The sequence below is a fragment of the Cellulomonas xiejunii genome (genome assembly GCF_024508315.1).
Lineage (GTDB): Bacteria > Actinomycetota > Actinomycetes > Actinomycetales > Cellulomonadaceae > Cellulomonas > Cellulomonas xiejunii.
In genome coordinates this window covers 2,348,987-2,464,329 of the sequence record NZ_CP101987.1, presented here as the reverse complement: position 1 = coordinate 2,464,329, position 115,343 = coordinate 2,348,987, and the positions used below count along the sequence as shown (strand labels likewise).

Sequence of the window (115,343 nt, the reverse complement as noted above, 5' to 3'; positions counted from 1 at the left end):
TCGCGGACGACCTGCTGACGGCCGCCGGGCTGCGCTGGTACGAGGTGAGCAACTGGGCGCGGACGCCCGCCGACGCATCCCGGCACAACCTCGGGTACTGGCGTGGCGACGACTGGTGGGGGATCGGCCCGGGCGCGCACAGCCACGTCGGCGGCGTCCGGTGGTGGAACGTCAAGCACCCGCGGGCGTACGCCGACCGGTTGGCGCGCGGGCTGAGCCCGGCCGCGGGCCGCGAGATCGTGGCCGGAGGCACCGCGACGCTCGAGCGCGTCATGCTCGGGGTGCGGATCGCAGAGGGGCTGCCCCTGCAGGACGTGCCCGCGCAGTCTCGTGCGGCCGTGGCGGGGCTGGTCGCCGACGGGCTCGTGGACGGGGCCGCCGCCGTCGGTGCCGACGGGCCGCGGCGGGTGCTGCTCACGCGGCGCGGGCGGCTCCTGGCGGACACGGTCGTGCGCGCGCTCGTCGGCTGACGGGCGCGGGGCCGGTCAGGTCACCAGGCGCAGCGTGGCCGGGTACCGGTACCACTCCCAGCGGCTGGCGGCGACGGCCGCCAGGATGCACAGCACGAACCACGCGACCAGGACGCCGAAGAAGAGGAACGGCACGAGGCCGAGGGACACCACCCACACGACGGCGGACACCACGAGCGCGATCAGCGCCGTGATCTGGAAGTTGAGCGACTCCTTGGCGTGGTGCTCGAGGAAGGGCCCGCGGCCGCGGAACACCAGCCAGACCACCAGCGGCACGAGGAAACCGGGCCCCAGCAGGGGCAGCACGTGCACGAGGATGGCCCACGTGCGCTCTTCGTCGGGACGCAGCGGCGGTGCGGGCGGGGGCGGCGTCCACGCCGGGGGTGCAGCGCTCACCGGACCAGCTCGAGGCTGACGGGGTACCGGTAGGACCCACCGCGGTACGTCGCGGCCGCGGCGAGGAGCGACAGCACGAGCGCCACGATCCCGACCGCGACCTTGCCGACCCAGCCGATCACGCCGATGACGGGGAAGTGCTCGACGACGTGCAGCACGACCATCGCGATGAGGGCCGTGAGCTGGAAGTTCAGCGCCACCCGGGCCTCACGCGCCACGGCGGGGTCCTGGTCGCGCTGCACGAGCCAGACCACCAGCGAGGCGACCCACCCGAGGAAGAGGTAGGTCAGCACGCCGCCGAGGTGCGCGACCATGGCGAGGCTGCTGCCCTGCGTGGTGCGTGCGGGCGGGATGGACCGAGGGTCGTGGGGCACGTGCGTCTCCCGTGGTCGTCGTGGGGTGCCGTCACCGCGCCGCGGCGTGCAGGCCGGTGCGCCCGTGAGCGTGGTCCGCAGCGTACCGGCGGGTGCGCGTGGCCGCGTCCCTGCACGGCGAGGCGCCTTGACACCCTGCGAGACGTTTCGATTCGCTGACCTCGGGACGTGCCCACGTCCCGAGACGCGCCCAGGAGGCCTGCAATGAGCGAGAACCCCGGCGGGACCCCGCCGCGCGACGACGACCCGAGCGTCCCGCCGCCCCCGCCCGCCTTCGGGCAGCCCTCGGGCGACGTCCCGCCGCCCCCGCCCGCCGAGGGCAGCGCACCGCCCCCGTACGGGACGCCCGGCGCACAGCCCGGCGCGTACCCCCCGCCCCCGCACGGCGCGCCCGGTGGCCAGCCGGGCTACCCGCCGCCCGCGTCGCCGTACGGGCAGCCTGCAGGCCAGCCGGGCTACCCGCCGCCCGCGTCGCCCTACGGGCAGCCGGGCGGCCAGCAGCCGTACGGGCAGCCGTACGCGCCGGCGCCCGGACAGGTCGACATCGGTGCCGGCTTCTCGTGGGCCTTCACCAAGTTCGGTCAGAACTGGGCGGCGTTCGTGCTGGGCGGGCTCGCCTGGTTCGCCGTCATCCTGGTGGTGGGCTTCATCGGCCTGGGGCTCGTGGGCGGGGTCGCCGCCGTCACGAGCAACGCCGACGGCGTGGCCGGGGCTGCCGCGGGGCTGGGCGCGTCGATCGGCATCGCGATCTTCATCGCGCTCATGGTGCTCCTGCTGGTGCTCTTCAGCGCGGCGTTCATCAAGGCGGGGCTCAAGGTGGCCGGCGGCCAGCCGATCTCCGTCGGGGACCTGTTCGACACCTCCCACGCCCGCAGCCTGCTGCTCCTCGCACTCATCCTCGGTGGCGTCGGGCTCCTCGCGAGCTTCATCCCGATCATCGGTCAGCTCGCGTTCGTGGTCGTGGGCTTCTTCGTGTTCTACGCGGTCGTCGCGATCGTCGACCGCAACGAGGGACCGATCGACGCCATCCGCACGAGCGTCGCGCTCCAGACGCGTGACCTCGGCACGGGCATCCTCGTGTACCTCCTCGTGGCGGTCGTCAGCTGGATCGGCACCGCGGTGTGCGGCATCGGCGTGCTCGTGTCCCTGCCCGTGGGCGCGCTGCTGACCGTCTACGCGTACCGGCGGCTGACGAACGGCCAGATCGCCGCCTGACCTCATCACCCAGCACGCGGGGCCCGTCCGCCGGACGGGCCCCGCGTCGCGTTCGGACCCGACGTCGCCGTCAGGCAGTGACGAAGTCGATGAGCTCCTCGACACGACCCAGCAGGCTGGGCTCGAGGTCCGCGTACGACCGCACCGAGCGCAGGATCCGCTGCCACCCGCGCGCCACGTCGGCCTGCTCGTCCGCCGGCCACCCGAGCTCGCGCAGGATCCCGCGCTTCCACTCCGTCCCGCGCTCGATCGTCGGCCACGCCGCCAGCCCCACGCGCTCGGGGCGCACGGCCTGCCAGACGTCGACGTACGGGTGCCCCAGCACGCGCACCGTGCCCGCGGGGACCGTGCGCAGCGCCTCCTCGGCGAGGCGGCTCTCCTTGGACCCGGGCACCAGGTGGTCGACGAGCACGCCCACGCGCCGGTCGGGCGCCGGCCGGAAGTCGCGCAGCGCGTCGGCCAGGTGGTCCACGCCGTCGAGGAGCTCGACGACGACACCCTCGACGCGCAGGTCGTCGCCCCACACCTTCTCGACGAGCTCGGCGTCGTGCTTGCCCTCGACCCAGATGCGCGAGCCCCGGGCCACCCGCGCGGGTGCGTCGGGCACGGCGACCGAACCCGACGCGGTGCGCGTCGGTCGCACGGGTGCCCGGCTGGTCACCGGCGCCGTGAGGACGACCGGCTGACCGTCGACCCAGAACCCGGGACCGAGCCGGAAGGTGCGCGTCCGACCACGCCGGTCCTCGAGCACGACCACGTGCAGGCCGCCGGACTTCTCGACCCGCACGACCGCGCCGACCCACCCGGTCTCCACGTCCTCGACGACCAGACCGCGCTCGGCCGGCTGCTCGCGCGACGCGCGCGCAGGACGGTGGTGGGTGGGACGGGAGGCGGCGCTGCTGCTCGAGAGCACGTCGCGGCCGTATCGGTCGACGGTCACGCGGGCACTCTAGGAGGTCGTGCGCCCTGCTCCACGGGCGACGCGCGGTGCCGCCCCGGCTCCACCGGGGGACCGCGTAGAATTGGCACTCGGTCCGGGTGAGTGCTACATCGGGCCGCCCGTGAGGCGACCACGTGCACGTGGTCGCACGGACGGTGTGGACCCGGGGACGGAGGGAGCGACATGAGCGACGACCGTCGGTTGGACGTGCTGCGCGCCATCGTCGAGGACTACGTCGCGACCCGCGAGCCGGTCGGGTCGCGGGCGCTCGCGGAGCGGCACGCCCTCGGGGTCTCGCCCGCGACGATCCGCAACGACATGGCCGCCCTCGAGGAGGCCGGCCTCATCGTCCAGCCCCACACGTCCGCGGGCCGCGTGCCGACCGAGCTCGGGTACCGAGAGTTCGTCGACCGGCTGTCCGGGGTGCGGGCGCTGTCCGCCGCGGAGAAGCGGGCCATCGGGACGCTGCTCGAGGAGGCCGTCGACCTCGACGACGTGATGGACCGGGCCGTGCGGCTGATCGCGCAGCTCACGCACCAGGTCGCCGTCGTGCAGTACCCGTCGCTGCGCCGCTCGGCGCTGCGGCACGTCGAGCTCGTGCCCGTCGGCGCGCGCCACCTGCTCGTCGTCATCATCACGACGACCGGCCGGGTCGAGCAGCGCACGCTCGAGCTCACCGAGGACCTCGACGAGTCGGTCGTCGCGCGGCTGCGGCTGCGGCTCAACGCCGCTGCCGCCGGTCTGCGTCTGGCCGAGCTCGACGTGGCGCTCGAGGCGCTCGCGGACGAGTTCGGGCCCGACGGCGCCGACCTGGCCAGGTCCGTGTCCGCCGTCGTCGCGGAGACCCTCGCGCAGGAGCGCGAGGAGCGCGTGATCGTCGCGGGCGCCTCCCACCTGGCCCGCAGTGCGGGTGCCGACTTCCCGCACACCATCGGGCCGGTGCTCGAGGCGCTGGAGGAGCAGGTCGTCCTGCTGCGCCTGCTCTCGGAGATGGCCGAGGACTCGGCGGGTGTGGCCGTGCGCATCGGGCGCGAGACGCAGCACGAGGGCCTCGCCGAGACCAGCATCGTCACGAGCGGCTACGGTGCGGACGGCTCGTCCGTCGCGGTCCTGGGGTCGGTCGGGCCGTTGCGGATGGACTACCCCCAGACGATGGCGGCGGTCCGAGCCGTCGCCCGCTACCTCACCAGGATCCTTGCAGGCTGACCGGTCCGCCCCGCGTCCGCGCCGCCCGGTGCGATGCGCCGGGGCCTGGGCACCCCACGCACGAGCAGGAAGCGAGCAGCACCCCACGTGACCGACTACTACGAGATCCTCGGTGTCCAGCGTGACGCGACAGCCGAGCAGATCAAGAAGGCCTACCGGCGGCTCGCACGTGAGCACCATCCCGACGTCGCGGGCACCGACCCCGCCGCGGAGGAGCGGTTCAAGGACGTGTCGCGCGCGTACGACGTGCTCGGCAACGCCGAGAAGCGGCGCGCCTACGACATGGGCGCCGACCCCGCGTCCCCGGGCGGCGGGATGGGCGGCGGCTTCGGCTTCCAGGACATCTTCGAGACCTTCTTCGGCGCGGGCGGTGGCGCACCGCGGGGTCCGGTGCCGCGCGCCCGTCGCGGGCAGGACGCGCTCGTCCGGCTGGACCTGGACCTCGCGGAGGCGGCGTTCGGCGCGCACCGCGAGGTGCAGGTGGACACGGCCGTGCTGTGCCCCACGTGCGGTGGCACGTGCTGCCGTCCCGGCACGTCGCCGCGCACCTGCGAGGTGTGCGGCGGGCGCGGGTCCGTGCAGCGCGTCGCACGCTCGTTCCTCGGTCAGGTCATGACGACGCAGCCGTGCGCCGCGTGCCACGGCTTCGGCACCGTCATCCCCGAGCCCTGCACCGAGTGCGCCGGCGAGGGCCGGGTGCGTTCGCGGCGCACCCTGACGGTCGACGTGCCGGCCGGTGTCGACACCGGCACGCGCATCAAGATGACCGGGCAGGGCGAGGTCGGCCCGGCCGGCGGTCCCCCGGGGGACGTCTACCTCGAGGTGCGCGAGCGCAAGCACGAGACGTTCGTCCGGCGCGGCGACGACCTGCACGCGACGCTCCAGGTGCCGATGACGGCCGCCGCCCTGGGCACGGTCGTCACGATGGACACGCTCGACGGGCCGCAGGAGCTCGACCTGCGGCCGGGCACGCAGCCCGGCCAGGTCCTGACGCTGCGAGGTCTCGGTGTGGGTCACCTGCACGTCGGAGGTCGGGGCGACCTGCACGTGCACGTCGAGGTCCAGGTCCCGACGCCCGCGGACGACGAGCAGGCGGAGCTGCTGCGGCGCCTGGCCGTGCTCCGCGGCGAGGAGCGCCCCGAGGCGCGGCTGGCCGCGGCCAACCCCGGGATGTTCGCCAAGCTGCGCGACAAGCTCAGCGGCCGGTGAGCGCACCGGTCTTCGTCGTCGAGCCGGGCACGCTCGACGACGTGCGCGCCGGTGGTCAGTACCTGCTCGCGGGCACCGAGGGACGGCACGCCGGCGTCGTGCAGCGGCGCGGCCCCGGGGAGCGGGTCGACGTGGTCGACTGCGCCGGGGTGCGCCTCGTCGGGCGCGTGCGGGCCGCGGGCCCCGACGGGGTGACGATCGACGTCGACGACGTCGTGGTCGAGGCGGCTCCGGTCCCGCAGCTCGTGCTCGTGCAGGCCCTGGCCAAGGGCGACCGCGACGAGATGGCGATCGAGGCAGCCACCGAGGTCGGTGTCGACGTCGTCGTGCCGTGGCAGGCCGAGCGCTCCGTCGTGGTGTGGCGCGGCGAGCGCGCGCAGAAGAGCCGTGCGCGGTGGATCGGCACGGTCCGCGCCGCGACCAAGCAGTCGCGTCGCGCACGCATGCCCGTGGTCGAGCAGGCCCTCGACCACGCGGGCCTCGTCGCCCGCGTCGCCGCGGTCACGGCCGCGGGTGGTGCCACGCTCGTGCTGCACGAGTCCGCGACCGTCCCGCTGCACCAGGCCGCGCTGCCGGCGGCCGGCGAGGTGCTCGTCGTCGTCGGACCCGAGGGCGGCATCAGCGACCGTGAGGTCGCCGCGCTCACGCAGGCCGGTGCGGTCGTGTGCCGGCTGGGACCGCACGTCCTGCGCACGTCGACCGCCGGCCCCGTCGCGCTCGCGATGCTCGCCGATCGTCTCGGCCGCTGGGGCTGAGACTCCTCGGTCCGGGCGTGCGGGTGGGGGCGGTGGCGCGTGACGGGGAAGAGACGCCACCGCCCCCACTGGTCCGTGGTCAGCGGGAGTCGACGCTCGCGTGGTCGACCGCGGCACGGCCGGCCTCGAGGCGGGCGACCGGCACGCGGAACGGGGAGCAGGACACGTAGTCCAGACCGACCGCGTCGAAGAACCGGATGGACTCCGGGTCACCGCCGTGCTCGCCGCACACCCCGAGCGTCAGGTCGGGCCGGGCCGTGCGCCCACGCTCCACCGCGACCTTCACGAGCTGACCGACACCCGTGACGTCGATCGTCTCGAAGGGCGACACCGACAGCACGCCGTTCGCGGTGTACTGCGAGAAGAACGCGCCCTCGACGTCGTCGCGGCTGAAGCCCCACGTCGTCTGCGTCAGGTCGTTGGTGCCGAACGAGAAGAACTGTGCCTGCGTGGCCAGACGGTCCGCCGTGAGCGCCGCACGCGGCAGCTCGATCATGCAGCCCACCGGCAGGTCGACCGTGACGCCCTGCTCGGCACTCACGTCCGCCATGATCGTCGTCGCCCGCTCGCGGACCAGGCGCAGCTCCTGCACCGAGGCCACCAGGGGGACCATGATCTCCGCGTGCGGGTTGCCACCGGCGGCGAGCCGTGCGGCGACCGCCTCCGCCACCGCGCGGATCTGCAGGTCGAACAGGCCGGGCACGACCAGACCGAGCCGCACGCCGCGCAGACCCAGCATCGGGTTGGCCTCGTGCATGCGGCGCACCGCGGCGAGCAGCGTGACGTCCCGCTCGTCGGTCTTGCCGCGTTCGGCCGCCAGGGCGACCTTGACGGACAGTTCCGTGAGGTCCGGAAGGAACTCGTGCAGCGGCGGGTCGATGAGCCGGATGGTCGTCGGCAGGCCGTCCATCGCCTCCAGCAGGTCCGTGAAGTCCTGCCGCTGCATCGGCAGCAGCGCGTCGAGCGCCTCCTGCCGCTCGACGTCGTCCGCCGCGAGCACCACGCGCTCGACCAGGACGCGTCGCTCACCGAGGAACATGTGCTCGGTGCGGCACAGGCCGATGCCCTCCGCGCCGAGGCTGCGGGCACGTCCCGCGTCCTCCGCCGTGTCGGCGTTGGCGTGCACGCGCAGGCGTCGCGTCGCGTCGGCGTGCTCGAGGATCCGGTGGACAGCGCTCACGAGCTCGCGGGTCTCGTCGTCCGGTGCCTCCTCGAGCGCGACGTCCAGGCCGTCCTCGAGGTAACGCTGCACGGGCGAGGGCACGACCGGGACGTCACCGAGGAAGACCTCGCCGGTGGTGCCGTCGATCGCGATGACGTCGCCCTCGGAGACCGTCTCGCCGCCGCGGGTGAGCATCGTGCGTGCTGCGGAGTCGACGAGGAGCTCCTCGGCGCCGACGACGCACGTGCGTCCCATGCCGCGTGCGACGACCGCCGCGTGCGACGTCTTGCCGCCGCGCGCCGTCAGGACGCCCACGGCGGCGATCATGCCGCCCAGGTCGTCGGGGTTGGTCTCGCGGCGCACCAGGATGACGTCCTTGCCCTCGGCGGCCCACTGCTCGGCCGTGGCCGGGTCGAAGACCGCCATCCCGACCGCGGCACCCGGCGAGGCGGGCATCGCCTTGGTCAGCAGCACGCGGTCCGTGCCCTCCGCGGCGAACTGCGGGAACTGCAGCTGCGAGAGCTGGGCACCCGTGACCCGGGACAGGGCCTCGTCCATCGTGATGAGGTGCTCGTCGACGAGCTGGCAGGCGATGCGGAACGCCGCGGGCGCCGTCCGCTTGCCGACCCGGGTCTGGAGCATCCACAGCTTGCCGCGCTCGATCGTGAACTCGATGTCGCACAGGTCGCGGTAGTGGGTCTCGAGGCGACGCATCGCCTGGCGCAGCTCGGTGTACGCCGCCGGGTCGACCTGCTCGAGGTCGGCCAGGGACAGCGTGTTGCGGATCCCTGCGACGACGTCCTCGCCCTGCGCGTTGACCAGGTAGTCGCCGTAGTCGCCGAGCCGGCCGCTGGCGGGGTCACGCGTGAACGCGACACCCGTGCCCGAGGTCGGACCGAGGTTGCCGAAGACCATCGAGCACACGTTGACGGCGGTGCCCAGGTCGTCCGGGATGCGCTCCTTGCGGCGGTAGAGCCGGGCGCGCTCGGTGCCCCACGAGTCCAGGACCGCGACGATCGCCAGGTCGAGCTGCTCGCGGGGGTGCTGCGGGAACTCGCGCCCGGACTGGTCCCGGACGATCTGCTTGTAGGTGGCGACGAGGGCGCGCAGGTCCGTCGCGTCGAGGTCGACGTCCGCGGTGACGCCGCGGGCGGCCTTCGCCTTGTCGAGGGCGTCGGCGAAGAGGTCTCCGTCGATGCCGAGCACGGTGCGTCCGAACATCTGGATGAGCCGGCGGTAGGAGTCCCACGCGAAGCGCTCGTCGCCCGACAGCTCGGCCAGGCCCTGGACGGACGCGTCGTTGAGGCCGACGTTGAGGACCGTCTCCATCATCCCGGGCATCGAGAACTTCGCGCCCGAGCGCACCGACACCAGCAGCGGCTCGTGGAAGTCGCCGAGACGGCGGCCCAGCTCGTCCTCGAGGTGGCGCACCGCCATGGTCACCTCGACCCGCAGCTCGGGGGGTACCTCTCCCGTGCGCATGTAGGCACGACACGCCTCGGTCGTGATCGTGAACCCCGGCGGCACTGGCAGGCCGAGCCGGGTCATCTCGGCGAGGTTCGCACCCTTGCCGCCGAGTAGGTCCTTCTGGTCCTTGTCGCCCTCGCTGAAGTCCTTGACGTACCGAGCCATGGGGCATCCTCCGTCGCTCGCGCGAACCGAGCTCCGTTGCTCGGCGTCCTGCTCCCAGTGTTCTCCCGACCGGAGGGTCCTGCCCGGGGACGAAGGGCCCACGTCGCGCGTCCTGGGCCCTTCGCCGTCCGTGCCGGATCCACTGAGCGGCGGGGCGGAGCCGTAAGATGGCGGCGTGCCCCTCCGGAGGGCACGCGTCGAGAGAAGGAGCGCACGGCACCCGCCGAGCACATGGCCGAGACCAGCCCCGCCCCCCGCGTCCCCGAGTCCCGGCACGCGCGCGTCGAGCACCGCATCACCGTCCCGTCGGACGTGTCGATGGTCGAGCTGCTCGGACTGCGCGACGAGGTGCTGCGCAGCATCGAGGACGGCTTCCCGACCGTCGACGTGCACGTGCGCGGCAACGAGGTGACGCTCGCCGGGACGCCCGGCGACGTGGCCCTCGTCACGCGCCTCGTCGACGAGCTCGTCGAGATGGCGGCCGGGGGCACACCCCTGAGCCCCGACGTCGTCGCGCGGTCCGTCGTCATGCTGACCGAGGCCGCGGACGCCCGGCCGGCCGACGTGCTCACGTTCAACATCCTGTCCTCGCGCGGCCGGACGATCCGGCCCAAGACGGCCGGGCAGAAGGACTACGTCGAGGCCATCGAGCGCAACACCGTCACGTTCGGCATCGGGCCGGCGGGCACGGGCAAGACGTACCTCGCGATGGCGAAGGCCGTGCAGGCGCTGCAGGCGCGCAAGGTCAACCGCATCGTGCTGACCAGGCCGGCGGTCGAGGCGGGGGAGCGGCTCGGGTTCCTGCCGGGGTCCCTGGCGGACAAGATCGACCCGTACCTGCGCCCGCTGTACGACGCGCTGCACGACATGGTCGACCCCGAGTCGATCCCGCGGCTCATGGAGGCCGGCACGATCGAGGTCGCGCCGTTGGCCTACATGCGCGGACGCACGCTGAACGACGCGTTCATCATCCTCGACGAGGCGCAGAACACGTCCGTCGAGCAGATGAAGATGTTCCTCACTCGTCTGGGCTTCGGGTCCAAGGTCGTCGTCACCGGTGACGTCACGCAGGTGGACCTGCCCAGCAGCACGACGTCCGGGCTGCGGGTCGTCGAGCAGATCCTGACCGGGGTCGACGACGTCGAGTTCTGCCGCCTGACGTCGTCCGACGTCGTCCGTCACCGCCTGGTGGGCGAGATCATCGACGCGTACGCAAGATGGGACAGGTCATGAGCGTCGAGGTCAGCAACGAGTCCGGCGTCGAGGTCGACGAGGCCGAGTTCGCGGCGCTCGGGCGGTACGTGCTCGACGCGATGCACGTGCACCCGCAGGCCGACCTGTTCGTCCGGCTGGTCGACACCGCGACCATGACGGACCTGCACGTGCGGTGGATGGACGAGCCGGGGCCGACCGACGTCCTTTCGTTCCCGATGGACGAGCTGCGGCCGGGCCGCGAGGGCGAGCCCGCCGGGCCGGGTGTGCTGGGTGACGTCGTGCTGTGCCCCGACGTCGCCGCCACGCAGGCGCGCGCGGCGGGCCACTCGACGGCCGAGGAGATGCTCCTGCTCACCACGCACGGGATCCTCCACCTGCTCGGCTACGACCACGCCGAGCCGGACGAGGAGAAGGAGATGTTCGCCCTGCAGCGTCGCCTGCTCCTGACGTTCCTGGCCGGGCGATGAACGGCGTCCCTGTCGCCCTGCTCGTCGCCGTCGCAGTCGTGGGGATCGTGCTCGCGGCCGCGCTGTCGGCGGGCGAGGTCGCGGTCCTGCGCGTGACGCGTGCCCGCGTCGCCGAGCTCGAGACCGAGCGCCCCGGCGCTGCCGCGCGGGTGCGCCGGCTCGTGGACGACCCGACCCGGGTCGCCGCGGCCGCAGCATTCGTCCGGCTGCTGGGCGAGATGACGGCGACCGTCTGCCTCACGCTGGCCATCAGCGCGGGCAGCCTGTCGTGGTGGGCCACGGCGCTCCTCGCGATCGCCGCCTGCGCGGTCGTGGCGTTCCTGCTCGTGCGGGTCAGCCCGCGGAGCATGGGCCGACGTCACCCCGTCGGGGTGCTCGCGAGCCTGTCGCGCCTGCTGTGGGCCGTGACGGTCCTGGCCGGCGGGGTCGGGCGACGCGCCGACCCCTCGGCGTCGACGAGCGAGCAGGACGACGCCGAGCTGCGCGACATGGTCGAGCGGGTCAGCGAGTCCGACGCCATCGAGGACAACGAGCGCGAGATGTTCCGCTCCGTCCTCGAGCTCGGTGACACGCTCACGCGCGAGGTGATGGTCCCGCGCACCGACATGATCACCACCCAGGCCGACACGCCGCTGCACAAGGTGCTCGCGCTGCTCCTGCGCTCGGGTTTCTCCCGGGTCCCCGTGGTCGGGGAGTCCGTCGACGACGTCGTCGGCGTGCTCTACCTCAAGGACATCGTCCGACGCATCCCCGCGCGCGGTGCGGGCGACGGCGGGAACGGCACGCACGGCGACGACGACCCGTTGGACGCGCCCGCGTCCTCGCTCGCACGGCCGCCCGTCTACGTGCCCGAGTCCAAGCCGGTCGACCAGCTCCTCCTCGAGCTGCGCGACGGTTCCAGCCACATCGCGCTCGTCGTCGACGAGTACGGCGGGATCGCCGGGCTCGTGACGATCGAGGACGCGCTGGAGGAGATCGTCGGTGAGCTCACCGACGAGCACGACGTGAGCGCGCCCGTCGTCGAGGAGCTCGACGACGGCGGTTACCGTGTCCCGGCCAGGATGAGCAGGGACGAGCTGGGGGACCTGTTCGGCATCGACGTCGAGGACGAGGACGTGGACACCGCGGCCGGGCTGCTCGCGAAGGCGCTCGGCAAGGTGCCCCTTCCGGGCTCCGTCGGGCAGATCCACGGCCTGCGGCTCCAGGGGGAGCGCGTCGAGGGCCGACGCAAGCGGCTCGCGACCGTCCTGGTGCACCGCGCTGAGGACCCCGACGACGACGCACCCACCACCCCCGCCCACGGCACGACGGCCGCGGGCACCCCGGCACGCGGCACCCCCGCCGCGCGCGACCACGGCTCGGAGGCCGCCCGATGACCCACCGTTCCGGCTTCGCGTGCTTCGTCGGCAGGCCCAACACCGGCAAGTCCACGCTGACCAACGCCCTCGTCGGCCAGAAGGTCGCCATCACGTCCGGGCGCCCCCAGACCACACGCCACGTGGTGCGCGGCATCGTGCACCGCGACGACGCGCAGCTCGTGCTGGTCGACACACCGGGCCTGCACCGCCCGCGAACGCTGCTGGGCGAGCGGCTCAACGCCCTCGTCCGGGACACGCTCAGCGAGGTGGACGTCGTCGGGTTCTGCCTGCCGGCCGACGAGAAGATCGGTCCCGGCGACCGCTTCATCGCCGAGCAGCTCGCACGCCTGAACCCGCCCGGACGCCCCGGCACGCCGGTGGTCGCCGTCGTCACCAAGACCGATACGGTGCCGCGGGCGCGGCTCACCGAGCAGCTGCTCGCCGTCGACCGGCTGGGGGAGTGGGCCGACATCGTCCCGGTCTCGTCGCGTGACGGGTACCAGGTCGACGTGCTGGCGGACGTGCTCGTCGGGCACCTGCCCGAGGGGCCCGCGCTCTACCCGGAGGGGGAGCTGACCGACGAGCCCGAGCAGGTGATGGTCGCCGAGCTGGTCCGGGAGGCCGCGCTCGAAGGCGTGCACGACGAGCTGCCGCACTCGCTCGCCGTCGTCGTCGACGAGATCGTGCCGCGCGACCAGCCGCCGGGTGCCGACGGTCGCCCGCTGCTCGACGTGCGCGTCCACCTGTTCGTGGAGCGCGACAGCCAGAAGGCCATCATCATCGGCCGCGGCGGCGCGCGGCTGCGGGACGTCGGCACGCGCGCCCGCACCCAGATCGAGGCGCTGCTCGGCGCCCGCGTCTTCCTCGACCTGCACGTGAAGGTCGCCAAGGACTGGCAGCGAGACCCCAAGCAGCTCGGCCGGCTGGGCTTCTGACGTGGGGGTGACGACCACCGGGACGCAGGAGGCGCCTGCGCAGGAGGGCCGCCGGCGGGCCCGTTCCGCGCGGCTCTCGTCGGTCTACCGGCTCGTCGCCAGCGTCGCCCTCGGCTCGCTGGTGCTCGCCGTCGTCGGTGCCGTCACCGGACCCGGCTGGAACCCCGGGCCGCTCGAGGACGGCATCGAGGTCGCGACCGCGGACACCTCGATCGGCGGGGCGCCGGAGCTCGAGACCCACGACGTGCGGACCGTCGACGTGTCGGTGCCGCTCGACGGCGCCACCGTCGGCGCGCGGCTCTCGCTGCCCGAGGACGTGGCGGAGCCGGGGCCGGCGGTCCTGTTCGTCCACGGCGCAGGCACGGGCCGGTCCGTCCAGGCGTTCCAGCGGCAGGCGCAGGCGCTCGCCGAGGCCGGCGTCGTCGCGATGGTGCCCGACAAGCGGCTGGACACGTACACGACACGGCACCGCGACTACGTCGCGATGGCGGCGGACTACCGCCGGTCGCTCGACCTGCTGCGTGACCGTCCCGAGGTCGACCCCGACCAGGTCGTCGTCTACGCCGAGAGCGAGGGCGGCTGGATCGCGCCCGTCATGGCGGCCGAGGACCCGAGGATCGCCGGGGTGGTGCTCGTGTCCTCACCCGTGGTGCCCGCGCGTCAGCAGGCAGCCTTCGCGGTCGACGCCTACCTGCGCAACACCGGTGTGCCGCACGCCGTGTTCCGTGCCATCCCGCGCGCCGTCGGGATGTCGATGCCCGGTGGCGGGTTCGAGTACGCGGACTTCGACGTCGCACCCTGGCAGCAGCGGATGACCCAGCCCGTGCTCGTCGTCTACGGCACCGCGGACGCCTCCATGCCGGTCGTCCAGGGCGCGCTGCAGATCCGCTCCGACGTCGCGCGCGCCGGCAACACCGACGTGACGATCCGTTACTACGAGGGTGCGGACCACGGCATCCGCGTCGGGGGCAGCCCCACCCCGGAGTTCCTCCGGGACCTGTCGGGGTGGGTGCTGGGCCTGCCGGGCACGGCGGGCGCGGCACCGCAGGTCGCGGGCGCCGAGCCCACGCAGACCTACGTCGCCGGACCGGTGCCGCAGCCGCGGTGGCTCCGCGACGGGACCGCCCTGCTCGTGCTCGTCATCGGCGTGCCGGCGCTGATGGTCCTGTGCGGCCTCGCGGTCGCGGCGACACGCGTCGTGCAGCGCACGTCCGCTGCCCGCTCACGCGGTGGTGCGGCGCGCCCGCCCAACCGCTTCGCGCCCGGTGTCGCGTGGCGGCTCGCCGCGCTCGGGGCCACGACGGTCGCGACGGTCGCCGCGCTCGTCTGGTACCTGCTGTCGGTCGCCCGCCTCGCGCTCGACTACGAGCGGGACGCGTGGGTCGTGCAGGGCGGCTGGCTGGGTGTGCGCCTGCTGGGCATCGGCGCGGTGCTCGTCGCCGTGCTCCTCGCGCACCGCGCGTACGACGCCCGGCAGGACGGCGTGCCGCTCGCGCCCGGCATCGTCCGGCGGGTCGCGGCCGTCGGCGTCCTGGGCGGATCCGCGGTCCTGCTCGTCGTCCTGGCCTACTGGGGCGTGTTCCAGCTGAACATCTGAGGGTGAACTGGACGCATGCACGTGAACCACACCCCCCGGGTGAGGCACCATGTGCGCCGGTGGCTTCTCAGGTGGGGATGGTGGTGCAGTGCGCACGTCTTGGGGTTCGGCGACGGACCGGGGGCGCGTCCGTGAGGTCAACGAGGACGCGCTCCTCGCGTACCCCCCGGTCTTCCTGGTCGCCGACGGGATGGGCGGGCACGACGCGGGCGACCTCGCGAGCCGCATCGCCGTCGAGGAGTTCGCCCAGCTCGCCGGTCAGTCCTCCGCCTCGTCGGACGACGTGCACGCGTGCTTCGCGCGGACCTCGTCACGCATCCGGACCGAGTTCACGCGTGGTCGGCAGGGCGGGACGACGGTCGCGGGTGCTGCCGTGACCGAGCACGACGGCGGCTGGTACTGGCTCGTGTTCAACGTGGGCGACTCCCGCGTGTACCGCCGGTCCGAAGGGGCGATGGAGCAGGTGAGCGTCGACCACTCGGTGGTCCAGGAGCTGCTCGACTCCGGTGAGCTGACGCCCGACGCCGCGCGTCGGCACCCCGAGCGGCACGTGCTGACGCGCGCGCTGGGGACGGGGGCACCGCCGGAGCCCGACTACTGGCTGCTGCCCGCCGGTGTCGACGATCGCTTGCTCATCTGCACGGACGGCCTGACGCGTGAGCTCAGCGACGCCGAGATCGCGGACGTCCTCGCCTCCGTCGACGACCCGCAGGAGGCGTCCGCACGGCTCGTGCAGCACGCGCTCGAGCGCGGTGCGCGCGACAACGTGAGCGCCGTCGTCGTCGACGTCGCGACGACCGTCACGCCCGAGCCGACCCACACGACGCTGCCGCGCACGGCCCCCGACCTCGGTCCGCACCTCTGGGACGAGATGCTCAACGGGGCGACCGTGCCGCGCCACGCCGCCGCCTTGCAGGACGACCCGCCCACGCCTGTCCCGCCGGCCCCCTCGCCGGTCGACGCCCAGGAGGACCCCGCATGACCGACCGCGCCCACCACGAGTACCAGGGCGGCCCCTGGACCGCCGTCGCCGGCGGCGAGCTCCTCGCCCTGGTCGAGCCGGACGCGCCGTGGCGTCTCGTCGACGGGCTGTGGCAGGTGGCACGCGGAGACGGGGACGTGCTCGGTGCGCTCGGCGTGGTCGCCGCCGACGGCTTCGCGGTCCTGCCCGCGTTCGCGCTCGTGCGCACGGAGGCCGACGGCTCGGTCCACGCCGTGCTGCGCGGACCGGTGCGGCTGCGCCTGCACGGTGCCGACGGTGCGCAGGAGGTCGCCGCCCGTGACGGGGCCGTGTGGACCGAGCACCGTGCGCTGGGCGTGCAGGGGCTCGAGGTGCTCGTGGACGACGCGCCCGAGGCCCCGTGGTGGCCGCTGGTCGCCGGCGTGGTGCGGGCCGGCGCCGTGCGCAACGGTGCCACGGAGGTCGCCTCCGTCCGGCCCGACACCGCGACCCACGAGCAGCCGGTCGTCCCCGCCCCGGACGCCCCGTCGGTGGCGCCGGAGCCCGTCGCCGTCGCGGCGGAGCCCGAGCCGGTGGCCGAGCGGGAGCCGGTGCCGGACCCGGAGCCGGTGGTGGTCGCGGAGTCGGTGGTGGTGCCGGAGCCCGTGGTGATGCCGGAGCCGGAGCCTGCGGTCGTGGCGGAGCAGGCCGTGGCCCCGGAGGTGCTGGTGGAGCCCGAGCCGCCGGTGGTGGTGTCGGAGCCGCTGCCGGAGTCGCACGACGTCGACGTCGTGCCGGAGCCCGAGCCGTGGTACGTCGCGGACGTGGAACCCCTGACGGTCGCACCGCACGCGGGGAGCGCGGACCACGGCATGGCCGGCTGGCCCGTTGCGCCCGCCCTGGCCGAGGTGGCGCACTTCGACGAGGTCGCCCCGGTCGCGACGAGCACGCACGTCGAGGCGGGGACCGCCCTCGACGACCCCGCGCCGGCCGCCGACGCGGAGGTCGGGCACGACATCCCGTGGTGGCCGCTGACGACCTCCGCCGGGGTGGAGGCGCCCGCCGTGCCCGCGGCACCCGCCGTGCTGGCGCCCGTCGTCACGGCGGAGCCCGACGTGCTGGAGGTCGAGTCGGACGACCACGACGGCATGACGATCCTGTCCAGCGACCTCGCGCGGCTGCGGGACCGTCTGCCCGCGTGGTCGCAGGACGCGGTGCCCGGCCCGTTCCCCACGCCCGAGGCCGAGCCGCTGCCGGCCCGCATGGTGCTGTCCACCGGGCTGGTCGTCGTGCTCGACCGGGCCGTGCTGCTGGGACGCGCCCCGCAGGTCTCGCGCGTCACCAACCGGGAGCTGCCGCGGCTCGTCACCGTCCCCAGCCCGAACCAGGACATCTCCCGGACGCACGCGGAGGTGCGGGTCGAGGGCGAGCACGTCGTCGTCACCGACCTCGACTCGACCAACGGGGTGCACGTCTCGCGGCCCGGTGAGGGCGTGCGGCGGCTGCACCCGGGCGAGCCGAGCGTGGTGGGGACCGACGAGGTCGTCGACCTCGGGGACGGCGTGACGTTCACGGTGGAGCGCAGCGCGCCGTGACAGCTCGTCGTGAGGCGTCCGCGCCGCCGGACCTGCCCGGGTACGAGTACGTGCGCGTGCTCGGGCTCGGCGGGTTCGCGGACGTCTTCCTGTACCGCCAGCACCTGCCGCGCCGCGACGTCGCGGTCAAGGTGCTGCTCGCGGGCAGCCTCGACCACGACGTGCGCGAGCGGTTCCAGACCGAGGCCAACCTCATGGCCCAGCTGTCGCACCACCCGTCGATCGTGACGATCTACCACGCGGCCATCGCCGCCGACGGTCGGCCGTTCCTCGTGATGGAGTACTGCTCGCGCGTCGGCCTGGCCGAGCGCTACCGCGCCGAGCGGATCCCCGTCCCGGAGGTGCTGCGCATCGGCGTGCGTCTGGCGTCGGCGGTCGAGACGGCGCACCGTGCCGGCATCCTGCACCGCGACATCAAGCCGGCGAACGTCCTGACGACCGACTTCGGATGGCCCGCGCTCACGGACTTCGGGATCGCCGCGACCACCGGGCCGGCGGTGCAGACGATGGGGATGTCGATCCCGTGGTCGCCCCCCGAGCTGCTCGCCGAGCACCCGACGGGGGACGAGCGGTCGGACGTCTACGCCCTGGCAGCCACGATCTACTCGCTCCTGGCCGGACGGACCCCGTTCGAGCTGCCGGGCGGCAACAACAGCGCGCAGCAGCTCGTGGCGCGGATCGAGCGGTCGCCGCTGCCGGCGGTCGGACGCGACGACGTGCCGCCGCAGCTGCAGGCCGTGCTCGAGCGCGCGATGGCGAAGCACCCGTCGCGGCGGTTCTCCTCCGCCATGGCGGTCGCGCGCGCACTGCAGGAGGTCGAGGCGGCGCTCCGGTTGCCGGTGACGCCGCTCGACCTGCCCGACGAGGCGCCCGCACCGTCCGGTCTCATGCCGTCGGACGACGAGGACGCGACCCGGCTGCGCGGCATCTCGCTGCCGGGCCCGCTCCAGGTGCGCGGGCCCGACGACGAGGACGCGACCCGGGCGCGATCGGTGGTCGTCGGACGCCCGACGCTCGTGGCGCCCACGGCACCGGCGCCTGCTCCCGTGCCCGCCGGCGTGCCGGACGGGCCCGACGGGCGACGCGGCGGACGCGTCGCGGCCGTCGTCGCGGGTGCCGTGGTCGTCGTCGCCGTGGCCGCGGTGCTCGTCGCGTCGTTGGGTGGCGCCGACCCCGTGCCGCCACGCGGCGTCAGCGACACGTTCGCGCCGCCGCAGACCGGGCCCGCTGCCGCGCCCGTCCCGGCGCCGCACTCGCTCGACGGCACCCGGGCGGCCGACGGGGCCGTGACGTTCACGTGGCAGAATCCGGACCCGCAGGACGGGGACCGGTACCTCTGGGGCGTGCTCACCGCGACGGGTGAGCCGACGCTCGTGCTCGTCGACGACGAGCGCGTCACGGTCCCCGCGGAGCAGGCGACGGGTGAGGTGTGCATCGAGGTGTCCATCGTGCGGGCGGACCGCAGCAGGTCGGCACGCCCCGCGCAGGGGTGCACGTCGTGACGTGGTGGGATCCCCGCACGTGGCGTCGGCGTCCCGCCACGACGGCCGCGGCGATCGTCACCGTGCCCGTCCTCGTGCTGTCGCTGGCCCTGCTCGACCGTGGCTTCCCGCTCGCGCGCGTCGACCTCAACGACGGCGGGGTGTGGCTCACGGCGACCGGCCAGTCCAGCCTGGGACGCTACAACGTGCCGGTCGAGGAGCTCGACGGCGGGGTCGTGGCCGCGAGCAGCACGTTCGACGTGCAGCAGGACGAGGGGTGGGTGCTCCTGGTCGAGCGCACCGCGGTGTCCGTCGTGGACCCGGCCACCGTCGCGACGACCACGCAGATCGCCACACCGGGGGGAGCGCGCGTGTCGATGGCGGCCGGGAGGGTCGCGTTCGTCGACGGCGCCGGTGACGTGTGGGTCCGCCAGGTCGGCGAGCTCGACCTGCTCGACATGACGGACGACGCCCCCGACCTGCAGCTCGGGGAGAAGGGCGCGGCGGTCGTGGCGCGCAGCGGTGCGGTGCTCACGGTCGCGCCGCAGGACGGCGCCGTGACGCTCGTCCCCGCGACGCAGCCGGTGGCCCCCGAGCAGCTCGGGACCCTGGGCGAGGTCGACGTCGATGACGTGACGGCGGTGGGCGACGAGCTCGTCGTGCTGACCGGAAGCACCGTGCGCACGCTGTCCGGCGAGGTCACGGTCGACGACACGGACCTGGTGCTCCAGCAGCCGGGGCCTGCGGCGTCGAGCGTGCTGCTGTCCGGTCGTGACGCGTTGTGGGAGGTGCCGCTCGACGGCGGGACCCCGCGGCGGCACGCGACCACCGGCTCGGGCACGCCGGCCGCACCCGTGCGCGTCGGTGACTGCGCCTACGCGGCGTGGGCGTCGACGGTCGGTGCGTCGTTGCAGCTCTGCGACGGGCAGGACGCCCGGGTGGAGGACCTGCAGGGGATGACGGCGGGGGACGACCTCGCCTTCCGGGTGAACCGGGGCTTCGTCGTGCTCAACGAGACCGTGGGCGGCAGGGTGTGGCTGCCGCAGGAGGACACGGCCGTGCGCGTCCCCAACTGGGACGACATCGTCCCGGAGGAGGAGCCGGAGGACTCCGAGGAGGAGTCCGAGAGCGGCGAGGTCATGCAGGAACCCGTCACGGAGTGCACCGACCAGAGCGCGCCGCCCGTCGCCGTCGACGACGAGTTCGGGGTGCGGGCCGGCCGGACGCGCGTGCTGCCCGTGATCGACAACGACTCCTCGTCCGACTGCGGGATCCTCGTGATCTCCGAGCTGGACGCGCTGCCTGCCGACTTCGGCACCCTCGAGAAGGTCCGCGGTGGCCGTGCCCTGCAGGTGCGCGTGCTCGACGGAGCGGTGGGGACCGCCGAGGTCAAGTACACGGTCACCGACGGGCGCGGTGTCAACGCCCCGTCGACGGCGACCGTGCGCATCACCGTGAGCGACGGTGACAACGCTCCGACGCAGGTACGCACGTCGTCCCTCACCGTGGAGACCGGCGGTCAGCTGGTCCACGGGGTGCTCGCCGACTTCCAGGACGTCGACGGCGACGACCTGCTGCTCGTCGCGGCCGACGCGGACCCGACCGTCGGGACCGCGCGCTTCCGGCAGGACGGCGTCCTCACGTTCACGGCCGACGGCGGTGGGCTGGGTCGCACGACCGTGCGCGTGCAGGTCTCGGACGGGACCAACGTCGTCGACGGCGAGGTCGTCGTCGACGTGCGCGCCGCCGGGTCCGTGCCACCGCAGATCGACCCCGTGCACGCGGTGACGTACGTCGGGCAGGAGGTCGTCGTCCGTCCGCTGGACGCGGTCCGCTCGGCGTCGTCCGAGCCGCCGCGCCTCGCCGGGGTGAACGACGTCGTCGGGGCGACGATCGTGCCGGACCTCCAGGCGGGCACGTTCGCGTTCAAGGCACCGCGTTCCGGTGCGTACTACGTGTCGTTCGTCGTCACGGCCGCACCGCAGCAGGCCACCGGCATCGCGCGGATCGACGTGCGTGAGTGGCCCGAGCAGGCGCAGCCGCCCGTCGCGGTGCGTGACCTCGCCCTGCTCCCGGCCGGCGGTGAGGTCACCGTCGACCCGCTCGCCAACGACGAGGACCCCGCGAACAACGTCCTGGTGCTGCAGACCGTGACCGCGCCCGAGGGCTCGGGCCTGCAGGTCGCCGTGCTGGAGCACCGCTACGTGCAGATCCGGGCGGACCGCACCCCCGACGGACCCGTCGTGCTGACGTACGAGGTGTCGAACGGGTCGGCCTCGGCGCGCGGGGAGATCGTCGTGCAGCCGGTGCCGCCGTCCGCGTCGTCGCAACCTCCCGTGGTGCCGAACGTCGAGGCCACGGTGCGCGCCGGCGGCGTCGTCACGATCCCCGTGCTCGCAGGGGCGTCCGACCCGGACGGCGACACGCTGACCGTGCTGCGGAACCTCCCCGAGCCGTTGGCCGACGGTGAGGGGCTGCTGTTCGTGTCGGGCGACGTGCTGCGGTACCAGGCACCCGACCGTGCACTGACGGCGCGTGCGGTCTTCGAGGTCCAGGACTCCGCGGGCAACATCACGGCCGCGACCGTGACCCTGCGGGTGCACGAGTCCGACCCGGCCACGAAGTCACCGCCGCGGCCGCGGGACGTCGAGGCGCGGGTGTTCGAGGGGGACACCGTGCGCATCCCGGTCGAACTCGTCGGCATCGACGCCGACGGCGACGGCGTGACGCTCCTCGGACCCGCGTCCGCACCGATGCTGGGGCGCATCACCGAGGTCGGTCCGGACTGGCTCGAGTACGAGGCGTTCCCCGGCTCCCGGGGGACCGACACGTTCACGTACGCCGTGGAGGACTGGATCGGCCAGCGCGCCGTCGCGACCGTGCGGGTCGGCATCGCCCCCCGGCCGTCGGACGCCTCCGGGGTCGTCGCGGTCGACGACGCCGTCACCCTGCGACCGGGACAGCGCGTCGAGGTCCGCGTCCTGGCGAACGACATCGACTCGACGAGCCGCGAGCTGAGGCTGGAGTCGATCGAGGCCCCGGAGGGCGTCGAGGCGACGACCCAGGGTCGGCGCATCGTCGTCACGGCGCCCTCGTCCCCGGGAGTCGTGCAGATCCAGTACCTGGTGACGAACGACGGCGGTGGACGTGACTACGGCGTGCTGACGGTCACCGTGACGAAGGACGCACCCGTGCAGCCGCCGATCGCCCGCGACGTGCTTGTCCCCGCGATCGACACGCTGGGCAAGACGGAGGTGTCCGTCGACGTCCTGGCGGTCGCGCAGAACCCGTCCGGGCCGCTGTCGGACCTCGACGTCTCGGTGCCGGCGTCGCACGCGGACGTCGCGCGCGTGACGCCGGAGGGCGACGTCGTCGTGACGCTCGTCGACTACTCGCAGACCGTCCCGTACCGCCTGGTCAACCGGACCGCGGAGGGCGCCGACGCCTACGCGTTCATCACGGTGCCGGCGCTCGGCTTCTTCCCCCCGCAGCTGCGCCCTCGCGCCCCGGAGCTGCGGGTCGCGACCGGCGAGGAGCTGGTGATCTCGCTCGCGGAGCACGTCCAGGTGGCGCCCGGGCGGGAGCCGAAGATCGTCGACCCCGCGCAGGTCGCCGCCACGCGGTCGAACGGTGCGCCGCTCGTCAAGGACGCCGGGACCCTCGTGTTCACGTCGGACGAGGGGTACGCCGGGCCGGCGTCGATCACCGTTCCCGTCACGGACGAGACCGGCCCGTCGGACACGACGGCACGCACGTCGCTGCTGACCCTGCAGATCACGGTGTTCGCGGTCGACGACCACCCGCCGACCTTCGACGCCCAGACGGTCGAGGTCGAGCCCGGCGAGCGGGCCAAGCGTGTCGACCTGCTCGCGCTGACGCGCGGGCCCGAGCAGGAGGACGGGACGGCCACCCCGGCCGACCGGTACGGCTTCCGGTCCGTCTCGAGCGTGCCCGCGGGGTTCGTGGCCGTCGTCGAGGGTTCCGAGCTGGTCGTGTCCGCGCCGACGACGACCCCGAAGGGCACGACCGGCCGGTTCGAGATGCAGCTCCTGTACGGCCGCAGCGGGGTGATGGACGTCGCGATCGACCTCCGCGTCGTCGCGAGCACCCGCCGCACCGCGACCGTGCAGAACTTCACGGTCGACGACGGTGCGCAGGGACGTGAGACGACCGTCGACGTCCTCGCGGGCTCGGTGAACCCGTTCCCCGACCAGGGTCCGTTGACGGTGGTCGGGGCAGTCGTCGAGACGGCGGGGGCGGGCACGGCCTCGGCGACCTCGAGCAGCGTCTCGGTGCGCCCCGGCAACGAGTTCATCGGGCCGATGGTCGTGCGGTTCCGCGTGCGTGACGTGACCGGCGACCCGGGACGCGAGGTCGAGGGTCGGGTGACGGTCCGGGTCAGCGGTGTCCCGCTCGCGCCTGTCCCGCCGCGGATCGGGGAGATCCGGGACCGCACGGTCGTCCTGTCCTGGACGGCGCCCGACAACCGCGGCGAGCCCATCACGGAGTACCGCGTCACGGCCCAGCCGGGCGGCGCCACGCGCTCCTGCGTGAGTACGACCTGCACCATCGACGGTCTGACCAACGACGTCGAGTACAAGTTCACCGTCGCGGCCCGCAACCGGGTCGGCTGGTCCGAGGAGTCACCGGTCTCGGCGCCCGCGCGGCCGGACGCGGTGCCGGACGCCCCGGCAGCGCTGCGGTTGACGTCGGGCGACCGCGCACTCGTGGTCGCGTGGAGCGCGCCGACGTCGAGCGGGTCCGCGATCACCGGCTACGACGTGGAGGTCGTCGGACCGAACGGCGTGTTCACACGGGCCACGACGGCGACGTCCATGACGGTCGACGGGCTGCAGAACGGCGCGCAGTACCAGGTGCGGGTCCGTGCCAAGAACCGCGCGCCCGAGCCGGGTCCGTGGAGCCCGTACGCCCTCGAGGTGCCGGCGGGCGTGCCGGACGCACCGGAGGTGACGGCGGAACGCAAGAGCCAGGGCTGGTACGAGCAGGCGAGCGTCGCCGTCAGCTGGACGACGCCGCGGGGCAACGGGGACGCCGTGTCCGAGTACGAGGTGCTCGTGGACGGCAGCGCGTCGTGCGCGTCGACAGGGCCGAACACGTGCGTCATCGCACCTGCGGAGCGTGGCCGGAGCTACTCGATCACCGTGCGCGCGCGGAACAAGGCCGGGTGGTCCGCCTTCGGTTCCACCTCGGGAGAGACGTTCAGCGCACCCACTGCACCGCGTGACGTCCGGCTGGTCGTCGGGCCCGCAGCCGACTGGGGTCAGGCCACCGCGACCCTGTCGTGGTCGCCGCCGGAGGACGCGGGCGGTGCCGGCATCTCCGTCGCGTCCTACCGCGTCACCGGACCCGGCGTCGACGAGACCGTGCGCGGCACGTCGCGCGAGTTCTCCGGCCTCGGGGCGCAGACCCTCGGGCCGTTCACCGTCGTTGCGGTGTCGACCCGGGACCTGGCGGGGGAGGCGGCCACGTCGGCCGCCCTCGCCGTCGTCACGCGGCCCCAGCAGCCCGCCGTCACGGTGACGACCGCGGGCGTCGACCTGGTCGCGATCGCGTTCTCGGACGGGAACGACGGCGGCGCGCCCATCAGCGCCCGCGAGTACTCGGTGAACGGCGGACCGGCGACCTCCGAGCGCCCGGCGTCGCCCTTCTCGTCGGGCAGCGAGGTCACGGTGAGGTACCGCGTCCAGAACTCGCAGGGCTGGAGCCCGTGGGCCGAGTCCAGGGCGCAGCCGGGTGCGCCGGGCGTCCCGGGGAGTCCTGGCGTGACGATCTCCTCCGGCCAGCCCGCGCGGACGCTGCAGTTCACCGTGGTGGCACCGGGATCGGACGGTGGCCGCGCGATCGACCGGTACGAGTACCGCGTGACCGGCCGGGGACGTCCCCTCGAGGGCACCGCGGGGACCGACCCCGTGACCCTGGCCGACCTCGCACCCGGCGACTACGTCGTCACCGTGCGAGCACGCAACAGCGTGGGCTGGGGGGAGTGGTCGGCCGGCGTCCCGGCCGTCGTGACCGAAACGCCCCCGCCCGCCGCGCCATGACGAGCCCCCCGTACGTCCCCGTCGTCCTCCTGTCCCGCACGCCCGTCCCGAGGAGCCCTCGCACATGACCCCCGAGCAGACCACCTGGTTCGCCGAGACGTTCGACGCCCTGGTGGCCAACGTCGGGCAGGCGCTGCTCGGCAAGGAGGAGACCGTCCGCCTCGTGCTGATCGCGATGCTCGCGGACGGGCACGTGCTGCTCGAGGACGCGCCGGGCACCGGCAAGACGTCGCTGGCCAAGGCGATCTCGGCGACCGTGCAGGGTTCGCACCACCGCATCCAGTTCACGCCCGACCTGCTGCCGTCGGACGTCACCGGCGTGACGATCTACGACCAGTCGTCCCAGCGGTTCGAGTTCCACCCCGGCCCGATCTTCGCGTCGGTCGTCCTGGCTGACGAGATCAACCGTGCGTCGCCCAAGACGCAGGCGGCGCTGCTCGAGGTCATGGAGGAGGCGAACGTGACGGTCGACGGGGTCACCCACCCGGTCGGTCGTCCGTTCATGGTCATCGCGACGCAGAACCCCATCGAGCAGGCCGGCACGTACCGGCTCCCCGAGGCCCAGCTGGACCGGTTCCTGCTCAAGACGTCGCTCGGCTACCCGGACCGCGCCTCGTCGGTCGAGATCCTCGCGGGACTCAAGGACCGCACGGCGGCGCTGCGTCCGCGCATCACGACGCAGGCCGTGGGGACGATGGCCGACCTCGCGCTGACGGTCCACGTCGACGCGGCCGTGCTCGACTACGTCGCCCGGCTGCTCGAGGCCACGCGCGACGACCCGCAGACGTCGCTCGGGGCGAGCATCCGCGGCGGGCTGGCGCTCGTGCGGTGCGCCAAGGTGGCGGCCGCCGCCGACGGGCGCGACTACGTCCTCCCGGACGACATCAAGGTGCTGGGGCAGGCCGTGCTCGCGCACCGGCTCGTGCTCGACTCCGAGGCCGAGTTCGCGGGTGTGACGGCGACCGAGGTCGTCGCCCGGGTGCTCTCCCAGGTCGCGCCGCCGGCCCTGCGGCAGGGCTGAGCCATGGGTCTGCGCGTCGCGCCCCTCGGGTGGGGGGTGGCCGTCGTGGCGCTCCTCGCCCTGGGGGCGGGGCGCCTGCTCGGCTGGGGCGAGCTCGCCGCGCTCGGCGTGGCGCTGCTCGGCGTGCTCGTCGCGTCCCTGGTCATGACCGCCGGTCGGACCCGGTACCGGGTCGTGCTCGACCTGGCGGACCACCGCGTGCGCATCGGGCAGCGCGCCGTAGGCCGCGTCGACGTGCGCAACGCCGCCAGGCGCCGGTCGCTGCCGTCGCAGGTCGACCTGCCGGTCGGGGACCGCGTCGTCGAGCTGTCCGTCCCGAGCCTGCCGGCGGGTGGGACGCACGACGACCTGTTCGCGGTCCCGACCGACCGCCGCGCCGTGATCGTCGTCGGCCCCGTCGTCTCGCGTCGCGGGGACCCGCTGGGCCTGCTCCAGCGCCGGTTGCGCTGGACCGAGCCGGCCGAGCTGTTCGTCCACCCGGAGGTCGTCGCGCTGGGTGGCGCGAACGCCGGCCTGCTGCGGGACCTCGAGGGGCAGGCCACACGTGACCTGTCGGACTCGGACCTCAACTTCCACGCGTTGCGCGACTACGTCGCCGGGGACGACCGCCGGTACATCCACTGGCGCACCACCGCCCGTCGCGGCAAGCTCATGGTCAAGCAGTTCGAGGACACGCGTCGCACGCTCACGTCGATCGCGCTCGCCACGGCGGTGGGTGACTACGCGCACCCCGACGAGCTGGAGCTCGCGGTCTCGGTCGCCGCGTCGATCGCGGTGCAGGCCATCCGCGACGAGCGCGACGTGGAGCTCCTCGCCGGCGCCGGCCGCCTGCGGACCGCGACGCCTCCGCTGCTCCTCGACGACTGCTCACGCCTGTCCTGGTCGCCGGCCGGTGCCGGCGTCGTGCTCCTGGGCCGCCGTGTCGTGCGTGAGACGCCCGACGCGTCCGTCGCGTTCCTCATCACCGGGGGGACGCCGTCGGACGCCGACCTGCGCCTGGGCGCGCGCGCTCTGTCGGCCGGCACCCGCGCGGTCGTGCTGCGGTGCGCGCTGGGTCAGGACGTCTCCGTGCGCACCCAGGGGGCGTTGACCCTCGGGACCCTCGGACGCCTGGACGACCTGCCGCGTGCCCTGCGCCGGGTGGTCGGATGAGGCCGGGGCAGCGCATCGGGGTGCGGGAGCCCGCGGACGCCGTGCGTGACGTCGCCGTGCTGCCGGCCACCGTGGCGCTCGCGCTCACGCCGCTCCTGCCGGTGTACGGCACGACGGCCGTCGTGCCGGCGCTCGTCGGCGGGATCGTGCTCGGGGCCGCGGTGACCGTCGTCGGCGCGCTGCGCAGGTGGTCCGCCATCGTCGTCGTCGCGCTGCTGGTGGCCGTGTACGCGCTGGCCGGGGGTGCGCTCGCGGCGCCGACGACCACCGTGGCGGGGGTGGTGCCCACGCCCGCGACGTTCGCCGCCCTCGCCCGGGGAGCGGCGTCGACCTGGAAGCAGGTCCTCACGCTGCAGCCGCCCGTGGGAACGGGTGGGACGCTGCTGGTCGCCGCCTTCCTGCTCGCGCTCGTCGGGACGGCGGCGGCGCTCACCCTGACGCTGCGCGTGCGCCGGTCGGCGGTCGCCTCGCTCGCGGCGCTCGTCCCGCTCCTGGTCCTCGTCGCCGCCGTCGTGCTGGGGACCCGGCAGCCGCCGGTGCCGCCGGCTGTCGCGGGCACCGTCCTGGCGGTGACGGGTCTGACGTGGGCCGCGTGGCGGACCGGTGCGTGGCGTCCCCGTCGCGTCGTCGCGACGGCTGCCCTGGTCGCGGTGGCGGCGACCGGTGGTCTCGTCGGCGGTCCGCTGGTCGTCGCGGACCAGCCGCGCTTCGTCGTCCGCGACGAGATCGTCCCGCCCTTCGACCCGCGCGACTACCCGAGCCCGCTCGCGTCGTTCCGGCGCCTCGTCAAGATGGACGACACGGTCCTGCTGACGGTCGACGGCCTGCCGCGCGGAGCACGCGTGCGGCTCGCGACGTTCGACCAGTACGACGGCGTGGTGTTCAACGTGGCCGGCGACGGCTCCGCGCAGGCGTCGGGGGAGTTCCGGCGCGTCGGCGACACCATCGACGTCCCGGTGCGCGGCGAGGCGGCGCGCGTGGACGTCACGGTCGGTGCGCTGCAGGGCGTCTGGCTGCCGACCGTGGGTTACGCGCGGTCGGTGGACCTGGGACGCGCGACCGGGGACCTGCGGTTCAACGACGCGACGGGTGCGGCGGTGGTCACCTCGGGAGTCCGTCAGGGGATGACGTACTCCCTCGACGTCGTGGTGCCCGCGGTGCCGGAGGACGACGAGATCGGGGGAGCGGCGCCCGGGCGGGTGTCGCAGCCGCCGAACAGCGGTGAGCCCCCGGCCGTCGACGTCGCGGCGGCGGACATCGCGCGCGACGCCGGGACCCACGTCCAGGCCGCGCGCGCCATCGCCGACCACCTGAGCCAGCAGGGCTACTTCAGCCACGGCCTGACGGACGCCGGGGACTACCCGTCGCTGTCGGGCCACGGTGCCGCCCGGCTCGCCGAGCTCCTCGCCGGGGACGTGATGGTCGGTGACGGCGAGCAGTACGCGGCGTCGGCTGCCCTGATGATCCGCGAGAGGGGCCTGCCGGCGCGCGTCGTGCTCGGTTTCGTCCCGGGCTCGGGCGACGACCTCGAGGGGGAGGGCGACGTGACCGTGCCGACCGACGAGGACGGCGCCGTCGAGATCCGCGGGCGCGACGTGCAGGCGTGGGTCGAGGTCGCCTTCGCCGGCCACGGTTGGGTGACGTTCGACGTGACCCCGCCGCGCTCGCGCACGCCCGAGCAGGAGCAGGAGGAGACCGACACCGACCCGCAGCCGCAGGTCGTGCAGCCGCCCGCGCTCCCGCCGGACCGTGTCACGCCGCCCGACGACGACACCGAGCAGCCCCAGACGGAGGACCCGCCCGCGGACGACTCCGGGCTCGCGCTGTGGCTGCGCATCGCGGCCTGGACGGGCGTCGGCCTCGCCGGGGTCCTCGTGCTGCTGTCACCGCTGCTCGTGGTGATCGCGCTCAAGGCACGACGGCGCCGACGGCGGCGGCGGGCAGCCGATCCGGTGCGGCGGGTCGCCGGCGGCTGGGACGAGGTCGTGGACACCGCCCGCGACATGGGGGGCGTCCCGCCGGTGGCGGCGACGCGTCGCGAGACCGCCCGCGCGTGGGCCACGACGGTCACGGCCCGGCACCCGGCGGTCGCGGCCCGTGTCGACGCGCTCGCGCGGCGCGCCGACCGTGCGGTCTTCGGCGCCGGGGCACCCGACCGGTCGGAGGTCGAGGCGTACTGGGCCGACGTGGACGCGACCGTCGGTGCGCTGCGCCGGACCCTGCCGTGGCGCCGACGCGTCCGGAGCCGTGCGTCGCTCGCGTCGCTGCGACGCTCGTCACCGCGCCCGACACGGCGGCAGACGGCGCTCGTGGCGTCGAGCGACGCCGCTCCCGGACGACGTCCACGCCGAACCCGCTCCGACCGCCGAGGTGAACGATGACCAGCCGACCCGTGACCGCCCTGGACGACCGGCCGGCGGGCCTGGGGCGGCGGTTCGTCGCCGTGCTCGTCGACCAGGTGGTCGTGATGGCGCTCGGAGGCGCGGTGGTGCTCGTCGCCGCACTGCGCGTCGCCGCCGCCGTGCGGGACGGTGCCGTGGCTGCGGACGCCCCCGCCGCCCCGGCGCCCCTGCTGGGCGCCGCGGTGGTGCTGGCGGCGGCCGTCACGATCGCGCAGTGGCTGGTTCACGGACGCCTCGGCTGGACCCTCGGTCGGCGGCTGCTCGGCGTGCGGACGGTCGACGTGCACACCCGCCGGCCGATCGGCGCCGGCCGCGTGCTCGTCCGCGGGCTCGTCGTGGCCGTCGGCGCCCTGGCCTGCGCGGTCGGGCAGCTCGTGGTGCTGCTGTCCCCGCTGCTCGACCGGACGGGCCGGCGGCGCGGCTGGCACGACCGGGCGGTCGACGCGGAGGTGCTGCGGGTCGCGCCGTCGCCCCAGGCCCGTGGGCACGACGCGACGAGCCGCACCGTCCGAGCGGACACGGCCCGGCGTCCGGCCCGCGCTGCCGAGGCGACGCGGTCGCCCGAGGTCGACGACGCACCGTTCCGCGCGCCCGCCGAGCCGCCCACGGGTGCGTCGGGCGTCCTCGCGGCGCCTTCGCCGGCTGCGCCTGGCGCGCCCGCACCCGACGGGCGAGGGCTGGTCCTCGCGCCCCTGCACCCGCAGCGCTCGGCCCCCGACCTCGACACCCGTGCGATCCCTGCCGTTCGGGCGGCGCCGACGCTGGCGTTCGGGTTGGCGCCCGAGCTCGAGATGACGCGTCCGGCCCCGCCCCGGACGGACGTCCTGCCGGAGCAGCGCCCCGGCGGGACCGCGGGGCTGCGCGTCGCGTTCGACGACGGTCGCGTGCTCACGGTCGAGCGTCTGGCCCTGGTCGGGCGCAACCCGTCGCAGGGGCCGGGTGTGCAGGTCGTGCGCGTCGTCGACCCGGCCCGCTCGGTCTCCAAGACCCACCTGCAGCTCGCGGTCGACGCGGCCGGCGGGGCGTGGGTGGTGGACCGCGGCTCGACCAACGGCACCCTGGTGACGCTGCCGGACGGGGCGCAGGTCGTGTGCCCGGTCGACCACCCGGTGCGGCTGCGCGAGGGGGCCGTCGTGATGTTCGGCGACAGCTCGCTGCGGGTCGTCGCGATGCCCGTCGTGGGTGGACGCAGGACCTCGGTCTAGGCGCCGGGGAGCCCGTCGGTGCCGGACCTGGAGCCCGCGGCGCTCACGAGGGCCGCGAGCGCGTCGAGGACGCGGTCGAGACCGAACCGCCAGGTGTGCTCGGCGCTGGAGGGCGCGTTCATGGCGGCGCCGGCTGCGGCTCCGACGCGTCGCGCGAGCGGGAACCGGTCCCCGACGTAGTCGGTGAGCCGGCCCTGCCACGCCGACCACACCGTGGCGATCTGCGCGGAGTGCGGGTCCGGGAGGAACGAGCGTGCGGAGGCGCGGACGAAGTCGCCGACGAAGGCGAGGGCTGCGTCGCGCTCGACGTCGTCCAGCCCGGTGCCGTCCAGAGCGTGCAGCTGGTGGTCGTAGGTGGCGATCGTGCCGGGTCCGAAGGCGGTGCGCGGGTCCGTCACGTCGAGGAGCCAGGGGTGGGCGGCGTACAGCGCGAGCTCGTCCTGCGCGACGGCCCGGACGCGCGCCTGCCACGTCCCGTCGAGGTGGGGCAGGCGGGGCCGGACCGCGCGGATCGCGTCGGCCATCAGCACCAGCAGGTCGTCCCGGGAGCCGACGTGGGTGTAGACGGCGTTCGGCGCGATGCCGAGCGTCACGCCCAGCCGCCGCACGGTCACTGCGGGCAGGCCGTCGCGGTCGGCGATGCCGGTGGCGGTGTCGACGACCTGGGACGTCGACACCTTCGAGCGCGGTCCCCGCGTGCCGGAGGCGGGCGCCGCGGGGTGGTCCCGCCACAGCAGGTCGATCAGCTCGCGTGACACTCGGCCTCCTGCGGGGAACATGTCGGCACCGAGATACCTTGTACGGTGGACAAGGTACTTCGAGAGGATCGACATGCACATCACCGGATCCGCCGTGTCGCTCAACGTCCCCGACGTCGCCGCCTCGGCCGAGTTCGCCCGCACGCACCTGGGTTTCGTCGAGGAGATGTCCGCCGACGGCTTCGTCGCGCTCAGCCACCCGGACGTCGGGTTCAACCTCACGCTGCTGCGCGTCGGCCTGCCCAGCTTCAAGCCCGACCGGATCGCGGGTCCGGCCGGGCAGGGCCTCCTGGTCGCGTTCGTCGTCGAGGACCTGGACGCCGAGTACGAGCGCATCGCCGCCGCCGGTGCGCAGGTCGTCACGCCTCCCGGGACGGAGCCGTGGGGTGAGCGGTTCTGCCAGTTCGCCGACCCCAACGGCATCGTCTGGCAGCTCGTCCAGTGGGTCTGACCGCCCGGCCGCCCCTGCGTACCCCGGTGTTCTAGTCTCGGGCCATGGGTGCCGTGCGCCCGGCCCCGAGGATGCGGCCGGTCGAGCTCGACGAGGAGGACGACCGTCCGTCGGCGGTCGTCAGGTCGGCGCGCGACCACGCCGCAGCCGCCGGCGGTCCAGGCGGGCCCGACGCCCCGGACGCGCACCGGGCTGAGCGCCGCTGGTGGCCCTGGGGCGCCGGTGCCCTCGCCGTCGTGGTGGGTGCCGCGGCCGTCGCCACCGGCGTCACGGAGCGGGCGGCGCGCGAGCGCGCCGACGTCTTCGCCGCCCTGCCCGGCGTGGTGCGGCCGCTCGAGCGTCCGCCCGTCGAGCGGTGGCGGACCGCCGCGGACGGCCCGACGCCGGTGCTGGACGCCGCGGGCGCGCTGGTGACGGTCAGCGGAGCCGACGGCCGATGGGTCGTGCGCTCGTCGGACCCTGCGACGGGCACGACGCGCTGGGAGGTGCCGGTCGTCGACCAGGCCGGCTCGGGCTTCGAGTCCGTCGCCGTCGCGTGCGTCGCGGGTGAGGGCGGCTCAGGCCACCTCCTGTGCGCGTGGACGGAGCCGGACGTCGTGTACGGGACCCCCGGCGGGTCGACGAACTACGTCCCGCCCACGCACGTCGTCGCGCTCGCCGGCGCGGACGGCACGCAGCGCGGTGCGTGGGAGGTCGAGGGGAGCGTCCTGGGAATCCAGCGTCACGAGGACGACGTCGTCGTCGCGACGGGGCTCAACGACCGGCACGTGCTCGTCGAGCGCCGCGACGGGACCGACGGCACCGTGCGCTGGTCGTGGACCTCCCCGGTGCCGCTGGTCGACAACGGCGGGGTCCGTGCCGTGCCCAAGCTCGTGGCGGGCGGCGACGTGGTCGCGCTCATGGCGAACTCGACCACGGTGCTCGACGCCCGCACGGGCGTCGTCCTGGAGGCGGGCCCGGCCGGCCAGCAGATCCTCGTGGCCGGTCTGCCCGACGGCGGCTTCGCGACGTGGGAGGCCGTGTTCGGCGGGACGCTGCGTGACGCCGACGGCACCGTCCGGGCCAGGGTCCCCGGCCTGCCCCGGCCTGTGGTGGGCGACTCGTCGGTCGACGCGCTCGTGATCGACGTGGGCAACCGGGCGGTCGCCGTGCGGGCGGACGACGGCACCGTCGTCTGGCGGCTGCCGACCTCCATGTCTCCGGTCGCCGTGGCGCACGGCGTCGTCGTCATGGCGGGTGAGGCGTCCGTGGGCGCCGTGGACGGTGCGGACGGGCGGCTGCTGTGGGAGCAGGAGCTCGTGGCGGTGCAGTACATCGCCCCGCTGACCGACGGTCTGCACGTGCTTGCGCCGGAGCCCGATGGTGCCGACGGGTTCGACCTCGTCGCCCGCGGGCTGCGGGACGGTGTCGAGGCCTGGCGGGTCGAGCTGCCGTCCGACCTGCGCCAGCTCACTGCGATCGACGGACGCGTCGTCGCCCGCACGTCCACGGAGGTGATCGTCCTCGCCTGACGTCCCTCGAGCCGCCCGCGCAGGGTGGAGGCGCGCCGTGCGCGCGGGGGGTAGGGTCATGGGCGTGCGCGCACGCTCGCTGCTCCTTCGTCGCCGCGACGAGGCCCTCTAGGCCGGATCCTCGTCGCGGAGTGTGTCGTGCCCGGCTGAGCCACCGCCGAGACCCGCGATGAAGGATCACCCGATGAGCAGCCAGAGCCCCGTCACACCCGCGTGGACCACCGACGCGCCGGCCGCCGAGCGCAACCCGCAGCAGCCCTCGGGCATGCCGGCGCACCGGTACCGCCCGTTCCACGAGCAGATCCGCGTCGACCTGCCGGACCGCACGTGGCCCGACCGGCGGATCACCCGCGCGCCGCGGTGGTGCGCGGTCGACCTGCGCGACGGCAACCAGGCCCTGATCGAGCCGATGAGCCCCGCCCGCAAGCTCGAGATGTTCGAGCTGCTGGTCGACATGGGCTACAAGGAGATCGAGGTCGGGTTCCCCTCCGCGTCGCAGACCGACTTCGACTTCGTCCGGATGCTCATCGAGGAGCGTCGCATCCCGGACGACGTCGTCATCCAGGTGCTGACGCAGGCGCGCGAGCACCTCATCGAGCGCACGTACGAGGCCATCGCCGGCGCGAAGCAGGCGATCGTGCACCTGTACAACTCCACCTCCGTGCTGCAGCGCGAGGTCGTCTTCCGGTCCGACGAGGACGGGATCGCCGACATCGCCGTGTCGGGGGCCCGGTTCTGCAAGAAGTACGAGGAGCTCGTCCCCGACACCGAGGTCCTCTACGAGTACAGCCCCGAGTCGTACACGGGCACCGAGCTCGAGTACGCGGTGCGGGTCTGCAACGCGGTCCTCGACGTGCTGGAGCCGACGCCCGAGCGGCCGGTCATCATCAACCTGCCGGCCACGGTCGAGATGGCGACGCCCAACGTCTACGCGGACTCCATCGAGTGGATGAGCCGCCACCTGCATCACCGTGAGTCGGTCGTCCTGTCGCTGCACCCTCACAACGACCGGGGGACCGCCGTCGCGGCAGCCGAGCTGGGCTACCTGGCGGGTGCCGACCGCATCGAGGGCTGCCTGTTCGGCAACGGTGAGCGCACCGGCAACGTGGACCTGGTCACGCTGGGCCTCAACCTGTTCAGCCAGGGCATCGACCCGCAGATCGACTTCTCCGACATCGACCGCGTCCGTCGGACCGTCGAGCGCTGCAACCAGATGCCGGTGCACGAGCGCCACCCCTACGGAGGCGACCTCGTGTTCACGGCGTTCTCCGGCTCCCACCAGGACGCGATCAAGAAGGGGCTGGACGCGCTCGAGGTCCGCGCGGCCGCGGCGGGCACCGGTGTCGGCGACGTCGAGTGGGCCGTGCCCTACCTGCCCATCGACCCCAAGGACGTCGGTCGCTCGTACGAGGCGATCATCCGGGTGAACTCGCAGTCCGGGAAGGGCGGGATCTCCTACCTGCTCAAGTCCGAGAAGGACCTGGACCTGCCGCGTCGGCTGCAGATCGAGTTCTCGCAGGTCGTGCAGCGGCACACGGACCAGCACGGCACCGAGGTCACGGCCGACGAGCTGTGGTCGATCTTCAGCGACGAGTACCTGCCCGCGACGCCAGGTGGCCCGCTCGCGCCGTGGGGCCGGTTCGCGCTGCGCGGCACGCGCGCCACGAGCACCGAGGGCGGGCAGGACACGCTCGAGGTGGACGTCGTGGACCGGGGAGTCGAGAAGATGCTGCGCGGCACGGGCAACGGCCCGGTCGCCGCGTTCGTCGCCGCGCTGCGGACGACGGGGGTCGACGTCGCGGTGCTCGACTACGCCGAGCACGCGCTGTCGGCAGGCGGCGACGCGACGGCGGCCGCCTACGTCGAGTGCGCCATCGGCGACGACATCCTGTGGGGCGTCGGCATCGATCCCTCGATCACGACGGCGTCGCTCAAGGCGATCGTCTCGGCGGTCAACCGCCACGAGCGCTGAGACGGCCGCCGCGGCGCGCCACCCGCGCGCCGCGGCCGGCCGTCCCGGCGACCGGGGGGACAATGGCCCCGTGAGCCTCTACCGCGACGAGGCGATCGTGCTGCGCACCCACAAGCTGGGGGAGGCCGACCGCATCGTCACCCTCCTGACGCGCGAGCACGGCAAGGTGCGCGCGGTCGGCAAGGGCGTGCGCCGCACGACGTCGCGGTTCGGGTCGCGGCTCGAGCCGTTCATGCACATCGACGTGCAGCTGAGCACGGGACGCAACCTCGACGTCGTGACCCAGGTCGAGACGCTCGGGTCCTACGGTCGTCAGGTCTGCGAGGACTACGCGCTGTACACCGTCGGGACGGTGATGCTGGAGACGGCCGAACGGCTCGTCGAGGCGGAGCGCGAGCCGTCGGTCCAGCAGTACCGGCTGCTGGTCGGTGCGGTGCGGGCGCTGGCGACGCGGGCGCACGCGCCCGGGCTCGTCCTCGACTCGTACCTGCTGCGCGCGCTGGCCGTCGCCGGGTGGGCGCCGAGCTTCACCGAGTGCGCGCGCTGCGGGGCCCCGGGGCCGCACCACGCGTTCGCGCCGTCGGTGGGAGGCGCGGTGTGCGGGGCGTGCCGTCCGCCGGGCGCTGCGGCGCCCGCGCCGGAGACGTTCGCGCTGCTCGCGGCCCTGCTGTCGGGGGACTGGGACGTGGCCGACGCGAGCGCCGAGCGCCACCGCGCGGAGGGCAACGGGCTCGTCGCGGTGTTCTGCCAGTTCCACCTGGAGCGGCGGCTGCGCTCACTGCCGATGGTGGAACGCGTCTGACGCCGGCGCGGCCCGCACGCACCGCGCCGGGTGGCACCATGTCCAACGTGCCACGCGAGACCGTCCCGCCCTACCCGCACCCGTCCGGCGCCCGTCCGCCGCAGATCCCGCGGGAGCTCGTGCCGCGGCACGTCGCGGTCGTGATGGACGGCAACGGTCGCTGGGCCAACGCGCGAGGCCTGCCGCGCGTCGAGGGGCACCGTGCGGGAGAGGCGTCGCTCCTGGACGTCGTCGCCGGGGCGATCGAGATCGGTGTGCAGCACGTGTCTGCGTACGCGTTCTCGACGGAGAACTGGTCGCGCTCGCCCGAGGAGGTGCGGTTCCTCATGGGCTTCAACCGTGACGTCCTGCGCCGACGCCGCGACCTCATGGACTCCTGGGGCGTGCGCGTGCGGTGGGCCGGCCGCCGCCCTCGCCTGTGGCGGTCCGTGATCAACGAGCTCGAGACCGCGGAGCGGCAGACCGCCGGCAACTCGACCTGCACCCTGACGATGTGCGTCAACTACGGCGGTCGGGCCGAGATCGCCGACGCCGCGCAGGCCATCGCCCGTGAGGTCGCGGCCGGCAGGCTCAAGCCGGAGCGGGTGAACGAGAAGACGATCCAGCGGTTCCTCGACGAGCCGGACCTGCCGGACGTCGACCTCTTCGTGCGGTCGTCGGGCGAGCAGCGGATCTCGAACTTCATGCTGTGGCAGTCCGCGTACGCCGAGCTGGTGTTCCTCGACGAGCCGTGGCCCGACGTCGACCGCCGGCACCTGTGGCGCGCCGTCGAGACGTACGCGCGGCGCGACCGGCGGTACGGCGGGGCGGTCGACGCGCCGACCATCGGCTGAGCGGCCCCGTCAGGTCCCGCGGCTCACCGCGGTGCCGGGGCCCGCGGTGATCACGTCGCCCTGCGGCAGGTAGAGCATCCAGTGCTCGTAGCCGTCGGTGAAGATCGAGAAGGTGCGCAGCGTCGTGCCGTCCTCGAACGTCAGGGTGAGGGACAGCGACGGGGTGTCGACCTGTGCCCCGGCGAGGACCTTGCCGTCGAGCACCCGCACCGCGGCCGCCAGGGAGTCGCGTTCGTCCTCCGACGACGCGAGCACCGCCGTCGGCGTCTCGATCCGCCACGCCGAGCAGTACACCCAGACGTGGAACTCGCCGTGCGGCCGGGGCTCGCCGGTCCCCGGCGTACCCGTGGCGGGGCGCTCGTCGCCGAGCTCGACGGTCAGGAAGCTGCCCACGCCGAGGCGCGTCCCCCAGGCCGGGCGACCCCGGGCGGGTGAGAACGCCTGCTCGGCGTCCTGCGGTGTGAGCGTCACGTGCCGTTCCCTTCGTCGGACCGGGGCCGTCGGTCAGCGACCGAACATCCCGAGGATCGTCTCGATGATCTCCCGGAAGCCCATGTTCTGGCCGGTGATCTCGTCGTGGATCCGGCGGATCTCGTCCTTGTCGAGCCGTCGCCCCAGGTCCTTCTCCGCCTGGCGCACGGCGTCCCGGAACTGTTTGTTCTGCGCCTGGTTGTTCCCCGGCGTCCCGTTGGACGACATCTCCAGGACCGTGCCCGCGGCCGCCGCCGCGGCTGCTGCGGCCGCTGCGGCAGCGGCCGCGTTGGCCCACCAGGCGGCCAGCGCGGCGGCGTTGCCCAACGAGCCGAAGCCCGCGAGCACGAGCCCGCCACCGCCGCCCGTGCCGATGAGCAGGGCGATGAGCAGGGCGAGCAGCGCGGTGATCAGCAGGGCCGCGGCCAGCGTGAAGAAGCAGTCGCTCAGGCCGCTGCAGTTGTCGGCGTACGCGGGGCGGCTGTCGAGCAGGGTCGCGGCTGCCGTCAGCCCCGCGACGGCGAGGTGGCGGAGCACGAGCCGGGCGGGCCGTGGCAGGGGCGTGGACGCGGCAACCGGGGTGGGCGGGGCCGCAGTGGTGGCCGTCGTCGTCATGCCGGCCCCCCGGGTGGTGCGTCGTGCAACCCGCGCGGAGCGGGGGAGGGCAGCGGCCCACGCGTCGCATCGCGTCCCGCCCGCATCCCCAGCAGCGTGACCAGGGCGGCGCCGACGCACGCCGCCACGAGGACCGGAAGGAACGTCTGGGTGCGGACCCAGAAGAACCCGAGCACGCCGCGCGTCGCCAGGAAGCCCAAGAGCAGCCCGACGCCGACGCGCACCGCCCGCGGGACGCGCAGCACCTGCGCGACGACCGCCGGGGGGTGTGCCGACAGCCGGTCCCGCAGCAGCAGGAGTCCCGCGAAGAAGACCAGCACGACGACGGCCTCCAGGGCGTTGCCGATGAGGCCTGACAGCAGGAACGTGAGACCCACGGCCCCGAGCACGGCGCGGGTCCGCCCGCTCAGCACGGTCCGGGACTGCTGCGCGAGCCCGGCCCCCAGCACCTGGGACAGGCGTGCCGTCGGCCCGACGAGGGCGCGCCGGTCGAGGAGGACGCGCCCGACGGCGGCCAGCCCGAGGACGATCGCCAGCCAGACCCCGCGCTCCTGGAGGGGGGCGATCGCCTCCACGGTCGGGCTCGACCCGGCCCAGACGAAGAGGGGGCGGATGAGCAGCGGTGCGGCGCTCGACCACACGGCGGTGGCGAACGCGGCCGTCAGTCCCGCCGCGGCCAGCTCGCCCGGCGCCCGCAGCCGCACGGGTACGCGCGCGCTCGCGCGCACCGCGGCACGCGCGGCCTGGGTGGTCAGCGGCACCAGCACGGCCAGCAGGCCGAGGACGACCCAGGACAGCAGCTGCGGCAGCAGACCCTGGAACACCCAGGCGACGCCCGAGAGCCAGGGCGCGACGTCGTCCCCGACGAGCAGCAGGCCGACGCCCAGGCCGACGGTCGCCCAGAGTCCCAGCGCCGCGCCGACCGTGCCGAGCAGGCCGACGACGCCGACGACGAGCAGGTGCGACGTGTAGGCGACGTCACGGGTCAGGAGGGCGAGGCTGAGACCGACGACGAACGCCCCCGGTGACGCGAGCGCACCGACCAGCGGCCAACGGGCGAGCTGGTGCCCGTCGGCGAGCGCGAGCCCGGCAGTGGGCACGCGTCGGGCCACCAGCAGGGGGATCCGCAGCCACTGGAGCTGCACGAGGCGCTCGATCACGCGGACACGTCGGCGACGTACCGCCGCCAGCCGCGCAGCGCGAGGCCACCCAGCGTCGCGCCGTACACCACGTGCCCGACCACGGTGATGCTGACGAACTCCTCGAGCGCCTTGAGCCCGAGCCAGCCGGGGTAGAAGGTCACCATCGCGGTCTCCAGCAGCAGCCCCCACGCGATGCCGGCGAGCACGCCGCGGTGTGCCAGCACCACCCCGAAGGCGGTGGCGAACGAGAGCCCGTTGACGACGTGGAACGCGAATCCGGCGGCGAACGCAGCGTCGCCCGCACGGTCACCCGCGCCGAGCAGCTCGCCGAACGCCCGCCACGCCTCGAACGGCCGGATCGGCGAGCTCGTCGCCTCGACCAGCAGCCACCGGGACAGGTCGTACGCCACGAGGGCGGGCACACCCGCGAGGCACCCGATCCGGGCGCGGCGCGCGACGACCGCGCGGACCGCGGGGTCGAGCCGGCGCAGCACCACGGCCCACGCCGCCACCGCGAGGACGGCGGTCGTCAGCACGAGCACCATGAGCGGCAGGCCGAGCAGGAAGTGCGCGACCAGAGCGGCGCCTGTCGCGCAGCACGCCGCACCGAGCACGAGGCGGGCGGGTAGCGCCGGGCGGTGCGGGCGCGCAGGGGCACCCACCGTGGTGCCGGACTCGTCGAGCACTGTGCCCCCTGGGTCGACCGGGCCGTGCGTCGAGAATGCCGTGTCCGGTTCGTCCGGTCCAGGGTTGTGCCCGATCAGGCATCGAGGTGTCGGGGGGCGCCGCTACGGTCGGCCCATGGACCTCACCGTGAGCATGGTGACCTTCGACACGCACGATGCGCCGGGCCTGGCGACCTGGTGGGCGGGACACCTCGGTGGGGAGGTCCAGGGCCACGACGACGAGTTCGTCATGGTGCTGCCCGCCGGCCCGGGGATGCCCGCCTTCGGCTTCCAGCGCGTCGACGACCCCACGCCGGGCAAGAACAGGGTGCACGTGGGCCTGGGCGCGGACGACCCGGCGCGCGCCGTCGAGGCGTTCGTGGCGTCCGGCGCGACGAGGGTGGCGGACCACACGCTCCCGGACGGGTTCGCGTGGACTGTCCTCGCCGACCCCCACGGCAACCAGTTCTGCGTGTCGGCGGCGCACACCGACTGACGGCGTCCCGCCCCGGGTGGTCAGGCCCGGGTCAGGGGGTGCTCGTGCGCCCTCTCGGCGTCGGCGAGCGCACCCGCGTGGACAAGGTGCGGCTCGCTGCGTCGGCGACGGCCGACGACCACGGCGAGCACCACCGCGATCACGAGGAGGGCCAGCACCGCCAGACCCCAGGGGGAGCCGGCGGCGAGGGTGAGCGCACCCCAGACCGCGCCGATACCGACGGTGCCCCAGATGGTCGCCCACATCACGGCCCCGGGGATGGACGCGAGCGTGAAGCGCAGGTAGGGCATGCGCAGCATCCCGGCGCCGACGAACACGGCGGTCTGGATGCCGACGGTGACGTACGCGAGGGTGACGGCGATCCACCCCCAGCGGTGCACCAGGGCCACTCCGCGACGGGCTGAGGGCGTCGAGGCCAGACGACCCGTGCGGTCGACGACCCGCTGCCACCAGCCGGGGCCGTGCCGCCGCTCACCCTCGAGGCGAGCCCCGCGCTCGACGCCGCGGCCAGCCCAGTACGTGAGGTGCGACCGCGCCATGACGATGCCGAAGAGGCACACCAGTGCGACCGCGACGGGCATCCCGTCGAGGCCGTACTGGGCAAGCAGCTCCGACGACGTCATCGTGCGATCGTACGTCGGCCCTCGGAGGGCCTCACCGGCCCGTGGTCCCGGGTCCCGGCGACGGCTCGGACGCGCAGGTCGGGTCGGACGCCGCCACCAGCACGTCGTCCGAGACGTCCGGGTGCGGGTCGCGTCCCGCGGCCCGGCGCCGGGCCACGAGCGGGTGCGCGACCGCGGCGCCCGCGTACAGGGCGATCGCGAGGACCACGATCGTCGCTCCCGGCGGCACGTCGTTCCAGTAGGTGATCACCAGGCCGACGACGCTGACCCCCACCCCGATCGCGCTCGCCAGCAGCATGGTGCGACCGAACGACCGGGAGACGATCTGGGCGACGGCGACCGGCACGATCATCAGGGCGCTGACCAGCAGCAGCCCGACGACACGCATCGAGATCGTGACGGTGAGCGCGGCGAGGACCGCCACGACCATCGACAAGGCCCGCACGGGCAGCCCGCTGGCCCGCGCGAACTCCTCGTCGTGGCTCACCGCGAAGAGCGCCCAGCGCAGCCCCACACCCACCACGAGCACGAGCACGGCCAGCGCCGCAGTCCACCAGAGGTCTGCGGTCGACACGGTGGAGATCGACCCGAACAGGTAGCTCATGAGGTTCGCGTTGGTGCCACCCGCGACCTTGATGAGCAGCACGCCGCCGGCGATCCCCCCGTAGAACATGATCGCGAGCGCCAGGTCGCCGCTGGTGCGGCCGCGTTCCCGGACCAGCTCGATGACGACGGACCCGACGACTGCGGCGACGACCGCGCCGGGGACCGCGAGGGAGTCGGCGGGCGACACCGCGGCCCAGCTGCCAACCAGCCAGCCGAGGGCCACACCGGTCAGGGCGACGTGCCCGATGCCGTCGCCCATGAGCGCCATGCGGCGCTGGACGAGGAAGGTGCCGACGACGGGGGCCGCCGCGCCGACGAGGACGGCCGCGACGAGCGCGCGCTGCATCAGCGGCGAGGCCAGCAGCGCGAGCACCTGCTCCCACCCGTTCACGGCGTCACCTCCAGCGTCAGGTCGGGGCCGTCCGTGGGCGGCTCGGGGTCGGCGTGCGGGTGCGTGTGGTCGTGGTCGGCGTCCCCGTGCTCCCCGCGGGGCGGGGGTGGCGGCCCGTCGTGCACGACCCGGCCGTGCCGCAGCACGATCGAGCGGTCGATCAGCGGTGCGAAGGGGCCGATCTCGTGCAGGACCACGACGACGGTCGTGCCCGCGTCGCGCAGCCGGGACAGCGCGTCGACGAACGTGCGCTGGGTGGGCAGGTCGATCCCGGAGGTGGGCTCGTCGAGCACCAGCAGCGCCGGCTCGCGCACCAGTGCACGGGCGATGAGCACGCGTTGCTGCTGGCCGCCGGACAGCTCCTGCACCCGGCGGTCCTGGAGGTCCGCGACCCCCAGCGCCTCGAGCGCGGCCAGCGCCCGTGGCCGCCTGTCGCGCGGCGGGCGCAGGCGTCGGCCGTGCAGCATCCCCGACACGACGACCTCGAGTGCCGTGGTCGGGACGCCACCGGCCGCTGCCATGCGCTGCGGGACGTACCCGACGCGCTGCCAGGGCACGTCCGGCCCGAGCGGTGCGCCGAGCAGCCGGACGCTCCCCGCCACGTGGGGGACGACGCCCAGCAGCGCGCGCACGAGCGTCGACTTGCCGGACCCGTTGGCGCCCAGCAGCGCGAGCACCTGCCCGGTGGGCACCGTCAGGTCCACGCCGCGGACGATGGGCTGGCCGCCGAGCGTCACCTGGACGTCGTCGGCCTCGATCGCGTTCACGAGCAGGACAATGCCACGCGCAGGGCCGCGAGGTTGGCGTCGGCGATCGAGAAGTAGTCCTGCGAGTCGTCGCTCACGCCCTCGATCGGGTCGAGCACGGCCGCCTCGACCCCGAGGTCCCCGGCGAGCGTCTGCGCGACCTTCGGCGACGCGAGCGTCTCGAAGAAGATCGTCGTGACCCCCTCGTCCCGGACCACGTCGGCGATCTCCCGCAGTCGTGCCGGGGACGGCTCGGACTCCGGGTCGATGCCCGAGATGCCGACCTGCTCGAGGTCGTAGCGGTCCGCGAGGTAGCCGAAGGCCTCGTGCGACGTGACCACGACCCGGCGCTCGCAGGTGGCCAGGCCGCTGGTGTACTCCTCGTCGAGGTCGGTCAGACGGTCGACGAGGGCGTCGGCGTTGGCCCGGTACGTCGCCGCGCCGTCGGGGTCGATCTCGGACAGCGCGTCGGCCACCGACCCGGCGACCGGGGCCAGGCGTGTGGGGTCGAGCCAGAAGTGGGGGTCGACGCCCTCGTGCTCGTGCTCGTCCTGCGCGTGCTCGTCCTCGTGCGCACCCGTGCTCTCGAGGTCGGCCCGGTCGGCCGTGTCGATCACGTGCTCGGGTGCGGTCTGCGCGACGGCGTCGTCGACGGAGGGCTGGAAGCCGGACTGGTACACCACGAGGTCCGCGGCCTCGAGCGCGGCGACCTGCGCCGGCGACAGCTCGACGTCGTGGGGCTCGGCGCCCGGAGGGGTGAGCGAATCGACCTCGACCCGGTCGCCCCCGACCTCGGCGGTGACCATCTGGAGCGGGTAGAACGACGCGAGCGCGCGGATCGTGCCGTCGTCACCGGACCCTGCCGCGCAAGCCGAGGACGCCAGGACGGGCAGGGCGACGACGGCGGAGAGCAGGCGGGCGCGCCGGGGGGACCTGGACATGAGAGCGATTCTCATTCATGGCGAGAACGGTTGTCAACACGGCTGGCCCGGGCGTCGCGTGGCCATTCTGGGTGCGCGTCCGGCGATATCCTGGGCCGTTGTGCCCCGCGGCACCCAGCTGCGGGTTCCTCGACCCAGGAGATCCCACCGTGGCTGCCGCACCTTCCCGTCTCGACGCCGTCGTCTCCCTCGCCAAGCGCCGGGGGTTCGTCTTCCCGAGCGGTGAGATCTACGGAGGTACCCGCTCCGCGTGGGACTACGGCCCGCTCGGCGTCGAGCTCAAGGAGAACATCAAGCGCCAGTGGTGGCGCTCGATGGTCACGAGCCGTGACGACGTCGTCGGCCTCGACTCGTCGGTAATCCTGCCCCGGCAGGTGTGGGTCGCCTCCGGCCACGTCGGGGTCTTCACCGACCCGCTGACCGAGTGCCTCTCGTGCCACAAGCGGTTCCGTGAGGACCACCTGCTCGAGGACTTCGAGGCCAAGAAAGGCCGGGCCCCCGAGAACGGCCTGGGCGACATCGCGTGCCCGAGCTGTGGCACCCGCGGGCAGTGGACCGAGCCGCGCGACTTCAACATGATGCTCAAGACGTACCTCGGCCCCGTCGAGGACGAGTCCGGGCTGCACTACCTGCGGCCCGAGACCGCGCAGGGCATCTTCGTGAACTTCAAGAACGTCTACACCGCGGCGCGCATGAAGCCCCCGTTCGGCATCGGCCAGATCGGCAAGTCGTTCCGCAACGAGATCACGCCCGGCAACTTCATCTTCCGCACGCGCGAGTTCGAGCAGATGGAGATGGAGTTCTTCGTCGAGCCCGGCACCGACGAGACGTGGCACCAGTACTGGATCGACGCGCGCACCGACTGGTACGTCGACCTCGGGATCGCCCGCGAGAACCTGCGGCACTACGAGCACCCGGCCGAGAAGCTCTCGCACTACTCCAAGCGCACGGTCGACATCGAGTACAAGTTCGGCTTCAGCGGCAGCGAGTGGGGCGAGCTCGAGGGCGTCGCCAACCGCACCGACTTCGACCTGGGCACGCACTCGGAGCACTCGGGGCAGGACCTGTCGTTCTTCGACCAGGCCAAGAACGAGCGCTACGTCCCGTACGTCATCGAGCCGGCGGCGGGCCTGACGCGCTCGCTCATGGCGTTCCTCGTCGAGTCGTACACCGAGGACGAGGCGCCCAACACCAAGGGCGGCGTGGACACGCGCACCGTGCTCAAGCTCGACCCGCGCCTGGCGCCCATCAAGGCGGCCGTCCTGCCGCTGTCGCGCAACGAGCAGCTCAGCCCGAAGGCACGCGACCTCGCCGCGGAGCTCCGCAAGAGCTGGAACGTCGAGTTCGACGACGCCGGTGCGATCGGTCGCCGCTACCGTCGCCAGGACGAGATCGGCACGCCGTTCTGCATCACGGTCGACTTCGACACGCTCGACGACCAGGCCGTGACGATCCGTCACCGTGACGACATGTCCCAGGAGCGGGTCTCGCTCGACCAGGTCACCGGCTACCTCGCGCAGCGTCTCGTCGGCGCCTGACGCGGTGCCCACCAGGCCGCGCGTCGCGTCGCGCGACCGCGACCTGCCCGGGTCGTTCGACCCGCAGGTCGTGGCCGCGATCGACGCGCGCCTGGTGGGCGTCGCCCGCGAGCACGGCGTGCACGTGCCGTGGGCCGTCGAGTCCGGCAGTCGTGCATGGGGCTTCCCGTCGCCGGACAGCGACTACGACTGCCGGTTCGTGTACGTCCGCCCCGTGGCGGACTACCTGGACCCGTGGCCGCCGCGCGACGTCGTCGAGACGCCTCTGGACGCGGTGCTCGACGTCAACGGCTGGGACCTGCTCAAGGTCGTCCGGCTCGCGGTCGGCGGCAACGCGACACCCGGCGAGTGGCTGCGCTCACCCCTGGTGTACGCCGGCGAGCCGCAGTTCCGCGACGAGCTCCTCGACCTCGTCGACGCCGCGGCCGACCGGCAGGCGGTCCGGAGGCACTACCTGCACGTGGGCCGCGACCAGTGGCAGCGCAGCGGAGCCGCGCACGGGGCACAGGTCGCCCTCAAGCGGGTCTTCTACGGGCTGCGACCTGCGGCGGCGCTGCACTGGCTCACGCTGCACGACGGCACCACGCCGCCCATGAACCTCACGCAGCTGCTCGACGAGGCGCCGCCCCCGGCGGACGTCCGGGACGACGTCGAGGCGCTCGTCGCGGCCAAGGCCGTGACCCGCGAGCTCGGCACCGGGACGGTGCCGCCGGCGCTGCGGGCGTGGGTCGACGCGCAGCTGTCCGACGCGGCGGACGCCGACGTCAGCCCTGACGGCACGGCCGTGGCGCAGCGCCGCGCGGAGGCGGCCGCCCGGTTCCGCGGCCTCGTCGCCCGGTGGGCTCCCGAGGCCTGAGCGTCCCCCACGGAACGCGGTCGACGTAGGTCAGGCGGCCGCCCGCGTCGCGTCGGTCGTGCGTGCCCCGGTGCGGCGCGCACGAGGGGGGACAATGAGCGGGTGCTCCCGACCGACACCCTCCCCGACGCGTCCGCGCAGGACGTCCGCCGCGTGCTCCCGCCGCTGCGCATCGGCCCGATCACCGTCGACACGCCCGTCGTGCTCGCGCCGATGGCCGGCGTCACCAACGCCGCCTTCCGTCGGCTGTGCCGCGAGTCCGGTGCCGGTCTGTACGTCGCCGAGATGCTGACGAGCCGGGCGCTCGTCGAGCGCAACCCGGAGTCGTTCCGCATCATCGCGTTCGAGCCCGACGAGGTGCCCCGGTCCGTGCAGCTGTACGGCGTCGACCCCACGACCGTCGGGGCCGCGGTGCGTCTGCTCGTCGAGGAGGACCGGGCCGACCACATCGACCTGAACTTCGGCTGCCCGGTGCCCAAGGTCACCCGCAAGGGCGGGGGAGCGGTGCTGCCCTGGAAGCGGGACCTGTTCGCGGCCATCGTGCGCGCGGCCGTCGACGCGGCGACGCCGCACGGCGTGCCGGTGACGGTCAAGATGCGCAAGGGCATCGACGAGGACCACCTGACGTACGTGGAGGCCGGCCTCACGGCCCAGGACGCCGGGGTCGCCGCGGTCGCCCTGCACGGGCGCACCGCCGCGGACTACTACTCCGGCACGGCCGACTGGGACGCGATCGCCACGCTGAAGCAGGCGGTCACCGACATCCCCGTGCTGGGCAACGGAGACATCTGGTCGGCGGAGGACGCCCTGGCGATGGTCGCGCACACCGGGTGCGACGGCGTCGTCGTCGGGCGGGGCTGCCAGGGACGCCCGTGGCTCTTCGCCGACCTGGCGGCGGCGTTCGCAGGATCGGGCGCACGCATCCGGCCGGGTCTGCGGGACGTCGCCCACGTCGTGCGACGCCACGCCGAGCTGATGGGTGACCACTTCGGCGACGAGGGCAAGGCGCTGCGGGAGATGCGCAAGCACATGGCGTGGTACTTCAAGGGCTACGTCGTCGGTGGCGAGCTGCGCGCGCGGCTGGGCCTGGTGTCGTCGCTCGCCGAGCTGGACGACCTGCTGGCCGAGCTCGACCTGGACCAGCCGTACCCCGGTGAGGCCTCCGAGGGGCCGCGCGGGCGGGCGGGCGCACCCAAGCGCCCGATCCTGCCGTACGGGTGGTTGGACTCGCGCGAGCTCTCGGAGGACTTCCGGCGCGACCTGCACGAGGCCGAGCTCTCCGTCTCGGGCGGCTGACCGGCTCTCGACGAGCGAGGACGCGCGCGGGGCACCAGACTGCACGGCGTGCGAACCATGGGTGTGGAGGAGGAGTACCTGCTGGTCGACGCCGAGGGCGTCCCGACAGGTGTGGCCGACGCGGCAGTGCGCGCGTACGAGCGCGGCGGCGGTGAGTCCGCCGACGAGGGGGAGCCCGGCGGCGGACTCGAGAAGGAGCTCCAGGAGCAGCAGATCGAGACCGGCACGCACCCGTGCGTCGACCTCTCGGAGCTCGCCGACGAGCTGCGCGACGGGCGCCGCCGTGCCGCCGGTGCCGCGCAGCAGGCCGGGGGTCGGCTGGTCGCGGTGGCCACGTCGCCCGTGCCGGGCCCGACCACGCTGTCGCACGGCGCGCGCTACGCGGCGATGGCCCAGACGTACGCCCTGACCGTCCGCGAGCAGCTCACCAGCGGGTGCCACGTGCACGTCTCCGTGGCGGACGACGACGAGGCCGTGGCCGTGCTCGACCGCATCGGCCCGTGGCTGCCCGTGCTGCTCGCGCTGAGCGTCAACTCGCCGTACTGGCGCGGGGAGGACACCGGGTACGCCTCGATCCGCTCCCAGCTGTGGAACCGGTGGCCGACCGCGGGACCGACCGCCCCGTTCGGATCGGCCCAGGCGTACCGCGACACCGTCGCGGGCCTGGTCGCGACGGGTGCCGCGCTCGACCCGGCGATGATCTACTTCGACGCCCGCCTGTCGCCCCGGTACCCGACGGTCGAGATCCGCGTCGCCGACGTCTGCCTGCGCGCCGACGACGCGGTGCTGGTCGCCGCGCTCGCGCGGGCCCTCGTCGAGACCGCGTCCCGGCAGGCCGCCGACGGGTTGGCCGCCACCCACTCCCGGGTCGAGCCGTTGCGGGCAGCGACGTGGCGAGCGGCGCGCACGGGGCTCGCCGGGGACTTGCTGGTCCCGCCGACGCTGACGCCCGTGCCCGCCCGGGACGCGGTGGCGCAGCTGCTGGACCACGTGCGGCCGGCGCTGCAGGACAGCGGTGACCTCGCGACGGTCCAGGCGCTCCTCGCCGGCCTGTGGCAGCGCGGCACGGGTGCCGACGAGCAGCGCGCGTGGGCGCTCGAGGGCGGCCTGCCCGGGGTCGTCGAGCACGCGGTCGAGGCGACGCTCGCCTGACCCGTCGAGTGCCCGGCCGCGCAGGTGCGACCGGGCCCTCGACGTGTGGCGCGGTCCGTCAGGAGGCGCGCAGCCAGACGGTCGTCCCGGGAGCCAGCACGGCTCCGACGTCCGAGCCCGACGCGAGCAGCACCTCGGCGTCCGCGGGCAGCGGCACGTCGACGTCGCCGAGGTTCGCGACGACGACCACGTCACCGTTGCGGTATGCGAGGACGTGCTCACCGGCCGGCTCCGCCAGCCACTGCAGGCCCCCCGAGCCGAGCCGTTCCGCGCGCCGCAGACGCAGGGCGGCGCGGTACAGCTCGTAGGTCGAGCCCTCGCGGCCGCGCTGGCGGTCCAGGGCCAGCTCCGCCCAGCCGGCGGGCTGCGGCAACCACGTCGCCCCGGTCGGGGAGAAGCCGAGGCCGGGTGCGTCGCCGGACCAGGGCAGGGGCACGCGGCAGCCGTCGCGCCCTCGCTCGCCGCCCCCCGTGCGGAAGAACGCGGGGTCCTCGCGGATGTCGTCGTCGAGCGCGGTGTGCTCGGGCAGGCCCAGCTCCTCGCCCTGGTAGAGGTAGGCCGAGCCCGGCAGGCCGAGCATCATCAGCGTGGCGGCGCGCGCACGCTGCAGGCCGAGGGCGGCGTCGGGCTGCTCGTCGCCGTGCCCGATGCCGTTGGGCCGGTGGGTCGGGTCGTCGAGGCCCAGGCGCGAGGCGTGGCGCACGACGTCGTGGTTGGACAGCACCCACGTGGTGGGTGCGCCGACGGCGTCGTTCGCCGCGTAGGACGCGGTGATGACGCGCCGCAGCGCGGGGCCGTCCCAGCCGGCGGCCAGGAACGCGAAGTTGAACGACTGGTGCGCCTCGTCGGGCCGGACGTAGCGGGCGAGGCGGCTCAGCGGCTCGACCCAGGCCTCGGTGACCATCGCGCGGTCGCCGTCGTAGGAGTCGAGCACCTTCCGCCACGCGCGGTAGATCTCGTGGACGCCCTCCTGGTCGAACATCGGCCCGTGGTTGCCCGAGCCGTCCACGGCGTCGACGTCGTCCCCGTCGTCGGTGCCGTCGATCATGGCGACGTGCCCGTCCCAGTCGGGGAGCCCGGGCTCCTTGACCATGCCGTGCGCGACGTCGACGCGGAACCCGTCCACGCCGCGGTCGAGCCAGAACCGCAGCACGTCCTCGAACTCCTCCCGCACCTGCGGGTTGTCCCAGTCGAGGTCCGGCTGCTTGCTGTCGAACAGGTGCAGGTACCACTGGCCGGGGGTGCCGTCGGGAGCGGTCGTGCGCGTCCAGGCGGGACCGCCGAAGATCGACCGCCAGTTGTTCGGCGGCAGCTCACCGTGCTCGCCACGCCCGTCGCGGAAGTGGTACCGGGCGCGCTCGGGGGAGCCCGGGGCAGCCGCGAGGGCCGCCTGGAACCACTCGTGCTCGTCGGACGTGTGGTTGGGGACGAGGTCGACCATGACGCGCAGACCGAGCTCGTGGGCGCGCGCGATGAGCGCGTCGGCGTCGGCGAGCGTGCCGAAGAGCGGGTCGACGTCGCGGTAGTCGGCGACGTCGTAGCCCGCGTCGGCCTGCGGCGAGCGGTAGAACGGCGACAGCCAGACCGCGTCGACGCCGAGCTCGACGAGGTGGTCGAGGTGCGCGGTGATGCCCGGCAGGTCGCCGATGCCGTCGCCGGACGCGTCCGCGAACGACCGCGGGTAGACCTGGTAGATGACGGCGGTGCGCCACCAGCTCGTGCCGGTGCCGGTGTCGGGTCGGTGCGCGATCTGCGCCGAGGGGTCGGCCTCGATGGTCACGGGGTGCCTTCCGGGTGGTGGGTCGGGGTGGCGCGCGGCCGCGTGGGGGCGCACCGTCGCGCGCCGCGGCCGGGGCCGGGCACGTCGAGGAGGGTGATCAGTGGGTGGGTGCGGCGTCCTGCGACGTGTGCGCGGGCGACGGCACCGGGGCGCTGCCGGTCGAGCGCCGGACGACGAGCTCGGGGTGGAACAGGAGCTCGGCGCGGGGCGCGGGCGTGCCCGACATCTCGGCGACCAGTGCCGACACCGCGGCGTGCCCCATCGCGGAGACCGGCTGGCGCACGGTCGTCAGCGGCGGGTCGGTGAAGGCGATCAGGGGGGAGTCGTCGAACCCGACGACGGACACGTCCTCGGGGACGCGCAGCCCGAGGGCCCGCGCGGCGCGCACCGCGCCGAGCGCCATGAGGTCCGACCCGCAGACCACGGCGCTGTGACCCGAGCGGAACAGCTCGGTCGCGGCCGCGTGACCGCCCTCCACGGTGAAGAGCGTCGACACGACGTGCGCGTCGGCGTCCGCCACGCCCAGGTGCTTCCCGATGAGCGCAGTGAATGCATCGCGCTTACGCTGCGAAGGGACGAACCGTGTGGGCCCGACCGCGAGTCCGATCGCACGGTGGCCGAGGGAGTGCAGGTGGCGAATTGCCTGGTCCATCGCGGCCGTGTCGTCAGTCGACACGGCGGGAGCGTCCACGCCCTCGGCGTACCCGTTGACCAGGACGAGCGGGACGCCACGTCCGCGCAGCCGGTGGTACCGGTCCTTGCTGGCGGAGGTGTCCGCGTGCAGACCGGAGACGAACACGATCCCGTCGACCCCGTGGTCCATGAGCAGCTCGACGTACTGGTCCTCGGTCGTGCCGCCGGGGGACTGCGTGCACAGCAGGGGGGTGTACCCGCGGTCGCTCAGCATCGTCTCGATGACCTGCGCGAACGCGGGGAAGACGGGGTTGGTGAGCTCGGGTACGACCAGTCCGACGAGGCCGGCCGAGCGCATGCGCAGCTTCTCGGGGCGCTCGTAGCCCAGCATGTCGAGCGCGGTGAGCACGGCCTGACGTGCCTGCGCGGACACCCCGGGCTTGCCGTTGAGCACGCGCGACACCGTCGCGGTGCTCACGCCGGCCTGCTCGGCGAGGTCGGTCAGTCGGGTCCGCACAGTCCGCAGCGTAGTCGGGGTCACCAGCCCTCCTTCGTCGCCGCACGAGAGCATGCAGGTGCTTGCCTTGGAACGCTTGGCTGAAAGTTACCGTAACGAGTTGCAACGGGGGGTGCAACGCGCATAGCGTCGCGTCAACAGCCGGCATCGACGTCAGTCGGGCTCGGCAGGTCGAACGACAACAGGAGAAGACGATGCGACGAGGCATCCCGGCCGTTGCGGTGACGCTCGGCCTTGCGCTGGCGCTCACGGCGTGCGGCGGTTCAGACGACGACAACTCTGGTGACGCGACATCGGCCACCCCGGGCTCGGGGGACAGCCTCGTGGTGTGGGTGGACGAGACCCGTCAGGCAGCCGTCGAGGTGGCGGCCGAGGCGTTCGAGAACGAGAACGACGTGGACGTCGAGCTCGTGGTGAAGAACTTCGAGGACATCCGCACGGACTTCCTCGCCCAGGTCCCGACCGGCGAGGGGCCCGACCTGACGGTCGGCGCGCACGACTGGCTCGGCGAGCTCACGACCAACGGGGTCGTCGCGCCCATCGAGCTCGGCGACAAGGCCGGCGACTTCATCGAGGTGGCGGTCGAGGCGTTCACGCAGGACGGGCAGGTGTACGGCCTGCCGTACGCCATCGAGAACATCGCGCTCATCCGCAACACGGCGCTCGCGGCCGAGGCCCCGTCGACGTGGGACGCGGCCGTCGCCGCCGGCCAGGCCGCCGGTACCCCGTACCAGGTGCTCATCCAGACCAGCGCCGAGGGCGACCCCTACACCTACTACCCGCTGCAGACGTCGTTCGGTGCCCCGGTCTTCGTCCAGAACGAGGACGGCACCTACACCTCCGAGCTCGCCATGGGCGGCGCCCCCGGCCAGGCCTTCGCGACGTGGCTGCAGGCGCAGGGCGCGGCCGGTGTCCTGTCGACCGACGTCACGTACGACATCGCGGTCGAGGCGTTCAAGAACGGCGAGTCGCCGTTCATCATCGGCGGGCCGTGGATGGTGGACCAGTTCGAGGGTCTCGACCTGTCCATCGACCCGGTCCCGTCCGCCGGTGGCGAGCCGGCGCAGCCGTTCGTCGGCGTGCAGGGGTTCTACGTCTCGGCGCAGAGCGACAACGCACTGCTCGCGAACGACTTCCTCGTGAACTACATCGCCACGGACGAGGCGCAGCTGGCCCTGTACGAGGCGGGCGACCGGCCGCCGGCGCTCGCGTCGGCAGCCGAGGAGGCCTCGGCCGACCCGATCACCGCCGGCTTCCTGTCCGTCGGTGAGGACGCGGTGCCGATGCCGTCCATCCCCGAGATGGGCTCCGTGTGGGCCTTCTGGGGTGTCACCGAGGCGAACATCATCTCTGGCGCGGCCGAGCCCGTCGCGGCCTGGGACAAGATGATCGCCGACATCCAGAGCGCGATCGGGTCCTGACCCGTTCCGGTCGCACCGCGGGTCCGCCCGCGGTGCGACCGCAAGCCCCCTCGGCCGTCACGGCGGCCGGCGGGTGACCTTCCCGGCGCACAGGCGCCGACCGACCGCACGGAAGGCGCGCGATGCCCACCCAGCCCACCCTCACCGGCGACGCCACGGACCCCACCGGGAGTGCGGGTGGCACGTCCGGGCCCCCGGGTGTCCGTTCCCGTGAGCGGGACAGGCCCGCACGCGGTCCGGTGCGCCCCGGCGTGTTCGTCAAGATCGCGCTCATGGCGGTGGTCAACGCCCTCGGCGTCTTCGGGGTGCTCGCCGCGTGGCGCGAGGGTCACATGGGGATCCTCGCGGCGATGGTCGCCCTGGTCGTCGTGGCGGACTGGGTGTACTTCTCGCGGCGCACGCTGCCGCTGAAGTACATCCTGCCCGGGCTGGCGTTCCTGCTCGTCTTCCAGGTGTACGTCGTCGCCTACACGGGCTGGGTCGCGTTCACCAACTACGGCGACGGCCACAACTCCACCAAGGAGCAGGCCATCGAGGCGCTGCTGCTGCAGAACGAGCGCCGCGTGGAGGGCTCCGCGACCTACCCGCTGACCGTCGTCGAGCGTGGCGGTGCGCTCGGCTTCGCGATCGTCGAGGACGGCGAGGCGAAGGTCGGGACGGCGGACGACCCGCTGAGCGAGGTGCGTGACGCGACCGTCGACGACGACCGCGTCACCGAGGTCCCCGGCGCCACCGTCCTGAGCCGCCAGGAGATCCTGCGCCGGCAGGCGGAGGTCACGAGCCTGCGGGTGCCCGTGTCGGACGACCCGAACGACGGCTGGGTGCGCACGCAGGACGCCCGCACGGGCTTCCTCGCCACACCCACCCTGCAGTGGGACCCCGAGGCCGACACCATGACGGACGTCACGACGGGCACCGTCTACAAGGCGACGTCCGACGGCTCGTTCCGCAACGACGAGGGCCAGCGTCTGAACGTCGGCTGGCGCGTCATGGTGGGCTTCGACAACTTCCGCACCGCGTTCGGGGACGAGCGGTACGCGCAGCCCTTCGTCAAGATCCTCGTGTGGACCTTCGCGTTCGCGATCCTGTCGGTGGTCACGACGTTCCTGCTCGGCCTGTTCCTCGCCATCACCTTCAACGACACGCGCGTGCGGGGGCGCAGGGTCTACCGGACGCTCCTGATCTTCCCGTACGCGATCCCCAGCTTCCTCGCGGCGCTGCTGTGGTCCGGCATGCTCAACCGCTCGTACGGGTTCATCAACCAGGTGCTGCTCGGCGGGGCTGCCGTGCCCTGGCTCACGGACCCGTGGCTGGCCAAGCTGTCCGTGCTCGGGGTGAACCTGTGGCTGGGCTTCCCGTACATGTTCCTCATCTGCACCGGCGCCCTGCAGTCGCTTCCCGGCGACGTGCTCGAGGCGGCGAAGGTGGACGGTGCCGGCGCGTGGCGCACCTGGCGCTCGGTGACGCTGCCGCTGCTGCTGGTCGCGACGTCGCCGCTGCTGATCTCGTCGTTCGCCTTCAACTTCAACAACTTCACGCTCATCTACATGCTCACCCGCGGCGGTCCACGCTTCGCCGACGCGTCCGTGCCGCTCGGCCACACCGACATCCTGATCTCGATGGTGTACTCCGTGTCCGGCCTGGACGGGACGGCCGCCAAGAACTACGGACTGGCGAGCGCGTTGTCGATCGTCATCTTCGTCATCGTCGCCACGATCTCGGCGATCACCTTCAAGCGGACCAAGCAGTTCGAGGAGATCAGCTGACATGGTCACCACCGACGTCACCACCTCGTCCAGCACCGCACCGCGCCCCGACGAGAACCGCATGCCCCGGCGGCGGTGGTTCGCCGAGCTCGGCTGGCGCCACCTCGTCGGCGTCGTGGCCATCGCCTACGCGCTGTTCCCGATCGTCTACGTGATCTCGGCGTCGCTGTCCGAGGGCGGCACGCTGACCGGCTCCAACAGGCTGTTCTCCGAGATCAGCACGTCGAACTACGAGGCGCTCGGCGGCACGCTGTTCTGGACGTGGCTGGGCAACTCGCTGCAGATCGCGATCGCGACCGGTGTCGGGACGGTCCTCATGGGGGCCGCCGCGGCGTACGCCTTCTCCCGGTTCCGGTTCACGGGCCGTCGCGTGGGGCTGACCTCCCTGCTCATCATCCAGATGTTCCCGCAGATGCTCGCGTTCGTGGCGGTCTTCCTCCTGCTGATCACGCTCGGCAACGTCGTGCCGGCCCTGGGGCTGAACAGCAAGATCGCGCTCATCGCCGTGTACCTCGGCGGTGCCCTGGGTGTGAACACGTTCCTCATGTACGGGTTCTTCAACACCATCCCGCGCGAGATCGACGAGGCGGCCAAGATCGACGGCGCCACGCACGCCCAGACCTACTGGACCATCATCCTGCGGCTCGTCACGCCGATCCTGGCGGTCGTCGCGCTGCTGTCGTTCATCAGCACGTTCGGCGAGTTCATCATCGCCCGGCTCGTGCTGCAGTCCGAACGGAACTGGACCGTCGCGGTCGGGCTGTTCGGCTGGGTGTCGGCGCTGCTCGAGGCGAACTGGGGGCTCTTCGCCGCCGGGGCCGTCATCTCCGCCTTCCCGGTGCTGCTGCTCTTCCTGTTCCTGCAGAAGTACATCGTCGGCGGGCTCACGGCGGGCGCCGTCAAGGGGTGAGCAGGGGACGGCCGCCCGGCTCTACCCTGGGCACGTGACCGCTCTCGACCACATCGCGCCCGACGTCGACGGGTACGCCGACGCCGACCGCGAACGCTGGGTCGCCGAGGGGGAGAAGTCCCGGGAGCGCACGCCGTTCGAGCGGGACCGCGCGCGCATCGTGCACTCCTCGGCGCTGCGCCGCCTCGGCGCGAAGACGCAGGTGCTCGGGCCGTCCTCGGACGACTTCGTGCGCACGCGGCTGACCCACACGCTCGAGGTGGCGCAGGTCGGGCGTGAGCTCGGCAAGGCGCTCGGCTGCGACCCCGACGTCGTCGACACGGCCTGCCTCGCGCACGACCTGGGCCACCCGCCCTTCGGGCACAACGGCGAGCGCGCGCTGGCCGAGCTGGCGCGGGGGATCGGCGGGTTCGAGGGGAACGCGCAGACGCTGCGTCTGCTGACGCGCCTCGACCCGAAGGTCGTCGCCCCGGACGGACGCTCGGTGGGCCTGAACCTCACCCGCGCGAGCCTGGACGCGTCCGTGAAGTACCCGTGGCGGTACGGGCAGGGCCCCATCAGCCCCGCGAGCGGGCGCCCGACCCACAAGTTCGGCGTCTACGAGGACGACCTGCCGGTGTTCACGTGGCTGCGCGCGGACGCGCCGGACGGTCGCAAGTGCCTGGAGGCGCAGGTCATGGACCTCGCCGACGACATCTCGTACTCGGTGCACGACGTGGAGGACGCCGTCGTGGGAGGGCGCCTCGACCTGGGCGTGCTGACCCGGCCCGACGAGCGCGCCCGTGTCGTCGAGGCCGTCGACACCTGGTACGGCGCGCAGGTCACCGCGGACGAGCTCGCCGCGGCGATGGACCGGCTCGTCGCCGCCCGGCTGTGGGAGGCGGGCTTCGACGGCTCGCGCCGTGCGCTCGCGGTGCTCAAGGACGCGACCAGCCAGCTCATCGGGCGCTTCGCGAAGGCCGCGCAGCAGGCGACGCGCGCACGCTACGGCGACGGGCCGCTGACCCGGTATGCCGCCGAGCTCGTCGTGCCGCACGAGACGCTCGCGGAGATCCTCGTGCTCAAGGGGCTCGCGGTCGCGTACGTCATGGCACCGCGCGAGCTGGAGCCGCTCTACCAGCGTCAGCGCCAGGTCCTCACCGACCTCGTCGAGCTGATGGCCGACCGCGGTGCCGACGTCCTGGAGCCCCCGTTCGCGGTGGACTGGCACGCGGCCGACGACGACGCCCAGCGGCTGCGCGTCGTCGTCGACCAGGTGGCCTCGCTCACCGACGTGTCCGCGGTGGAGATGCACGACCGGCTCGTGGGGCCGTCGCGCGGCTGACCTCCCGACGCGGGTGCGGGCTCAGTCGCCCGCGTCCAGCGGCCAGACGGGCCGCACCTCGACCCGGCCGACGCGCGCCATGGGGTGAGCGGCCGCGATCGCGACCGCCTCGTCGAGGTCCGCCGCCTCGATGACGTCGTACCCGGCGATCTGCTCCCGGGTCTCCGCGAACGGGCCGTCCGTCAGCACGACCTTGTCGCCGCGCCGCCGGACGGTCGTCGCCGCCTCGACGGGGCGCAGGCGGTCACCGTGCTTCCACGCGCCCCGTGCGTCCAGGTCGGCGCCCCACTGCTCGATCGTGAGGTCCCCGGGTGCGGCGTCCTCGCCGTCAGGGTCGGTGCAGATGAAGAGCATGTACTCCACGTCGTCCTCCTCGTGCCTCGCGGGGGTGGTCCACCCGTCACCCGCATGACGCGCGGCCCGCAGGACATTCGACAGCACGGAGGCCCGCGGCGCCTGCACGGCGCAGCGCGCGTCCCGGGGGCCGGTCCGGACGCCTAGACTCTGGGCCGTGGCCGGACGGATTCTGCGGGAGGACGTGGAGGCCGTCCGCGAGCGCGTCCGGATCGAGGAGGTCGTCGGCGCCCACGTCGCGCTGCGGCCTGCGGGCGTCGGCTCGCTCAAGGGCCTGTGCCCCTTCCACGACGAGCGCTCACCGTCGTTCCACGTGCGCCCCCAGGTGGGGCGCTACCACTGCTTCGGGTGCGGCGAGGGCGGCGACGTCATCGCGTTCGTGCAGCAGGTCGACGGTCTGGGCTTCACGGACGCCGTCGAGTACCTCGCGTCGCGCGCCGGCATGCAGCTGCGGTACGAGGAGGGCGGGGGGCCGTCGCGGCCCGGTGAGGAGCCCGGTCGGCGGCGCCGGCTGCTGGACGCCCACCGCATCAGCGAGGAGTTCTTCCGCGAGCAGCTCGTGACCCCGCAGGCCGCCGTGGCCCGGGCGTTCCTCGCGGAGCGCGGCTTCGACAGGTCGGCCGCCGACGACTTCGGCGTCGGGTTCGCCCCGCAGGGCTGGGACGGCCTGCTGCGGCACCTGCGGGGCCGCGGCTTCACCGAGGCCGAGCTGACGGCCTCGGGGCTCGTCAGCCAGGGCCAGCGCGGTATCTACGACCGGTTCCGCGGGCGACTGGTGTGGCCGATCCGCGAGGTGACCGGGGAGACCGTCGGGTTCGGTGCGCGCCGGCTCCTCGACGACGACAACGGCCCGAAGTACCTCAACACTCCCGAGACGCCGCTGTACCGCAAGTCGCACGTGCTCTACGGGATCGACCTGGCCAAGCGGGAGATCGCCCGCGAGAAGCAGGTGGTCGTGGTCGAGGGCTACACCGACGTCATGGCGATGCACCTGTCGGGCGTGCGGACGGCGGTGGCCACCTGCGGGACGGCGTTCGGCCCGGAGCACGCGCGCATCGTGCGTCGGCTCGTCGGGGACTCCGGGGGAGCAGGGGGCGTGCAGCTGGCGGGCGGGTCGTCGGTGGGCGGCGCGATCGTCTTCACGTTCGACGGCGACGCGGCGGGCCAGAAGGCGGCGCTGCGCGCGTTCGGCGAGGACCAGGCGTTCAACGCCCAGACGTTCGTCGCCGTGGAGCCCTCGGGCATGGACCCGTGCGAGCTGCGGCAGGCCCGGGGCCCGGACGCTGTGGCGGCACTCGTGGCGTCAAGGCAGCCGCTCTTCGAGTTCGTCATCCGCTCGACGCTCGCGGCGCACGACCTGACGACGGCCGAAGGTCGTGTGAGCGCGCTGCGTGCCACGGCGCCCGTGGTCGCGAGCATCCGCGACTCGGCGCTGCGACCGGAGTACGAGCGGCTGCTGGCGGGCTGGCTCGGCATGGACGACGTCTCCGGGGTGCGTCGCGCGGTCGCCGACGCCGCCCGGCGAGGCACACGTCCGCCGTCCCGCCCCGGCGACCGTGACGGTGCCCGGCGTCCGGGGGCGCCGTCACCGGACACGTCCGGGGCGGTGCCCGTGGTCCGCATGGCCGCACCCGACCGCCGGGACCCCGTGGCGCAGGTGGAGCGCACGGCACTGGAGGTGGTGCTGCAGCACCCGACCCTCGTCCCGCCGGAGTTCGACGCGCTCGCCCCGGACGCCTGCACGGCGCCCGCGTACCGCGCGGCGCACGAGGCCGTGCGCGCCGCCGGCGGCGTCGCGACGGCCGTCGAGGTCGTGGCCCGCGGCGGTGAGTCCGCCTGGGTCGGGACGGTGATCGACGCGGCGGCGGAGCCGGTCCGGGCGCTGCTCACCGAGCTGTCGGTCGCACCACTGCCCGAGGACCGTCCGGACTCGCTGTCGGGGTACGTGCGCGGCGTGGTCATGCGCCTGGTCGACGTGGGGCTCACCCGCCGCGTGGCGGACGTCCGCGGACGCCTGCAGCGGCTCGGCGCCGACCCGGACGCCGACGAGCAGCGCGCACTGCTGGGCGAGCTCCTGGAGCTCGAGGCGCAGCGCCGCACGCTCCGGCCCGCGTGACGCGCGCCCGGCGGCGGGCGCGCGTCCTCAGCGCAGGGGGACGAGCCCGGTGCCGTCGTCCGTCACCCGCGTGTCGCTCACGGCCGTGACGGTGAGGGACCGCAGCCGCAGGCTCCCGCCGTAGTAGGACAGGAACGCGGTGTCTGTCGCGTCGCGCCCCGTCGCGATGCGCAGCAGCGACGCCCGCGGTGCGAGCCCCGTCGCGTCGACGACGTGCCAGGCGCCCTCGACGTACGCCTCGGCGACCGCGTGGAAGTCCATCGGCTTGAGGCCGGGCGCGTACGCGGACGCCAGACGCGCGGGCACGTCGCAGGCCCGCAGCAGCGCCACGACGAGGTGCGCGAAGTCCCGGCACACGCCGCGTCGCTTGAGGAGCGTGTCCGTGGCGCCGTCCGTGGGCAGACTCGAGCCGGGCAGGTAGGTGACGTGCCTGCTCACCCACGTCACGACGGCGTCGAGGAGCTCGGCACCCGCCAGGCCGCGGAACTGGTCCCGCGCGAACGCCAGGAGCCGGTCGGAGTCGGCGTACCGGCTGGGGCGGCGGTACTCGACGAGGTCGACGTCCTCGACCGGGGGAGTCGCGGCCTGACCGGTGACGGTCGCCTGGTAGTCCACGACGACGCGTCCGGCCGGCGCGAGGATCCGGTGCATACGTCCGCCGTGCGGCGTCTTGATCTCCATGACGTCGAGCGGGTCGTCGTCGGTGCGCGCGAGCATCAGCTCGGTGCGCTCGAACGGCCCCTCCGCGACGGCCACGGAGAGCAGCAGCTCGAGCGGCGTGTGCACGTCGAGCGAGAGGTGGGCAGCCACGGAGCGCAGCACGGACGACGCATCCTTCCCCGGCCAGGACGGGCCGGACGACGGGTGGTGACAGGGGGACGGCAGAGCGGGGAGCGGACGCGCGCGGTGCGGGGTCGACGGCTCGTCCGGGAGCCGGTCGACAAGGTCGGTCGGCACCCGGAGGCGGGCACGGCGAAGCGGGGGTGAGGCGGTGAGGTGGTCCCGGGGCGAGCGGGATCGAGGCAAGTGTGAGGCCCGTGGGGTCGTTCGTCCAGCCCCCTGGTCGACCGCGGCAGAACTGCAGGTCAGGGGCCTGTCCGGGGTGTGCGTGCGGGTGCTGCGACGCACTGCGCGGACCCGCCTCGTCACCGTGCCGGATGCGCCGCTCGGTCACCCGCTGCGGTCGCGTGGTGGTGTCCGGGCGCGCGTGCCACGCTGGGACCCGCGACCGCGCCCGTCTCGCGCGGTGACCAGCGGTGAGGGGAGGGCGAGACGTGCCGCGACGTCTCTCGAGCGCCCAGGTCGCGGCGTCGAGCACCTGGACCGACCCCGACGGCGTGCGTCGGCCCGCGGGTGACGTGCACGCGTGGGTCCAGGGCAAGAACCAGACGGTCTGCGGCCTCGCGCTGAGCAGGTCGTCGCTCGCACGCTTCCCGCACGTGCAGTGGCGCGAGGCGCTGCCGGAGTCCGGGCCGCACGCCGATGCCGTGCAGCACGTGTGCACCCGGTGCCGTGCCGCGCTGGCGCCGCGGGGGACCGTGGTCGACCGGCGCGCGTTCCGTCGCCCGTGACCCGCGCCGCCGACGAGCCCGCGGTGCGCGTCCTCGCCGTGGCCGACACCCACGTGCCGGCGCGCGCGCGTGACCTGCCCCCGGTCCTGTGGGACGCCGTCGCCGACGCCGACCTCGTCGTGCACGCGGGGGACTGGGTGGCGACCGAGCTGCTCGACCGGTTCGAGCGACGCGCGACCCGGCTGCTCGCGTGCCACGGCAACAACGACCCGCCCGCCCTGGCTGCCCGCGTACCCGAGGTGGCGCGCGCGGTGGTGGCCGGCGTGCGCGTCGGTGTCGTCCACGAGACCGGCGCCGCGACGGGTCGCGAGCGGCGGTGCGACGAGCGGTTCGGTGACCTGGACCTGCTCGTCTTCGGGCACAGCCACATCCCGTGGGACTCGGTGACGCCGGCGGGGTTGCGCCTGCTGAACCCCGGCTCGCCGACCGACCGCCGCCGGCAGCCCGCCTGCACGTACCTGACGTTCACGCTGCGGGCCGGCAGCGTGGCGGACGTCGAGCTGCACAGGCTGCCGCCACGCGCGGCCGGGCACGCCTCAGGCCGGGGCAGCACGAAGGCCCCCGACCCGCGGTGACGCGGGCGGAGGCCTCCTGGTGATGCTCCCCCGACTGGACTCGAACCAGTAACCCTTCGATTAACAGTCGAATGCTCTGCCAATTGAGCTACGGGGGATCGTGCGGGGAAAACCCTAGCAGGCTCGCGGGGGTGCCGGACCACTCGGCCGCGTGGAGCACGCCCGCATGGGCCGGGCTCAGGGCGCCAGACCGGCCTCGGCGCGCACGTGCGCCTCCGCTTCGGCAACGCGCCGCGCGACGGCCGGGTCGGTGAGGTCGACCGTGCCGTCGCCGATCACCTGGGTGAACAGGTCTCCGTCCTCGTCGCGTCGCAGCGCGACGCGCACCGTGGCACGCCCGCCGGGCAGCGCCACGTGCTCGACGTGGACGACGGACTGCTGCACGCGCTCGCGGAACGACTGCACGAGGTCCCACGCGTCCTCGTCGGTCTCGAGGACCAGCTCGGTGCGTGCGCCGCTGACCCAGTGCACCGTGAGCGTGCGGGTCTGCGCGTCGAGCGAGCCGCGGTCCACGTCCGCCCACGGTGTCCGGACCGCGCCGTCGTCCCCGGCGAGGTGCAGCGCGCGGCGGGTCGTCACGACCCAGCGGCCGTCTGCGAGGGGAGCGGACGCGAGGACCGCGTCGGCCCGCAGGTCGAGCGCGCGTCGCAGGGGGTCGGGAAGCCGGCGCCGCCGGGAGAACAGGGCCACGTCACCACCGTAGCCGTGCCGGAGACGCGGCCGTGCCGCGAGGGATCACCGGGCGTGCGGGTCCCGGCGCAGGTAGTTCCACGCGAGGACGGCGCACGTCGCACCGTTGAGAAATCCCACGAGGACGTCCGTCAGGGAGTGCATGCCCCGGTACGTGCGAGCGAAGCCCACGGCCACGGGCACCAGGACGCACAGCGCCGTCACGCCCCAGCGCGCCACGGGGTTCGTGATGCGCTGCGCCATGAACGCCAGCGAGAGGTAGAAGGCCGTCGCGGCGCCCGTGTGACCGCTGGGGAAGCTCGACGTGGGCGGTGCGTGGTCGAGGTGCTCGACCTCCGGGCGCTCCCGACCCACGACCAGGGCAGAGGTCAGGAAGATCGCCGCCTGCACCGCGACGGCCAGCCCGGGCACGATCGCGTACCACCACTGCCGCGTGCGCCACCACACCAGGGCGATGGCCAGCACGCACGCCCCGATGAGGAACTCGGTCTGCCCGATCGCGGACAGCACCGTGGTCACCGCGTCGAGGGTCGGTGTGCGCTGCGCGACGAACCAGGTGTTGACGGCGGCCTCGCTCGGCAGGTTGCCCAGCGGGCCGGTGATGAGCAGCCCGATGCCCACGACCACGCACCACAGCGCGACGGCGGGCAGCAGGAGGCGACGCGCCACGTCGCGGCGGACCTGCCTGCCGGACGGTGCGCGGGTGTCGGTCTCGTAGCGGTGCCAGAAGTCGTGCACGCGTCCTCCGCGGGTCAGGGGGTCGGTCGTCCCGCCGGGGGCGGGTCGGGGCAGTGGCCGGTGTCGTCGAGGTCGTCGGGGACGGAGCGCCGCCAGCCGACGTACGAGGCGCCGACGATCGCCAGGCCGAGCAGGGTGCCCGCGACCACGTCGGACGGGTGGTGCACGCCCAGCAGGACGCGGTTCGCCGCCGTCAGGACCACGAGCGTCGCCGCCGTTACCGGCGCCACCACCCGGCCCGTGCGCCCGAGCAGCGGCCACACCAGCACGGTGAGCGCGACGGCCACGATGGTGGTGTTGGCGGCGTGTCCGGACGGGAAGCTGGAGCCCGGGGCGTGCGCGACCGCGTCCTCGACGACCGGGCGCGCGCGCTGCACGAGGCCCTTGGCGGCCGCCTGGAGGACCCAGCCCACCCCGATCGTCACCGCGCACCACACGGCGCGGTCCCGCAGCCCGTGCCGCCGCCACGCCCAGACGCACACCGCCGGCACGACGAGGAGGTTCACCCAGCGGGCGGTGAACACCTCCTGCCACACGACGAGTGCCGCGCGCAGCCCGTCCGAGGTGCGCGTCAGGTCGGTCGCGGCGAGGACGGTGGACTCGTCGAACCGCACCACGGCACCCGACTCGCCCCGCACGACCACGGCGAGCACGACGACGGGCACGGTGACGGCCGCCCCGAGCGCGGCGGCCCGCAGCAGGGCCTGGCGGCGCGCTGGTTCGACGAGCATGGCGTGACAGTAGGGGTCGGCCGTGGGGCTCGCACGCCGGACCAGCCGCGATACCGGCCCGGACGGTCGGACCGGGCCGGCGGGGTGGGCCAGGTGGGGCTTGAACCCACGACCGACGGATTATGAGTCCGCTGCTCTGACCGACTGAGCTACTGGCCCCTGATCTCGTGCAGGTTACCGGCACGTCGGACGCCCCCGTCGCGTCTCCGGATGCCGAACGACCCGACCGCTGCCACCATCGCTGCGGGCACCGACGGTCGTCGGGCAGTGGGGGAGCCCGCGTCGAGGAGGTGTCATGGCCACGGTCGGCACGAGGTCCACCCAGGGTGCATGGGAGCTGGGCGCACGAGCGGGTTACGCCGCCAGCGGGCTGCTGCACGTGCTGATCGGCGTGCTCGCGGCGCAGCTCGCCCTCGGGTCGTCCGGCGGGAGCGCGGACGAGCAGGGGGCGTTCGCGACCATCGCCGACTCGCCCTTCGGTGCGGTGGTGCTCTGGTTCAGCGTCGTGGCGTTCGTCGCGCTCGCGGCGTGGCAGGCGGCGGCCGCGCTCAGCGGTGCTGCGGGCGAGACACCGGACCGGGTCAAGGCGGGGGCCAAGGCCGTCGTCTACCTGGCGCTCGCCGTGACGGCCTACTCGGTGGTGCAGGGCGCGTCGAGCGGCGGCCAGACGGAGAGCCTCACGGCCCGGCTCATGCAGTCCACGGGTGGGCGGCTGCTCGTGGGTGCGGTGGGCGTCGGGGTCGTCGTCGTCGGCGTCTACCACGTCTACAAGGGCCTGACGAAGAAGTTCCTCGAGGACCTGCACCGGCTTCCGGCCGGGACGGCAGGGAGGGCTGCGCGGAACGCGGGCATCGTGGGGTACGCCGCGAAGGGCGTCGCCCTGGTGATCGTCGGCGTGCTGTTCGTGGTCGCCGCCGCGACGGCGAACCCGCAGGAGGCGAGCGGGCTGGACGGCGCGCTGCAGGCGCTGCGGGATGCCCCGGCGGGTCCCGTGCTGCTCCTGCTCGTGGCCCTCGGCCTCATGGCTTTCGGGGCCTACTGCGGCGTTCGGGCCAGGTTCGGCAGGCTGTGACTTTTCACCCGCTACGGACAGATCTGACACGGCGGCGGTTCTTGCACACTTGTCCAGGTTGGTGCATAGTCGGGGATGTCAGCGACAAACGGCAAACCCGCCGCAAGGTGGGGACGCAAAGCCACGGGGCCTTCTGGGTCAGCCGAGCTACCGAACGACAAGGAGTACCAGCCATGGCTGTTCACACCCCGCTCAACGAGTCGCCCCTCACGCAGGGGGCGCTGCTCACCCCGGGTGAGGTCGCGGTCCTGTTCCGCGTCGACCCCAAGACGGTGACGCGTTGGGCGCAGGCGGGCAAGCTCTCCGCGGTCCGCACCCTGGGCGGGCACCGCCGGTTCCACGAGGCTGAGGTCCGTCAGCTCCTCACCGGCGTCCCGCAGCAGCGCGCGGCGGAGTGATCTCGGCGCCGTCAACGACGACGCATCCACGACGCCGACGCCGGTGGTGACCTGTTCACCACCGGCGTCGTGCTGTCCCCGGTCAGCACCCCGGAGCCCTCGCGCAGTGCGCGCGGTCGACGGGCGCGGCTCGGCTGCGGTGTTCGACATGAAAGGATCAGGGCATGGCTCTGCGTGAGATCCGCATCGTCGGCGACCCTGTCCTGCGCACCCCCTGCGACCCCATCACCACGATCGACGACCGTGTCCGCTCGCTCGTCGAGGACCTCCTCGAGACCGTGGACATGGACGGGCGTGCCGGCCTCGCCGCGAACCAGATCGGCGTCGGCCTGCGCGCGTTCTCGTGGAACATCGACGACGAGATCGGCTACGTGCTGAACCCGGTGATCGTCGAGCTGTCGGAGGACGAGTACCAGGACGGCGACGAGGGTTGCCTCTCGGTCCCCGGCCTCTGGTTCCCGACGCACCGCGCCTGGTACGCCCGGGTGGTCGGGACGGACCTGGACGGCCGCGAGGTCGTGGTCGAGGGCACGGAGCTCATGGCACGGTGCCTGCAGCACGAGGTCGACCACCTCGACGGGATGCTGTACCTCGACAGGCTCGAGCGCTCGGTGCGCAAGAAGGCCATGCGGGCGATCCGCGAGCAGCTGTAGCGCCACGCCGCGAGTCCGCTGGACCTGTGCCGGCGGATGAGGCATCCTGTGCCCTGCACGCCGCGTGCGCTGCATCTGTGCTGGTGACGTTCCTGTCAGGGGCGAGGTCGTTGGGGAAGGCGACCCTCGAGCCCTTCCGGGAGGACGACATGGCCGGTGCTATCACCCGCGGTGTACTTTTCGTGCACTCCGCGCCGCGTGCGCTGTGCCCCCACGTCGAGTGGGCGGCCGGCAACGCGCTGGGCGCGCGCGTCAGCCTGGACTGGACGCCCCAGCCCGCCGGCCCGACGTTCTACCGTGCCGAGCTCTCCTGGCAGGCGGCCCCGGGGACGGGGGCGCGGCTCGCGTCGGCGCTGCGTGGCTGGGCACACCTGCGGTACGAGGTGACCGAGGAGCCCAGCGCAGGCGTCGACGGGTCACGGTGGAGCCACACGCCCGAGCTGGGCATCTTTCACGCCGCGACGGACGTGCACGGCAACGTCGTCATCCCGGAGGACCGCATCCGTGCGGCCCTCGAGCACGCGGCCGACCCCGACCGGCTGCGCTCGGAGCTGGACCTGGCGCTCGGCCAGGCGTGGGACGACGAGCTCGAGCCGTTCCGGTACGCGGGTGCGGGGGCCCCCGTGCGCTGGCTGCACCGCGTCGGCTGACGTCCTCCTCGTCGGGGCGGCCGGTCCACCGTTCGGGTGGACGGGTCGCCCCGACGGCATTGTGAAACCTTTCGCACGCCCGGTGCGGATACGGCGTGCGCGGGGTGCTCGGCTAGCGTCCCTCCCACGCACCGCGGGTCTGCCGGGTGCGGCGACAGCCATCCGGGGGGCGACGGACCGCGAGCGCGGCCCGTCCGTCTCACACGGAGGACGCCGATGCCAGCACGACGTCGGCTGCTGCTGCCCGGGGCCTTGCGGGCCACTGCCGGTCTGGGTGCAGGGCTCGCCCTGACCGGTTGTGTCGTCTCGACACCGGCCGACGCGAGCCCCATCACGCGGCACGACGGGGACGACACCCGCGCGCTGCCCACGGCGGACGGCACGTACAGCGGGAGCGGCAGCTACGAGACGCCCGGCGGTCCGCAGCAGATCGACGTGACCGTCGTCCTGGCGGACGGCGTCGTCACGGGCGTACGAGTCGATCCCGCGGCGACGAACACGACGTCCCGGCGGTTCCAGGAGCGGTTCGCGTCCGCGGTGGTGGAGTCCGTGGTGGGTCGTCCGCTGGACGAGGTCGCCGTGGACCGGCTCGCGGGATCGTCCTCCACAGGTGCCGGCTTCATGGCGGCGCTCGACCAGGTGGTGCGCGATGCCGCCGACGCGTGAGAGGTCCGGTGCGCCGGAGGGGCGCGCACCGGACTCGACGGTGGAGCACTGATGGGCCGGTTCGACGGCCTCGCGGGCGGGGTCGGCGCGTACCGGACCGCGACGCTCGCGCTGCTGGCGGTGCACGCGGCGGCAGGGGTGCTCGGTCACCTCGACGTGCTCGAGCTGGACCCCGTGGCGCTCGCGGCGACCGTGGGCGCGGCGTCGGTCGGCACGCTGCTGACGAGCCTGGTGGGTGCGCTCGTCAGCGGCGTGCGCGCGCACGTCGAGTCGTCCCTGATCACCGGGCTGCTCCTGGCCCTGCTGCTCTGGCCCGCGCTCACGGTCGAGTCCCTCGTGGGCGCCGGCCTCGTCGGGGCCGCCGCCGGCCTCTCGAAGGTCCTCGTGCGGTGGCGTGGCCGCCACCTGCTCAACCCGGCCGCAGCCGGCGCGCTGGTCGCGGGCCTCGCCCTCGCGCCCGTGCTCGGCACCGCGGCCCCCGTCTGGTGGGTCGCGACGCCCGTGCTCGCGCCGGTCGTCCTCGTGGCCGGCCTGGCCGTGCTGCGGCGGACGGGCACGGGCGCGGTGGCCGCCGCGTACGGGTCGGCGTACCTGGCCGTGACCGTGCCCCGGCTCGTGCTGTCCGGGCAGGAGCCGCTCGACGCGCTCGCGTCGGTGGTCGGCTCGCACCCCGTGCTCGTCGTCGCCGCGTTCATGGTCGTCGAGCCGCTCACGCAGGCCCCGCGGCGACGCGCGCGGCTCGCTGTCGCCGTGCTCGCGGGCGTGCTCGCCGGTGTCCCGTTCGCCGCCGGGCCGCTCTCGACGTCACCCGAGCTCGCGATCGTCGCCGCCAACCTGGTGACTGCCCTCGTCGCGGCGCCGCGTGCGCTGCGGCTCGTGGTCGTGGGTCACGGCTCACCCGGTCCCGGCACCCACGAGGTGCTGCTGCGCCCGTCGCGGGCACTGCGCTGGCAACCCGGGCAGTGGGCCGAGATCGACGTGCTGCGGATGCGACCGGACGGGCGTGGACGGCGACGCGTGTTCTCCCTGGTCCCCGGCGGTCGGGACGCGGTCGCCGTCGCGTTCGCCGTGCGGGAGCGCCCCTCGGCCTTCAAGCGTGCCCTCATGGCCGCGCCCGTCGGCTCCACGGTGCGGGCGACCTGTGTCGGCGGCGACTTCCTGCTGCCGGACGACCCGACGCGTCCCGTCCTCATGATCGCCGGCGGCATCGGCGTCACGCCCTTCCTCTCCCAGATCGAGCACGCGGGCCCGCGGGACATGGTTCTCGTCCTCGTGTGCCCCACGGGGATGCCCCCGCCGTACCTCCGGCGTCTGGCACGCACGCGGGCGCGTGTCGTGATCATCTCGCCGGACCCGGTGCCCGCGCTGCCGCCCCGCTGGACGTGGCACCGGGGCACCCGACTCACGGCGTCGGCCCTGCGGTCGGTGATGCCGGACCTGCCACGGCGGGCGGCGTACGTCTCCGGATCGCCGGACCTCGTGCGGCGTGCACGCGCGGTGCTGCGCGAGGTGGGCGTGCGCCGGGTGCGCACCGACACCTTCACGGGCTACGGCCGGCGCCCGGCACACAGGTCACCGGATGGCGCCGCACCCGCCGCGCCGGCGCCGGCCGAGCGCGACCGCGGACGACGGCGCGTGCCCGAGGGCGGGCGGACCCGCGCGGCCGACGCCGGCGCCGAACCCGGCGGGGTCACGGCCGGTGCCTCGCGCTGAGACCAGGTTCGAGGCGATCGGGACCCTCTGGAGCATCGAGACCCCGACGGTGCTCGCCGACGCGATCCTCGACCGGGTCCACGCGGTCGTCGACGCGTACGACCGCGTGTGGTCGCGGTTCCGGGCGGACTCCGTCGTGTCACGGATGGCACGGGAGGGCGGCACGCACGCCCTCCCGGCCCACGCGGCGGAGCTCCTCGACCTGTACGACGTCCTGGAGGAGCGCACGGGCGGCGCCCTGACGCCGCTCGTCGGGCGCAGCCTCGAGCGGCTCGGCTACGACGCGACCTACCACCTGCGCCCCGCCGGCGCCCCGCTGCCCGTGCAGCGCGGCGTCCGCACGCGTGACGTGCTCAGGCGGCAGGTCCGTGACCAGCGGGTGCTCACCGTCACCGCGACGCGACCGGTGCTGCTGGACGTCGGAGCGGCGGGCAAGGGCCAGCTCGTCGACCTGGTCGCAGCGGAGCTGCGGGCGTGCGGCGTGGGGGAGTACGTGGTCGACGCCGGCGGCGACATGCTCCACCGTGGCCCGGACGCGGTACGCGTCGGGCTGCAGGTGCCGGGCGACCCGGGACGCGTCCTGGGCGTCGTCGAGCTGCGTGACGCGGCGCTGTGCGCGTCCGCGGTCGACCGGCGCTCGTGGGGCGACGGCCTGCACCACGTCCTCGACGCCCGCACCGGTGTGCCCGCCCACGGGGTCGTCGCCACGTGGGTCCTCGGCGAGCGGGCCATGGTCGCGGACGGGCTCGCGACCGCACTCTTCCTGGCTGATCCCGACGTCCTGCAGGGGGTGGCCGAGCACACGTACGTGCAGCTGCGTGCCGACGCCCGCGCGCGGGTCGCGATCGCGCTGCCGGGAGAGGTGTTCGGGGAGGTGTCGGTCCTCCGGCCCGCGTGAGGAGTGCAGGGGTCCGTGGGGGCCGCTGACGCGCCGATGCCGCCGGCGTGGTCGTCGCGGGCTACGAGCCGCGCAGCAGCGTGTGTAGCCCGTTGACGAGCGCCACGGTCGCGGACGCGCCGTAGGCGGCCGAGCCGAGGAAGTACCCCGTCGACTTCCAGACGGAGCTGGACCTGTGCTCGCCGACACCGCGGCACACCAGGCCGCCGGCACCCAGCAGGACGACGAAGACCACGCCCGCGGCCAGCTCGACGTCGTCGCGTCCGACCCGCGAGATCGCGAAGGGCACGGCCACCACGAGCAGGATCAGAACCCCCAGCAGGACGGCGACCGCCCTGATGCGGTGCACCGTGCGCACCTCCGGCCCACCGATCATGGCCTGGTCGAAGAGGCGCACCAGACCGGGGCGCCGCGCGCGGTCGTCCTGCCCGGAGGTGCTCACGCTCCCGACGCTAGCGCGCCGAGCCGGTGGGCGTCGGGTCGAGGGGCGGCGGTGGCCGCCGCAATGCGGCGACACCGCTGCGTGGCGACCCGACGGATCCCGTCAGGCGGAGGTCACCACGAGTGCGACGTTGTGCCCGCCGAACCCGAAGGAGTTGTTGACCGCGGCGACGGGGCCCGCGCGCAGCGCACGGGGCTCGTCGCGCACCAGGTCGAGGACCAGCTCGGGGTCGGGGTTGGCGACGTTGATCGTGGGTGGCGCCGTGCGCTCGTGCAGCGCGAGGACGGTGAAGATCGTCTCCAGCGCACCCGCCCCGCCGAGCAGGTGTCCCGTCATGGACTTGGTCGCCGAGAGCACGGCGTGGTCGGCGTCGTCACCCAGGACCGCCCGGATCGACCGCGCCTCGATGAGGTCACCGACCACGGTGGAGGTCGCGTGCGCGTTCACGTGCACGACGTCGGTCGTCGCGACGCCGGCGTCGGCGATCGCGGCACGCATCGCCCGGATCTGGCCGTCGCCCGACGGCTCGGGGGACGTGATGTGGTAGCCGTCGGCGGACAGACCCAGACCGGCGATGCGGCCGTACACGCGGGCCCCACGGGCGGCCGCGTGCGCGGCGGACTCCAGGACCACGACGCCCGCGCCCTCTCCGATCACGAACCCGTCGCGGTCGACGTCGTACGGCCGGGACGCGCCGGCGGGGTCGTCGTTGCGCGTCGACAGCGTGCGGGACGCCGCGAACGCGGCGATCGGCATCGGGTGGATCGTGGCCTCGGTCCCGCCGGCGACGACGACGTCGGCGCGCCCGTTGCGGATCATCTCGACGCCGTAGGCGATGGCCTCGGCACCGGACGCGCACGCCGAGACGAGGGCGTGGGCACCGGCCCGTGCGCCCAGCTCGAGCGAGACGTAGGCGACGGGGGAGTTCGGCATGAGCATCGGCACGGTCATGGGCAGCACGCGCCGGCCGCCCTTCTCACGCAGCGTGTCCCAGCCGTCGAGGGTCGTCCAGATACCGCCGATGCCGGACGAGACCACGGCGCCCAGCCGGTCGCCGTCCACCTCGGGGGAGCCCGCGTCGGCCCACGCCTCGCGCGTCGCGATGATCGCGTACTGCGCCGAGGGGTCCATGCGCTTGAGCTCGGGACGGGGGAGCACCTGGTCGGCGGGGACCTTGAGCGTCGCACCGAAGTTGACGGCGATGTCGTACCGCTCGGCCCAGTCGTTGTCGAACGGGCGTGCGCCGGACTCGCCGGCGAGCGCGGCCTGCCAGGTGCTGGGGACGTCACCGCCGAGCGGCGTGGTGGCGCCCAGGCCGGTGACGACGACCTCGGGGACGGTGCTCATGGGTCTCTCCTCGGTTCAGGCGGGCGGTGCGCACGGCCGTGGGGCCGGCGCACCGCCCGGGTGCACACGGGGTGCAGCGCGCAGGCTCAGGCCTGGGCGCCGGCGATGAAGCTCACGGCGTCGCCGACGGTGGCGAGGTTCTTGACCTCGTCGTCGGGGATGCGGACGTCGAACTTCTCCTCCGCGAGCGTGACGATCGTCATCATCGACAGCGAGTCGATGTCGAGGTCGTCGGTGAAGGACTTCTCGGGCAGGACGGAGTCGGTCGGAAGACCGGTCTCCTCGCTGACGATCTCGGCCAGGCCGGCCAGGATCTCCTGCTCGCTGTGGGCCATCGGGTGTCTCCTCGTGTCGGGTGGTGCAGGGACGTGCTGAACGGTACAGGCGCACGTTGCGCCGACCGCCGGGGGTGGGTCAGGGCAGGGCGACGACCTGGGCGGCGTAGACCAGGCCCGCGCCGAAACCGATCTGGAGCGCCAGTGCGCCGGGGCCGACCTGGCCCTCGCGTCGCAGCCGCTCGGCGGCCAGGGGGATCGACGCGGCGGACGTGTTGCCGGTCTCGGCGATGTCACGGCCGACGACGACCGAGGCGGGCAGCTTCAGCTGCTTGATCATCTGGTCGATGATCCGCATGTTCGCCTGGTGCGGGATGAAGGCCTCGATGTCGTCGGGCGTGACCCCCGCGGCGTCCATGGCCTTCTGCGCGACGGGCGCCATCTGCCACACGGCCCACTTGAAGACCGACTGGCCCTCCTGGCGCAGCGTGGGCCAGCCCGCGCCCTCGTCCCGCGTCGCGAGCCACGAGTGGGTCTGGCGGATCGCCTGGGCCTGCGCGCCGTCGGACCCCCACACCGTCGGTCCGATGCCGGGCGTGTCGGACGGGCCGATGACGACCGCACCGGCGCCATCGCCGAGGAGGAACGAGATGGACCGGTCCGTCGGGTCGACGAACTCGCTCATCTTCTCCGCGCCGATCACCAGGACGTGACGAGCCGTGCCGGCCCGGACCAGGGCGTCCGCCTGCCCGATGCCGTAGCAGTACCCGGCGCACGCGGCGGAGATGTCGAAGGCCGCGGCCGGCGTGGCGCCGATCCGGTCGGCGAGGATCGCGGCCCCTGCGGGCGTCTGGTGGAAGTACGTCACGGTCGACAGGATGACCGTGTCGATGTCGGCGCCGGTCAGCCCCGCGTCCTCGAGGGCGGCACGCGCGGCGCCCTCCGCCAGGTCCAGCACGTCGGTCCCCTCGGCGGCGCGGCGGCGCGTGACGATGCCGGTGCGCTGGCGGATCCACTCGTCGGACGACTCGATCGGGCCCACCAGGTCGTCGTTGGTCACGACGCGCTCGCCTCGCACGCCCCCGAGGCCGAGGATGCGGGTGTGCGCGGGCCCCGTGGCCTGCGTGAGGGTCGGTCGGGTCACGACGTGCTCTCCTGGGGTGTGGGGGCGGTACCGGCGTGCCGGCGGACGAGGTCGCGCGCGGCGTCGAGGTCGGCGGGGGACTTCAGGGCGAGGGTCTCGACGCCCGGCAGCGTACGCCGGGCCAGGCCGGTCAGGACACCGCCCGGTGCCACCTCGAGCAGCGCCGTCACGCCCAGGTCGCGGAGCGTGGCCTGGCACAGGTCCCAGCGCACGGGCCGGGCGACCTGCGCGACGATCCGGGCCAGCGCGTCGGCACCATCCTCGACGACCGAGCCGTCGGCGTTGCCGAGGAGCGCGACGACGGGACGACGGGGCGTGACCGCTGCGGCGGCCGCGGCGAGCTCGTCGACGGCCGGCTGCATGTGACGGGTGTGGAACGCGCCCGCGACCTGGAGGGTCACGACGCGGGCACGCGTCGGCGGGTCGGCCGTGAGCGCCGCGAGGGCGTCGAGCGTGCCCGCCGCCACCACCTGGCCGCCACCGTTGACGTTGGCCGCCACGAGGTCGAGCGCCGCCAGCCGGGCCAGCACCTCCTCCGGGTCGCCGCCGAGGACGGCACTCATGCCCGTCGGGGTCGCCGCGGCGGCACGCGCCATGGCCGCGCCGCGCACGGCGACGAGGCGCAGGGCCTCGTCGTCCGTCAGGACACCGGCGGCTGCGGCTGCGGCGAGCTCGCCGACCGAGTGCCCCGCCACGACGTCCAGCGCGCCGGGGACGACGTCGGTGAGGTCGGTGCCGGCGTCGGCGCCCAGGACGGCGCGCAGGCTCGCGAGCGCGGTGGCGACCAGCAGGGGCTGCGCGACGGCGGTGTCCCGGATCGTGTCGGCGTCCGACGTCGTGCCGTGGGCGAGCAGGTCCGTGCCGACGACGTCACCGGCGCGCCGGAGCGCGTCGGCGAAGCCGTCCACCTCGGTCCAGGGGACGAGCATGCCGGGGGACTGGGCACCCTGACCGGGGCAGGCGACGACGAGCACCCGACAACCATGCCGTCCGAGGGGCTCGGCGCCCGGTCACGGCTCGCACCAACCTCACGACCCAGCGTTGTCGGACCCGCACAAACGCCGTCCCGCGGAGCATCGCCCGCCGAGGTCCGGCCGGTCAGTCGTCCGCAGCGCCGAGCCGCCCGACGGCCAGCGCGATCTGCAGGACGTACGACTCGCGGGCGTCGAGGGGGTCCCACCCCGTCACGTCGGACACCCGACGCAGCCGGTACCGGACGGTGTTGGGGTGCACGTACAAGGTTCGGGCGGCGGCCTCCAGCGACCTGCCCGCGCCGAGGTAGGCCGACAGCGTGTCGAGCAGCGACCCCTGGCTCGCCGCGAGCGGCGCGTAGGCGCGCTCCACGAGGGCGCGACGTGCGGCGGTGTCCCCGACGAGGACACGCTCGGGCAGGAGGTCGTCGGCGTGCACGGGGCGGGGTGCCTGCTTCCAGCCGGGCGCCGCGAGCAGCCCGGCCAGGGCGGCGCGCGCCGACCTGGTCGCCTCGGCCAGCCCGGCTGCGGTGGGGCCCACCACGACGGGTCCGGGGCCGAAGCGGGGGAGCAGGGTCATGGCGGCCGCGCTCAGGTCTCCCTCGCCGCCGAGGAAGACGACGAGGCGGTCGCCGAGGATGCCGACGAGCGCGTCGTCCGCGGCACGTCGGGTGGCGCGGCGCAGGTCCGCCGCCCGCACCTCGTCCATGTGCGCCCCGGCCGTTCCCACCACCACCAGCGTCGAGCCGCGTCCGCTCCACCCGAGCGCCGCCACGCGCGAGCGCAGCGCGTCGTCGACGTCACCGCGCACCAGCGCGTCCACCACGAACGCCTCGAGACGCGCGTCCCAGGCGCCGCGCACCTCGGCCGCCCGCGCGTAGACCTCGGCTGCCGAGAACGCGACCTCGCGCGAGTACCGCAGGACCGCCTCGCGCAGCTCGCGCTCGGCACCTGGTGCCGCCAGTCGGTCCGAGTGGGTCTCGACGACGTCGACCACGACGCGGACGAGCTGCAGCGTGTGCTGCAAGGAGATCGACCGCGTCAGCTCGGGCGGCGCCGCGGCGAAGATCTCACTGACGCCGTGCGGAGGCCGCGACGGGTCGGCGTACCAGGTGACGAACGCCGTGATGCCGGCCTGTGCGACCAGGTTCACCCAGGAGCGGTCCTCGGCCGGCAGCGCGCGGTACCACTCGAGGTCGTCGTCGAGGCGGCGCATCGTTGCTGCTGCGAGCAGGCCGGTGCCGTCGCGGACCCGGCGCTGCGTCTCGCTCTGGTCGCTCGGCCCCTCCGACGCCCCGGCGGGGGCTGTCGCGGGCGGCAGGGTGCGGCGGGGCGAACGCGCCGCCGGCGGCCTCGAAGACGTCGCCATCCCGCGAGCATAGGGGCAACTTGTCGGAAGCCCACAAACCTCGCGGCTCGTCGGACACGGTCCACGGTCCGGCCGGACAGGTGCGCACGGGAGGGAACGGATAGTGTCGCGACATGGCTCTTCTGCCCCGCCTGCGCCAGCTGATGCGGCGACCCTCCTCGGCCTCCAAGGTCGGGGCGCGCCGTCCGACGACGGCCTCGCGGCGTGGTGACACGCTCCACGAGGACGCGCTGCGATCCATGCTCAGCGACGACCCCAACAACGAGCGCGCCTTCCTGGCCCTCGCCGAGATCGTCCGCCGCCGTGCCGCCGAGTCCGTCCCCGAGGAGGACCCGCTGACGGCACCGAACGTCGAGCACGAGCGCCAGCACGCGGCCGACCTGGCCGTCTGGTCGCTGGGCGAGGAGCTCGCGGGCAACCCGCGCGCGTGGTACCCGCTGATCGAGGTGGCGCGGCTGTCGGTACGCGACGACCACGAGGGGACGATCCGCCGCCTCACGACCGCCGCAGAGCGCGACCCCTCGGGGCAGGCGCTCGTGCAGGGGATCGCGCTGCTGTGCGAGGCGGGCCAGCCTGTCGATGCGCTCAACCTCGGTGTGGGGCACTGGCGGCCCCGCGAGCACGTCCCCGAGGTCGCGCGTGAGCTGGTCCGGGCGGCGATCGCCGCCGAGCGGCCGCTCGAGGCCAAGCAGCACCTGGCGTCGCTCGACCTGTACCCCGACCAGCAGGCGATCGCCGGGCTGAAGGACGAGCTCAGGATCGAGATCGCCCAGGCGCAGCAGTCGATCCCCGGGACCTGATCCCCGGGGCCTCGCGCAGCGAGCCCCACCCGACAGCCGCGTCCTGAGCCCGGACGCAAGGACGCCCCCGGCCGCGAAGCCGGGGGCGTCCTTGCGTCAGCGGGAGGTCAGGAGTCGCCGCCCGTGTTGCCGGACGTGCCGGCCGTGACGTCGTGGAGCCGGTAGCGCTCGATCGCCTGCGCCGGGAGCGACGGGTCGACCTTGCCCTCGAGCACCAGCTGCTGCAGCACCCGCACGACCGTCGACGGTCCGTCGATCTTGAAGTGCCGACGTGCCGCGGCACGGGTGTCGGAGAAGCCGAACCCGTCGGCACCGAGCGTCGCGTAGCGGCCCGGGATCCAGGCGCGCACCTGGTCGGGCACGAGGTGGTCGTAGTCCGTCGTGGCGACGAACGGGCCCTCCGCGCCCTGGAGCTTGGCGGTGAGGTACGGGGTGCGCACCTCGTCGCCGGGGTTGAGGAAGGCGTGCTGCTCGGCGGCCAACGCGTCGCGGCGCAGCTCGTTCCAGCTCGTCACCGACCAGACCGCAGCACGCACGCCCCAGTCCTCGGCCAGCAGGTGCTGCGCCTCGAGCGCCCACGGCACCGCGACGCCGGACGCAAGGATCTGGGCGCGCGGCCCGTCACCCTCGGCCGGGGCCACGAGGTGGATGCCCTTGAGGATGCCCTCGACGTCGACGCCCTCGGGCTCGGCGGGCTGCACCATCGGCTCGTTGTAGACCGTCAGGTAGTAGATGACGTCCTTGTCGCGGCCGTCCGCCGTCTCGCCGTACATGCGCTCGATGCCGTCGCGCACGATGTGCCGGATCTCGTACCCGTACGCGGGGTCGTAGTGCACGACGTGCGACATGGTGCCGGCGAGCAGGGGCGAGTGCCCGTCGGCGTGCTGCAGGCCCTCGCCCGTCAGCGTCGTGCGGCCGGCGGTGGCACCGATGAGGAAGCCGCGCGCCATCTGGTCGCCCGCCGCCCAGAACTGGTCGCCCGTGCGCTGGAACCCGAACATCGAGTAGTAGAAGTAGAACGGGATCAGCGGCTCGCCGTGCGTGGCGTACGACGTGCCCACCGCCTGGAACGCGGACGCGGAACCGGCCTCGTTGATGCCGGTGTGCATGATCTGCCCGGACTCGGACTCCTTGTAGCTCAGCATGAGCTCGCGGTCCACGGCCATGTAGTTCTGGCCGTTGGTGTTGAAGATCTTCGCGCTCGGGAAGATCGAGTCCAGGCCGAACGTGCGTGCCTCGTCCGGGATGATCGGCACCAGGCGGTGGCCGAACTCCTTGTCCTTGACCAGGTCCTTGAACAGGCGCACGAGCGCCATCGTCGTGGCGACCTCCTGCGTGCCCGAGCCCTTGGCCAGGGACTCGTAGGTCTTGTCTCCCGGCAGCGTCAGCTTGGTGTGCGCGCTGCGCCGCTCGGGGACGAACCCGCCCAGCTGGCGGCGCCGGTCGAGCATGTACCTGATCGCGTCGTCCTCCGGCCCCGGGTTGTAGTACGGCGGCAGGTAGGGGTTCTCCTCGAGCTGCTCGTCCGTGATCGGGATGTGCAGCGAGTCGCGCAGGGTCTTGAGCTCCTCGACCTTGAGCTTCTTCATCTGGTGCGTCGCGTTGCGGCCGGCGAAGCCCGACCCCAGCCCGTAGCCCTTGATGGTGTGGGCGAGGATCACGGTCGGCTGCCCGGTGTGCTCGCGCGCGGACTTGTACGCGGCGTAGAGCTTGCGGTAGTCGTGCCCGCCGCGCTTGAGGGCCCAGATCTCGTCGTCCGTCATCTTCTCGACGAGCTGCTTGGTGCGGGGGTCGCGGCCGAAGAAGTGCTCGCGGATGAACGCGCCGCTCTCGGCGCGGTACGTCTGGAAGTCGCCGTCGGGCGTGGTGTTCATCAGGTGGACCAGCGCGCGGTCCTTGTCGGCGTTGAGCAGGACGTCCCACTCGCGGCCCCAGATGACCTTGATGACGTTCCAGCCCGCCCCGCGGAACTGGGCCTCGAGCTCCTGGATGATCTTGCCGTTGCCGCGCACGGGCCCGTCGAGGCGCTGGAGGTTGCAGTTCACGACGAACGTGAGGTTGTCCAGGCCCTGCTGGGCGGCGTGCTGGAGCATCCCGCGCGACTCCGGCTCGTCCATCTCGCCGTCGCCGAGGAACGCCCACACGTCCTGCTGGCTGGTGTCCTTGATCCCGCGGTTGTGCAGGTACCTGTTGGTCCACGCCTGGTAGATCGCGCCGGACGGGCCGAGGCCCATCGAGACCGTCGGGAACTCCCACAGCTCGGGCGCCAGGCGCGGGTGCGGGTAGGACGGCAGGCCGCCGCCGGGGTGTGACAGCTCCTGACGGAAGCCGTCGAGCTGGTGCTCGGACAGCCGGCCCTCGAGGTACGCACGGGCGTAGACACCGGGGGAGGCGTGGCCCTGGAAGTACACCTGGTCGCCGCCGCCCGGGTGGTCCTTGCCCCGGAAGAAGTGGTTGAGGCCCACCTCGGTGAGCGTCGCGACGGACGCGTAGGAGGAGATGTGCCCGCCCACGGCCACGCCGGGACGCTGGGCACGCGTGACCATGACGGCCGCGTTCCACCGGATCCACGAGCGGTAGCGCCGCTCGATGACCTCGTCGCCGGGGAAGTACGGCTCGTTGTGGACCGCGATCGTGTTGACGTACGGGGTGTTCAGCGACGCGGGGATCGCGACATTGCGCTCGCGTGCGTGCCGCAGCATGCTCATCAGCACGTAGCGGGCCCGCGGGCCACCCTTCTCCTCGATCAGTCCGTCGAGGGACTCGACCCACTCACCGGTCTCTTCCGGGTCGATGTCGGGGACCTGGCTGAGCAGGCCGCCGATCAGCGGACCCGTCTCGTCGATGGAAGCCACCGGTGCTCCTTCTGCGTCTCGTGCGCACCGGGCGCCCCGTGGCGCCGCAGCCCGCTCCAGTGCCTGCCTCCGGCGACCTGCGCTGTGGCGCGGGTGCGGTTGCGGGCCGTCCGACCATTCTCGGTCCGTCCGACCCCGAAAGTCACACCGTGGTGCCGCTGCGAGGGCGTGACGTCCATGACACGCGCCCGGATCGCCTCTTGCCAGCGCCCCCTTGCCTGCGGTGGGCTAACGTGTGCCGACATCGACAGGTGGGTCTGCGGACAGTGCGGCGCACCGGGGGAGAAGGGAACGGGCCACGTGTCATCCACCGCGGACGACTCCGCGACGCAGGCGGTCACCCGCCTCGGCTTCACAGCCGGGCAGGTCATCCAGGAGCTGAACTACGACGACGACGTCGACGCCGACGTCCGTACGCGTATCGAGGCCGTCACGGGGACGGAGCTCGTCGACGAGGACTACGACGACGTCACCGACGGTGCGATCATCTGGTTCCGTGAGGACGACGGGGACCTGACGGACGCGCTCGTCGACGCGACGAGCGTGCTCGAGGACAGCGGGCCGATCTGGGTGTTCTCGCCCAAGGCTGGCCGTGCCGGTCACGTGTCGCACTCCGACATCGAGGAGGCGGCGACCACGTCAGGCCTCCACGCGATGTCGACCTTCGCCATCGGCCCGGACTGGTCCGCGACGCGGCTCTCCTCGCGCGGCCGCGGCAAGTGACCGCCGCGGGCGTCCCACTCCTCGGGACGCGCGCGCCGGAGCTGACGCTGCCCGACACGCACGGCACACCGGTGCAGCTCTCGCAGCTGCGGGGCACGCCGGTCGCCGTCGTGTTCTTCCCCTTCGCGTTCTCCGGCATCTGCACCGGCGAGCTGTGCGAGCTCCGCGACAACGTCGCGGCCTTCGACGACGCGGGCGTGCGGCTGCTCGCCGTGTCGTGCGACCCCATGTTCACGCTGCGCGCGTGGTCGGAGCAGGAGGGCTACACGTTCGACCTGCTGTCGGACTTCTGGCCGCACGGTGCCGCGGCGCGTGCCTTCGGTGTGTTCGACGAGACCACGGGGCACGCCCTGCGCGGCTCGTTCCTCCTCGACGCCGACGGGGTCGTGCGCTGGAGCGTCGTGAACCCCCGCGGGCAGGCGCGTCCGCTCGCGGCGTACCGCGAGGCCCTGGCGACGCTCGGCGTCTGAGACGGCCCTCGTGCGCGACGACCGCACCGGTGGGGTCGCGGTGTCGTGGTTCGTCGACGCCGTGGTGGCCCTCGTGGTCGTGGCGGCCTTCTGGGTCCCGTTCGTGCCGCGGGGAGCTGCCGGCGCGCCGGTCGCGGTCGGGGCCTGCGTCGTCGTGGGTGGCGCGGTGCTGCTGCGGTGGCGGTGGCCGACAGCCGCGACCCTCGCCGCGGCCGCGGCGACGGCCGTCGGGTGGGCGGTCGGTGCCAGCAGCGACCCGATGACGGCCGCTGCGTGGTGCCTCTACCCGCTGGCCCTGCGTGCCGGTGGCGGTGCCCGGCGCGCCGGGCGGCTCGCGGGTGGCGTGGTGGCCGCCGCCGGTGTGCTCGCCGCGACGTCGGCGGGCAGCTCGCTCGTGCAGCGCGTGCTCGTGTCGGGGATCGCGCTCGGGGTCGCCTGGCTCCTGGGGCGCGCCGAGGCGCGGCGCGCGGAGGCGGTGCGCCTGGCTGCGGACAGGGCGGCGCAGGTCGAGCGGATGCGCACGCAGGCCGCGACGGCCCGCGAGGTGCACGACGTCGTCGGGCACGCGCTGACCTTCATCCGCGCGGAGGCCGACGTGGCGCGCAACCTGCCCGGCACGGACGAGCAGGAGCTCCGCGCGAGCCTGGCGGACATCGAGCAGCGGGCGCGCGACGCCCTCGAGGAGGTGCAGGCGTTCGTCCGCGAGCTGCGCGCCGGGGTGCCCGGCGCGGGCGCGACGACCGCCGCGGACCCGGCGCAGGCCCTGCCCGGGCTCGTCGCCGCGGCGCGGGCGGGGGGTCTTCGCGTCACGTCGCGCCTCGACCTGCCCGACCTCGACGCGGCGACAGGTCACGTCGTGGTCCGGGTGGTGCAGGAGGCGCTGAGCAACGTCGTCCGGCACGCCGTCGCGAGCGGCTGCGAGGTGGTCGTCCGGGAGCGCCACGACGTCCTCGAGGTGCGGGTCGACGACGACGGCCGCGGGCCCGCTGACACGCCGTCGTGGGGTGCCGGACTGACCGGGATGCGGGAGCGGGTTGCCGCCGTCGGCGGGGAGCTGACCGTCGGGCGGCGGCCGGGCGGCGGTACCCGGGTGCACGCGCGGATCCCGCTGGAGGGTCGCCGGTGACGAGGGCGATCACGGTGCTCCTGGCGGACGACGACGCGGACCTGCGGCGCGTCCACCGACGCCTGCTCGACCGGACCGACGGCTTCCGTGTGGTCGACGAGGCGGCGACGGTGCCCGAGGCGGTCCGCCGGATCACGGCGCTGCGGCCCGACGTCGCGCTCGTCGACGTGCAGATGCCCGGCGGCAGCGGGCTGGACGTGGTGCGCGCCGTCGCGGGGTCGAGCACGCGCGTGGTCGTGCTGACCACGTTCGACCTCGACGAGTACGTGGGTGAGGCGCTGCGGGACGGTGCCGCCGGGTTCCTGCTGAAGAACGCGTCGTCCGCCGAGGTGCTCGCCGCGATCCGCGCCGTGCACGCCGGCCACGGCGTGCTGGCGCCGGAGGTCACGGCGCGGCTCATGGGCCAGTTCGCCGCGCGGCCGCGGCCCGCGCCGCACGCGTTCGCCGGTACGCGCCTGAGCGCGCGCGAGCTGCAGGTCGTACGGCTCGTCGCGGACGGGCGGTCCAACCAGCAGATCGCCGACGAGCTGTACCTCACTCTGCCGACCGTCCGCACGTACCTGCGGCGGCTCTTCGTCAAGCTCGACGTCCGGGACCGCACGCAGCTCGCGGTGCTCGCGCACCAGGCAGGGCTGCTGCACGAGCCGCGCTGAGCCGGACGTCTACTTCCGGACGACACGGCGCGCGGCACCGGTCCGGGACGGTGGAGCCGACAGGTTCCCCGAGCGGACGTGAGGAGCAGCGCGCGTGATCGAGATCCAGGGTGTCACCAAGCGGTACGGGCCGAGGACGGCGGTCGAGGACGTGAGCCTGACGGCCGCGCCGGGACGCGTCACCGGGTTCCTCGGGCCCAACGGCGCCGGCAAGTCCACGACGCTGCGCGTGCTGCTCGGCCTGGACCGCCCGACGGCGGGGCGCGCCCTCGTCGACGGTGTGCCCTACCGCGACCTGCGCCGGCCGCTGCGCACCGTCGGGGCCATGCTCGACGGCGCAGGGGCGGTCCCCGAGCGGCGGGGCGTGGACCACCTGCGGTGGATCGCGCAGACGCACCGCATCCCGGCGCGCCGCATCGAGGAGGTCCTCGACGTCGTCGGCCTCACGGACGCCGCGAGAGCCCGTGTCCGCACGTACTCCCTCGGCATGCGGCAGCGCCTGGGGCTCGCCGCGGCGCTGCTCGGCGAGCCGCGCGTGCTCGTCCTCGACGAGCCCGTCAACGGGCTCGACCCCGAGGGCATCCGCACGGTCCGGACGTTCCTGCGCGACTACGCCGCGCAGGGCAACACCGTGCTGCTGTCGAGCCACCTCATGGGTGAGACCGCGCAGACGGTGGACGACGTCGTCGTCATCGACCGCGGGCGCGTCGTGACCAGCGGCCCGCTGGAGGAGGTCACGGCGGGCCACGCCGGGCTGGAGGACGCGTTCTTCGCGCTCACCGGCACCGCGCCGGGGCAAGGGTGGTGACCGCCGTGCTCGCGACCGTCCGCTCCGAGCTGACCAAGGCCGTCACGCTGCGCAGCACGTGGCTCGTGGTCGGCGCGCTCCTGGTGCTCAACGCCGTCGTCATCGCCATCCAGCTGCCGCTCTACCTCGATGCCATGGCCGCGGTCACGTCCGACGGCCTCGTCGAGGTCTTCCCCCCGGTGCAACAGTCCGTCGCCTCGCTCGCGGCGGAGTGCGCGACGTGGCCCCTGCAGATCGGTCTGCTCGTGTTCGTCGTCGGCGCCCACCTCGCCGGCAGCGACCTGGGCCGTGACCGGCTCGGCGTCGCGGTGCTCGCGGTCCCGGACCGGGCCCGGCTGGTCGGGGCCAAGGCGCTCGCGACGGCGCTGCTGGCGCTCGTCGTCGGTCTCCTGCTCCTGGCGCCCGCCGTCGCAGCGACGTACGCCGTCGTCAAGGACTGGGACCCGACCCTGGCCTGGGGTGCGCCGGCGCTGACCGGCTACGCGCGGTTCCTGGTGTTCGTCGTGACGACGACGCTCGTCGGGTTCGCGCTGGCACTGCTCGGGCGTCGCACGCTGGCCGGGGTGCTGCCGTGCGTCGCCATGCTCGGGCTCACGCTGTCGCAGGCCGTGGCGGCCGTCGCCCCCGGCCTCGACGCGCTGCTCCCGACCAGCGCGGCGCGCAACCTGCTCGTGCTCCCGGACCCGACGCTGCCACCGCTCACCTCCGGGACGAGGTACGCCACGGCCGTCCTGGTCGGCTGGGCGGTCGTCGCCGTGGCGGCGTCGGCGTGGGCGCTGCACCGCCGGGACGCCCGGTGACGGCCGTGGACGTCGCCTCCCCGCCGCGCGTGCGCGACGTCGTCCGTGCCGAGGTCACCAAGGCGCTCACGCACCCGGTGACAGCGCCGGCGGTGCTGGGTGCTCTGGCCGTGAACACGGCGCTCGCGGTGATCGTCACCTCCGACGTCGTGCGCCTCGGAACGGGGGGCGAGCCCGTGTCGCTCGAGGCCTTCCCCGGGCTGCTGGTCGCGCCGGTGTACCTGCTGCTCATCGCGGTGGCCACCGTGGCCGGCAGCGAGCACACCACGGGGCAGCACCGCGTGACGCTCACGGTCGTCCCCCGGCGAGGTCGGCTCGCCGTGGCGCAGCTGCTGGCGCTCGTCGCGGTCTCGACGCCGGCGGCGCTGCTCGCGCTGGCGCCGGCCCGGCTGGTGCTCGCCCGGCAGGACGGCCCCGGCCTGGCGGACGGTGCGCTCGACGTGGGGCGCTGGGTGCTGGCGTACGTGCTGCTGTCCGTGGTGGCGTACGGGCTGACGAGCGTCGTCCGCAGCGCCACCACCGCGCTCGGCGTGCTGGCCGCCCTCCCGGTCCTGGTCGCCACGGGTGCGCTGCCGTGGCCCCGCGTCGTCCGGTTCCTGCCGCACGAGGCCGCGACGGCGGTGACCGGGGTGGCCGACGGCGCGGTCACCGCGCTGACCTCCGGGGTGGCGGTGCTCGTGCTGGGCGGGTGGGCGGTGCTCGCCGCGGCCGCGCACACGGCGAGCCTCCTGCACCGGGAGGCGTGAGCGGTCGGCCGCCCGAGGTGCGGGGCCCTGTGCTGCTGCGAGGAGTGGGCCCGGCCGGTCTCGAACCGGCGACCTCCGCGGTGTAAGCGCGGCGCTCTGACCAACTGAGCTACAGGCCCTTGCGGTCGGTCAGCCTACCGGCGTCACCGGCCCCTGCCGCACGTGCGGGGCACGCCGCAGCAGACGCCTGCGGCCGGACGCGTGCGTAGGCTTCGGCATGTGCGAGCCACCGTCATCCACGGCCCCCGCGACGTGCGCGTCGAGCAGGTGCCGGACCCCGTGATCCACCGCCCCACGGACGCCGTCGTGCGGGTCGTCGCGACCTGCGTGTGCGGCTCCGACCTGTGGGGCTACCGGGGGGTTCGGCCCCCGAAGCAGCCGCAGCGCATCGGCCACGAGTTCGTGGGCGTGGTCGAGGAGGTCGGCTCGGGCGTGCGCCGGGTGAAGGTGGGCGACTTCGTGGTCGCGCCCTTCTCGATCGCCGACGGCACGTGCGCGCACTGCCGCAACGGGGTGCACACGTCGTGCGAGCGCGTCGCCTGGTGGGGGTCGCCGGACCACGAGGGCATCGCGTCGGACGGCGCCCAGGGCGAGTACGTGCGCGTGCCGCTGGCCGACGGGACGCTCGTCGTGACGCCCGAGCACCCCGACGACGCCCTCCTGCCGCACGTCCTGACGCTGACCGACGTGCTCGGCACCGGTCACCACGCGGCGCTGTCCGCCGGCGTCCACGCCGGCTCGAGCGTGGCGGTGGTCGGTGACGGCGCCGTGGGCCTCTGCGGCATCATCGCGGCGCGGCGGCTCGGGGCCGAGCGGATCGTCGCGTTCTCACGCAACCCCGTGCGGCAGGCGCTCGCGCGTCGGTTCGGTGCGACGGACGTCGTCGCCGAGCGCGGTGACGAGGGGGCGGCGGCCGTCGTGGACCTGCTCGACGGCGTCGGGCCGGACGGCGTGCTGGAGTGCGTGGGCACCAAGGAGTCCATGGCCCAGGCGCTGGCGACCGTGCGGCCCGGTGGTCGCGTCGGGTTCGTCGGTGTCCCCGCGGGCGGTCCGGAGCTGCCCGTGCAGACGATGTTCTCCGCCAACAAGGGCGTGGTCGGCGGGGTCGCACCCGTGCGCGGCTACATCGAGGGCCTGCTGCCGGACGTCTGGGCCGGGACCATCGAGCCGGGCCTCGTCTTCGACGCGACCTTCGCGCTCGGCGACATCGCCGACGCGTACCGCGCGATGGACGAGCGCACCTGCACGAAGGCGCTGGTCCTGCCGTGACCGCGACGCTCGCGGACGTCGTCGCCGCGCTCGACGGCCGGTACCCGCCGCGGACCGCCGAGTCCTGGGACCGCGTCGGCCTGGCCGCGGGCGACCCGGCAGCGCCGGTGCGGCGCGTCCTGTTCGCCGTCGACCCGGTGGCGACGGTCGTCGACGAGGCGGTCGCCTGGGAGGCGGACCTCCTGGTCACGCACCACCCCTTGCTGCTGCGGGCCGTGCACTCGATGGCCGCGACGACGTACAAGGGCGCGCTGCTCCACCGGCTCGTGCGGGCCGGGTGCGGGCTGTACACGGCCCACACCAACGCGGACGCGGCGCGCGGTGGCGTGGCCGAGGCACTGGCCGACGCCGTCGGCCTGGTCGGCACCGAGCCGCTGGTCGCGGCCGACGCGCCCGCGCTCGACAAGCACGTCGTCATGGTCCCGGTCGCCGACGCGGAAGCCCTGGTCGACGCGCTCGCGGCGGCCGGCGCCGGTGAGGTCGGCGACTACGCGCGATGCGCGTGGACGGCCACCGGGCAGGGCACGTTCACGCCGCTGCCCGGGGCGTCTCCCGCGGTCGGGTCCGTCGGGAGGCGCGAGACCGTCGTCGAGGCACGTGTCGAGATGGTCGCGCCGCGTCAGCTGCGGGGGCGGGTCGTGGCCGCGATGCGGGCGGCCCACCCGTACGAGGAGCCGGCGTTCGACGTGCTGGAGCTCGCCGCGCTGCCGGGGGAGACCGGGCTGGGTCGTGTCGGCGCGCTGCCCGCCCCCGTGTCGCTGCGTGACTTCGCCGCCGCGGTGGCCCGCGCGGTGCCCGCCGCCGCGCAGGGCGTGCGGTACGCCGGCGACCCCGACATGCCGGTGCGTCGCGTCGCGGTGCTCGGCGGCTCCGGGGACTCCCTGTTCGACGCCGTGCGCGCCGCCGACGTCGACGTGTACGTGACCGCCGACCTGCGGCACCACCCGGCCTCGGAGCAGCAGGAGCGCGCCGCGTTCGAGGCGGGCGGCGGACCACCGCGGCCCGCGCTGGTCGACCTCGCGCACTCCGCCTCGGAGTGGTTGTGGCTGCCACGCGCCGCCGACGCGCTGCGGGCCGATCTGGCGGCCACGGGCACTACGGTGGAGACCCGCGTCAGCACGCGGCGCACCGACCCGTGGACGGGTCACGTGCCGCAGACGTCCCTGCCGGAAGGAACCACGTGACGACCGCCCCCGCAGCCGACCAGCGCCGACTCCTCGACGTCCAGGAGCTCGACACCCGCCTCGCGCAGCTCGCGCACAAGCGGCGTTCGCTCCCGGCCCTCGCGCGTCTCGTCGAGCTCGACTCGCAGCTCGCGGACCTCGACGCCGCCCTGGTGACGTCCCGGACGGCGGCGTCGGACCTGCGCATCGAGGTGGCGAAGGCGGAGACCGACGTCGACCAGGTGCGCAGCCGCGCCGCCCGCAACCAGGCGCGGCTCGACGGCGGGCAGGTCGGCGCCAAGGACGCTCAGGCCCTCACGAGCGAGCTCGAGAGCCTCGCGGCGCGTCAGGCGCACCTCGAGGACGTCGAGCTCGAGGTCATGGAGCGGCTCGAGGCGCACGAGGCCGTGCTGCGTGACCTCGAGCAGGCGCAGGGTGCTCTCGTCGCGGACCGGGACAAGGTCGTCGCCGAGCGGGACGCCGGGTACGCCGAGCTCGACGCCGAGGCCGCGCGGGTGCGCGCCGAGCGCGAACGTGCCGCCGAGGGCCTGGACGCGGGCCTCGTCGCGCTCTACGAGCGCCTGCGCGGGCAGCTCGGCGGCAGCGGGGCCGCCGCGCTGCGTGGCAACCGGTGCGAGGGCTGCCGCCTCGACCTGAACGGCCAGGACCTCGAGGTGATCCGTGCGCGTCCGGCTGACGCGGTCGTCCGGTGCGAGGAGTGCGGGCGCATCCTGGTCCGGCTCACCGACTCGTGACACGCGGGTCGGGGTCACCCGCCGAGCCGCTGGCGCCCACGGGCGCGGACCCCGCGGGCTCCGGCACGCCGGCTGCGGGGCAGGGCGTCGCGCGGGTCCGTGCCGTGCGGCCGTCGGGGACCGCCCCGCGGTTCGACGACGACGAGCCGACGACGGTCGTGCTCGTGCGGCACGGCCAGACCGCGATGACGGTATCGCGGGGGTACTCGGGCTCCTCGGAGCCCGGGCCGTCGCTCGACGACCTCGGGCGGACGCAGGCGGCGGCTGCCGCGGCGCTCGTCCACCGCGTCGGCCGGGACCTGTGGGGCGACATCGAGTACCCGAGCGAGATCGTCGCCTCTCCGATGGTCCGCACGCAGGAGACCGCCGCGATCCTCGCCGAGCGCCTGGGGCTGCCGCTGCGCACCGACGCCGCCTTCCAGGAGGCGGACTTCGGGCACTGGCAAGGGCTGACGGCCGAGCAGATCGAGGAGCGCTGGCCCGAGGTGCTCGAGCCGTGGCACACCGACGGCCACGTGCGCCCGCCGGGCGGTGAGTCCATCGCGGACGTCGGGGTGCGGCTGCGCCGCGGGCTGGACGGACTGCTCGAGGGCGGACCGCGGACCGTCGTGGTGGTGTCGCACGCGGTCGCGATCCGCGCGGCGCTCGGCGTGACGATGGGTGCCCACCCCGGGACGTGGAGCCAGCTGCGCGTGGCACCCGCCTCGGTGAGCATCGTGCGGCTGTTCGCGGACCGCCGCGACGAGATCGCGGTGGCGGGCGCACCCAGCGAGGGCTGGTGACGTCCGGCCGCTGATGACGCCGGACCGCTGACGCCGGGCCGCGTCAGACGACGAGCGACAACGTGCGCGCCCCGCGCCGCGGCTCGGGGCCCAGCTCCACGGCGTGCAGCGCGTCGCCGACGAGCGCGCTCGCGGCGTGTGCCAGCTCGTCGGCGTCGCGCGGCTCGCGGCCGCGGCGGGTCACGAGGTGGCGTGTCAGCACGCCGCGTGTGTGCTTGGCGTGGTGCGAGACCACGGAGCGACGTCCGTCGACCTCCCGCAGCACCCGCACGTCGACCCAGCGTGCGCCGGCCGGCGGGGTCCACGCGGCGCGGTACGCGGCCGACCGGCAGTCGACGACCAGCTCGTCCTCGGTGCGCTGCGTCAGCTCGACCCCGAGCGGACCGCGCCACGCGGCTGCGAGTGGGCCGATGCCGGGCAGGTCCGTGCCCATCGACAGGCGGTAGGCCGGGACGACGTCGTCGACCGTCAGGACGCCCCACAGCGCCGAGACGACGCGCACGCTCGCGACCGCCCGGGTGCGCGCCGCCGGGGTCAGCGTGTCGAGCCCGGCCGCGCCGTACAGCACGCCGGTGTACACGCGCGAGGCGCGTGCCGCGGGCGCCGAGCGCAGCACGACGTTGCGCGCGACCTCGTCCACGAGCCCGCGCGAGACGCCGAGCACGTCGCACGCGTCCGGGCGGCCGCTGACGGCGACGAGCGCGTCGAGCACCTTCTCGCGGACCGGCGTCAGGCCCGGGTGCGACAGCGACGCCAGGTCGAGCGGGGGAGCGGCGGCAGGCGCGGGCGTCTTGCCCTCCGAGGGCGGCAGGAGCACGAGCACCGCACGAGGGTACGGTGTGCGCTCCGCCGTCCGACGACGTCAGGGGTGTGACGTGGCGCAGGTCAAGGTCTACGGGCGCCGCTCGGTGTGGGGTGCACGCCGCCAGGAGGTCTCCGACGCCGTGCACGACGCGCTCGTCGCGGCGTGGGGGCTGCCGGGCGACAAGCGGTTCCACCGGTTCCTGCTGCTCGACGACGAGGACCTCGTCGCGCCGCGCGGCCCGGCGTACCTCGTCGTCGAGGTCGTGTGCTTCACCGGCCGCAGCCCGGGTGCGGTCCGCGCGCTGATCGCCGCGTTCTTCGACGACGTCGCACCCGCGCTCGGCCTGGGCGCCGACGACCTGGAGGTCGTGGTCATCGAGAGCCCGCCGACGCACTGGGGCATCCGCGGCGTCGCCGGTGACGAGCTGGCCCTGCCGTACCGCGTCGAGGTGTGACACGGGTAGGCTGACCGCGCGGATGAGTCAGCCAGGCGGCCGCGTCAGGACCCTCGGGTCCTGCCGAGGAACGTCCGGGCTCCGTAGGGCAGGGTGGTGGGTAACACCCACCCGGGGTGACCCGCGGGAAAGTGCCACAGAGAACAGACCGCCACGACGGACCGGCTCGCCGGGACGACGCGGTAAGGGTGAAACGGTGGGGTAAGAGCCCACCAGCGCGCCGGGTGACCGGTGCGGCTCGGCAAACCCCACCCGGAGCAAGGCCAGACAGGGAGCGTTCGAGGGTTGCCCGCCCGAGCTCCCGGGTAGGCCGCTGGAGGCGTGCGGCAACGTACGTCGTAGATGGATGGTCGCCACCCGCGCGAGGGCAACCGCGCACGGGGACAGAACCCGGCGTACCGGCTGGCTCATCCGCACCTGAGCCGCCGGCAGGGCCGGCGCGGTCAGTCGCCTGTGGCGAGCTCCCGGCGTGCCGTGGCCTGCCGCTCGCGCTCGACGTCGCTGATCGTCGCGGGTCCGCTGCGGGGCCGCAGCACGACGCCGCCGAGGCGGTCGAGGTGCTGGGCGATCCGGTAGAGGCCGACGGCCAGCAGCGCCATCCCCGCGGTCCCCAGAACGTTGCCGACCGTCATGAGTGAGTGGGTGACGTCGGCGACGGAGTAGCTGAGGTCGGCGACCGCGGGTCCCAGCAGCGCGAGCACCAGGCCCACGCCGATCCACGGGGCCGCCGGCTTCGGCGTCGTCTGCTCAGGTCTGTCGCTCATGGTCGCTACGATGCCGCACGACGCGCACGCGCACGGGCGGTTCGCTGACGCAGATCACGCTGCCGGGAGCGGGGACGGGGCGCGGTGCCGCCGGCTCACAGGCGGGCGGGGGCGCGCTGCGCCGCCTCGCCTCCCGGCACGACGGGCCCCGCGCCCGTGCGGTGGGTCGGCGCCGCCGGCAGCCGCACCGTGAACGTCGCCCCCTCCCCGGGCTGCCCCACGGCGTGGATCGTGCCGCCGTGGCTGGTGACGACCTCGCGCAGCAGCGCGAGGCCGAGCCCGAACCGGCGCTCGTCGTCTCCGGGGCCGCGGTGGAACCGGTCGAACAGGTGCTCCGGGTCGGCGAGGTCGAAGCCCTCACCGGTGTCGGTGACGACGACCTCCACGGTCCGTCCCTGCTCGGACGTGCTCGCGCACACGGCGACGTGCCCGCCGGGCGGGGTGTGGGTCAGGGCGTTGGAGAGCAGCTCCGCGACGACACGGCGCAGCGCCGAGGTGATGCCCCGGACGTGCGGGAGGTCGTCGTCGGTGAGCGCGGTGACCGTGACGCCGCGCTCTGCCGCGCGTGCGGAGTCGGCGGAGACCGCGTCGACGACGAGGGCGGCGACGTCGACGTCCGTGCTGTCGGGGCGGGTGGCGACGGCGTCCTGCGTGGCTGCGAGCCGCGCGGACATGAGCAGCTCGTCGACGATCTCGCCCAGGCGGCGGGTCGTGGCGACGAGCCGGTCCAGGTCGCGTGCCTGCACGTCGTCGTCGGCCGCGCGGGCCCGGCGCACGAGCAGCTGGGCGCGCGCGTGGACCTGCGCGATCGGGGTGCGCAGCTCGTGGCTCGCGTCGGCGACGAACCGGCGCTGCCGCTGCAGGGCGTCGGCCAGGGGGGCGACGGCACGGCGCCCGACGACGACGCCGCTGACGACGGCGGCGAGCGCCCCGGCGGCGGCGGCGACACCGAACGCCACCAGCAGGTGGCGACGGTCGGCGAGCTGGAAGCGTGCGTCGAAGACCGCCTGCACCACCTCGTCGCCCTGCCGTGCGGTCCGTACGTGGTAGATGGTGCCGTCCTGCGCGATCCGGGTGTCCTGCGGGACGCCTGTCGCGGCGACCTCGACCAGGGCGTCACGCAGCGGGAAGCCGTCCGGCGGCGCGGCGACCCCGGTGTCGACGGACGTCCCGTCGAACGTGATGATCCAGCTGCAGGCCGGCGGCCCGGCGATCGTGCCGTGGGTGATGCCCCAGGCGAGCTCCCCGTCGATCTGCTGCTCCTGGCTGTGCAGCAGGACGCCGTAGGAGATGGCGCCCGCGAGGCCGAGCAGCGCGGCGATCACGAGCCCGACGAGGGCCCCGATGCGCAGGCGCGCGCGCCGGACGACCCGCTCCTCGGGCGTCGGCGCCGTCACAGGGCACCCAGCCGGTAGCCCGCGCCGCGCACGGTGCTGACGGCGTCGCGGCCGAGCTTGCGGCGCAGGTAGTACACGTAGGTGTCGACGATCGAGGCGGCCTCGGTGTCGGCGAAGACCTGGCGGCGCAGCTCGGTCCGGGTGTGCACCGCCTGCGGGCGCTCGGCGAGGGCGCGCAGCAGGGCGTGCTCCCGCGCCGACAGGTCGACCTGCCGTCCGTTGCCGAGCACGACCTGGCGCGTCACGAGGTCGAGCGAGGCGCCACCGACCGGCAGGTGCGTGTCGGCCTCGTCGACGCGGCGGCACAGCGCGCGGATCCGGGCGCTGAGCTCGTCGAGCTCGAACGGCTTCACCAGGTAGTCGTCGGCTCCCGCGTCGAGGCCCGCGACGCGGTCCGCGACGGTACCCAGCGCGGTGAGGACCAGCGCGCGTGCGGACACGGCGCGGGCGCGCAGGCGCGTCAGCATGTCGAGGCCGTCCACCGCCGGCAGGCGACGGTCGACGACGAGGACGTCGTAGGGACGGGTGAGGCCCAGGTGCAGGCCCCGATGGCCGTCGCGGGCCTGGTCGACGACGTACCCCTCGTCGGTCAGGACCTCGGTCAGCATGTCGTTGAGCTCTCGGTCGTCCTCGACCACGAGGAGCCGGTGCGGTCGTCCGGGCATGTCCTGACCATCGCACACCTCATGTGACTTCAGTAACACCTGTCTCGTCATAGAGTCGCCCGAACGTGCGCCACGGGGGCCGGTTCCGGTTCGGTGAGGGCGTGACGTCGCTCGACCCACGACAGCAGCGGGCTCGTCATGATCGTCGTCACGAGGGCGACGAGGACGAGCACCGTGAACAGTGCCGGCCCGACGATCCCCGCCTCGAGCCCGATGTTCAGGGCGATCAGCTGCATGAGCCCACGCGCGTTCATCAGCGACGCCACCCGCAGCGCCACACCCTGAGGCTCCCCGCGGCGCCGCGCCGCGAACCAGCAGGCCCCGAACTTGCCCGCGATCGCCACCACCACGCACGCGATCGCGAACAGCAGTACGGACGGCTCGGTGAACAGCCCGAACTGGGTGTTCAGGCCCGAGTACGTGAAGAACAGCGGCACGAGCACCGCGGTGACGGGCGTGAGCGCCCCGACGACGCGCTCCGACGCCGGGACGCGCGGAAGCGCCAGGCCCAGAGCGAAGGCGCCGAACACCGCGTACAGACCGATCTCGTCGGTGAACCACGCAGCAGCGAACAGGACCGCGACCGTGCCGAGCAGGCGCGCCGGGTCGTCGACGCGGGTGCTCGACATGAGCCGCAGCATGCCGGGGCGGGCCACGAACCACACGAGCGCGACGAACACCGCGGCACCGGCGACCGTGACCACTGCCGGCCCCGGGCTCCCCGTCGCGACGGCCAGGACGACGGCCAGCAGCACCCACGCGACGACGTCGTCCACGGCACCGCTCGCCAGGGCGATCGACCCGTGCCGGGTGCCCGCCTGCCCGCGCTCGGTGATGATGCGGGCGAGCATCGGGAACGCGGTGATGGCCAGGGCCACGCCCACGAAAGCCGCTACCACGCCCACCGGCACGCCGTCGGGCGCCAGCGGCACGTGGTTCGCCGCGACGAGGACGAGGCCCACCCCCAGCACCAGGGGCGCGGTCACGCCGGCGAGCGACACGGCCGCCGCCGTGCGGGCGAGCCCGCCGGTGCTGTGCGTGCTGAACGCGAAGCCGGCGTGGAACATCAGGAGCACGAGGCCGATCTGCCCGACGACGTACAGCACCGGACGCAGGTCGGCGGGGAACAGCCCTTCCTGGGCCCCCGGCAGCAGCAGCCCCAGCAGCGAGGGGCCCAGCAGGACGCCGGCGACCATCTCGCCCACGACCGGTGGTTGGCCCACGCGGCCCATCAGCGACGACACACCACGGCAGACCAGCAGGATGACGACGACCGCGAGGAAGAAGCGCGGCGCGAGCTCGACCGGTGTCATGCGCGGACCTCCGTGACGTAGGTGGTGCAGGGCTTCAGGTGCCGGGCGTGGAGCACCATCGCGGTGCCCAGGACGAGCTGCTGCACCGACCGGCCCACGTCGGCCCACCGGTCGCCCAGCCGCATCGCCGCCAGGCGGGCGTCCCCGGGACCGGGGACGCCGACGGGCGTGAGGTACGCCGGGCCACGGTTCGGCATCGACCGCGTGTGGGCGCCGGTCGACGTCACGTCGTACCGCCGCAGGACCTCACGCAGCACGGCGCGCAGCATGACGGGGGCGGAGCCCCGCGCGGGGCACGCCCGGTTGGCGGTCACGCCGAAGGGGATGAAGTGCGCGTCGTGGTGCCGCAGCGTGCGCCACCGCTCGGGGTCGAACACGTCGTCGGCGGCGGCCCCCGTGCGCTGGTACGCGAGGTAGTTGAACAGCAGCACCGAGCCCGTGGGCAGCGTGACGTCGTCGTCGACGACGATCGGTGCCGACGTGATGCGGTGCGCGACGCCGAACAGCGGGTGCACGCGCAACGTCTCGTCGACGATCCGGTCCAGGGCGTCGTCGTCGTCCACCTGGCCGCGTGCCCGGCCGTACGCGCCCGCGCACAGCAGGACGTGCGCGGCGGCCTCGGACATCTGCACGACCGCGGTGTTGAAGAAGGCGCCCTGCAGGTACCAGGCCGTCTCCTGCGCCGTGAACGGTGGGGGCAGCACCACCGGGCACGTCCCGTCCTCGACGCGGCGGCGCAGGTAGCGCGTCAGCCGGTCACGGCGGTCCATGTGCCGCAGCCCCGTGCCCTTGAGGGCGGTGACGACGTCGTCGGCGTTCGCCACGACCAGGTCGCGCGCGTCGGGCGGGCACGGCTCGTCGAACACGAGCTCGTAGTACACCTCCGCCCAGACCGGCATGAGCAGGTCGCGCAGCCGGACCCAGGTCGCGCGGTCGGCGGGCAGGGCGTCGAGCGCACGTCGTGCAGCGGCCGTTGCGAGCTCGTCGCTGCGCGCGTGCCGCACGGCCAGGACCTGGCGGGTCGTGCGGGCGACCGTTCGGTACCGCTCACCCGGTTCGAGGTGCTCCTGGTGCATGTGCGGCCCCGGCGCCAGCCAGTACCAGAAGAGGTCGGACAGCCCCGCGCCCGCGCTGCGGCCGTCGGCGGCCGGGTGCGAGTACACCCGCTCGAAGTGCTCGGAGCCGACGGTCGGGCCCGGCACGGGGATGCCCTCGGTGCCGTTGACCCAGGTGAACACGCGCTCCCGCAGCCGAACGACGGCCCGCGGCAGCCAGCGCGGCAGGGTCCACGCCGCCACGAGGGCCACGGCGACGCCCGCGACGACGGGGCTCACGGGACCGTCACCAGGTCGGGCGTCAGGTCCGCCGGACGGTGGGCGCCGACCAGGGCCATGGCGTGCGCCAGCTCGTCCGTGAGGTCCTCGAGCACGGCGCGCACACCGTCGGCACCGCCCAGCGCGAGCCCCCACAGCACGGGACGGCCCAGCATGACGGCGTCGGCGCCCAGGGCGAGCGCGACGAGCGCGTCGACGCCGCTGCGCACACCGCCGTCCAGCAGCACCGGGACGCGTCCGGCGACGGCCTCGACGACTGCGGGCAGGGCGTCGAGCGTGCTCACGGCACCGTCGAGCTGGCGGCCGCCGTGGTTCGACACGACGATCCCGTCCACGCCGTGCTCGACGGCCAGGCGCGCGTCGGCGGGGTGCAGCACGCCCTTGACCAGGACGGGCAGCGTCGTCCTGCCGCGCAACCAGGCGACAGCGTCCCAGCCGAGGTCCGGGTCGACGACGAGGTCCCGCACACGTCCGTCCGCCGCGCGCAGGTTCTCGCACACGACACCGGGGGGCAGCTCGGTGAACCCGTGCCGCTCGTCGCGCCCGTGGCGGCCGCGGACCGGTGAGTCGACCGTCAGCACGAGGGCGCGGCACCCCGCCGCCTCGGCGCGCGCGACCAGGGCCGCCGTGAACGCGCGGTCCGGCTGCACGTACAGCTGGAACCACAGGGCGGCGCCGGTGGCGGCGATCCCCTCGACCGCGGTCGTCGCCATCGTGCTGACGGTCAGCAGACCGCCCGCCGCCGCGACACCTGCCGCCGTCGCGGCCTCGCCGTCACGGTGCGCGAGCCGGTGGAACGCGGTCGGTGCGACGACGACGGGCGCCGCCAGCCGCACGCCCGGCAGGTCGGTCGACAGGTCGACCGGACCCGGGCCGCGCAGGACGCGCGGGACGAGCCGGCGGCGTGCGAACGCGTCCTCGTTGCCCGTGAGCGTGCGCTCGTCGCCCGCGCCGCCGGCCAGGTAGTCGAAGTGCACCGGGTCCAGGACGTCACGCGCCCCGCGCTCGACCTCGCGCGCCCGGCCGCCCGGGACCACGTCAGCGCCCCGCGAGCGCACCGGCCACGAACGCCTCCAGGGGGGCGACGTGGGCGTCGGGGCGGTCCCACCGGTTCTCGAGGTTCTCCGCGAGGTGGTGGGTCGCGAGGAGCTCGCCGCGGCGGTGGTGCCGGACGACCGGGTGCAGGTAGGCCGCGTCGTGCGCGACCCCCGGCGTGTCCTGGGCGACGCGCTGCACGCCGATGTCGAACGGGTCGACCTTGTCGTGGTCCGGCCCGTACTCGAGCGTGACGACGAACGCGTCGTCGTCGTGACCGTCCGGTCCCACGCCCACGCGGGAGTGGTAGGCGACGGGGACCTCCTCGTGGTACCGCGCTGCACCGTCCGTCACGGCGACCACGTCCGCCAGCACCCCGAACTGCTGCCACAGCGCCGACGTGCGGTTGATGCGTTCGACCACGGCCGCCGTGATCGCCGCGGGGGTCGCGTCCACGGGCGTCGACGGCCACGGCTCGCCGCCGTACCGGCGCTCGAGGACGCGGTGCAGCGCCCGCACGGCGTACCGGAAGCCGTGCACGAACCCGTTGGTCGAGTGCTTGAAGTCGCGCTGCTGGCTCAGCGTCCCGGCGAAGAACAGACCGGGCACGTCGACGGACTCCCACTCGTCGGTCTGCGCGGGGAAGCGGCCCCCGATCGCGAGCGAAGGTCGGCAGGTGTCGTCGAACACCGTGGGGTCGAACGCGAACCCCGTGCATCCCAGGACCCGGTCGTAGTGCAGCACGCGGGTCTCGTCCGCGCGCGCGAAGCGGAACGTCACCGCGAGGCCCTCGGCGTCACGCTCGATCCGCTCGACCGTGCCGTCGAGCACGGCGTTCGCGGACTTGAGCTGGTACGTGTCGAGGAAGTTGTTGTTCACCGCGCGCAGGTGCCCCACGTAGTGCGTCCGCCATGCCAGGCGCACCGAGTCGGGCCCCGCGACGTGGATGACGGTCGTCGTCTCCATGAGGGCGTCGGCGGTCTCGAACGCCGAGTTCCCCTTGCCGATGATGAGCACACGCTGGTCGAGGTAGTCCTGCGGGTCGACGGACATGGTGTCGTAGCCCTCGACGAGCTCGAACCCGGGGATCGGCGGGCGGTGCAGCCGGCTCACCCCGGTGGCGACGACGACCGAGCGCGCCGTCAGGGTGTCGGCGCCGACCTGCACCTCGAACAGGTCGTCGGGGCGCGACACGCGGGTCACCGGCGCCCCGTACCGCACGCGCACCTTCGAGCGCTCGGCGAAGTCGGCGAGGTACTGCACCATGACGTCGGCGTCCGGGAAGTACCGGTCGGTGTAGCGCGTGAACCGCAGGTCCGGGTCGTCGCTCAGCAGAGAGTTCCAGTCGAGCCGCAGGTTGAGCTCGGGGTCGTCGCTGCCGGTGCGCGGCTTGTTGATCGAGATGAGCCGGCGGTGGCGCGGGTAGCGCGTGAAGAACGAGCCCGGGACGTCGGCGCGGTCGACGACGAGGTAGTCGCGGCGGCCGTCGGCCTCCAGGAGCGCGCCGAGCTGCAGGCCGGCAGGTCCGGCCCCGATGACGAGGTGGTCGAGGGTCATGGCTGGTCCTCCGGGTGGTCGGTGAGGACGACGTGCGCGCACGCGCGCACGTCCTGCTCGAGCGGTCGGTCGGGGTCGACGGGACGCACGGCGGCGCCGAGCGCGGACAGCAGCGCGCGGGACGCGGGCGCGGTGGGGCGTCGCGCACCGACGTGCGCCGCCTGACGCAGCCCCAGGGCGAGCGACCCGACGAGGAGCCGGAGCACCGTGACGCCGTCGAGCGAGCGCAGCGCCGCCTGGGTGCCGAACGGCACGACGTCCTGCGTCCGCAGGTTGGTCGACAGCGACTGCATGCTCGCGGGGGTCGCGTCGCGGCGGAGCTCGGCGACCAGGGCGGTCGACGCGAGCTGCACCCCCTGCAGCCCGTGCTGGAGGCCGGGACCCGCCGCGAGCATCGGCGGCAGGCCGCCGTTGCGGACCGGGTCGACGAGCAGGTCGAGCTGGCGTTCGGCGAGGTTGCCGAGCTGTGCGGCCACGAGCGCGAGCAGGTCGGACGCGAACGCCGCCGGCTGGCCGAAGAAGTTGCCGCCGTGGACGACCTTGTCGTGGTCGGGGAACAGCAGCGGGTTGTCGCTGACTCCGGCGAGGTCGGCGGTGACGACGTCCTCGACGTAGCGCAGGGCGTCGTGCGCGGCGCCGAGCAGCTGCGGCGTGCAGCGGATCGAGTAGGGCTCCTGCAGCGCGCGGGTGCCCGACGGGACGAGCCCCGTGAGGAGCGCACGCATGCGGGCCCCGACGACGGCCGCGCCCGGGTGGGCGTACCGGTCCAGCAGGTCGGCGTCGGTGAACTGCCCGTCACAGCCGAGCAGGTCCGTGAGCAGGCACGTCAGTCTCACGAGCGCCATGTGCACCTCGCGCACGCCCTGCAGCGCCAGCGCCAGCGCGGCGGTGGTGAGCGACGTGCCGTTGACCAGGGCGAGGGCGTCGCGGCCGTCGAGCTGGAGGGGAGTGAGGCCGGCGGCGGCGAGCGCGTCGCGCGCCGGCAGGCGCCGTCCGTCGACGTCCGCCTCGCCGTCGCCGCGCAGGGCGGCCGCGACGGCCGCCAGCGGCACCAGGTCTCCGCTGGCGCCCACCGACCCCCAGCGGGGCACGACTGGCGCGAACGTGGTCCCGAGCATCGCCGCGAGCGCGTCGAGCACGTGCGGCCCGACCCCCGACGCGCCCTGCGCGAGCGAGCGGGCGCGGACCAGCACCGTGGCCCGCACCAGTCCGGCGGGGAGCGCCGGGCCCTGACCGGCGCCGAGGTGCGCGAGCGTGTTGTCGGCCTGGTCTGCGCCGTCCGCCCGGCCACGGAACCCGACCAGGGCGCCGAACCCTGTCGTGCGGCCGTAGACCGGGCGGTCGTCGCCGACCGCGGTGTCGAGGAACGCCCGTGCCGCGCTGGTGCGCTCGCGTGCCACGAGCGGGACCACCACGTCGACGGGGCCGGCGGACGCCACGAGGTCGTGGGTCCGCAGGGGGGAGGCCAGGTCGACGCGCGTCCTCAGCGCGGCACGGGTGCTCATGAGGTCGACGGTAGGTAGTTGATTTCAGAACTATGTGAGATAAGTCACTCTAGCGTCGCCGACATGGCGCAGGACCACGCAGGGGACGACGACGTGACCGCCGAGGCTGCGACGACCGAGGCTGTGACGGCCGATCGGCGGCACGCCGCGGTGTGGCCGCAGCCCGTGCTCGACCTGCTCGCGCGCGACCCGCGCCGACCCGTCTTCGAGGACGGCGACCGGGTCGTGGACGCGGGGGAGATGCGGGACGCGGTCGCGCGCGTGGTCGCCGGGCTGCGCGCTGCGGGCGTCGGCCCGGGCGTCGGCGTCGCGCTCGACCTCGGGGTCTCGCCCGAGGCCTTCGCCGCGACGGTCGCCGCCTTCACCGTGGGCGCGCGGGTGTGCGGGATGCCGCCCGGGCTCGCGCCGGAGCAGCGGACCGACGTGCTCGCGCGCGCCCACGTCGCGGTGGTCGTCGACGAGGCGCGCCTGGCGTGGCTGCTGGCGTCGCCCCCCGCGTCGTCGGTCGTGGCGGCGGGGCAGCCCGCCGACGTCGCGCGGATCACCTGGACCAGCGGCACCAGCGGCCGGCCGAAGGGGTGCGTCCAGACCTACGCGTCGATGAGCGCCGCGTGGGCGCCGTACCCCGAGCAGTGGCCGCCGGCGGTGGCCGCGCTGGCACCCCGGCTGGACCGGTACCTCGTGTTCGGGTCCCTCAGCAGCCACGTCATGCTCGAGTACGCCGTCCTCACCCTGAGCGCGGGCGGCGTCCTGGTGGCCGCGCGGCCGCCCGGCTTCCCGGACGCGATCGTGCGGCACCGCGCGACCGCGAGCGTCATCACGGTCGGGCGTCTCCACCAGCTCGTCCGCGCCCAGCGGGAGGACCCGGCCGACCTGTCGACCCTGCGCGCGCTGCTCGTGTCCGGCTCGCCCCTGGCCCCCGCGCGGCTCACCGAGGCGCTCGACGTGCTCGGGCCCGTCGTCTTCCACGGCTACGGGCAGACCGAGACGGGGATGATCGCCATGGTCGCGCCGGAGGAGATGCTCGCCGCACCCGCGGTGCTCGCCACCGTCGGTCGGCCACCCGCGTGCGTCGACGTCCGCGAGCGCGACGGTGAGCTGTGGGTGCGCACGCCCGCGCAGGCGTCGGGCTACTGGGGTGACCCGCGCGAGACGGCGGGCGTGTTCGCCGACGGCTGGGTACGCACCCGCGACCTGGGGCACGTCGATGCCGACGGGTACGTGCATCTCGAGGGCCGCGCGCGCGACGTCGTCATCGTCGACGCACAGCTCGTGCACGCCGGCGCCGTCGAGCGCGTCCTCGAGCTGGACCCTGCCGTCGCGGAAGCCTATGTCGCGGCCCGGCCCGACGACCTCACCGGTGAGGCGGTGCACGCGTGGGTCGTCGCGGCCCACGGGCAGGTGCCGGACGCGGCGGCGCTGCGCGACCGCGTCGCCGCGACCCTGGGGACGGTCGCGGTTCCTCAGACCGTGACCCTCGTCGACCACGTCCCGCTGGCGCCCAGCGGCAAGCCGGACAAGTCGGCACTGCCCGAGCCCGTCGTCACCGCGTGACCTCGTCGCCCTCCCCGGGTGCGCGCGGCGGGTACACCCACGTCACGAGCACCACCGAGATGATCATCAGCAGGAACCAAGACACGAGCTTGCTGCCGCCGACCAGGACCCAGCCGTCGACCTGTGAGGGGTAGAGCCAGGCACCGGCGAACGTGGCGACGTTCTCCGCCGCCCAGATGAACGCCGCGACCAGCGTGAACGCCAGCAGCAGCGGCATCCGCAGACGGGCGGCGTGCACGCGGAAGTGCATGACGGCGCGCCCGTACACCGCGACGACGCCGGCCAGCAGGACCCACCGTGCGTCGGCCACCCAGTGGTGCGAGAAGAAGTTGAGGTAGATCGCGACGGCCAGGACGGCCGTCACCCAGCGGCGGGGGTAGCGGTCGAAGCGCAGCTCGAAGATGCGGAACACGCGCACGAGGTAGGAACCCACGGCGCCGTACATGAACCCGGAGAACAGCGGGACCGCGCCGACGCGCAGCACCCCCTCGGCGGCGTACGCCCACGACCCGGCATCGGTCTTGAAGAGCTCCATCACGGTGCCGACGAGGTGGAAGAGCAGCACGACACGCATCTCGCGGAGCGTCTCGAGCCGGCTCGCGAGCATGGCGACCTGCAGCGCGAGCGCCGCCAGCGTCAGCGCGTCGTTGCGGGCCAGCCAGGCGTCGTCGGGGTACCAGAACCGGGAGACGAGCAACAGGACGAGCAGCAGGGCGCCGAACAGGCACGCCCACCCCTGCTTGAGCACGAACACGGTGAGCTCGACGAGCCCCGCGCGCACGCTGCGGGCACGCAGCCGGGCCAGGCGGGCGCGGGCCCAGGTGTCGATGCGTTCCTCGACGACCGTGAGCTCGCGCGCGCCCGCCCCCGGAAGCGTCAGACGCAGGTCGCGGAGCACGTGCCCATCACACCGCGGCGCTGCGGTCGGCGGGCGTCGTCCGCCGTCGGGTTCACGGCGGGACCTGTGCAGATCCTGTGCGGCGCCCCACGCTGGGCGCCGCGTGGGGATCAGCGGGTGGAGCGCGGACGGTACCGCTGGACCATCGGGCAGTCGAAGGGGTCGCGCGCGGACAGGCCGACGCGGTTGAGGTACTGGACGACCAGCATGTACGAGCGGACCAGCGAGGTCTCCGTGTACGGCATGTCGACCTGCGCGCAGTGCTCACGCACCATGCGGCGGGCGCGGGCCAGGTGGGGCCGCGGCATGCTCGGGAACAGGTGGTGCTCGATCTGCGCGTCGAGGCCGCCCATGAGCATCGTGACGGTCATGCCGCCGCCGATGTTCCGGGAGGTGAGCACCTGCTTCGACAGGAAGTCGAGCCGGCTGTCGGCCGGGATGATCGCCATGCCCTTGTGGTTGGGGGCGAAGGACGCACCCATGTACACGCCGAACACGGCGAGCTGGACCGCGAGGAAAGCCGCGGCCATGCCGAGTGGCAGCGCCCAGATCACGAGGGCCACGTAGATGCTCAGCCGCGCCGTGAGGATCACGAGCTCGAGCGTGCGCGCCCGCGACGCCGGGGCGGCGATGAGGCTCTTGAACGCCAGCATGTGCAGGTTGACGCCCTCGAGCGTCAGCAGCGGGAAGAAGAGCCAGCCCTGCTTGCGGGTGATGGCCGCCATGAGTCCGCGCTGCTTGGCGGCGTCCTCCTCGAGGAACGAGATCGTGTCCCACTCGATGTCCGGGTCCTTGCCGACCCGATTCGGGTTGGCGTGGTGCCGCGTGTGCTTGGTCATCCACCACGAGTGGCTGATGCCGACGACGCCGTTGGCGAGCACCCGGCCGAGCCGGTCGTTCGCGGGGCCGGTGAGCAGCACCTGGCGGTGCGACGCCTCGTGCGCGACGAACGCGAACTGCGTCAGGACCAGACCCAGGCCGACGGCCACCAGCAGCTGCCACCACGAGTGACCCAGGAGCACGAACGCCGTCACCAGGCCGCCGAGGACGGCGGTGAGGCCGACCAGCAGCGAGATGTAGAAGCCGGGGGTGCGCTCGAGGAGTCCTGCCTCGCGCACCTGCGCGGACAGCTCGTGATAGCTACCGGTCGCGGCCGCCTGACGGGGACGCGTCGGGGTGGGGGGCGCAGTTACGGGTGCAGCAGCCACATGACCTCCAGGGCTGATTCGACTTCCCAGCCGTGGGGTGGAGCGGTCGCTCGTCGTGCGGATGGTCACACCCTACGCGACCGTAGGTTCGCTGTCCCGGGGTAGAGGCGACCGGATTCCGAGGACGACGCTGCGCCGGGTGGAGGACGTCGATCCGGCACCGGGCCCGGGTGTCAGCGGCCCCCGGTCGCGGCGAGCCGCGCCGCGCCGACGATCCCTGCGGCGTTCCGCAGCCGGGCCGGGACGATCCGCGTGCGCAGGTCCAGCAGCGGCAGGAACTGCTCGTGCTTCTTGCTCACGCCGCCGCCGACCACGATCAGGTCGGGCCAGAACAGGTTCTCGACGACCGAGAAGTACCGCTGCAGACGCTGCGCCCACTCCTCGAACGACAGGTCCTCGCGGTCGCGGGCGGCGTCGGACGCGCGGGACTCGGCGTCGTGCCCGTCGATCTCCAGGTGGCCCAGCTCGGTGTTGGGCACCAGTACACCGTCGACGACGAGCGCCGACCCGATGCCCGTGCCCAGCGTGACGACCAGGACGACCCCCGGCACGTCCTTCGCCGCGCCGTAGGCCACCTCGGCGTACCCCGCCGCGTCCGCGTCGTTCACCGCGAGCACCCGCCGACCGGTCGCCTCGCCGATCGTCGCGGCGACGTCCGTCCCGATCCACGAGTCGTCCACGTTCGCCGCCGACTGCGCGACGCCGTGCAGGATCACGGCAGGGAACGTCACGCCGATCGGCAGGCCCTTGTCGAGGTCGAACGAGTCGACGACCTCGGCGACGGTCCGCGCGACGGCTTGCGGGGTGGCCGGCTGCGGCGTCGGGATGCGCACCCGGTCAGCCGTGAACTCGCCGGACCTCAGGTCGACGGGCGCCCCCTTGATGCCGGACCCGCCGATGTCGATGCCGAAGGCCGTGTCGGCCTGCGTGTGGTGCTTCGCGTCCTTGCTCATGGCAGCGTCAGGATCTCCGCTCCGGTGTCGGTGACCAGCAGGGTGTGCTCGAACTGCGCAGAGCGGCGGCGGTCGGCCGTGACGACCGTCCACCCGTCGTCCCACATCTCCCACTCGGCGGTGCCCAGGTCGAGCATCGGCTCGATCGTGAACACCATGCCGGGTTCGATGAGCGTCGCGTACTCGGGTGCCGCGTCGTAGTGCGGCACGATGAGGCCGGTGTGGAACGCGGGACCGACGCCGTGGCCGGTGAAGTCGCGCACGACGCCATAGCCGAAGCGTGCCGCGTACTTCTCGATGACGCGACCGACGACGTTGATCTCGCGCCCCGGCCGCACCGCCTTGATGCCCCGCTCGAGCGCCTCGCGCGTGCGCTCCACGAGCAGCCGCGACTCCTCGTCCACGTCGCCGGCGAGGAACGTCGCGTTGTTGTCGCCGTGCACGCCTCCGATGTACGCGGTGACGTCGATGTTCACGATGTCGCCGTCCTCGACGACCGTCGAGTCGGGGATGCCGTGGCAGATGACCTCGTTGAGGGACGTGCACAGCGACTTCGGGAAGCCCCGGTACCCGAGCGTCGAGGGGTACGCGTCGTGGTCGATCAGGAACTGGTGGCCGATCGCGTCGAGCTCGTCGGTCGTGACGCCGGGGGCGACGTGACGGCCCACCTCCTGCAGCGCCTGCGCGGCGATCCGCGAGGCGACACGGACGCGCGCCACCGTGTCGTCGTCGAGGACGTCCGGTCCGCGCCACGGTGCGGGCATGGGCTTGTCGACGTACTCCGGGCGGGGGATGCGCGCAGGCACGGGTCGTCGCGGGCTGACCTGCCCGGGGACGAGCGCGGTGCGCGGCGAGTGGACCGACGGCATGCTTGGCAGTCTACGTAGCCAGGGGGCGGCACGGCCCGCCGGGACGAGAAGGAGGCGACGTGACGGAGTACTTCTACAACACCCGGACCAACCAGGTGGAGCAGGGCCGCCAGAGCGACTGGTCGCAGCTCATGGGGCCCTACCCGACGCGGGAGGAGGCCGCACAGGCGCTCGAGAAGGCGCGCGCCCGCAACGACGCGTGGGACGCGCAGGACGAGGAGAGCTGAGCGGCGCGTCCGGCCACGGCGTCGTGGCCGGACGCGCGTGCCTCATGCGTCGAAGGAGTGCCGGGCCGTCGGGAAGGAGCCCGCGCGGACCTCGTCGACGTAGTCGCGGGCAGCCGCCGTCAGGGCGGCGCCGACCTCCCCGAAACGCTTGGCGAACCGGGGCGACCAGTCGCCCATGCCGGCCATGTCCACCCACACCAGCACCTGGCCGTCGCACTGCGGGCCCGCGCCGATCCCGATGGTGGGCACACGGACGACCTCGGTGACGCGCGCGGCGACGGGTGCGGGAACCATCTCGAGCACGATCGCGACGGCGCCGGCCTCCGTCACGGCGACCGCGTCGTCGCTGATCTCCTCGGCCGCGTGGCCGCGTCCCTGCACGCGGGGGCCGCCCAGCGCGTTCTCCGACTGCGGCGTGTACCCGAGGTGCGCGACGACGGGGATCCCGGCCTGTGTGAGGGCGCGGATCTGGGGCACCGAACGGTGCCCGCCCTCGAGCTTCACCGCCGCGACGCCCGTCTCCTTCATGAGGCGCACGGCGCTGGCCAGCGCCTGCTCCGGACCGGCCTCGTACGTGCCGAACGGCAGGTCCGCGACGACGAACGCGCGGCGTGCCGCACCGGCGACGGCGCGTGCGGCGACGACGATCTCGTCGAGGGTCACCGGCAACGTGGTGCGGTGCCCGTGCATCGTGTTCCCGATCGAGTCCCCGACGAGCAGCATGTCGACGCCCGCGTCGTCGAAGATCCGCGCCGTGACGGCGTCGTAGGCCGTCAGCATCGTCAGTCGCTCACCACGCTCCTTGGCTGCCAGCAGGTGGTGCACGCGCATGCGGCGGGGCGTCGGGGCGTCACTGGTCGACATGCGTCGAGCCTATCCGCGGCGGACGCGGTGTGGTCTGTGCGGTGCCGCACAGACGACGCGCTGGACCAGCCGTGGGACGCGGGCTCCGCGGTCGCCGGTCATCAGGCAGGATGTACGCCATGGACAGGCAGCAGGAGTTCGTCCTCCGGACCGTCGAGGAGCGGGACATCCGCTTCATCCGTCTGTGGTTCACGGACGTGTTGGGGATGCTCAAGTCGGTCGCCGTCGCGCCCGCGGAGCTCGAGCAGGCGTTCAGCGAGGGCATCGGGTTCGACGGCAGCGCGATCGAGGGCCTCACGCGTGTGTACGAGGCCGACATGATCGCCAAGCCCGACCCGTCGACCTTCCAGATCCTGCCCTGGCGGGGGGAGCGGCACGGCACCGCGCGCATGTTCTGCGACCTGCTGACCCCCGACGGCGAGCCGTCGCTCGCCGACTCGCGGTACGTGCTCAAGCGCGCGCTGGACCGCGCGAGCGACCGGGGCTTCACCTTCTACACGCACCCCGAGGTCGAGTTCTACCTGTTCGACGCGCCGGCCGACCCCAACCGTCCCCTGGTGCCGGTCGACCAGGGCGGCTACTTCGACCACGTGCCGCGCGGCACCGCGCACGACTTCCGGCGCGCCGCGATCACGATGCTCGAGTCCATGGGCATCTCGGTGGAGTTCTCCCACCACGAGGCCGGCCCCGGTCAGAACGAGATCGACCTGCGCTACGCCGACGCGCTGACGACGGCCGACAACATCATGACGTTCCGCACGGTCGTCAAGGAGGTCGCGCTCGAGCAGGGCGTGTTCGCGTCCTTCATGCCCAAGCCGCTGGCGGACCAGCCCGGCTCGGGGATGCACACGCACCTGTCGCTGTTCGAGGGCGACCGCAACGCGTTCCACGAGGCGGGGGCGCCGCTCGAGCTGTCGAAGGTCGCGCGGTCGTTCATCGCGGGGCTGCTCACGCACGCGGCGGAGATCACCGCGGTGACCAACCAGTTCGTCAACTCCTACAAGCGGCTGTGGGGCGGCGCCGAGGCGCCGAGCTTCATCTGCTGGGGCCACAACAACCGCTCGGCCCTCGTGCGCGTGCCGATGTACAAGCCCGGCAAGGGCAACTCCAGCCGCGTCGAGTACCGCGCGGTGGACTCCGCCACCAACCCGTACCTCTCGTTCGCGGTGCTGCTCGCGGCCGGGCTCAAGGGCATCGAGGAGGGGTACGAGCTGCCCGAGGGTGCCGACGACGACGTCTGGGAGCTGACGGACGCCGAGCGCAAGGCGCTCGGCATCGAGCCGCTGCCGACGTCCCTGGAGGCGTCGATCGAGGTCATGCAGCGCTCCGAGCTCGTCGCCGAGACGCTCGGCGAGCACGTCTTCGACTACTTCCTGCGCAACAAGCGCCAGGAGTGGGCCGAGTACCGTGCGCAGGTGACCCCGTACGAGCTGCAGCGGTTCCTGCCGCTGATCTGACGTCATGTCCACGTCCACGGGCCGCGGCGCCTCTGTCGCAGCCCGGCTGACTCGGGTGGGCGTGGCCGACGTGCCGCGCGCGGAGCGGCTCCTCGCGGACGCGGCGCTGCGGGCGGTGGACCCGGACGTGGTCGACCACGTCGTCGGCGAGCTGGCCGACGTCGGCGACCCCGACGAGGCGCTGCTCGCGCTCGCGAAGGTCGCAGGGGCGGTGCAGCGGGACCCGGCGCTGTCGGGCCTGCTGCGTGACGTGCTGGCCGACGACGTGGCGGCGCGCCGCCGGCTGCTCGCGCTGACCGGCGCCTCGTCCGCCATCGGCAACACGCTCGCCGCGCACCCGGACAACCTGCGCGTCGTCGCCGACCCGGCCCCCGGCCTCGGTGTCGACGCGGGACAGGTGCGTGCCGAGCTGCTGCGTGCCGTCGAGGCCGACCCTGACGCCGAGGTGCCCGTGGCCGGGCTGGCCGGCACCTCGGGCGTCGACGCGATGCGGCGCGCGTACCGGACGCGGCTGCTGCGCATCGCGGCGACCGACCTGACGGCACACGACCCCCTGAGCCGGATGCCGGGCGTCGGTGCCGCGCTCGCCGACCTCGCGGCGGCGACGCTCGAGGCGTCGCTGGCGCTCGCGCGCGCCGAGCTGGACGACGAGGGGCGCGGCGTGCGCCTGGCCGTGATCGGGATGGGCAAGGCGGGCGGCCGGGAGCTCAACTACGTCTCCGACGTCGACGTCGTGTACGTCGCCGAGCCCGTGGAGGGCACCCCCGAGGACGTGGCCATGGTCGCCGGCGCCCGGCTGGCCGCCGGCGTGGCGCGGGCCTGCTGCGCCCCGGCGGGGGAGCCCGCGCTGTGGCCCGTCGACGCCGCGCTGCGGCCCGAGGGCAAGGACGGCCCGCTGGTGCGGACCGTCGCGAGCCACCGCGCGTACTACGAGCGCTGGGCGAAGACCTGGGAGTTCCAGGCGCTGCTCAAGGCCCGCCCGCTGGCGGGCGACCGAGAGGTGGGACGCGCGTACGTCGAGGCCGTGTCGCCGTTCGTGTGGTCGGCGGTCCAGCGCGACCACTTCGTCGAGGACTCGCAGGCGATGCGCCGTCGGGTCGAGGCTCACATCCCGCGCGCCGAGGCGGACCGTGAGCTCAAGCTCGGCAGCGGTGGCCTGCGGGACGTGGAGTTCACGGTGCAGCTGCTGCAGCTCGTGCACGGGCGTGCGGACGAGACGATCCGCAGCCCCAGCACGCTGACGGCGCTGGCGGCGCTGGCCGCCGGGGGCTACGTCGGGCGGGACCACGCCGCGCAGCTGGCCGTGTGCTACCGGTGGCTGCGGATGATGGAGCACCGCATCCAGCTGCACCGGTTGCAGCGCACGCACCTGGTGCCGACGTCGGAGGCGGACCTGCGGCGCCTCGCCCGCACGATGGGCATGCGGTCCGAGGGCCCGGAAGGGCTGCTCGCGCGCTGGCGCACCACCCGCCGCGACGTGCGGCGTCTGCACGAGGAGCTCTTCTACCGGCCGCTTCTGCCGGCCACCGCCGCGCTGTCGACCGAGGAGGCGCGGCTCGCGCCGGAGGCGGCGCGCGCCCGGCTGGCCGCCATCGGGTACCGGGACCCGGCGGGTGCCGTCCGGCACATCGCCGCGCTGACCGACGGCGTCTCCCGGCGAGCGGCGATCCAGCGCCAGCTGCTGCCCGTCATGCTCGGTTGGTTCGCGGACGGGGCCGACCCGGACGGCGGTCTGCTCGCCTTCCGGCGCCTGTCCGACCAGCTCGGCACGACGCACTGGTACCTCAAGCTGCTGCGGGACTCGGGCACCGCGGCGCAGAACCTCGCGCACGTGCTGTCGACCTCGCGGTACGTCGCCGACGCACTGAGCCGGTCGCCCGAGTCCGTGACGTGGCTCGACGATGACGCGGAGCTCGCCCCGCGGTCGGCCGAGCGGCTCGCCGCCGAGGCCGACGCGGTCCTGCGTCGTGCCGCCGAGCCCGTGCCGGCCGTGACGGCGCTGCGCGCGCTGCGACGGCGGGAGCTGGCGCGCACGGCGGTCGCGGACGTGCTCGGCGTGACGACGGGAGTGCGGGCGTCGCAGAGCCTGACGGTCACCGCCGACGCTGTGCTCGCCGGCACGCTGCGGGTCGCGGAGTCCGACGCCCGCACCGCCGCCGGGCTGGATGAGAGCCCGACCCGGCTCCTCGTCGTGGCGATGGGCCGGCTGGGCGGGCGTGAGATGGCGTACTCGTCGGACGCCGACGTGATGTTCGTGCACGACCCCGTGCCGGGGGCCGACGGCAAGGTGGCGCAGGACTTCGCGGTGGCGGTGGCCACGCGGGTGCGCCAGCTGTTGGGCAGCGTCGGTCCCGAGCCGACCTTGAGCGTGGACGCCGACCTGCGGCCCGAGGGGCGCAACGGCCCGCTGGCGCGGTCGTTCGACGCGTACGTCGAGTACTACCAGCGGTGGTCGTCCCCGTGGGAGAGCCAGGCGCTGCTGCGCGCGCGGCCCGTCGCGGGCGACGAAGGCCTGGGGGAGCGGTTCGTCGCGCTCGTCGACCCGCTGCGGTACCCCGCCGGTGGTCTCGATGCCGCGACGGAGCGCGAGATCCGGCGCATCAAGGCACGGGTGGAGGCCGAGCGGCTGCCGCGTGGAGTCGAGCCCTCGCGGCACCTCAAGCTGGGCCGCGGCGGCATCAGCGACGTCGAGTGGACCGCCCAGCTGCTCCAGCTGCAGCACGCGCACGAGGTACCCGGTCTGCGGACGACCTCGACGCTCGACGCGCTCGACGCGGCGCGAGACGCCGGACTGCTCGCGGCGGACGACACAGCCGTCCTGCGCGAGGCGTGGCTGCTCGCGTCCCGCGTGCGCGACGCGAACGTCCTGTGGACCGGCCGCGCGGAGGGGGCGCACGCCGACGTCCTGCCGCACGACCGCACGGCGCTCGCGGGCGTCGCGCGCGTGCTGGGTCACCCCCCGGGGTCGGGCGCGATGCTCGAGGAGACGTACCTGCGGACCGCGCGGCGTGCGCGGGCGGTGGTGGAGCGGGTCTTCTACGGCTGACGAGCCCTCAAATAGCACATCCACGGGGTCGCACGTGCAACTTTGACGTATGTCGTAATCATGCTTGACCCCGTCTGCGAGTGTCGATACGTTCTCCACGGAGTTCGCGGCGGATGAGGAGTCGTCACGTCGTCGGATCTCCGGTTTCCTCGTCGGGCGGCCGTCGGCACCGTTTCTCCGGGTGTCCGAATCGGTGCGTGACTGCACGACGCAGAAAGCCCATCCGGTGGGGCGCCCGCGGGCGCCCGGTGCTGCGACCGGCAGGAAGATCCCGTCATGCATCGCATCGCATCGGTCACGCTGTGGATGTCCGTCGTCCTGGCATCCATCATCGCGTTCCAGCTCTTCGTCGTGATCGACGAGGAGCGGCCGGCCGGCACTCGTCGGTCGTTCGACGTGCAGAGCGTCGAGGCTCCCACGAAGGACGCGGCGATTGACGCCATGTCAGCGGCCGCCGAACAGTTTGGTAGAAACATCTACAAGGTGCACCCCGACCCGCGGAACTCCGCGGAGGGGCGGATTCTCTTCGTCTTCGTCGGTGACGAAGACGCATTCACGTCGAACGGCGGCTACGACTACCCGACGTTCTTCGCGCAGGCGATGGCGACACGGGTGCTGGACGCGGACTCCATCACGACCGAGGATCTGCGCGGTCGCTACGTCACCGACGCCACCGCCGATGAGATGCCGGCCCTGCTGGGGGCGCTCGAGGAGGCCGGCATGACCGCCCGGGAGGGCACGGTCCCGGTGCTGGGCCTGCTGCTCTACGTCGCGGGCCAGGGCAACCTCGGGGGTTCTTTCGCCGTGATGGTCGTCGCGCTCGGCCTGGCGATCTCGTACTCCGTGGCCTGCCAGCGCAAGGTCTACGCACTGAAGGCCCTTCACGGGTACCGACGGGCCGACGACCTCCGGGCGGAGGTCGTCGCGGCGAGCAGGACCCTCGGGGTCGGGCTCGCGGTGCTGGTCGTCGTGGGGGTGCCGGTCCTGGGGTTGGTGACGCAGTTCCACCAGGCGCTGGGGTTTCTGCGCGTCCTGGCCGGTACCTTCGCGGTGCTGTATGCCGTCGTCGTCATGCTCGTCGTCGTGGCGGTCCTGACCCTGCCGAGCGCCCACGTCCCGGTCGTGCTCAAGGGTGAGCGCATGTCCCTGCGCGTCGGCCTGCTCGCCGCAGGGGCGCAGATCATCGTCCTCGCCATCGTGCTCGCCACGTCGATCGCCTCCCTGGGCAGGGTCGAGGCTGTCGAGGCGAGCCTCGACACGTCCCGGCACTGGGAGACGGGTGACCCGCTCTACGCCCTGCGGCTGTCGGTCGCGGGCGGATCGGGTGAGGAGGACCAGAGGCGCGCGGCCCCCGGCCTGGGTGCGGTGGTCGCCGAGATGGAGGCCGCGGGTCAGGTGCTGCTGGCCGTGCCGGAGGCGCACTACGAGGACGAGGGCGGGGCGGGCGAGGGTGGCCAGGAGGCCGACGGAACCGGTCACATGCTGCTGATCGTGAACGACGAGTACCTCGAGCGTCAGGTGGTCCACGACGCGGAGGGCCGCCGGATCGGCAACCTCCCGCAGGAGCCGAACACCTTCACGCTGCTGGTGCCGTCGGGTCGGGAGGGTGACGCGCAGGCGCTCCTCGACGAGTACGTCGCCTACTTCGGCGACTTCACGTGCATGGTCGGGCCGCCCGCCGAGGGGGCGACGTGCGACGCGCAGGGCGAGGTAATGCTGACCGCGCCGGGCCAGGACCTGTTCACCTACGGCGGCACCGCCTACCTGCCGGCGGAGATGCAGCAGGAGGGCCTGTTCGTCGAGGACCCGGTCGTCGCGGTCGTCTCGGCGGCCTCGGGGCTCATCTCGCCCCTGCTGTACGTGTCGTACGCCTCACGGGACCGGCTGCTGTTCTCGGAACCTGACGTCCTGGACGCCGGGTTGCAGGAGCGGGGGGCCCGCGACGCCTTCCAGGGCATCGACAACGCGGCGGACGCCGTCGCCACCTCCGTGGCGCTGGCGCAGCGCGAGCTGCGCATGGACGTGTTCAGCCTCGCCCTCGGGTGGACGCTGCTCGTCCTGTCCGCGATCGTCATGGTGGTCGTGTACTGCGACCGGAGGAAGCGCCCGATGTTCGTCGGCCTGATCCACGGTCACCCTTTCACCGCGCGGCACGCGCGGTACCTGGTGGGCGCCGTCGCACTGTCGGGCGCCGGGATCGGGCTCGCCGCGGTGGCCGGCGGGGTGAGGGCCGCGCCCCGCGACCTGGCGGTCGCGACCGTCTTCCTCGTGATCCAGGTGGCCGTGGCGGTCGTCTCGATCCGGATCTACGAGTCCCGCTTCCGTGCGGACCTCATCAAGCGCTACTGAGAATCCACGACGCCGCGGGGACAAGACATGGCACGCCTCAAAGATGCACCCTTCGAGCTCGCGGTCCGCGACCTCACCAAGACGTTCGGCGGCCGGACCATCTGGTCGGGGCTGTCGTTCACCGTGCCGTCGGGCGTGATGGCCGCGGTGACCGGGCCCTCCGGCTCCGGGAAGACGACGCTGCTGAACTGCGTCGGGCTGCTCGAGAGCGTCGACGGCGGCCGGATCTCGTTCGGCGAGTGGTCGTTCGGCGCGGGGTCGCAGATGGCGTCGCGGGCTTGCTTCCGTGACGTCCTGGGGTTCCTCTTCCAGAACTACGGGCTCGTGGAGCAGTGGGACGTGCGTCGCAACCTCCTGCTCCCGCTGCACGGACGGCGGCAGCGGCGCGGTAGCGCGCAGGCGATCGACGCCGCGCTAGCCAGGGTCGGCATGCGCGGCGCCGAGAAGGAGCGGATCTACACGCTCTCGGGCGGTGAGCAGCAGCGCATCGCGCTGGCGCGCCTCGTCCTCAAGGAGCCCTCGCTCATCCTGGCGGACGAGCCCACGTCGGCGCTCGATCACGCCAACGCGGGCCTCGTGATGGAGATCCTCGCGGAGCAGGCGCAGGCTGGGGCGCTCGTGCTCATCTCGACGCACAGCGACCGCATCGTGCAGCAGTGCGCCCACGTGGTCGCGCTCGACGCGGTGACGTCGCAGGCGCGGGCGGACGCCGGGGCGGTCGCGCACCGCTGACCGGGCTGTCGCGGGTCGAGCTGCCGGCGCGCGGTGTCGACCTGCCGCACGACCACACGGCGCTCGCGCGCGTCGCGCGCGAGCGCCGTGGAGCGCGTCTTCTCCGGCTGACCCGACCGTGGTGCTGGCTTCGGCCCGGCGGGCTGAGCCGCTGACGTCGCGGGTGGGTCAGGCCGCGGCCACCTCGGCCGTTGCCACGGCGGGTGCGGCCTTGCTCGTGCGACGCGAGCCGATCGCGTGGACCACGAGCCCGATGACGACCCACGCACCGAGCGTGAGACCGGCGGTCAGACCACCCGTGCCACCGAAGTACGCGACCGAGCGGACGAGGGTGCCGGTGGCCCCGGGGGGCAGGATCTGCCCGAACGCACCGAGCCCGGTCGGCAGCCACGCGGCAGTGGTGGCGATGCCCGCGAACGGGTTGCCGAGGAACATCATCGACATCGCGCCGATCGTGAACCCCTTGCCGCCGAAGGCCTCCTGGAGCCCGGTGAGGGGGAACGCCATGGCGGCGATGCCCAGTGCCATGGCGCCGGCGACCGGCAGGAACGCGGAGTCGATGCTGCCGAAGGGGAACCGCAGCACGGTGGCGACGACGAGGCCACCGACCACGGAGAAGGTGAGCAGGCCCACGAGCTTCCAGGTGTTGCTGCGCGCGAAGGCGGTCCGGAACGCGACGACGGGCACGATGCCGCCGAACACGAGCGGGAAGGCCAGGCCGCCGATGCCGATGCCCGACGGGTCGGTGGTCGGCAGCGCGACGACGTCATCGGTCGTGACGGGGACGCCCATCGCGGTGCCGATGGCCTGCGCGGTGGCGGAGACGGACTGCGCGATGGCGCCGCCACCGGCGGACGCGACGACGCTGTGGACACCGTTGGGCCCGACGACGAAGCCGCCGACGACCTCGCGCCCGCGCACCGCCTCGACCAGCGTCGCCTGGTCGGTGAACTCCTGGACGTGGTAAGCGCCGGGCGCGGAGGCCGTCAACGCCTCCTCGAAGCGGTCGGCCTCCTGCGAGGACCCGACGAGCCCCACCGGCAGGTCGGTCGGCCCGCTCTTCAGCGACGGGAGGATGAAGATGGCCAGCAGGATGGCCAGGACCGCGCCGAGCGCGACGGTCATGCCGAGCAGCTTCGTCAGCTGCTTGCGCTTGCGCGGAGGCGCGACCTCGCCCTCAGGGTCGCGCGGGGGGGCGAGCTCGGTCGTCGCAGTCATGAGTTCCTTCATCCGGGACAAGCGGAGGATCGTCGTCCGCTTATGTGGATGATAGACCTCCGGTTAGGCTGATGGGTATCGAGAGGCCCGTACGTGGGCATCGTCACACCGAGGAGGGGCCATGCGCGCGGACGCAGCGCGTCGTCGCGCCGCGCTCATCCGCGCGGCCCGGCGCCTGTTCGCGCTGCATGGCCGCGACATCGCCCTCGACGCCGTCGCCGAGGCGGCCGACGTGGGCATCGCGACGCTGTACCGCAACTTCTCCTCGCGGGCCGCTCTCGCCGAGGAGGTGGCCCTCGCCATCCTGGACGACGTGCACACGGCGGCCGACGAAGCGCTGGATCGTATGTCCGACGACCCGGCAGCCGCGTGGCACGCGTACGTCCGCCGGCTCGTCCAGCTCGACCTGGGGGCGCTGTCCGCCGCGCTGACCGAGCACCTCACGGACGACATGTCCGCGCACGTGCGTATCGCGCAGACCGCGACGCTCGCGGGGGTGGGTGACCTGCTGGAGGCCGCACGCGCCGCCGGCCTCGTCCGCCATGACCTGGAACCGCTCGACCTCGTGCTGGGCATCGGGCTGATCACCCGTCCGCTGCCCGAGCCGGTGGCACGCGACGTGCCCGACCTCGTGCCCCGCATGCTCGACATCGTGCTGGCCGGGATGCGGCCTGACGTCGACGACGCAGGCCGACCAGACGGTGCAGGCCGAGCGGGCCCGCAGCCTGGCTCGGGCAGCGGGCTCGCCGTGCAGCCCTGCGTGTGGCTGACGACGCTGCGACCGGACGGCTCGCCCCACGTGACGCCCGTG

General features: G+C 74.0%; 104 protein-coding genes, 3 tRNA genes, 1 other RNA gene and 1 riboswitch (2 of these 109 running past the window's edge). Of the genes, 63 read left to right on the top strand and 45 right to left on the bottom strand.

What is annotated here, in order from left to right; genetic code table 11:
- Positions 1-470, top strand: partial view of a radical SAM family heme chaperone HemW gene (hemW, locus tag NP048_RS11260; protein ID WP_227575697.1) — the end only. The gene continues 769 nt to the left of window position 1, outside the view; only the last 470 of its 1,239 coding nucleotides appear in the window; its start codon lies off the left edge, out of view; its stop codon occupies positions 468-470.
- Positions 471-485: 15 nt separating this feature from the next.
- Here hemW and NP048_RS11255 read toward each other — a convergent pair whose 3' ends face one another.
- Both NP048_RS11255 and NP048_RS11250 read right to left on the bottom strand, forming a co-directional pair.
- Complete coding sequence (locus tag NP048_RS11255; RefSeq protein ID WP_227575696.1) at positions 486-866, bottom strand: DUF4870 domain-containing protein; 381 nt, start codon at positions 864-866, stop codon at positions 486-488.
- Positions 863-1,240 (bottom strand): DUF4870 domain-containing protein, encoded by a 378-nt coding sequence (locus tag NP048_RS11250; protein WP_227575695.1) that lies wholly within the window; start codon positions 1,238-1,240, stop codon positions 863-865. Before NP048_RS11250 ends, NP048_RS11255 begins: the two co-directional genes overlap by 4 nt.
- A gap of 204 nt (positions 1,241-1,444) precedes the next feature.
- On the opposite strand from NP048_RS11250, the gene NP048_RS11245 reads away from it, so the two are divergent.
- Positions 1,445-2,455, top strand: a complete 1,011-nt coding sequence (locus NP048_RS11245) for a DUF2189 domain-containing protein (RefSeq protein WP_227576018.1) — start codon at positions 1,445-1,447, stop codon at positions 2,453-2,455.
- 70 nt (positions 2,456-2,525) lie between these two features.
- Here the strand turns inward: NP048_RS11245 and NP048_RS11240 are convergent, their stop codons facing one another.
- Positions 2,526-3,395, bottom strand: coding sequence for a DUF3097 domain-containing protein (locus tag NP048_RS11240; protein ID WP_227575694.1), 870 nt, complete (start codon positions 3,393-3,395; stop codon positions 2,526-2,528).
- A 183-nt stretch (positions 3,396-3,578) separates the two neighbouring features.
- Between NP048_RS11240 and hrcA the strand changes: the two genes are divergently transcribed.
- From hrcA to NP048_RS11225, 3 genes are all read left to right on the top strand, one after another.
- Positions 3,579-4,601 (top strand): heat-inducible transcriptional repressor HrcA, encoded by a 1,023-nt coding sequence (gene hrcA / locus NP048_RS11235; RefSeq protein ID WP_227575693.1) that lies wholly within the window; start codon positions 3,579-3,581, stop codon positions 4,599-4,601.
- A gap of 87 nt (positions 4,602-4,688) precedes the next feature.
- Complete coding sequence (gene dnaJ / locus NP048_RS11230; RefSeq protein ID WP_227575692.1) at positions 4,689-5,810, top strand: molecular chaperone DnaJ; 1,122 nt, start codon at positions 4,689-4,691, stop codon at positions 5,808-5,810.
- On the top strand, positions 5,807-6,565 hold the full coding sequence (locus tag NP048_RS11225; protein WP_227575691.1) for a 16S rRNA (uracil(1498)-N(3))-methyltransferase: 759 nt from the start codon (positions 5,807-5,809) through the stop codon (positions 6,563-6,565). Before dnaJ ends, NP048_RS11225 begins: the two co-directional genes overlap by 4 nt.
- Positions 6,566-6,644: 79 nt before the next feature.
- Here the strand turns inward: NP048_RS11225 and ppdK are convergent, their stop codons facing one another.
- A complete protein-coding gene (gene ppdK, locus NP048_RS11220; protein WP_227575690.1) occupies positions 6,645-9,359 on the bottom strand; it encodes a pyruvate, phosphate dikinase in 2,715 nt (904 codons plus the stop codon).
- Between the two features lie 231 nt (positions 9,360-9,590).
- Here ppdK and NP048_RS11215 point away from each other — a divergent pair, with 231 nt between their 5' ends.
- From NP048_RS11215 to NP048_RS11155, 13 genes are all read left to right on the top strand, one after another.
- The gene (locus tag NP048_RS11215; protein ID WP_227575689.1) at positions 9,591-10,592 is read left to right on the top strand and encodes a PhoH family protein; all 1,002 of its coding nucleotides are present in this window, start codon (positions 9,591-9,593) and stop codon (positions 10,590-10,592) included.
- Positions 10,589-11,041 carry an rRNA maturation RNase YbeY gene (gene ybeY / locus NP048_RS11210; RefSeq protein WP_227575688.1) on the top strand — a complete coding sequence of 151 codons (453 nt, stop codon included), beginning with the start codon at positions 10,589-10,591 and terminating at the stop codon, positions 11,039-11,041. Before NP048_RS11215 ends, ybeY begins: the two co-directional genes overlap by 4 nt.
- Complete coding sequence (locus NP048_RS11205) at positions 11,038-12,417, top strand: hemolysin family protein (RefSeq protein ID WP_227575687.1); 1,380 nt, start codon at positions 11,038-11,040, stop codon at positions 12,415-12,417. The genes ybeY and NP048_RS11205 overlap by 4 nt, the downstream gene beginning before the upstream one ends.
- A complete protein-coding gene (gene era / locus NP048_RS11200; protein WP_227575686.1) occupies positions 12,414-13,334 on the top strand; it encodes a GTPase Era in 921 nt (306 codons plus the stop codon). Before NP048_RS11205 ends, era begins: the two co-directional genes overlap by 4 nt.
- Position 13,335: 1 nt before the next feature.
- Positions 13,336-14,931 (top strand): alpha/beta hydrolase family protein, encoded by a 1,596-nt coding sequence (locus NP048_RS11195; RefSeq protein ID WP_227575685.1) that lies wholly within the window; start codon positions 13,336-13,338, stop codon positions 14,929-14,931.
- Positions 14,932-15,019: 88 nt separating this feature from the next.
- The gene (locus NP048_RS11190) at positions 15,020-15,913 is read left to right on the top strand and encodes a PP2C family protein-serine/threonine phosphatase (RefSeq protein WP_227575684.1); all 894 of its coding nucleotides are present in this window, start codon (positions 15,020-15,022) and stop codon (positions 15,911-15,913) included.
- Positions 15,910-17,466 (top strand): FHA domain-containing protein, encoded by a 1,557-nt coding sequence (locus NP048_RS11185; protein ID WP_227575683.1) that lies wholly within the window; start codon positions 15,910-15,912, stop codon positions 17,464-17,466. The genes NP048_RS11190 and NP048_RS11185 overlap by 4 nt, the downstream gene beginning before the upstream one ends.
- Positions 17,463-18,968, top strand: coding sequence for a serine/threonine-protein kinase (locus tag NP048_RS11180; protein ID WP_227575682.1), 1,506 nt, complete (start codon positions 17,463-17,465; stop codon positions 18,966-18,968). The genes NP048_RS11185 and NP048_RS11180 overlap by 4 nt, the downstream gene beginning before the upstream one ends.
- Positions 18,965-25,009 (top strand): Ig-like domain-containing protein, encoded by a 6,045-nt coding sequence (locus tag NP048_RS11175; RefSeq protein WP_227575681.1) that lies wholly within the window; start codon positions 18,965-18,967, stop codon positions 25,007-25,009. Before NP048_RS11180 ends, NP048_RS11175 begins: the two co-directional genes overlap by 4 nt.
- Before the next feature lie 64 nt (positions 25,010-25,073).
- The gene (locus tag NP048_RS11170) at positions 25,074-26,030 is read left to right on the top strand and encodes an AAA family ATPase (RefSeq protein ID WP_227575680.1); all 957 of its coding nucleotides are present in this window, start codon (positions 25,074-25,076) and stop codon (positions 26,028-26,030) included.
- A 3-nt stretch (positions 26,031-26,033) separates the two neighbouring features.
- Positions 26,034-27,182 carry a DUF58 domain-containing protein gene (locus NP048_RS11165; protein ID WP_227575679.1) on the top strand — a complete coding sequence of 383 codons (1,149 nt, stop codon included), beginning with the start codon at positions 26,034-26,036 and terminating at the stop codon, positions 27,180-27,182.
- Positions 27,179-29,563, top strand: a complete 2,385-nt coding sequence (locus NP048_RS11160) for a transglutaminase-like domain-containing protein (protein ID WP_227575678.1) — start codon at positions 27,179-27,181, stop codon at positions 29,561-29,563. Before NP048_RS11165 ends, NP048_RS11160 begins: the two co-directional genes overlap by 4 nt.
- The gene (locus NP048_RS11155; RefSeq protein WP_227575677.1) at positions 29,560-30,789 is read left to right on the top strand and encodes an RDD family protein; all 1,230 of its coding nucleotides are present in this window, start codon (positions 29,560-29,562) and stop codon (positions 30,787-30,789) included. Before NP048_RS11160 ends, NP048_RS11155 begins: the two co-directional genes overlap by 4 nt.
- Here the strand turns inward: NP048_RS11155 and NP048_RS11150 are convergent.
- A complete protein-coding gene (locus NP048_RS11150) occupies positions 30,786-31,547 on the bottom strand; it encodes a TetR/AcrR family transcriptional regulator (protein ID WP_227575676.1) in 762 nt (253 codons plus the stop codon). The genes NP048_RS11155 and NP048_RS11150 overlap by 4 nt on opposite strands.
- A gap of 73 nt (positions 31,548-31,620) precedes the next feature.
- Between NP048_RS11150 and NP048_RS11145 the strand changes: the two genes are divergently transcribed.
- The 5 genes from NP048_RS11145 to NP048_RS11125 all read left to right on the top strand — a co-directional run bounded on the left by NP048_RS11145 (position 31,621) and on the right by NP048_RS11125 (position 37,116).
- Complete coding sequence (locus tag NP048_RS11145; protein WP_227575675.1) at positions 31,621-31,998, top strand: VOC family protein; 378 nt, start codon at positions 31,621-31,623, stop codon at positions 31,996-31,998.
- Between the two features lie 44 nt (positions 31,999-32,042).
- Entirely contained in the window at positions 32,043-33,509 is a 1,467-nt protein-coding gene (locus NP048_RS11140) for an outer membrane protein assembly factor BamB family protein (protein ID WP_227575674.1), read from the top strand.
- A gap of 184 nt (positions 33,510-33,693) precedes the next feature.
- The gene (gene leuA, locus NP048_RS11135) at positions 33,694-35,481 is read left to right on the top strand and encodes a 2-isopropylmalate synthase (RefSeq protein ID WP_227575673.1); all 1,788 of its coding nucleotides are present in this window, start codon (positions 33,694-33,696) and stop codon (positions 35,479-35,481) included.
- A 70-nt stretch (positions 35,482-35,551) separates the two neighbouring features.
- Positions 35,552-36,283: a DNA repair protein RecO gene (gene recO, locus NP048_RS11130; protein WP_227575672.1), complete on the top strand. Its 732-nt coding sequence runs from the start codon at positions 35,552-35,554 to the stop codon at positions 36,281-36,283.
- A 38-nt stretch (positions 36,284-36,321) separates the two neighbouring features.
- Entirely contained in the window at positions 36,322-37,116 is a 795-nt protein-coding gene (locus tag NP048_RS11125; protein ID WP_227575671.1) for an isoprenyl transferase, read from the top strand.
- Between the two features lie 9 nt (positions 37,117-37,125).
- On the opposite strand, the gene NP048_RS11120 is transcribed toward NP048_RS11125, so the two are convergent.
- Genes NP048_RS11120 through NP048_RS11105 form a run of 4 tightly spaced genes read right to left on the bottom strand, consistent with a single transcriptional unit; the run spans position 37,126 to position 40,030 of the window.
- On the bottom strand, positions 37,126-37,587 hold the full coding sequence (locus tag NP048_RS11120; RefSeq protein ID WP_227575670.1) for a hypothetical protein: 462 nt from the start codon (positions 37,585-37,587) through the stop codon (positions 37,126-37,128).
- A gap of 33 nt (positions 37,588-37,620) precedes the next feature.
- The gene (locus NP048_RS11115) at positions 37,621-38,202 is read right to left on the bottom strand and encodes a hypothetical protein (protein ID WP_227575669.1); all 582 of its coding nucleotides are present in this window, start codon (positions 38,200-38,202) and stop codon (positions 37,621-37,623) included.
- Positions 38,199-39,362 carry a hypothetical protein gene (locus tag NP048_RS11110; protein WP_227575668.1) on the bottom strand — a complete coding sequence of 388 codons (1,164 nt, stop codon included), beginning with the start codon at positions 39,360-39,362 and terminating at the stop codon, positions 38,199-38,201. Before NP048_RS11110 ends, NP048_RS11115 begins: the two co-directional genes overlap by 4 nt.
- On the bottom strand, positions 39,359-40,030 hold the full coding sequence (locus NP048_RS11105; RefSeq protein ID WP_227575667.1) for a DUF6789 family protein: 672 nt from the start codon (positions 40,028-40,030) through the stop codon (positions 39,359-39,361). Before NP048_RS11105 ends, NP048_RS11110 begins: the two co-directional genes overlap by 4 nt.
- 115 nt (positions 40,031-40,145) lie before the next feature.
- Between NP048_RS11105 and NP048_RS11100 the strand changes: the two genes are divergently transcribed.
- Positions 40,146-40,505 (top strand): VOC family protein, encoded by a 360-nt coding sequence (locus NP048_RS11100; RefSeq protein ID WP_227575666.1) that lies wholly within the window; start codon positions 40,146-40,148, stop codon positions 40,503-40,505.
- A 20-nt stretch (positions 40,506-40,525) separates the two neighbouring features.
- Here NP048_RS11100 and NP048_RS11095 read toward each other — a convergent pair whose 3' ends face one another.
- Genes NP048_RS11095 through NP048_RS11080 form a run of 4 tightly spaced genes read right to left on the bottom strand, consistent with a single transcriptional unit; the run spans position 40,526 to position 43,812 of the window.
- On the bottom strand, positions 40,526-41,128 hold the full coding sequence (locus NP048_RS11095) for a DedA family protein (protein WP_227575665.1): 603 nt from the start codon (positions 41,126-41,128) through the stop codon (positions 40,526-40,528).
- Between the two features lie 31 nt (positions 41,129-41,159).
- Positions 41,160-42,125 carry a metal ABC transporter permease gene (locus tag NP048_RS11090; RefSeq protein WP_372456776.1) on the bottom strand — a complete coding sequence of 322 codons (966 nt, stop codon included), beginning with the start codon at positions 42,123-42,125 and terminating at the stop codon, positions 41,160-41,162.
- A complete protein-coding gene (locus NP048_RS11085; protein WP_227575664.1) occupies positions 42,122-42,892 on the bottom strand; it encodes a metal ABC transporter ATP-binding protein in 771 nt (256 codons plus the stop codon). The genes NP048_RS11090 and NP048_RS11085 overlap by 4 nt, the downstream gene beginning before the upstream one ends.
- Positions 42,889-43,812, bottom strand: a complete 924-nt coding sequence (locus NP048_RS11080; RefSeq protein ID WP_227575663.1) for a metal ABC transporter substrate-binding protein — start codon at positions 43,810-43,812, stop codon at positions 42,889-42,891. Before NP048_RS11080 ends, NP048_RS11085 begins: the two co-directional genes overlap by 4 nt.
- Positions 43,813-43,961: 149 nt before the next feature.
- Here NP048_RS11080 and NP048_RS11075 point away from each other — a divergent pair, with 149 nt between their 5' ends.
- From NP048_RS11075 to NP048_RS11060, 4 genes are all read left to right on the top strand, one after another.
- Positions 43,962-45,350, top strand: coding sequence for a glycine--tRNA ligase (locus NP048_RS11075; RefSeq protein WP_227575662.1), 1,389 nt, complete (start codon positions 43,962-43,964; stop codon positions 45,348-45,350).
- A 4-nt stretch (positions 45,351-45,354) separates the two neighbouring features.
- Entirely contained in the window at positions 45,355-46,206 is an 852-nt protein-coding gene (locus NP048_RS11070) for a nucleotidyltransferase domain-containing protein (RefSeq protein ID WP_227575661.1), read from the top strand.
- A 102-nt stretch (positions 46,207-46,308) separates the two neighbouring features.
- Entirely contained in the window at positions 46,309-47,502 is a 1,194-nt protein-coding gene (dusB, locus tag NP048_RS11065; RefSeq protein WP_227575660.1) for a tRNA dihydrouridine synthase DusB, read from the top strand.
- A 57-nt stretch (positions 47,503-47,559) separates the two neighbouring features.
- Positions 47,560-48,654: a carboxylate-amine ligase gene (locus NP048_RS11060; RefSeq protein WP_227575998.1), complete on the top strand. Its 1,095-nt coding sequence runs from the start codon at positions 47,560-47,562 to the stop codon at positions 48,652-48,654.
- Positions 48,655-48,712: 58 nt separating this feature from the next.
- Here the strand turns inward: NP048_RS11060 and NP048_RS11055 are convergent, their stop codons facing one another.
- Together NP048_RS11055 and NP048_RS11050 are read right to left on the bottom strand one after the other, a co-directional pair.
- Positions 48,713-50,428, bottom strand: a complete 1,716-nt coding sequence (locus NP048_RS11055) for a glycoside hydrolase family 13 protein (RefSeq protein ID WP_227575997.1) — start codon at positions 50,426-50,428, stop codon at positions 48,713-48,715.
- Between the two features lie 103 nt (positions 50,429-50,531).
- Positions 50,532-51,638 carry a LacI family DNA-binding transcriptional regulator gene (locus NP048_RS11050; RefSeq protein WP_227575659.1) on the bottom strand — a complete coding sequence of 369 codons (1,107 nt, stop codon included), beginning with the start codon at positions 51,636-51,638 and terminating at the stop codon, positions 50,532-50,534.
- Between the two features lie 140 nt (positions 51,639-51,778).
- Between NP048_RS11050 and NP048_RS11045 the strand changes: the two genes are divergently transcribed.
- The 4 genes from NP048_RS11045 to NP048_RS11030 all read left to right on the top strand — a co-directional run bounded on the left by NP048_RS11045 (position 51,779) and on the right by NP048_RS11030 (position 57,005).
- On the top strand, positions 51,779-53,005 hold the full coding sequence (locus NP048_RS11045) for a sugar ABC transporter substrate-binding protein (RefSeq protein WP_227575658.1): 1,227 nt from the start codon (positions 51,779-51,781) through the stop codon (positions 53,003-53,005).
- A gap of 122 nt (positions 53,006-53,127) precedes the next feature.
- Positions 53,128-54,771 (top strand): ABC transporter permease subunit, encoded by a 1,644-nt coding sequence (locus NP048_RS11040; RefSeq protein ID WP_227575657.1) that lies wholly within the window; start codon positions 53,128-53,130, stop codon positions 54,769-54,771.
- Position 54,772: 1 nt separating this feature from the next.
- Positions 54,773-55,681 carry a sugar ABC transporter permease gene (locus NP048_RS11035; protein ID WP_372456775.1) on the top strand — a complete coding sequence of 303 codons (909 nt, stop codon included), beginning with the start codon at positions 54,773-54,775 and terminating at the stop codon, positions 55,679-55,681.
- Positions 55,682-55,715: 34 nt separating this feature from the next.
- A complete protein-coding gene (locus NP048_RS11030; protein WP_227575656.1) occupies positions 55,716-57,005 on the top strand; it encodes a deoxyguanosinetriphosphate triphosphohydrolase in 1,290 nt (429 codons plus the stop codon).
- Positions 57,006-57,026: 21 nt separating this feature from the next.
- On the opposite strand, the gene NP048_RS11025 is transcribed toward NP048_RS11030, so the two are convergent.
- A complete protein-coding gene (locus NP048_RS11025) occupies positions 57,027-57,359 on the bottom strand; it encodes a YciI family protein (protein WP_255619609.1) in 333 nt (110 codons plus the stop codon).
- A gap of 157 nt (positions 57,360-57,516) precedes the next feature.
- Here NP048_RS11025 and dnaG point away from each other — a divergent pair, with 157 nt between their 5' ends.
- Positions 57,517-59,475 carry a DNA primase gene (dnaG, locus tag NP048_RS11020; protein WP_227575654.1) on the top strand — a complete coding sequence of 653 codons (1,959 nt, stop codon included), beginning with the start codon at positions 57,517-57,519 and terminating at the stop codon, positions 59,473-59,475.
- A gap of 27 nt (positions 59,476-59,502) precedes the next feature.
- On the opposite strand, the gene NP048_RS11015 is transcribed toward dnaG, so the two are convergent.
- Complete coding sequence (locus tag NP048_RS11015) at positions 59,503-60,297, bottom strand: transglutaminase-like domain-containing protein (protein WP_227575653.1); 795 nt, start codon at positions 60,295-60,297, stop codon at positions 59,503-59,505.
- A gap of 452 nt (positions 60,298-60,749) precedes the next feature.
- On the opposite strand from NP048_RS11015, the gene NP048_RS11010 reads away from it, so the two are divergent.
- Both NP048_RS11010 and NP048_RS11005 read left to right on the top strand, forming a co-directional pair.
- Positions 60,750-61,046: a hypothetical protein gene (locus tag NP048_RS11010; RefSeq protein ID WP_227575652.1), complete on the top strand. Its 297-nt coding sequence runs from the start codon at positions 60,750-60,752 to the stop codon at positions 61,044-61,046.
- Positions 61,043-61,621, top strand: a complete 579-nt coding sequence (locus NP048_RS11005) for a metallophosphoesterase family protein (RefSeq protein ID WP_227575651.1) — start codon at positions 61,043-61,045, stop codon at positions 61,619-61,621. The genes NP048_RS11010 and NP048_RS11005 overlap by 4 nt, the downstream gene beginning before the upstream one ends.
- A gap of 25 nt (positions 61,622-61,646) precedes the next feature.
- On the opposite strand, the gene NP048_RS11000 is transcribed toward NP048_RS11005, so the two are convergent.
- From NP048_RS11000 to NP048_RS10980, 5 genes are all read right to left on the bottom strand, one after another.
- Positions 61,647-61,719, bottom strand: a tRNA-Asn gene (locus NP048_RS11000).
- Between the two features lie 79 nt (positions 61,720-61,798).
- Positions 61,799-62,311, bottom strand: a complete 513-nt coding sequence (locus NP048_RS10995; protein WP_227575650.1) for a hypothetical protein — start codon at positions 62,309-62,311, stop codon at positions 61,799-61,801.
- 45 nt (positions 62,312-62,356) lie between these two features.
- Entirely contained in the window at positions 62,357-63,049 is a 693-nt protein-coding gene (locus NP048_RS10990; protein ID WP_227575649.1) for a phosphatase PAP2 family protein, read from the bottom strand.
- A gap of 14 nt (positions 63,050-63,063) precedes the next feature.
- On the bottom strand, positions 63,064-63,780 hold the full coding sequence (locus NP048_RS10985) for a phosphatase PAP2 family protein (protein WP_227575648.1): 717 nt from the start codon (positions 63,778-63,780) through the stop codon (positions 63,064-63,066).
- An 85-nt stretch (positions 63,781-63,865) separates the two neighbouring features.
- A tRNA-Ile gene (locus tag NP048_RS10980) sits at positions 63,866-63,939 on the bottom strand.
- 136 nt (positions 63,940-64,075) lie between these two features.
- Here NP048_RS10980 and NP048_RS10975 point away from each other — a divergent pair.
- The 7 genes from NP048_RS10975 (at position 64,076) to NP048_RS10945 (ending at position 69,830) form a co-directional block, all read left to right on the top strand.
- A complete protein-coding gene (locus NP048_RS10975) occupies positions 64,076-64,852 on the top strand; it encodes a DUF1206 domain-containing protein (RefSeq protein ID WP_227575647.1) in 777 nt (258 codons plus the stop codon).
- Positions 64,853-64,932: 80 nt separating this feature from the next.
- A riboswitch (cyclic di-GMP riboswitch) is annotated at positions 64,933-65,007 on the top strand.
- A gap of 18 nt (positions 65,008-65,025) precedes the next feature.
- Positions 65,026-65,250, top strand: a complete 225-nt coding sequence (locus NP048_RS10970) for a BldC family transcriptional regulator (protein ID WP_227575646.1) — start codon at positions 65,026-65,028, stop codon at positions 65,248-65,250.
- Positions 65,251-65,414: 164 nt separating this feature from the next.
- On the top strand, positions 65,415-65,903 hold the full coding sequence (gene def, locus NP048_RS10965) for a peptide deformylase (protein WP_227575645.1): 489 nt from the start codon (positions 65,415-65,417) through the stop codon (positions 65,901-65,903).
- 149 nt (positions 65,904-66,052) lie between these two features.
- Complete coding sequence (locus tag NP048_RS10960) at positions 66,053-66,553, top strand: DUF3145 domain-containing protein (protein ID WP_227575995.1); 501 nt, start codon at positions 66,053-66,055, stop codon at positions 66,551-66,553.
- 216 nt (positions 66,554-66,769) lie between these two features.
- Positions 66,770-67,219: a hypothetical protein gene (locus NP048_RS10955; RefSeq protein WP_227575644.1), complete on the top strand. Its 450-nt coding sequence runs from the start codon at positions 66,770-66,772 to the stop codon at positions 67,217-67,219.
- Between the two features lie 51 nt (positions 67,220-67,270).
- The gene (locus NP048_RS10950) at positions 67,271-68,932 is read left to right on the top strand and encodes an FAD-dependent oxidoreductase (RefSeq protein WP_227575643.1); all 1,662 of its coding nucleotides are present in this window, start codon (positions 67,271-67,273) and stop codon (positions 68,930-68,932) included.
- Positions 68,919-69,830, top strand: a complete 912-nt coding sequence (locus tag NP048_RS10945; protein WP_227575642.1) for an FAD:protein FMN transferase — start codon at positions 68,919-68,921, stop codon at positions 69,828-69,830. Before NP048_RS10950 ends, NP048_RS10945 begins: the two co-directional genes overlap by 14 nt.
- A gap of 61 nt (positions 69,831-69,891) precedes the next feature.
- Here the strand turns inward: NP048_RS10945 and NP048_RS10940 are convergent, their stop codons facing one another.
- From NP048_RS10940 to NP048_RS10915, 6 genes are all read right to left on the bottom strand, one after another.
- The gene (locus NP048_RS10940; RefSeq protein ID WP_227575641.1) at positions 69,892-70,272 is read right to left on the bottom strand and encodes a hypothetical protein; all 381 of its coding nucleotides are present in this window, start codon (positions 70,270-70,272) and stop codon (positions 69,892-69,894) included.
- Between the two features lie 102 nt (positions 70,273-70,374).
- The gene (locus NP048_RS10935; RefSeq protein WP_227575640.1) at positions 70,375-71,619 is read right to left on the bottom strand and encodes a beta-ketoacyl-[acyl-carrier-protein] synthase family protein; all 1,245 of its coding nucleotides are present in this window, start codon (positions 71,617-71,619) and stop codon (positions 70,375-70,377) included.
- A gap of 86 nt (positions 71,620-71,705) precedes the next feature.
- The gene (locus NP048_RS10930) at positions 71,706-71,954 is read right to left on the bottom strand and encodes an acyl carrier protein (RefSeq protein ID WP_013117379.1); all 249 of its coding nucleotides are present in this window, start codon (positions 71,952-71,954) and stop codon (positions 71,706-71,708) included.
- A gap of 79 nt (positions 71,955-72,033) precedes the next feature.
- Positions 72,034-73,038 (bottom strand): beta-ketoacyl-ACP synthase III, encoded by a 1,005-nt coding sequence (locus NP048_RS10925; RefSeq protein ID WP_227575639.1) that lies wholly within the window; start codon positions 73,036-73,038, stop codon positions 72,034-72,036.
- Positions 73,035-74,012 carry an ACP S-malonyltransferase gene (locus NP048_RS10920; RefSeq protein ID WP_227575638.1) on the bottom strand — a complete coding sequence of 326 codons (978 nt, stop codon included), beginning with the start codon at positions 74,010-74,012 and terminating at the stop codon, positions 73,035-73,037. The genes NP048_RS10925 and NP048_RS10920 overlap by 4 nt, the downstream gene beginning before the upstream one ends.
- A gap of 124 nt (positions 74,013-74,136) precedes the next feature.
- Entirely contained in the window at positions 74,137-75,378 is a 1,242-nt protein-coding gene (locus NP048_RS10915) for a PucR family transcriptional regulator (RefSeq protein WP_227575637.1), read from the bottom strand.
- A 113-nt stretch (positions 75,379-75,491) separates the two neighbouring features.
- Here NP048_RS10915 and NP048_RS10910 point away from each other — a divergent pair, with 113 nt between their 5' ends.
- Complete coding sequence (locus tag NP048_RS10910) at positions 75,492-76,178, top strand: hypothetical protein (RefSeq protein ID WP_227575636.1); 687 nt, start codon at positions 75,492-75,494, stop codon at positions 76,176-76,178.
- Between the two features lie 107 nt (positions 76,179-76,285).
- Here the strand turns inward: NP048_RS10910 and aceE are convergent, their stop codons facing one another.
- Positions 76,286-79,033, bottom strand: coding sequence for a pyruvate dehydrogenase (acetyl-transferring), homodimeric type (aceE, locus tag NP048_RS10905; RefSeq protein ID WP_227575635.1), 2,748 nt, complete (start codon positions 79,031-79,033; stop codon positions 76,286-76,288).
- A gap of 300 nt (positions 79,034-79,333) precedes the next feature.
- Between aceE and NP048_RS10900 the strand changes: the two genes are divergently transcribed.
- From NP048_RS10900 to NP048_RS10870, 7 genes are all read left to right on the top strand, one after another.
- Positions 79,334-79,756: a DUF3052 domain-containing protein gene (locus NP048_RS10900; protein WP_227575634.1), complete on the top strand. Its 423-nt coding sequence runs from the start codon at positions 79,334-79,336 to the stop codon at positions 79,754-79,756.
- Positions 79,753-80,226, top strand: coding sequence for a peroxiredoxin (locus tag NP048_RS10895; protein WP_227575633.1), 474 nt, complete (start codon positions 79,753-79,755; stop codon positions 80,224-80,226). The genes NP048_RS10900 and NP048_RS10895 overlap by 4 nt, the downstream gene beginning before the upstream one ends.
- Positions 80,227-80,236: 10 nt before the next feature.
- Positions 80,237-81,352 carry a sensor histidine kinase gene (locus tag NP048_RS10890; protein WP_227575632.1) on the top strand — a complete coding sequence of 372 codons (1,116 nt, stop codon included), beginning with the start codon at positions 80,237-80,239 and terminating at the stop codon, positions 81,350-81,352.
- On the top strand, positions 81,349-82,005 hold the full coding sequence (locus tag NP048_RS10885) for a response regulator (protein ID WP_227575631.1): 657 nt from the start codon (positions 81,349-81,351) through the stop codon (positions 82,003-82,005). Before NP048_RS10890 ends, NP048_RS10885 begins: the two co-directional genes overlap by 4 nt.
- A gap of 94 nt (positions 82,006-82,099) precedes the next feature.
- Positions 82,100-82,813, top strand: coding sequence for an ABC transporter ATP-binding protein (locus tag NP048_RS10880; protein ID WP_227575630.1), 714 nt, complete (start codon positions 82,100-82,102; stop codon positions 82,811-82,813).
- Between the two features lie 5 nt (positions 82,814-82,818).
- Positions 82,819-83,613, top strand: coding sequence for a hypothetical protein (locus tag NP048_RS10875; protein WP_227575629.1), 795 nt, complete (start codon positions 82,819-82,821; stop codon positions 83,611-83,613).
- Positions 83,614-83,618: 5 nt separating this feature from the next.
- Entirely contained in the window at positions 83,619-84,359 is a 741-nt protein-coding gene (locus tag NP048_RS10870) for a hypothetical protein (protein ID WP_256769262.1), read from the top strand.
- A 45-nt stretch (positions 84,360-84,404) separates the two neighbouring features.
- On the opposite strand, the gene NP048_RS10865 is transcribed toward NP048_RS10870, so the two are convergent.
- Positions 84,405-84,478: transfer RNA gene (locus NP048_RS10865), tRNA-Val, on the bottom strand.
- A gap of 100 nt (positions 84,479-84,578) precedes the next feature.
- Between NP048_RS10865 and NP048_RS10860 the strand changes: the two genes are divergently transcribed.
- The 4 genes from NP048_RS10860 to NP048_RS10845 are packed head-to-tail and all read left to right on the top strand — an operon-like array spanning position 84,579 to position 88,328.
- On the top strand, positions 84,579-85,628 hold the full coding sequence (locus NP048_RS10860; RefSeq protein ID WP_227575627.1) for a zinc-dependent alcohol dehydrogenase family protein: 1,050 nt from the start codon (positions 84,579-84,581) through the stop codon (positions 85,626-85,628).
- Entirely contained in the window at positions 85,625-86,812 is a 1,188-nt protein-coding gene (locus NP048_RS10855) for a Nif3-like dinuclear metal center hexameric protein (RefSeq protein WP_227575626.1), read from the top strand. The genes NP048_RS10860 and NP048_RS10855 overlap by 4 nt, the downstream gene beginning before the upstream one ends.
- Positions 86,809-87,546, top strand: coding sequence for a zinc ribbon domain-containing protein (locus NP048_RS10850; RefSeq protein ID WP_227575625.1), 738 nt, complete (start codon positions 86,809-86,811; stop codon positions 87,544-87,546). Before NP048_RS10855 ends, NP048_RS10850 begins: the two co-directional genes overlap by 4 nt.
- Positions 87,543-88,328 carry a histidine phosphatase family protein gene (locus NP048_RS10845; RefSeq protein WP_227575624.1) on the top strand — a complete coding sequence of 262 codons (786 nt, stop codon included), beginning with the start codon at positions 87,543-87,545 and terminating at the stop codon, positions 88,326-88,328. The genes NP048_RS10850 and NP048_RS10845 overlap by 4 nt, the downstream gene beginning before the upstream one ends.
- Positions 88,329-88,371: 43 nt before the next feature.
- Here NP048_RS10845 and NP048_RS10840 read toward each other — a convergent pair whose 3' ends face one another.
- The gene (locus tag NP048_RS10840) at positions 88,372-89,151 is read right to left on the bottom strand and encodes a YaaA family protein (protein WP_227575623.1); all 780 of its coding nucleotides are present in this window, start codon (positions 89,149-89,151) and stop codon (positions 88,372-88,374) included.
- Positions 89,152-89,203: 52 nt separating this feature from the next.
- Between NP048_RS10840 and NP048_RS10835 the strand changes: the two genes are divergently transcribed.
- A complete protein-coding gene (locus NP048_RS10835; protein WP_227575622.1) occupies positions 89,204-89,587 on the top strand; it encodes a tautomerase family protein in 384 nt (127 codons plus the stop codon).
- Between the two features lie 23 nt (positions 89,588-89,610).
- An RNA gene (rnpB, locus tag NP048_RS10830) (RNase P RNA component class A) lies at positions 89,611-90,001 on the top strand.
- A gap of 29 nt (positions 90,002-90,030) precedes the next feature.
- Here the strand turns inward: rnpB and NP048_RS10825 are convergent.
- The 8 genes from NP048_RS10825 to NP048_RS10790 all read right to left on the bottom strand — a co-directional run bounded on the left by NP048_RS10825 (position 90,031) and on the right by NP048_RS10790 (position 99,157).
- Positions 90,031-90,351 carry a hypothetical protein gene (locus NP048_RS10825; protein WP_227575621.1) on the bottom strand — a complete coding sequence of 107 codons (321 nt, stop codon included), beginning with the start codon at positions 90,349-90,351 and terminating at the stop codon, positions 90,031-90,033.
- A gap of 95 nt (positions 90,352-90,446) precedes the next feature.
- The gene (locus NP048_RS10820) at positions 90,447-91,748 is read right to left on the bottom strand and encodes a sensor histidine kinase (protein ID WP_227575620.1); all 1,302 of its coding nucleotides are present in this window, start codon (positions 91,746-91,748) and stop codon (positions 90,447-90,449) included.
- Positions 91,745-92,413, bottom strand: a complete 669-nt coding sequence (locus tag NP048_RS10815) for a response regulator transcription factor (RefSeq protein ID WP_227575619.1) — start codon at positions 92,411-92,413, stop codon at positions 91,745-91,747. The genes NP048_RS10820 and NP048_RS10815 overlap by 4 nt, the downstream gene beginning before the upstream one ends.
- A 47-nt stretch (positions 92,414-92,460) precedes the next feature.
- Entirely contained in the window at positions 92,461-93,726 is a 1,266-nt protein-coding gene (locus NP048_RS10810; protein WP_227575618.1) for a cation:proton antiporter, read from the bottom strand.
- The gene (locus tag NP048_RS10805; RefSeq protein ID WP_227575617.1) at positions 93,723-95,060 is read right to left on the bottom strand and encodes a cytochrome P450; all 1,338 of its coding nucleotides are present in this window, start codon (positions 95,058-95,060) and stop codon (positions 93,723-93,725) included. Before NP048_RS10805 ends, NP048_RS10810 begins: the two co-directional genes overlap by 4 nt.
- The gene (locus NP048_RS10800; RefSeq protein WP_227575616.1) at positions 95,057-96,097 is read right to left on the bottom strand and encodes an alpha-hydroxy acid oxidase; all 1,041 of its coding nucleotides are present in this window, start codon (positions 96,095-96,097) and stop codon (positions 95,057-95,059) included. The genes NP048_RS10805 and NP048_RS10800 overlap by 4 nt, the downstream gene beginning before the upstream one ends.
- A gap of 1 nt (position 96,098) precedes the next feature.
- Positions 96,099-97,652 carry an NAD(P)-binding domain-containing protein gene (locus NP048_RS10795; protein WP_227575615.1) on the bottom strand — a complete coding sequence of 518 codons (1,554 nt, stop codon included), beginning with the start codon at positions 97,650-97,652 and terminating at the stop codon, positions 96,099-96,101.
- Positions 97,649-99,157, bottom strand: coding sequence for an aromatic amino acid ammonia-lyase (locus NP048_RS10790; RefSeq protein WP_227575614.1), 1,509 nt, complete (start codon positions 99,155-99,157; stop codon positions 97,649-97,651). The genes NP048_RS10795 and NP048_RS10790 overlap by 4 nt, the downstream gene beginning before the upstream one ends.
- A 63-nt stretch (positions 99,158-99,220) precedes the next feature.
- On the opposite strand from NP048_RS10790, the gene NP048_RS10785 reads away from it, so the two are divergent.
- Positions 99,221-100,711 carry a class I adenylate-forming enzyme family protein gene (locus NP048_RS10785; protein WP_227575613.1) on the top strand — a complete coding sequence of 497 codons (1,491 nt, stop codon included), beginning with the start codon at positions 99,221-99,223 and terminating at the stop codon, positions 100,709-100,711.
- Here the strand turns inward: NP048_RS10785 and NP048_RS10780 are convergent.
- From NP048_RS10780 to map, 4 genes are all read right to left on the bottom strand, one after another.
- Positions 100,701-101,609 carry a DUF817 domain-containing protein gene (locus NP048_RS10780; protein WP_227575612.1) on the bottom strand — a complete coding sequence of 303 codons (909 nt, stop codon included), beginning with the start codon at positions 101,607-101,609 and terminating at the stop codon, positions 100,701-100,703. The genes NP048_RS10785 and NP048_RS10780 overlap by 11 nt on opposite strands.
- 110 nt (positions 101,610-101,719) lie before the next feature.
- Complete coding sequence (locus NP048_RS10775) at positions 101,720-102,817, bottom strand: fatty acid desaturase family protein (protein WP_227575611.1); 1,098 nt, start codon at positions 102,815-102,817, stop codon at positions 101,720-101,722.
- A gap of 173 nt (positions 102,818-102,990) precedes the next feature.
- Positions 102,991-103,770, bottom strand: coding sequence for a polyphosphate--glucose phosphotransferase (gene ppgK / locus NP048_RS10770; RefSeq protein WP_227575610.1), 780 nt, complete (start codon positions 103,768-103,770; stop codon positions 102,991-102,993).
- Positions 103,767-104,639: a type I methionyl aminopeptidase gene (gene map, locus NP048_RS10765; RefSeq protein ID WP_227575609.1), complete on the bottom strand. Its 873-nt coding sequence runs from the start codon at positions 104,637-104,639 to the stop codon at positions 103,767-103,769. Before map ends, ppgK begins: the two co-directional genes overlap by 4 nt.
- Positions 104,640-104,698: 59 nt before the next feature.
- Here map and NP048_RS10760 point away from each other — a divergent pair, with 59 nt between their 5' ends.
- Positions 104,699-104,866, top strand: a complete 168-nt coding sequence (locus NP048_RS10760) for an SPOR domain-containing protein (RefSeq protein WP_227575608.1) — start codon at positions 104,699-104,701, stop codon at positions 104,864-104,866.
- 42 nt (positions 104,867-104,908) lie between these two features.
- Here NP048_RS10760 and panB read toward each other — a convergent pair whose 3' ends face one another.
- On the bottom strand, positions 104,909-105,730 hold the full coding sequence (gene panB, locus NP048_RS10755; protein ID WP_227575607.1) for a 3-methyl-2-oxobutanoate hydroxymethyltransferase: 822 nt from the start codon (positions 105,728-105,730) through the stop codon (positions 104,909-104,911).
- A gap of 119 nt (positions 105,731-105,849) precedes the next feature.
- Between panB and glnA the strand changes: the two genes are divergently transcribed.
- The 4 genes from glnA to NP048_RS10735 all read left to right on the top strand — a co-directional run bounded on the left by glnA (position 105,850) and on the right by NP048_RS10735 (position 113,314).
- On the top strand, positions 105,850-107,187 hold the full coding sequence (glnA, locus tag NP048_RS10750) for a type I glutamate--ammonia ligase (RefSeq protein WP_227575606.1): 1,338 nt from the start codon (positions 105,850-105,852) through the stop codon (positions 107,185-107,187).
- A 4-nt stretch (positions 107,188-107,191) separates the two neighbouring features.
- A complete protein-coding gene (locus NP048_RS10745; RefSeq protein WP_227575605.1) occupies positions 107,192-110,233 on the top strand; it encodes a bifunctional [glutamine synthetase] adenylyltransferase/[glutamine synthetase]-adenylyl-L-tyrosine phosphorylase in 3,042 nt (1,013 codons plus the stop codon).
- 276 nt (positions 110,234-110,509) lie between these two features.
- Entirely contained in the window at positions 110,510-112,582 is a 2,073-nt protein-coding gene (locus NP048_RS10740; protein WP_227575604.1) for a hypothetical protein, read from the top strand.
- Positions 112,583-112,609: 27 nt separating this feature from the next.
- Entirely contained in the window at positions 112,610-113,314 is a 705-nt protein-coding gene (locus NP048_RS10735; protein WP_227575603.1) for an ATP-binding cassette domain-containing protein, read from the top strand.
- 168 nt (positions 113,315-113,482) lie between these two features.
- Here NP048_RS10735 and NP048_RS10730 read toward each other — a convergent pair whose 3' ends face one another.
- Complete coding sequence (locus tag NP048_RS10730; RefSeq protein ID WP_227575602.1) at positions 113,483-114,532, bottom strand: hypothetical protein; 1,050 nt, start codon at positions 114,530-114,532, stop codon at positions 113,483-113,485.
- Positions 114,533-114,653: 121 nt separating this feature from the next.
- Between NP048_RS10730 and NP048_RS10725 the strand changes: the two genes are divergently transcribed.
- Positions 114,654-115,343 carry the 5' portion of a TIGR03618 family F420-dependent PPOX class oxidoreductase gene (locus NP048_RS10725; RefSeq protein ID WP_227575601.1) on the top strand. It continues 300 nt past the right edge of the window, so 690 of the gene's 990 nt are visible here — the first part of the coding sequence; it begins with the start codon at positions 114,654-114,656; the stop codon falls past the right edge of the window.

Excerpts from the sequence above, each read along its gene's own strand:
- NP048_RS11245 (WP_227576018.1), top strand. The coding sequence starts at position 1,445 with ATGAGCGAGAACCCCGGCGGGACCCCGCCGCGCGACGACGACCCGAGC.
- hrcA (WP_227575693.1), top strand. The coding sequence starts at position 3,579 with ATGAGCGACGACCGTCGGTTGGACGTGCTGCGCGCCATCGTCGAGGAC.
- ppdK (WP_227575690.1), bottom strand. The coding sequence starts at position 9,359 with ATGGCTCGGTACGTCAAGGACTTCAGCGAGGGCGACAAGGACCAGAAG.
- NP048_RS11215 (WP_227575689.1), top strand. The coding sequence starts at position 9,591 with ATGGCCGAGACCAGCCCCGCCCCCCGCGTCCCCGAGTCCCGGCACGCG.
- ybeY (WP_227575688.1), top strand. The coding sequence starts at position 10,589 with ATGAGCGTCGAGGTCAGCAACGAGTCCGGCGTCGAGGTCGACGAGGCC.
- NP048_RS11205 (WP_227575687.1), top strand. The coding sequence starts at position 11,038 with ATGAACGGCGTCCCTGTCGCCCTGCTCGTCGCCGTCGCAGTCGTGGGG.
- era (WP_227575686.1), top strand. The coding sequence starts at position 12,414 with ATGACCCACCGTTCCGGCTTCGCGTGCTTCGTCGGCAGGCCCAACACC.
- NP048_RS11185 (WP_227575683.1), top strand. The coding sequence starts at position 15,910 with ATGACCGACCGCGCCCACCACGAGTACCAGGGCGGCCCCTGGACCGCC.
- NP048_RS11170 (WP_227575680.1), top strand. The coding sequence starts at position 25,074 with ATGACCCCCGAGCAGACCACCTGGTTCGCCGAGACGTTCGACGCCCTG.
- NP048_RS11165 (WP_227575679.1), top strand. The coding sequence starts at position 26,034 with ATGGGTCTGCGCGTCGCGCCCCTCGGGTGGGGGGTGGCCGTCGTGGCG.
- NP048_RS11160 (WP_227575678.1), top strand. The coding sequence starts at position 27,179 with ATGAGGCCGGGGCAGCGCATCGGGGTGCGGGAGCCCGCGGACGCCGTG.
- NP048_RS11155 (WP_227575677.1), top strand. The coding sequence starts at position 29,560 with ATGACCAGCCGACCCGTGACCGCCCTGGACGACCGGCCGGCGGGCCTG.
- NP048_RS11145 (WP_227575675.1), top strand. The coding sequence starts at position 31,621 with ATGCACATCACCGGATCCGCCGTGTCGCTCAACGTCCCCGACGTCGCC.
- NP048_RS11140 (WP_227575674.1), top strand. The coding sequence starts at position 32,043 with ATGGGTGCCGTGCGCCCGGCCCCGAGGATGCGGCCGGTCGAGCTCGAC.
- leuA (WP_227575673.1), top strand. The coding sequence starts at position 33,694 with ATGAGCAGCCAGAGCCCCGTCACACCCGCGTGGACCACCGACGCGCCG.
- NP048_RS11125 (WP_227575671.1), top strand. The coding sequence starts at position 36,322 with ATGTCCAACGTGCCACGCGAGACCGTCCCGCCCTACCCGCACCCGTCC.
- NP048_RS11115 (WP_227575669.1), bottom strand. The coding sequence starts at position 38,202 with ATGACGACGACGGCCACCACTGCGGCCCCGCCCACCCCGGTTGCCGCG.
- NP048_RS11100 (WP_227575666.1), top strand. The coding sequence starts at position 40,146 with ATGGACCTCACCGTGAGCATGGTGACCTTCGACACGCACGATGCGCCG.
- NP048_RS11095 (WP_227575665.1), bottom strand. The coding sequence starts at position 41,128 with ATGACGTCGTCGGAGCTGCTTGCCCAGTACGGCCTCGACGGGATGCCC.
- NP048_RS11080 (WP_227575663.1), bottom strand. The coding sequence starts at position 43,812 with ATGTCCAGGTCCCCCCGGCGCGCCCGCCTGCTCTCCGCCGTCGTCGCC.
- NP048_RS11060 (WP_227575998.1), top strand. The coding sequence starts at position 47,560 with ATGGGTGTGGAGGAGGAGTACCTGCTGGTCGACGCCGAGGGCGTCCCG.
- NP048_RS11050 (WP_227575659.1), bottom strand. The coding sequence starts at position 51,638 with ATGCTCTCGTGCGGCGACGAAGGAGGGCTGGTGACCCCGACTACGCTG.
- NP048_RS11045 (WP_227575658.1), top strand. The coding sequence starts at position 51,779 with ATGCGACGAGGCATCCCGGCCGTTGCGGTGACGCTCGGCCTTGCGCTG.
- NP048_RS11040 (WP_227575657.1), top strand. The coding sequence starts at position 53,128 with ATGCCCACCCAGCCCACCCTCACCGGCGACGCCACGGACCCCACCGGG.
- NP048_RS11035 (WP_372456775.1), top strand. The coding sequence starts at position 54,773 with ATGGTCACCACCGACGTCACCACCTCGTCCAGCACCGCACCGCGCCCC.
- NP048_RS11025 (WP_255619609.1), bottom strand. The coding sequence starts at position 57,359 with ATGCTCTTCATCTGCACCGACCCTGACGGCGAGGACGCCGCACCCGGG.
- NP048_RS10985 (WP_227575648.1), bottom strand. The coding sequence starts at position 63,780 with ATGCTCGTCGAACCAGCGCGCCGCCAGGCCCTGCTGCGGGCCGCCGCG.
- NP048_RS10975 (WP_227575647.1), top strand. The coding sequence starts at position 64,076 with ATGGCCACGGTCGGCACGAGGTCCACCCAGGGTGCATGGGAGCTGGGC.
- NP048_RS10970 (WP_227575646.1), top strand. The coding sequence starts at position 65,026 with ATGGCTGTTCACACCCCGCTCAACGAGTCGCCCCTCACGCAGGGGGCG.
- def (WP_227575645.1), top strand. The coding sequence starts at position 65,415 with ATGGCTCTGCGTGAGATCCGCATCGTCGGCGACCCTGTCCTGCGCACC.
- NP048_RS10960 (WP_227575995.1), top strand. The coding sequence starts at position 66,053 with ATGGCCGGTGCTATCACCCGCGGTGTACTTTTCGTGCACTCCGCGCCG.
- NP048_RS10955 (WP_227575644.1), top strand. The coding sequence starts at position 66,770 with ATGCCAGCACGACGTCGGCTGCTGCTGCCCGGGGCCTTGCGGGCCACT.
- NP048_RS10950 (WP_227575643.1), top strand. The coding sequence starts at position 67,271 with ATGGGCCGGTTCGACGGCCTCGCGGGCGGGGTCGGCGCGTACCGGACC.
- NP048_RS10935 (WP_227575640.1), bottom strand. The coding sequence starts at position 71,619 with ATGAGCACCGTCCCCGAGGTCGTCGTCACCGGCCTGGGCGCCACCACG.
- NP048_RS10930 (WP_013117379.1), bottom strand. The coding sequence starts at position 71,954 with ATGGCCCACAGCGAGCAGGAGATCCTGGCCGGCCTGGCCGAGATCGTC.
- NP048_RS10915 (WP_227575637.1), bottom strand. The coding sequence starts at position 75,378 with ATGGCGACGTCTTCGAGGCCGCCGGCGGCGCGTTCGCCCCGCCGCACC.
- NP048_RS10910 (WP_227575636.1), top strand. The coding sequence starts at position 75,492 with ATGGCTCTTCTGCCCCGCCTGCGCCAGCTGATGCGGCGACCCTCCTCG.
- NP048_RS10825 (WP_227575621.1), bottom strand. The coding sequence starts at position 90,351 with ATGAGCGACAGACCTGAGCAGACGACGCCGAAGCCGGCGGCCCCGTGG.
- NP048_RS10815 (WP_227575619.1), bottom strand. The coding sequence starts at position 92,413 with ATGCCCGGACGACCGCACCGGCTCCTCGTGGTCGAGGACGACCGAGAG.
- NP048_RS10810 (WP_227575618.1), bottom strand. The coding sequence starts at position 93,726 with ATGACACCGGTCGAGCTCGCGCCGCGCTTCTTCCTCGCGGTCGTCGTC.
- NP048_RS10795 (WP_227575615.1), bottom strand. The coding sequence starts at position 97,652 with ATGACCCTCGACCACCTCGTCATCGGGGCCGGACCTGCCGGCCTGCAG.
- NP048_RS10790 (WP_227575614.1), bottom strand. The coding sequence starts at position 99,157 with ATGAGCACCCGTGCCGCGCTGAGGACGCGCGTCGACCTGGCCTCCCCC.
- NP048_RS10785 (WP_227575613.1), top strand. The coding sequence starts at position 99,221 with ATGGCGCAGGACCACGCAGGGGACGACGACGTGACCGCCGAGGCTGCG.
- ppgK (WP_227575610.1), bottom strand. The coding sequence starts at position 103,770 with ATGAGCAAGGACGCGAAGCACCACACGCAGGCCGACACGGCCTTCGGC.
- map (WP_227575609.1), bottom strand. The coding sequence starts at position 104,639 with ATGCCGTCGGTCCACTCGCCGCGCACCGCGCTCGTCCCCGGGCAGGTC.
- panB (WP_227575607.1), bottom strand. The coding sequence starts at position 105,730 with ATGTCGACCAGTGACGCCCCGACGCCCCGCCGCATGCGCGTGCACCAC.
- glnA (WP_227575606.1), top strand. The coding sequence starts at position 105,850 with ATGGACAGGCAGCAGGAGTTCGTCCTCCGGACCGTCGAGGAGCGGGAC.
- NP048_RS10745 (WP_227575605.1), top strand. The coding sequence starts at position 107,192 with ATGTCCACGTCCACGGGCCGCGGCGCCTCTGTCGCAGCCCGGCTGACT.
- NP048_RS10740 (WP_227575604.1), top strand. The coding sequence starts at position 110,510 with ATGCATCGCATCGCATCGGTCACGCTGTGGATGTCCGTCGTCCTGGCA.
- NP048_RS10735 (WP_227575603.1), top strand. The coding sequence starts at position 112,610 with ATGGCACGCCTCAAAGATGCACCCTTCGAGCTCGCGGTCCGCGACCTC.
- NP048_RS10730 (WP_227575602.1), bottom strand. The coding sequence starts at position 114,532 with ATGACTGCGACGACCGAGCTCGCCCCCCCGCGCGACCCTGAGGGCGAG.